The organism is Paenibacillus sp. SYP-B3998 (assembly GCF_010820665.1).
Lineage (GTDB): Bacteria > Bacillota > Bacilli > Paenibacillales > NBRC-103111 > Paenibacillus_E.
Window position 1 is genome coordinate 1,383,545 of the sequence record NZ_JAAIKC010000001.1, and the last position, 115,343, is coordinate 1,498,887.

Consider the following 115,343-nt stretch of genomic DNA (forward strand, 5'->3'; position numbering starts at 1 on the left):
GTTGTGATAAACCTACACACTTGCCTAGTTCTGTCATAGAAATTCTCGCCTGGCTCTGCAGGTGGGAAAGGATTTGCTTATCAACATAGTCCATCGAAATAGACTCTTTTAAATTTAAGTTTTTTTTAATGAAATAACTTTATTTACTACGTCAAAAGCCTCATTTAACTGGATTTCCTTATGTAAAATGAATAACTTAATTTATATAATATACTAACAATAGTAAAGCGATCAAGGCTTTAACTATTCGGAAAGGATGAGGAACGATGAACGAGATCAATTTAAACAAAATGAATGGAACCTATTTAGAGGCTCGCATTGACGAAGTAATCGAACGAACGCTTGCCGATAAGCGGTTGGTCGGTGCTGTCATTAAGGTTTCGATAGATGGGGGGCTAGTATATAACCGTGCAGCAGGCTTTGCAAACCGAGAGTTGAACCAGCCTATGCGAGAAAATGCCATATTCCGGCTAGCATCGGTTTCCAAACCAATCGTTTCTATGGCGGCCCTAGTGTTAGTTGGACAAGGTCGTCTACAACTGGATGATCCTGTGGATCATTGGCTCCCAGAGTTTCGTCCACGCTTACGCAATGGTGATTTCGCAAGATTGACCGTTCGACATTTGTTGACACATACTGCAGGTCTGACTTACCGCTTTTTTCAGGAAGAGAATGGCCCTTACCAACTGGCTGGAGTATCGGACGGTATGGATAACGTTGGCATTACTTTGGAGGAGAATCTACGCCGTCTTGCTTCTGTTCCACTCCTCTATACGCCAGGAAACGAGTGGAAATATTCCATCGCGACTGATGTGTTGGGCGGGGTCATTGAGAAGGTGGCAGACGCGCCACTTAGTGAAGCTATACATTCACTGGTAACAAAGCCGCTTGGCATGAACGACACTGGTTTTACTGCAGTCGACCCAGCGCGGCTAGCCATCGCCTACACCAATGATGTTCCAGAGCCAAGACGTATAGAAGATCCCGACAGGATTGCCTTTTTGGAAGGCACGGCGGGCTTCCAACTTGCTCCTGGCCGGGCACTTGACAGATCTGCCTATCCTTCCGGGGGGGCTGGCATGGTTGGCAGCGCAGGGGATTTTTTGGAGCTGCTAGAAACGCTACGCAAGGGTGGAGAGTCACTGGTTCCTGAGTATCTGGTTCGTGAAATGACGACCAACCAAATCGGTGATCTACCCATGTCCTATTGGCCAGGAAGAGGCTTCGGACTAGGCATTACGATTCTAAAAGATCCTGTCGCTGCTAACACGCCAGAATCTCCGGGTACTTGGCGCATGGGAGGCACTTATGGCCATTCGTGGTTCGTCGATCCACAGCAGCGTCTTAGTGTTGTCGCATTCACCAATACCGCTCTGGAAGGCATGTCGGGCCAATTTACTATTGATCTCTGTGAAGCCGTTTATGCCGGGATACATCAGTAAATATTGAACGCAAAAGCCTTAGTGCGGAATTAACCGGGCAAGGCTTTTGCGTAGTACGTTTTATAGGAGTGATTAATTTGGTTCAATTAAGTTCAACGAAAAGCTCCGTAAACCCAATATTCTTTATTGCTCTGGGCCTATTCGGTGTTTATACTATAGAATTTGGCGTTGTTGGGATCCTGCCGGCTATTATTGAACGTTACAATATCACTACAGCTCAAGCGGGAATGCTCGTTGGTGTATTTGCGCTCGTCATCGCACTGTTTGGTCCTTTTATGGTTCTGCTGCTTACTAAATATAATCGTAAAACCGTATTGATGACGTCTTTATTCATTTTTGCTGGGAGCAGTTTACTGTCAGCTTATGCACCCAATTTTTATTGGTTGATAGCGCTTCGTATCATCCCAGCATTGTTTCATCCCGTATATTTTTCATTAGCCTTTGTAACTGTGGTTTCACTTTACCCGAAAGAGAAGGCTGCTCAAGCTTCGGCCAAAGCATTTGTCGGCACTAGCATGGGAATGGTACTCGGAGTTCCGATTACAACGTATATGGCTGCCCATTTTTCATTCGAGTCTTCGTTTATATTCTGTACGATTGTAAATACCGCTGCTGGTATCGGAATCGCCACCATGCTTCCGAAAGCGCCAAAGGCTGAGAAAGTCTCTTACGGTGAGCAATTCGGCATTTTGCGTAAAGGTTCCCTTTGGTTAAATTGTGGAGCCTCTACTTTCATATTTGCGGCTATGTTTTCTGTGTATAGCTATTCTGCTGAATATTTAGGACAAGTAATGGGGATGAGTAGAGAAGTTGTTAGTGTCATGCTTGTCGTTTTTGGCATTGGAGGTATTGCAGGCAATTTGTTGGCCGGAAAACTGATTGGAAGGAATAGGGTGAGAACGACCTTTTTTTACCCGATTGCGCTGTCATTCTCTTTTTTATTGCTTTATTTAGGAGAGTCATCTTTCGTCACTATGAGTATCATTATTATTTTATGGGGAGCCACGCATACGAGCGGCTTGATCATAACCCAGATTTGGTTAACGTCTGAGGCCCCAGAAGCTCCTGAATTCGCCACGGGGTTGTATATTTCATTTATTAATCTTGGTGTGTCGATCGGTTCTGTAGTTGGTGGGTGGTTTATTTCCCATGCAGGCTTGCAAGGAACCATATGGAGTGGATTACTTTTTAGTGGCTTGGCTCTTGTTTGTATAGTCATAAGAATAGTGTGCTTCAACCAAAAAGGGTTGAAGGTACCACAGGTATCAAAACGAGGTACAGCATAATCATTAGCCCAAGAAACTAACTAATTTTTTATAAAAGCAAACAAAGCAGGCGCCTTAGCGACCTGCTTTTGTCATTTCATTAACTATCAAATTACTGGGTATCCGTTAATTTGAAAAATAAATCTTGAAGTTCAGATATGGGATAGAAGCGAAATGAAACATAGAACTAATATGTGATTTATGAAAAATTATAGTAATCAAAAGCTTAATATCCATAATTTACCGCGAATTCGCGCTCATAGATGGCGCTTACTTTCTTTAGAACTTTTCTGCCTTGATTGAGAAACTTCAGTTCTATAACTTGGTCTTTCACAAGGTAGATACCTGTCATTTCCTTGTTTTTGCCCAGGGGGACTTATTATTTTTTTGCATGGTATGGATATGAGGGGCGAAGAAGTTACCCAGGTATCAAATAATGCTTGAAATTGCTAACGAAGGTAAAATAGCATTAACATTCATTATTGCGGTTCCCCAATGTCCAAGTGGGTCTTTTTGGAATATGGAACGTGATGCTGTTACCGCTTTGATTGCAGAGATTACGACTAATCGCCGAGTAGATTCAAGCCGTATTTATGCAATTGGATATAGTTTAGGCAGGCAAATATCAAAAGCCGCTAGGCTAAAAATGCGCCTGTTTGGGCCTTTCATGGGGAGAGAGATGAGAACAGATGACAAGTATGGTAACTGCAGTAGAACAACATGGAGGAGGTGTAAGATTAACTGTTTAGCTGACCGTGGGTATGACATCATGAAGGAAACATTGAGCAATCCAGAACTATATATTTGGTTGACAGAACAAAGAAGTCGATATGCGTTATAAACAAAATAATGAGAACACAGCGTCGAATCAGAGGAAATATTGGGACTTGGTAGATTGTATAGGTTAGTAAATTGTAACGCACAGAAAAAAGGTACTAGGCAAAGTTAGTACTTATTATAAACTAGGAAAAGCCTTAACATGGACTGTGCAGGATGAAACTAAAATTTCCTAGACTAATAATAGGTGGTTGAGCATGAATCTTCTTCTACTAATCGCACCAACTATTTCCATTTATGCAGGTTTGTATTTATTTCAAAGCGTACCTGTTACTTTCGCATTGTTCTATGGTTGCCTCTTACTCATTCCTATTTTATTTAAATCAATGGGCTTGAGATGCCTAACGTATAAGGCCTCAGTGCTTAATATCAGTATAGGGATTGGTCTTGGGGCTCTTTGTTTAGTAAGTATTATTACTGGAGGAGTACTGTTTCATAATGAACTATTTGACTCTTCACAACTTTGGTTATTGTTGAAGAATTGGGGATTTACTGGGGAATACACAGTGCTTCTTGTTTTGGTACTTACTTTGGTGAATCCTGTTCTGGAGGAGATGTACTGGCGTGGGTTTATTTTGCAAAAGCTTGATAAAATAAAGTATAAGGTAACGATCTCTTCTTTATTTTATAGCCTGTACCATTTTTTGGTCTTACTACCTATGTTTAAAGGTCCTTATCCTGTAATTTTCTTTTTACTGGTCTTCCTCGCTGGAATGATATGGGGAAGAATGGTTATCAAGTACCGTACATTGTGGGGTTCTATCATTAGCCATTCGTTGGCAGACATAGGTATTATTATGATCTATTTTAAATACTGCTATGATTGTAATAATTGATGTTGATGTTTCATTTCGATAACGATACTTGGTGGGATGGCAAGCGGATTTTTGGCGACAACAAGACATGGCAAGGGTTTGTTGGGATGAGCGGGTTGACTGCACTCTGGTTCGGTATCATGGGGGAGTTGGCGAGTCAATGGACTTGGTTAAGAGAAATCTCCTTACTGCCGTGGGATCGTCATCAAACACCGTATACCGAATTGAGTTATGGGATGTTGTGGGGATTCGCAAATGTACTGTTCGAACTGCCACGCAGATTCGGTAATCGGCTGTATGTGGTTACTTTTATTTTCTATCCTTTGACTGGATGGGAAGCGTTTTATTCCTTCTTATAGGCATATGGGTTCATTATGTAGTAAATCTACTTTTATATGTAGTCGGTTTGAAAAAACCAAGCGGGATGAATTGCTGATCTCGGATAAGTGTAGCGTGGCATGTAAGGGGTTATCCTAGTGGTCGCTTCAGACCTTTTTGGATAGCCTCTTTTTTTGACTAGAAAGAAATCACCCTAAATTGGCGGATATTAACCGTATAGCAGCGGACTTTTCATAATAGTAATGATAATCTTTCTCATGTAGGATAAACATTTGCTATTTGGAGGAAACTTATGACCAATCATAGGGTAACATCTCAAGGTTCACCAGTTATATCGTCTTTTTTGCAAAAGAAGAAAAAACGGTGGAAAACAAAAGATATTCTCGTGGCAGGTATGATTGCGGTTGTTTTCGCATTTGTACAAGTAGGCGCTACGTATGCTTTCATGGCGATGGCTTCGTCCGTGGGACCAGCCTATGCTCGGTTACTGAATGGTTTCTGGTTTATGTCTGGCTTCATGGCGCTAACCATAATCCGCAAGCCAGGCATTGGCTTCGTTGCGCAGGCAATTGCGGGCCTCGTAATGACACCACTCACGCCATTCGGGATTATGATTTTATTCGGAACGGTATTAAATGGCATATTCACGGAATTGATTTTTCTTCTTACGCGATACAAACGTTATTCATATCCTGTCATGACCGTGGGGATGAGCGTACTCAGCCTCGTTTATACGCTTTTTGAATATGGACCCTCAGGCTATGGGGGACTAGCGTTACCCGTTCAGATCGGTATTTTGGCGTCTAGCGTGGTCAGTGGCGGGGTGTGTGGATGGTTGTGTAAACGGCTGACCGAGTCACTTCTGAAAACTGGGATGCTGTCTGGATATACGAATGTCGATTCTTAGACGGGTAAGGGAAGATAAGGCTTCGATGATCGAAATGGACAATTTTTCATTTGCTTACCCGGGAAACCACAGCACTCAGGCCAAGGGAATCAGCCTAGAGATCAAGGAAAGCGAGACCGTCCTGCTGCTTGGTCCTTCTGGTTCGGGTAAAAGTACACTCGCACTGTGTTTATGCGGTCTTATACCGCATGTGGTTGCAGGTAAAATGTCTGGTGTGGTGCGCATTAATGGTTGGGATACTCAATTGACGGAACCCGGTGAGCTAGCAAGCTGCGTGGGTACGGTGTTTCAAGATCCAGATGCGCAGACGATCATGATGACCGTAGAGGAGGAAATCGCGTTTGGGCTGGAGAACGTTGGCGTTTCCCAAAGCGAAATGGAAGATCGAATTACAGAAGCGTTGCGTACGGTCGGCTTGTCCGTGCAAGGGAATACGCCAGTGGATTGGCTATCCGGCGGGCAGAAGCAGCGGCTTGCGTTATCCTCTATTCTGGCAATGGAGCCAAAGGTACTCGTGCTTGACGAACCAACGGCAAATCTTGATCCAGCAGGAACGACCGAAGTGTTTAACGCCCTACGCCGATTGAAGTCATCAGGGGATTACACCATCGTGTTAATTGAGCATAAGCTGGACGAACTGGTCGATCTGGTGGATCGAGTCATTGTTATGGATAAGAATGGTGAGAAGGTATGCAGCGGGACGCCTGAAACTATTTTTTATGATTGGGCTGTCGAGTTGGAGCGTCTAGGTGTATGGTTTCCCCAAGCCGTGGAATTAACGCACAAACTTCAGGCAGCTGGTTTTCCTATCGAAAGCAGGGTGCTATCCATGAAGCAGCTGGCTGATGAGCTGCGAAACTCTGCACCAACCTTACACGCTGATGATGAGGGAATCTTGTGTCTGCCTATCGCATCAACGGCTTCTATCTGTGAGGGTTCTAAAGCTGCCTCCGACTCACTGCCACTGCTGGATATCCGGCCAGTTGGGTCCCCGGCATGCAAGGAAGGATGGTTAAAGCCGCTTAAACTGCAAGTACGTTAAGGGGAGTTTTGGGCCATCATTGGGGAGAACGGGGCAGGGAAAACAACACTCGTACGTCATATTATGGGATTGCTTCCAGTGCGACCAGGTACCATTTTCATTGACGGTTGTGATGCGTCTGCTCTTCCCTTTCATGATTTAGCCCGTCGGATCGGCTATGTCTTTCAAAACCCCGAGCATCAGTTCGTAACTGAACAGGTCTCCGAGGAGATCGCCTTCGGTTTGAAAGGAATGGGGTTGTCACAAGAGGAAATCACCGCTAAGGTCACTTCTTTGCTGGAGCGATTTGGGTTAACTGCCTATGCGGATGCACATCCTTTCTGCCTGAGTCATGGACAAAAGAGACGACTAAGTGTCGCAGTTATGCTTGCTATCGGTCAGGAATTGCTCATCCTGGACGAGCCGACCTTCGGACAAGATCGGCGACATGCTGTTGAGTTGATGGGGATGCTTAAAGAACTGCAGGATGAGGGAAGAACGATCCTGATGATTACTCACGATATGACGTTAGTCGCCGAGTACGCCGAACATGTTGCCGTATTGTCAGAGGGTGGGCTGATTGCTTCCGGCCCGGTTCATCATCTCTTTGCTGATAAGGACCTTCTTGCTAGAGCAGGCCTGAGTGCTCCTCCTATTGTTGAATTGTCTCATCTCCTTGCCGATGTATGGCCCCTTAGGAGCGACTACTCTACGCTCACAGCAGATGGATGGGTGCGGAGATGGATGAAAACGGTAGCTACACTGAGGGAAGGAGCTCGTTTCTGATGACAGGTTTGTATATTCCGCAAGATTCACCGCTGCATCGGTTGAATCCCCTGATCAAGCTGATCGCCGTCTTGCCGGCGATTCTTTTTTTGACTCTAGTTACCGATCCATGGATACCGCTAGCGCTTGCACTAACCAACAGCGCAGCCATTATCCTGATAGGTGGTATTCGTCCGTTACAATATGCGCGCAGCAGCCTACCCATGCTTTTCATTGCTTGCGGTATCACGCTTTCTTATTCGTTTCTGGCCAGTTCTAGTGTGACGGAGGGGTCAACGGTCTGGTTTGCATGGGGACCCTTCGAGGTATATAAAGCAAGTGTGATTTACGGTGCGGCTACCGCGCTGCGCCTGTACGCTATGTTCGGTGTCACGCTCATGTTCGTGATGACGACGGAACCAACAAACCTCATCCGTGCGATGATTCAGCAGTGGAAGCTGAATGAACAATTTGGCTACGGAACGCTGGCCGTATTCAGGTTCATTCCTGATTTGCGTAGAGAATTGGGAGCGGTGCAGGCCGCGCATCGGGTTCGCGGGATGACGGGAAGGGGCGCAAAAGGCAAGTTTGTGGAACGGCTGAGGAGGTACATGGTTCCGCTATTGGCAGCAGCGATCCGTAGAGCGGAACGAACCTCCTATGCGATGGACGCTAGAGGATTCGGTTCTTCAGCCGTTCGCACACATTACCGAAAGTTTTCTTTTTCCAGACTGGATTGGGTTTTCTTGGCTGTCTACTGGTTGATAACGTTGGTTATCATTACGGCGATTGAGCGTTCTGGTTGGATGGGACCGCTCTCGTTTTTAAAAATGTTCGGTTAGATAGGAGGAGAAGAATGTGAGCATAGCGGATGTGATCCAGAAGCGAAGAACAATCCGGCAGTTCAACGAACGAAAGCTGACGACGGACACCATCCTCCAGATTTTGTACGTTGCCGTATGGGCGCCAAATCATGGGCTGCGCGAACCTTGGCGGTTCATCTGCGCGGCGGAACTGGAAGCGAAGGAGCTGCTCGCCGATCGTATCGTTAGGGCACTGGAGGAAATGAATCGGTACAAGTGGCTGCCTGGTAAGATTAAGGATATGTACAAAAAAAAGATGATTCAAATTCCGGCTATCTTGTTCGTAATCGTGAAAGAGGAGAGGGGCAAGCTGAAACGGGAGGAAGATTTTGCAGCTGCTTGCGCTTTGATACAGAATTTGCAGTTGTGTGCTTGGGAACGTGAAATCGGTATGGTTTGGTCTATTGATGAAACGTTATGCGCGAACCAGATATTTTGCGACAAGATAGGGATGCGCAAGGAAGAGCGCATAGCAGGAATGCTGTATATGGGCTATTACGACCATATTCCAAAAGCGAAAAAGCGCACACCAGCAGAGCGAAAGATGACTTGGCTGTGACATAGGGGATACATGATAAGCTTGGCATCTAAAGCTGCATGTCATCCCTTGGCTATTTGTAAATTGAGACATAAATTCAACTAGGATGTGAAGCTTACGAATGAGCAATCCACCTGTAAAGGAATTAAGATTCTGGCCTGTAATGATTGCCATATTTATTGGATCGTTTTTATGCGTATTGGCATCGGCAACGATTAATCTCGCACTTGAGATTCTTACGACTCATTTTGAAACTACGCTGAGTTCCGTTCAGTGGACTTTAACGGGTTTTATGCTTGCGATGGGAACAACGGCGCCGCTTGTTGGATATTTGGGAGAGAAATTCAGTTATAAGAGATTATATCTTTTCTCCTTGTTCGGCTTTGTACTTGCTTCTGCTTTGTGTGCAATTGCATGGAGTTTGAGTTCCTTAATCCTTTTTCGAGTGTTACAAGGGGGATTTAGCGGATTGATTATTCCGGCAACCATGACCATTATTTATCAAATTATCCCGAAGCAAAAACAACCAATGGCTGTGGCCATGTGGGGACTCGCTGCGATGCTGGCTCCTGCCTTCGGACCGACGATCAGCGGATGGATTTTGCAAAACTTGGATTGGCAATGGCTATTCCTAATCAACATACCGATCGGGTTGATCGGGATTTGGTTCGTGGTCGCGTATATTCCCTTTTATCGTCTTAGCATTCCGAAAAGCTTTGATATATTTGGGTTTTTGACAGTTGTTTTGAGCAGTTCATCCTTGCTGCTAGCACTCGGCCAAGGTCATCATTGGGGGTGGGGCTCATGGAAAGTTATTAGCTTATTAATCGGCGGATCAATGATGTTAATTTTATTCATATGGAGGGAGTTGACGGCCCAAACTCCACTCCTAGATTTAAGAGTATTCAAAAACGGCAGATTCACTTTAAATGCCATTATCGGCAATATTATTACGATTAGTTTATACTCTGGTACATTCCTAACCCCCGTATTCTTACAGAGAATCCAACATGTATCGGCAATGGATACCGGATTGATTTTACTGCCTGCTTCTTTAGCGATGGCTTTGGCAATGCCAATAATCGGAAAGTTATATGACATTATCAGCCCTCGCTGGCTCATGTCAATCGGAATTGTACTCTTAAGCGTTGGTACATTAACGCAAACCTGGTTAAGTATCGATGTATCACATGCTTATATTTTAGGTTGGATGATCGTGCGCAATCTTGGAATCGCTTTGGTAATCATGCCTTCAAGCAATGCGGGAATGGAACAAATTCCGGCAGAATTATCGGGTCATGCATCAGCGATTACGAACTGGACGAGGAATGTTTTCGGTTCTTTCGCGATAGCGATCTTCACAACAATGCTGGCTTCCCGGTCGATTCATTATGCGGGAACTCTGATTCAAGCAGGCGATACGGATAAGGTTCACTATGAAACGATGGCTTTCACGATGAGTGTGAACGAGGTCTATCTAATTGCTACTTTCATTGCGGCTGCGGCGCTACCCCTAAGCTTATTTGTAGGTAAAGTGCAGCGTCAGACAATTGCTAAGGCGGAAAAATAATCTGCATAATCTCTGAACTGAGCCGAGAAGAATGGGAAGCTCCCGTTACTTCCCGGCTCTTTTTTCTGTGTTGGTCAATTAAGCTGTTTATAAGGAGCATAGCCATGCGTAGAAAACTTGGTGTTGAGTTTGGCTGTTACGCCATATACCAATGCTTTTTCCATAGGTGGAAATTGTGGCAACGGCAACCAAATGGTTAGCAACCAAGCTCCATGGGCAATTATGATACAATAAAAAAATATCTAAAGGAGGGCTATTCTATTTTCATACATTTAGTTCACTATATCTATCCCAAGTTTATCTATCCCAATTTTTTTTGAAATTAGTGAACGCTTTTGATCGATTGAGCCAATACATACTGTATACAATATTTCAGGGGGCCCTCAAATGGACGATCAACAGTTAAATACATGGTTAGACCGATTGATAGCTGGGGATCAAGCAGCTTTTGAAGTTATTTATGGTATGACCAGGAAAAAAGTTTATGGTACTGTTACCGCTTTAGTTAACAACAAAGAAGATGTTAATGATATTATGAGCGAAATTTACTATCAATTATGGAGAGCATTACCGAATTATGATCGCAAGCGCTCGTTTCTCTTTTGGTTAAATGGCATTGTCATTAAACAAATCAATAATTGGCGTAGACAAATTTGGAGAAGATTTCGTTTGATTGAGAAAAAAAACCGTCTCAGTGAAGAGCCTCATGTGGACATGCCGGATGAATTGTTTATGGATAACGAAGCTCATCAAGAAATGAAAACCATGATTCAGAAATTGCCATTTAAGCTTCGAATTGTACTCTTGTATCGTTATTATTACGATTACTCGCATAATGAAATAGCTGAATTACTTCAAATCCCAACGGCTACCGTTAGATCCAGAAATCATCTAGCATTAAAGCATATTCGCGAAAGGTTTGAAAATCAACTGGACGGGGAGGCAGTAACCAAAAATGGATATCTCCAAAAAAATTAATGAAGCCTTAGCTGAACAATTGGAAGAGACGCGCATTCCAGAAGAAATTGACCAACGTGTAAAAGAATCATTTATACAATTTCATAAGAAAAAGGAGAAAAATAAAATGAAGAAAAAATTTATCATACTCAGTTTAGCGGCAGTCATTCTTGTACCGACAGGTATGTATGCAATGAACACGTCGTATTTTTCTAATGATGTGGATCTTAACGGATTAGTTGATAAAGGGGTTAAACGCGCCGTATCTCAACAATTATCGATACCGATCGATCAGAAAATTACCGATAAAGGCATCACGGTACATCTAAAAGAACTATATGTCGAAAACAAAAAAATACTTATACATTATAACATCGAGCAGCAGGACGGTACGCCTGTTCCCTATGAATTCGATACAACGGGATTAAATGTGATTACTGATGGAAAGAGAGATGGAAAACAAGTGGAAAATCCCACTTATCAGGAGTCAGGACTTGAAGGATTCAGCGTTTTAAGTTTTTTTGGCACAGAGAAAACAGACAATCTGCCTTTTTACCTGACAGACGGAACGGGACGAGAAATAAAAACAGGGATTGCGGATAAGGATAAACCTGAAGGAATCATTGCTTTTGTTACGGATGGCTCTATCTTGCCGAAATCCATCAATCTGAATGTAAACATCAATAGAATCGGCAAAACGAAAGGAAGCTGGAAAACGCAATTTCCAATTGATCAAAGTAAAGCTGAGCAGGCTACTGAAGCCGCCCGTTAAGTAAAACTGAACGACAACAATAACGATCTTTTTTCAAATAATACAGTTAAGATGCGGATAATTTGCATTACCCTCCGAGATTATGGCAATGATGGGTGTGCGAAAGAAGCTAATATCAAGGTGAGCCTGAATGGATACACGCTTACTTCACTAAAATTATACGACTTACAGGATTCCAAGGATTATTTGTTCCTCCATGGGTAAAGAAAAAAACACCGAAAAAATCGGTGTTTTTTTCTTTCTCTACATTTGATCACACCTTAGCAAGGTAATCATCTAACTGGTCAAAGGTTCCGGAAAAACCTTTCTGAACCATATCGTGAGCAGCCTTAAAGGTATTAAGCTCATCCTCAGTCGGAGATAGGGGAGCCCCGCGCATGGTAATAGTCGTTTTTCCTTCATTTTCTGTCAATGTCAAGGTATTCAGAATTTCTAGTGGCCAGGTTGGGCTAAACGGAGCTCGAACCGTGTTGCCTTCTTCATCAGAAAAGGAAATCATGAAGACAAGTTTCTCTGGTTCTACGATTTCTCGATAAGTAAATTTACCCCACATTTCATGACCCTCAGGGGAGCGTTGACTGTAGTGGAAAACACCGCCAGGGCGGAGATCTAGTTTGGTGACATTCATTGTGAACCCTTTCGGCCCCCACCAGTTAATCAGATGCTCAGGCTCAGTAAATGCTTTGTATACAAGTTCCCTCGATGCATCGAAGGTTCGCGTGATAAGCAATTCATTTTGAATGGTCATTTTAATTCCTCCTTGATTTGATGTTACATTGTCCATACGAAACGCTTATAAAGTTTTGGGCTATATCACAGTACACTTGTTACGGTACTAGTCCTTGTCTTTATGTTTTTTTTCCTTTTCTTGCAGTTCGTGTAGATAGTCGTCCAAGCGATCAAATCTCTCTTCCCAGAGGCTTCGGAAAGACTCCAACCAGTTGTTCAGTTCAATAAATGACTGAGACCGAAGCTTATAAATACGCCGATTAGCGCTTGGCTGCATCTCAACGAGCCCAGACTCACTAAGTACACGGAGATGTTTTGAAACTTGCGGTTGCTGAAGCCCAAGTCGTTCTGCTATTTCTCCCACTGTAAGGGGGCCGTCACGCAAGAGCTCTACAATGTGTAAGCGGTTGGGCTCGGCAAGTGCGCTCAAAGTTGACAATTTCACACTCATTTAAACAAGCTCCTTCCTACTCAAATATACTCTTTATAGAATATTCCTGTCAAGGAATACACTATAAAGCTGTACAGTGCATTCTGAATAAAATAGACACTACCAGAACAAGATAGTTCACTATCTTCTCCGGCAGTGCCTATTTCTCTTCAGCTCGTGGATTATTGGTTTTCCAGCGTTTTTTGCCCCTAAATTTTGGTCTTGATGTATTTATTTATAAAATATAATATAAAAGAGTACATTTGGGGTTACATAGTTTTATATTATCTTAGCCTTTAAGAGTAAAAGGGGGAATAATGAAGAAAAAGAGAGCGCTTTAATTTTTAATATACAGTCTGATTTGGTTTGTATAATTTATTATACAGGTAAAGGGGTTGCAATAGTGATATATCAAAAAAGAGAAAAATCTCTTGATGTTTGGAATAAGGAATTTGAAACGGGAAAATGGACACAAGTGTTTGAAGCGATGGATGAGGTGCCGCGTTATAGTGTGGTTACCGGATATTTGCAGTCCTACCGATCAAATGCGGCTATTCTTGATCTCGGTTGCGGGCAAGGGATGCTTCTCAAGTATATGCAGTATTATGAAAGGTACTTGGGAGTTGACTTTTCGGAAGAAGCGTTAAAGTTGGCCCGAAGTTTAACAACAGAGCGGTGTACTTTTATCCATTCGGATATAGAAGTTTTTACTCCCGATGATCGTTATGATTTGATTATTTTTAATGAATGTCTGTATTACTTTGACCACCCGCTTGATCTGATGGAAAGGTACAAAGCTTTCTTACGGCCTGACGGGGCTTTTATCATTTCTCTTCATGTGAGAGAAGCTTCAGAGATTATTAGGCAGAATCTCATTCAGAGCAGGGAATATGCGATACTGTCTGACGTTCAGCTTACTACGGATGCGAATAGTTGGACGGTTTCGTTGATCAGACCGAAAGCTTAATGTTTCTGAAAATTCTTATGCAGTAGGACAGTCATCCAGATTATCAAAAACTAAAATAGGATTCCCTGGAGGGTTGAATTTGTTCTCAGAAAACCGTTATAGAGCTGCTGTTATCATCCCTACTTATAATCGGGCTGAACTTTTGCGCCATACGCTGCGTTCGCTTATACATCAAACTCTGAATAAAGATGATTTCGAGACGATTATTGTCGATGATGGCTCCTCAGATCATACCAAGGAAGTTATAAGCAGCTTTGAGAGTGAACTCCATATTAAGTATGTGTATCAGCCGGATCAGGGATTCCGAGTCGCTCGGGCCAGAAATTTAGGTATTAAGCTAGCGGAAGCTTCAATTTGTATATTTATTGATTCAGGTCTTCTGTTGTCTCCTGACTGTTTGTGGCAACATGTTCACACCCATGTAAGTTCGAGTGAGCTTTCTGCCGTGATTGGATATGTCGCCGGTTTTTCTCAACATGATGAAAATAACGAAATCCTGATGCAGGCAATTGATCTGAATGACTGGAAACATACAATGGAAACCGTAATGAACGACTCACTCTTTGAGGATATTCGAGAGGGATGTTACCGCAAATATAACGACAAACTAACAGATCTACCTGCGCCCTGGGTATTTTTCTGGGCAGGGAATGTATCTGTGCCGACTTCCATTTTGAAGGAGATTCAGGGATTTGATGAGCAGTATACATCTTGGGGTGTAGAGGATGTGGATGTTGGATACGCTTTATTTTTGAAAAAGGTAAGATTTCAATTGCGCAGAGAGGCGCTAACCATTCATTTTCCCCATGATAAAGACGAGCATGAAAATAAAAAAAACTCCCAAGCGAACCGCACATACTTCCATAATAAGTATAAATCAGCAGAATCGGAGTTGCTTATCACCACACGTTGCCTCGATATGAATGATGTCTTGCTCCAAGGCGAAATTTCTTCTAAGTAAAAACACCGTGCACGTTTCACTGCCAATCTATTATTCATGGAGGGGTAAGATGGAAAACATTAGTAAATTCAAAATTCTTTTTAGTTATCCTATTCGTCAGCCCCATCTTATGAGTCAAGTCGATTACGATTTATGGGAGAATCTCTATACATTAAGTAATGATATGCTTGTAGAGGTGATATTCAATCTCAATCCAGATGCCATCGTAGCTCAAAATTACTTGCTGCTTCAACGCATCCAGGAACTCCAGATCAGGTCACTCCTTAATGAGTCAATTATTCTTGTGTATGCCACAAATCCAGAAAGTGCTTCTTTTCTTAAAGGAGTGGACGATTTTCATCTAGTTGCTTGTGAGGATACGGATTTGCTGGAAGTTAAAGTGCTGCAGCATTTGGAGGAACAACACAATCGCATGTTTTCTATCACTCCCCCTAAACCAATTTCCAAGGATGCTCCTATTGCCATAATCGGAGCAGGAATTGTGAACTTGATCACGGCTTTCTGTTTGGTGCAGAAGGGTTATAAACTTGTTGTTTATGCTGCTGACCCAACACCGTATGAAGAGGATAGATGGAAAGAATATGGATGCACGCTCTCCGGTAATGACGCACGGATATTTTCCTTTAATGAATCCCGGCAGCACCATTATTATGGTGATCCGCTGCTAGCAGCTCCTATCGATCAATATCGTAAGTCTGTGCCTGACAACGGCTGGTTATGCTGCCCGAAAGAACAGTTAAGTACATCGGATTGGAAATGGATAGAAGAATATGAATCCTATCCGCAATGGATGTATCAGAAGATACAAAAGGAAATCATTGATTTTAATAAAGAAAGCTATGATCTGTGGAATCACCTTTCCAAGCAGCACCCGGAGCTCCTTGAAGATACGGGCTATGTTAACCGGCTGTTTAGAGTTTATTCGACACCTGAACAGTACAAAAAGGGGATTAAGGCAGAACAAGCGCTCGGTTCATTTATACGAGAGTTGAACACAATGGAGATAGAGCGCCTACTCCCAAGCCTTCATGAAGCTCTTCGCGCAGATGCCATATGTGGAGTGATCGAGGTAGAAGGTTTCGGGATCCATATTCACAAGCTCGCGCTGAAATTAATAAAGGTTTTAGAAGAAAAAGGGACGAAGTTTCATTGGAACGAAAGTTTTGACCGCATCGAGTTCGATAGATCAGGTCAAGTAAAAGCAATCCGCACTGGACAACGGACGATAGTCGCGGATTATTTTGTTGTCTCTCCTGGAGTCCCGCGCAATGATTTCCTAAAAGGCACATCTTCACATGGTAAAATTGGTGCCATGCTCGGCTGTTGGCTCACGCTGCCCACCGACAACGTCTCCGAACTTCTTTATCCAATAAAAGTAACCCGGGCAGGATATGCATCTGAAGAAGCTGCTTCAGGTGCCAACATCATCCCAGGAATTGACAGGCAAGGCAATCAGGTGATTCATATAAGCTCTGGACATGGTTTCCTTGGTCTTGATCCCCATAATCTTCATGCGGATTATATCCGTGATCTGTCCCGAGCGGTTCACGAGACCGCCGAAGACCTGTTCCCAAGTCTATATAAAAAAGCGCAGGATTCAGGAATGTTTAACACATCCCCCAGATACTGTATAAGACCCTGGACGCCATCTTGCTTAGGGGTGTTTGAGGGGATTCCAACCGTAAACAATGGACTCTTTATTATAACAGGAGGTCACAACACGGGGGGGTTCGCCCACTCAATGTCCGTAGCAAATGCGGTGATCCAAGCCTTCGAAGGCTCTTCCCATCCGATGCATAGGTTGTATCACCCGGATCGGCTGAAAAGCTTTTTTACACCATATGGTCTTCCCCATCATTTTTCTGGCTCAACTACTGTACTGGGTTCTGTATAAAAGCCTGTTAAAATGGATTCCTATTCCTGCTTGTATAGGAGGTATAACGATGAGCGAGTATCTTGTATCCACCATCATCCCCAATTATAATAACGCTCCCTATATAAAGGATTGCGTATACAGTCTACTTTCACAAAGTTACTCCAATGTAGAAATTATTATTACTGATGACGCTTCAACGGACGGTTCACAAGAAGTGATTGCACAGTTAGTTTCCGAACATGCTAATGTACATGCTCTATACAATCGGCATAATATCGGAATTACCCGGAACAGAAAGAATGCCCTCCAAACCGCAAAAGGGGAGTATGTCAATTATTTGGACAGCGATGATTACATACAAAATCAGGATAAACTCAAGGCTGAAATGGAGATTATTCACTATTACCGGGATAAATATGATGAGGATATCCTCGCGTTTTCTGATATAGCGATTGCAAATGGGAAGGGAGAGATTGTCAATCGTTTCCGAGATATCAAGCCGGTCAAAGAAGGATACATCACTGCGGAACTGATGACGAGGCGCTGCTTGATACCGCAGAACTTTACCTTCCGCAGGCATTTATATGCTTCCGTCGGAGGCCATGACGAAACAATTCCGTTTTATGAAAATTGGGATCTCAAAATCCGGCTTAGCGCAAAGTATAAATACGTGTTTACTGGCGTCCCTGGATTTGTCTATCGTAGACACGGCGAAGGGTTGTCCAATGCTCACGAAGATCGCCATCAGAAATGGGTGCGCTATATTGCTGAGAAGAACCTGGCTTTGATTAATCACGATGACCAGCCCATGATTAAGCGGTGGATCGAACAAATGCTGCTGCAATTGGGTGACGAATTAGACTTCATTAATGGTCATCTGCAAAAGCAGGGAGTGCAGCAATGAGGACATATAGCATAGGTATCATTGGCTGCGGGCCTTGGGGACTTGCTGTACTTGAAAGAACCATTGCCCATTTTTCTTTGGAGGCGCAGCGCGATGTCGAATTACACCTGCATATTATTGAGCCTGATAGAGGCGGTACAGGTGTTTACTCTGACAAGCTGCCTGAATTTCTCCTTCTAAATACGGAATGTGGAAATATTAATTTATTCGGAAGCACTTTTATGGGACTTGACCGCACACGCAAGGAATATGAGGTGGATTTCTATGAGTGGCTCCGTGCTAACCGCTATCAGGTAGAGGATGCAGGCGTTACACGGGAAGTTAAGCCAACCGATTTTGTAGCCAGAAAATGGCTGGGGAACTACCTTCATTGGGTATTTCAGACACTCTTTGCTCACCTCCCAAAGAACTTGTATGGTCAGGTTCACAAGATGAGGGCCACAAATATTATCAAGGAGGGGGATAAAGAAAGAATCGAATTAGAGAATCGATCTTCCCTGTTGGTAGATACGATTTTTCTTACAATTGGCCATGCTGACACGATCCAGTTTGAATCTGGTTTATCTAGTTCCTATTTACCTGGAGAAATCTTACCTCCTTTTCCTCATCAGAGAGTTCAAGCTGTTGTGCAGCCTGGCGAGTCTCTTCTATTAGCAGGTATGGGTTTAGCGGCAATTGATGTCATTAGCTATCTTACGATCGGGAGGGGGGGCTTGTTTACCCGATTAACTACGGGGGAGCTTACGTACAAACCTTCAGGTAAAGAACCTCGTATCATTCAGTTTTCAAGAAGCGGTCTGCCATTCAGATCCCGTCCAAGCTGGATAAAGGATACCGCCGGAATGTATAAGCCACTTTTCCTTACGAAGGAACGAATAGACGAGCTTCGCCAAGAGCATAAGCAGTTGGATTTTCGGGAACATGTGCTGACGCTCTTATATTCGGAAATGAAGACGGTTTTCTACTGCAAGACAGCTGAAATCCTGAAACAGGATATAGCTCCCTTCATCCTTGCATACAGGGAACAAGCATTTTCTCAGCTTGAGCAAATATATGGAGCATTTGATCCGGAGGAAGCGGTCTTCGGTACCCGTGAAATTCATCACAACTCCACTGCGTACCAAGTCTGGGTTACTAATCAGCTGGAAAGTGATATTGATGAATCCAAATCAGATACGGAATCTCCATCGAAAGCAGCCATCGAGCTGATTCGAGTGCTACGAGACGTAATCCGGTATGCAGTTGATTTTGGGGGCCTGTCGGAGTCGTCATTTCGTGATTTCAGGACGAACATACTCCCGATGTTTTATCGGGCAGTAGTAGGACCTCCTGTTCATAAAACGGAGCAGTTGCTTGCCCTTATGAAGGCAGGTGTTCTCGAGTATTCGCTGGGGCGGGCACCTGTTATCAACTATGAAGCCGAAATCAGACGTTGGAGAGCAAGCTCTGTCCATTTGGATAGCCCCATTCAAATTCACGTCTCTCATTATGTGAAGGGATACAATGATCCCAATCTGTTGGATCCTCCTTCATCGGGATTGTTGCAGAATTTACTGGTAGAAGGACGCATTAAATCTTCTTATTCGTCTATGCCTCTCCCGGGCTTAGGAATTGAGTGTGATCGGGATTTTCACCCGATTAATAAAGAGGGGGAAATCGAGGAACATATCTACATACTCGGGCTTCTTACGGACGGAAAGCGGAATTTTAATCTGTACATACCTTCCCCTAACAGCCGGGCACGAGCTTTTCTTGACGCAGACCAGTGTGTAGTTGAAGTTCTTAAAAAATGTAAAAACAATAAAATTGATAAAATTATATCCTACTAGGAGGGTTCATTATGTCTCAAACATCCATAACACAGCGCCTGGAGACTTTAGGAATAAACCTGCCGACAGCAAGCAATCCCGCGGCAAAGTATGCCAATGCAGTTCTAGTAAACGGTTTTCTGTTCGTATCAGGGAAAGGTCCAACTGGTAATCCGAAAGGGAAACTCGGTATTGATTTTAATACGCAAGAAGGATATGAATTCGCACGTCAAACGGGTATTGAGGTGCTAGCAGTACTCGCAGATGTGCTCGGTTCTCTGGATAAGGTGAAGCAGGTAGTGAAAGTACAGGGATTTGTAAATGCAAGTGCGGAATATGAAGAACACCATAAGGTGCTGAATGGTTTTTCTGACTTGATGCTTGAAGTTTTCGATACGAAAGGCGTTCATGCCCGCTCTGTATTCGGAGCGAACTCGGTCAGGGACAATCTTCCGATTATTGTGGAATCTATTTTCTTAGTTGAGACCTGAGCAAACGGTCTGGCAAATGCAGCGTTGGAAATGGGGCGATGACTTATGAAAATGGTTATGAACAGGTCAGTGTTTGGATTTCTGCTCTCTGCCTTGATTCTAAGCTTTGGAGTCAGTTTTTTGAATCCGATTATCAGTCTGGTTCTGGTTAACGAGAAGGGAGTTTCTCCATTTCATATGGGGGTGTTCATTTCGGTAGTGACTTTGCTAAAAATTGTGACAGGTCATATATCTGGGATTGTAGGTGATAATCGGAATATTAGAAGAAGAATTTTGTTTATCAGTCAATTATTCAATATTATGGGTCTGTGCGGCTTCTTGTTTTTGAATAATTACTGGTTTTTATTATGTCTGGTTACCCCTCTTCTTGCACTGGGTGGCATGGGCTCTTCACATCTCCTTGCTTTGGGAAGGGTTTATTCAGATACCACTGAACAAAAGAGCGCCACTTCGCTCATTACATGGATGAGGACCATGATTACACTTGCATGGATCGTAGGACCTCCAAGCGTTTTTTTTATTATCGAACAATGGGGATTTAATTGGTCAATATTAATGTCAATCACCTTTTCTGTTCTCTTGTCGATGTCCATTTGGCTTTTTATTCCGGATTTCGAAGTGAAGCGTTCAAAACAAGAAAAAGGTGCTGCGTTACCCCGATGGATCACCAATGGCCCTTTGCTGGCCGTCCTGGTAATCAACATCGTTGTGAATTTAGCCGACAATTTGTATGCAGTATCCATGCCCTTGTATCTGGTGGAAAGCCTTCACTTTGAAGCAAGATGGGCTGGTTATATTTTCGGAGCTGCGGCAGGACTTGAGGTTATTTTCACCATATTGACAGGTTACTTAGCCGACCGTATCGGTAAAGAAAGACTTGTTGCTATAGCGCTTGTCTCAGGGGCTGTCTTTTATGGACTTCTTTTAATCGTCGTTACCCGGTTTAGCCTTATTCTTATCCAACTATTTAACGCAGTTTTTATCAGCGTGACGACCAATCTCTTAATTATTATTATTCAGGATAAGATGCCTGAACGTCCAGCTATGGCTTCGACATTGTATACAAACAGCATGCGAGTAGGAAACATGTGCGCGGGTCTTATTGCTGGTCTAGTCAGCCAATTTTTCGGTTTTAAAAGTGTTTTTATCCTTTCTATGGTTATCTCTCTTCTCGGATTAATATGTGTGGGATTCATGAAACGAAACAGTTATCGGTTAGCCCATACAACCGCTGCTGTGGAAGGAGAGGGCAAATGACATCGTACCGGACCATGATTATGATGTTCCATAGTATACTGACTGACACGAAGCTGCAAAGCCGCTATATACAATATCCTCGACAAGAGATGTCTGCGCGGGATTTCAGAGAAATCATAGAAGGTCTGCAAGCGAGGGATTATCAATTTATTTCGTTAAATGAGCTTCATACTAGACTGGAGCAAAATGATCGCGAGCTCAAAAGATTTCCTTTTGTGTGTTTTACATTTGATGACGGTTACACGAATAATTACACCCATGCTTTTCCAATCATGGAGGAGTACCAGATCCCGTTTACCTTGTATCTGACCACCGGTTATCCAGATCGGGATGTGATTCATATCAGCGAAGCTGTTGAGGATTTAGTGCGAAATCGTCCTAACATGGTCTTAACTATAGATGGGGATACACTCACCTATGATACATCTACAAATGACGGCAAAATAAAGGCCATTCGCGAGATTGAACAAGTACTAGCACAAACATGTTCAACGGTAAATGAAATGGTTGAATTATTGCAAATAAATGCTGAACAATATCGTCATTACGGGCTCAACTGGAATCAAATAGGCAAGCTGAATGAAAGCCCTCTTTGCACGATTGGGGCTCATACCCGAACCCATCCCAACCTGACTTTACTGGATATGGACGATCTTCGTAAAGAGCTGGTCGAACCAAAGGCGCGGATTGAAGCAGTGATTGGAGAGGAAGTAGTCCATTTCTCCTATCCATACGGCCGATATAATGAAAATGTTCGTGAAGAGGCAATTAAGGCGGGATATAAGATGATTACAACTACACGAGGCGGTCCGTTTATTCCGACTAACTTTGATCTATATGCATTACCGAGAGTATGCGGTGTACCTGATTTCCAATTTGAAGATAGCGATTCGCTAGCCAATAGAGGAGTGAAGCCTAGTGAAAAGCTTCAATAACATTTTTTTCGATACGAAAGAAAAGAAAGTCGCTCTTACTTTTGATGATGGCCCAGACCCCATTTACACGAGAGAAATTTTAAATATCTTGCAGAGATACAATGTCAAGGCGGCTTTTTTTGTCATTGGACAGCATGTACAAACGTACCGTGATGTGATTGGGGAGATTGCGAGCCAGGGGCATACGATAGGTAACCACACTTACCATCATCCAGATCTGTTAGATTTAAGTCACGAGGAAATAGTAGAAGAGATCGTGAAAACGGAAAAGGAGATCATGCAAATTACAGGTCAGAAACCGCACCTATTTCGTCCGCCATACGGCCATTTTGATGATTCCATCGTGGAGATGGTACGGCAAATGGGGTACATCTTTTTTACCTGGACTCGAAAACTTGACTCCCGAGATTGGGAGTATGCGAGCGAAAGTCTCATCTTTAGTCATATGATGACACATGTTGAAAGTGGTGGAATCATGTTATTTCATGATTCTTCTCATGATCGAATGGCTGTACGTTCACACACGGTAAAAGTGATAAATCAGTTAATACCTGCTTTATTGGAACAAAACTATCAATTTATTGACCTGGCTCACCTACATCACGACCCAAATATAATCGTCTACACAATAGATGAGAATAAATACTACAATTAAGCAAAAATTCTCTAAAAGGCGATACAAAATGCTCATTCCGTACTAACAGCTTGGAATGGTTTAATTTAATTGAACGATCCCTGTGTCTTGCTGCTGCAACGATATGGGGATTTTTGTTTACAAGTTAGAGAAGTTTTATTAACATCGTTGATTTATAAATAACTTAAGAGCCATGGTGCGCAGCCATATCTGCGATTTAGGGATGTCATGCTGCTACACCCTATGAAGGAAGAAGAACAGGCGAATATAGCAATTCAATAAATTGCCTGCCTACGATGGTCAACTATTTTTTAAGATTAAGGGTATTCGTATGCAACGATGCCTGAATATGGTTGCGGAAACCATAAACGGTTCAGGCGGCGCGCAGCAAAACCTCGGACAGGCAATAATCGCGCTAGCCGCCGGCAGCCCTGAGAACATATGTAAATTCAAGTAGAGCCAGGTAGATAACTCTTTAATCGCTATCCTCGTGGTGGCAAGCAGCAAGTTGTGTTTAGCTAATGACGGCTCGATTAATAGAAAAAAGCTGTGTTACAATGTGAAATCGATTCTCTAAGCTAAAACTTGAGATCAGCGTTAGAGATCACAAAATTGAAGACTTAAAAAAAGACTTGCTGAGTAATCGCCAAATCATACCCCATATATTTTCATTAGATTGTTAAACATATTTAAAATTTTTGGAGAATTACATCCTTGTAATACCGTAATTAGTGATAATTCAACATTAAATGCTATTTTTTTGATAAATATTGTATAAAAGTTTAATTTATGCATATACAAATATTTACTTCTGTGGTATTTTTGAACTAGGGAGTACAAAATTTAATAGCTGGCCAGCTCACGGCATCTAGAGTTCTATCTTTTCCCTCAAATGATTAATAGGGAGGATGTTTAATTATGAAAATGAAAGCGGCAACATTTGTACTTTGCTTCGCCATGTTAGCTAGCGTACCCTCTGTGGTTGGTGCCACACAAGCTAGCACAACTCTAAATCAAGATGCGGTTTCTTTGTCTCAAGCAGCTAACACTTTGTACTTTGGAACAAGTCTCGGTACTTACATCGGTCAAGGGAAATTGGTTATTACTGGAGGTTTCTCCGGAGGTAATGCCCACGGAGATCGACCAGAGATTGATCTCACTGTCTGGAGAGTTACTAATGGGGTAAAGGAAAAAGTAGGCGGGTATTTTGAAATGGGTTGGCCAAATCAAAGTAACAGCATCAACTATTCTGTACCAAATTTACCCTTTGGGACTTATGAAGTAACATATACAGGTGGACCAAGTCTATCTGTGAATGCCAATATTTATTTCAATTAATTTTCGGTTTTATCAATAAGTAATAAAGTACTTGATAAAAACTCCCATGGGCATCATGGGGGTTTTTTATCATTGTTCTAGTAGCACAGCCGATGTAGGCGTTAACGAGTTTTACATACTGTTCAATAAAGACAAGCGTCGAGAGATTGGCTAATATATCACTTTCGCGATGTCTCTTGCTTTCAACCGTGGGAAGCAGCCAGACGTAACGTTCGAATGTCCCGTTAATGCCATACAAAAATGGAACAACCAATAAACCACAATCCGCCTATGGTATATAAGGAAGAAGCTCCAAAAATGTCCGCAGCATAGCCTCCAATTAGACTGCTCGGGGGAATTGCAATAACAGCGAGACTGGAAGAAATCCCCCATACTCGTCCACGATATTCTTCAGAAACCAACATTGAATTGTGATTCCGGAAGCGATATTGTACAAAGTCTTTCCGCCATGCGTATGCAAAAGAATAAAACCGTCGACGGCAACCAAGTGGACATCGAAATACCGATGATTGCTAGTCCCGTTAATCCTATGCCTACCATCATAAGCCGTCCTGCACCTAAAAACCGTACCCAATATCCTGCCAAAATGCCGCCTAGTATTCCACCAACGGCCCAGTAAACACCGAAGGCGGCGACTAATATTCCTGCTAAAGAACTGCCGATAATATATACCACTTTGGTTAGACTAGTAAAAAGTCCCGTTGCATAAGTAAGTTGATCGTGTCGCACGACCTCAGGCATAATCGAGTACTGATCCATATCCAAGACAAGGTTCCAACGATACTCTCTGCTAACAGAATTAGTCATCCACATGATTTTTTTTCGATCCCAACGATCAACTAATGCACTAGAGAGCGGCCCCCTAAAAATACGGTCTAAATGCCAGATCACCTGAATCAATGCGGCTTGATTCCTCCTTAAATGTTCGTTCCTAGGAACTTAAAAGTAAGGACAGCGCTTTCACGTTGTCCTTTACTTCGTCTACTAGCAATTTGTTTTAAAATCGAAGGAAGTAGTTAATTTTATGAAAAGTAAATTCTTATTGAATCATCCAAGATACTTAATTAGATTCATTGTTCCCGTTGATCTTGTAACCACCCATCCATCGGGAATGGGAGAACCTAACATGACCCATACTTCTTGACCATAGCTGGCCCCTTTTACATTCATAATTAGGTTCATAGTTCCCGTTGATCTTATAACCACCCATCCATCTGGAATGGGAGATCCCAACATGACCCAAACTTCTTGACCATAACTGGCCCCTTTTACAAACTTAATAAAGTTCATCGTTCCCGTTGATCTTATAACCACCCATCCATCCGGGATGGGAGATCCCAACATGACCCATATTTCTTGGCCGTAACTTGCATTTTTGACATTCGTAATTTCATTCATATTTCCTGACGACCTCGTAACGACCCACCCATCAGGAATGGGAGATCCCAACGGTATCCATTGTGTTTGCAAAGAAGAAAAATTGCTTTCCTGATTCAAAGTGAAGGTTGATTCAGTTGCGCCCCTCGCTTGAGCATGCATGGAAAAAGCTGATATAGCTAACAAAGAACAAATTGTTAAAATAGCTGTGTTTTTTTTAATCATTAGATTCTCATCCCTTCATGTGAATGCTGAATGTGTTTAGAATACTTAGTCACTTTCGTAGTTAAATTTTGAATTTCCTCCTTTCCAAATCTAGTAACTACAATCCAATTATAGTAGGATATATATCCAATTTCAACCATATTTAAAATATAAATATATAAATGTTAAATTAGATATTTGTTGACTGTTTTTATATTAAAATGTCTAAAAACGCAATTTAATGTCTTTTCGATTTGTTATTTTAAGGTTTATGTAAGGTTTAAATCAAAATCGTGTAAGGTTCGACAAGTATAATCATTTTTGTTACATGAAATCGTCAATGAAATTAGGACACGTTGGTTTTCATAACATAGGAGCTAGAGAATTAGGAGGAGGTTCAACATGGAAATAATCTTACAAGCGAAAAATGTTGAAAAAAAGTTTGGTGCAAAAGGAAATGTATACACAGCCTTGCAGGACATCAATCTTGAGATTCAAGTAGGTGAATTTGTTGGCATCATGGGTCCATCGGGAGCGGGGAAATCAACTTTGCTCAATATTTTTTCTACAATTGATACGTCATCATCAGGTGATATCATGATTGCTAATCAAAATATCGTCAAAATGAATGATGAGCAATTATCGGACTTTCGTCGGAATAAGCTTGGTTTTATTTTTCAGGATTATAATCTGCTTGATACCTTGACTGTAAAAGAAAATATTTTGCTGCCGCTTGCCTTATCCAAGGTGCCACCAGCAGAAATTGAACAACGGGTAAATGAAATTGCGGATACGTTCGGCATTCGGGATATTTTAGACAAATACCCATACCATATTTCAGGTGGTCAAAAGCAGAGAACAGCGGCATCCCGCGCCATTGTCGCAAACCCAAGCCTGATCTTGGCGGATGAGCCAACAGGTGCGCTCGATTCAAAATCAGCAACAAGCTTGCTGGAAAGCTTAAGCATGCTTAATGAAACCAACAAATCGACCATTATGATGGTCACTCACGATGCGTATGCCGCAAGTTATTGTAAGCGGGTCATCTTCATTAAAGATGGTCAGCTCTTTGCTGAGCTTCATAAAAAAAGACAGCCGCGCAAGGAATTTTTCCAAAACATAATAGAGGTTCTCGCCACACTAGGGGGTGGGTATGATGACACTCTTTAGTATTGCGAGAAAGAATATAAGGAATAATTTTACTAACTATTTCTTATATATTGCTTCAATGATTTTTAGCATCGTTATTTACTTCACGTTTGTTTCATTAAAATATGATCAAACCATTCAATCCGCTTCAGGCGCATCAACCAAGATTAGCTCAGCTTTCAGTGGAGCGGCGGTCGTTTTAATGATCTTCGTCGCCATCTTTATCTGGTACTCTAATTCATTCTTTACGCGGAAACGTAAGAAAGAGGTTGGGCTCTATTCCTTACTCGGAGTAAGAAAGAGGCAAATCGGACGAATGCTATTTTATGAGAACTTTATTATGGGGATTCTAGCACTTATGATTGGAATTGCTCTGGGCTCTTTATTATCGAAGTTTTTTGTGTCTTTATTAATGAAAGTGATGGGTTATGAGGCCATCGCGAATTTCTCACTTTCATCATCTGCCATTTTGAACACGATCATTGTCTTTTCCATGATTACATTAATTACTTCTTTTCAGGGCTATCGCTTAATTTATCGGTTTAAATTAATTGAATTATTTCATGCGGATCAAGAAAGTGAACAACAACCAAAGACTTCCTGGATCTTTGCTTTTTTATCTGTTGTTTTAATAGCTATTGGTTACTGGCTTGCGCTGCAAAACTTTCTAAAGTCAAAAGTTTGGGAAACCCTAGGTTTTATGGTAACTCCACTTGTCATTTTAGTAACTGTTATACTCGGTACGTATCTCTTATTTACAGCGTTAACCGTGACTCTATTGAAATTATCAAGAAAAAATAAAAAGAGCTATTGGAAAGGGATTAACTTAATCGGCACATCCCAACTCTTATATCGAATTAAAGGAAATGCCCGTACCTTAACGATCATTGCTGTACTTAGTGCCACAACGCTAACAGCAGTTGGGACGGCATACAGCATGTATTATAGTACTAAAAGCGCGGTTGAGAAGGCCAATCCTAACAGCCTGATGTTCATTGCTTCAGACATCAACCTGACAAAGAAAGTAAAGGATATGGTTTCAGTAAATACAAATCATGATGTCATTTATCATGTAACGGTTCCGGTTATTGAAGTAGATGCTGATGCTGGAAATCTGAAAAATAATTTCTCAAACAGTGAACCAACGTACACGCTTATATCAAACCATGATTTTAACGAATTGGCTAAACTCCAGGATAGGCATGATTCTCTTTCATTAAAAGAGAATGAAGCATCCGCATTAGATCCGATGTTCATGGAGGGGATTTCACCAAATTATGTTGGGGCCACCGTACAATTAAAAGTGGATAACGGTGGGGAGACTATAACCTTTAAGGATCTAAAAAAATACAGTGTTCTGAACCTTCATACTGCGTATTCTACGGTTGTGATCAGCGATGCAATGTTCGCCCGTTTACAACAAAATAAAAGCTCGCTAAACTTAGAAGCCTATGGGATTACCCATGAGGAGAAGGCAAAAGAAATAACAAAAGAGATTCAGGCTATTTTGCCGGAAAAAGCAGAGTTTTCAAGCTTCTACCTTGACTTCGCTGCTGGATTGGAGTCATCCGGCTTAATGATTTTCATGGGCGGATTCCTTGGACTTGTCTTCTTAGCTGCGACAGGCAGTATCATTTACTTTAAACAATTAACAGAAGCGAATGCAGATAAAGGTCGCTATCAGATTTTATATAAAATTGGTGTAACCAAGAAAGAAATCAAAAAATCAATAGCAAAGCAAGTCTTATTTATTTTCGCACTTCCATTGGTTGCAGGAATCGCGCATTGTGCTGTAGCCTTGACTGCTTTATCTAAGCTGCTCCAAATGAACTTAGTTATTCCAGTTATGATTTGTATGGGAATATATTCATGTATATATATCTTGTACTACTTTTTAACCGTAAATGCTTACTACAAAATAGTGACGAAATAATATCATTTAAAATAAAGGAGTAGAACCATGAAAAAAGTAATTATAGCTGTATCCGTAGGTATTGCAATTGTAATTGGGTTTTTAGTTTTTATGCAAAATGTTAATATAAACAGACTAGGTGCGGAGCCTTACTATGTTCAGGTTAATGAGGGTAAGAAAATGGAAGGTAAAACAGGCACCGGAGAAAAGTATGTGTATTATGAATATACCTTGCAAGCCTTTGATAAAAAGGGTCAGGAGAAACCAGTTACCTTTACAGCTAACAAACAATTGCGCAAAGAAGCCTTTCTGTGTGTGTTCGTCAAAGGTGACAAAGTAAGTTCCTATCAGGAAGTGGCATTAAATGAAGTACCAGTCAAAGCCAAAGTCAATCTGCAAAGCTCGTCCAGTTCATGAAGACAGGTACTCTTTTCACGATTTCATGTATAGCATGTATTTCGATTAATAAATTGGCTTATGATTGTTTATAGGCAAGGAAGTTGGACATGCAGCCAGTGCTGGATGTTCTTTTCTCAGATAAGGTGTTCACGTAAACTAGAGAGGGTTAGAGGTCATGTCGATAAATAAAAAGGTTTTAATTGTTGACGACGAAGTCGATATTTTACGGCTGCTGCAAACGGTGCTTAGTAAAGAGGGCATAGAGCATGTTTATACAGCTACGACAGCAACAGAGGGACTTAGTCAATTCAACGCAAAGCAACCTGATATTGTAATTTTAGATATTATGCTTCCCGATGGGGAGGGCTATGAGGTATGTAAAAAGATCAGAAGTATGTCAAATGTGCCTATTTTGTTTCTATCCGCAAAAACGGAAGAAATTGATAAAATTTTGGGCTTAGCTATCGGTGGCGACGATTATATAACAAAGCCATTTAGTCCCAAAGAAGTTGCATACAGGATTAAAGCTCATCTTAGAAGGGCTGATTACCAGCAGGTAGAAGTAAAAAGTGCTCCCCTCATTAAAGTGGGACCCTTTGAATTAAATGAGCAAAAAATAGAGTTGAGAAAGAATGGAGAAATTATCGAATTAAAACCGAAGGAACTTGGATTAATGACCCTTTTGCTTAAACACCCCAACCAAATCATAAGTAAAGAAAATCTATATGATAAGGTTTGGGGTGAAGATTTCTTCGGTTTTGATAACACGGTGATGGTACACATTAGAAGGTTAAGGGAGAAAATAGAGGCAGAGCCTTCAAATCCAAAGCACTTGATTACGGTGAAAGGCTTGGGGTACAAATTCGTAGTAAAGGATGAATAGCTGATGAAATGGAGGTTAACAGGGAGATTTCTGCTATCTGTTGTTTTGATTGTAAGTTTAGTCGTGTTTTTCAACATTCTTCTCATCGTAGGAGTGTTTATTGTCCAATCTGCTTCGGGCGGAGCTGCTTTTCATGGAGAAGAAACCTCTGCCGAAGCTGTTACCAAACGCTTTCAGGAACAAATTGTGACCTCCAATCAACAGGTTATGATAACCGAAAAGGGTAAAGAGGAGCTTATCAAAAATAAAGCATGGATCCAAGTATTGGACGCGGATGGCAAGGTGATCTATGGTTATCGAACACCTGAAGGTGTAAAAGAAAAGTATACGCCTCTAGATATCGTCCAAATGTACAAATACAATGAGATTGATCATTACACAACCGTCTATATCAGTGAAAAAAAAGTGAATAACGAATATTATAGTTACTTTATGGGATTCGAAAATCCCTATATCCAAAGAAAAGTGCTATCCTATGATATTCGGGATCTGGTCAAATTATTTAATGTAGGTAGTATCCTTATTTTAGTGATAGATGGCTTGATTGCTCTGTTTATTGGCTATTTATTCAGTAAACGGCTAACTCAGCCATTAATCCTGTTAATCGATGGGATAAAAAGGTTGGCGAACAAAGATTATCAGATGAATTTCGCTCCGAAGGGGATTTATAAAGATGTTTTTTATAATATCAATTATTTATCCGATGAACTCATAGCTAACGAACGCGAAAGAAAAAAATTAGATACTATGAAAGAAGAGTGGGTCGGGAATATCTCGCATGATATCAAAACACCATTGGCGTCTATCCAAGGTTATGCGGAAATGATGAAAGACGCTGAATATCAGTTCTCGCTTGAGGAAATGAGAGAATACGCAGAAATTATCGAACGGAAGTCATTGTATCTAAAAGAAGTCATTGAGGATTTAAATTTATCAACCCGCTTAAAAAATAACAAGCTTACCTTGAATAAAAAGCGCATAAATATCGTGACTCTTTTGCGGAATATCGTTATTGATACTTTAAACGACGCAAGCTATGCCAACAGAAATATTGAATTTCAGTTTAGCGACGACATCATCAAACTTGACGTTGATGAACTTCTGGTACGCAGAGCGATAAGTAATTTGATCTACAATGCGATTGTTCATAATGATGAAGCTGTTGTTATCAAAGTGAGCGTTGAGAAAAGTCAGCCTACTGTTATTAGGGTTGAGGATACGGGTAAAGGAATAAAAAAAGAGGATCTCGAAAGGATCTTCGATCGGTATTATCGGGGAACGAACACGGGAGAACTGCATAAAGGTTCTGGTCTTGGTATGGCCATCGCACATGATATTATTCTCGCGCATGGTGGCGAGATTCATGTGAATAGTCGAATTGGCGAAGGAACTAAGATAGAAATTGTCTTAGATTCGCTTGTCTAGTGACAATAGAGACAATAGGGACATCCATTGCTCGTATGATCAATGAAAGCCGCTAAGCGCGGCTTTTGTTACCAAAGAGCTAATTGTGTATCAAGGTAGCTTATAATAGTTGGTTTATGGATTTCTCAATGGCCTCATTATCCATGCTTTCACCCATATCAAATACTTTACGAATGAAGCCGTCTTGATCAATTAGAAATAAAGATTTGATTGAATGGGCGAATTGACCATCCTTCTGTTTCACAGCCATAATGCCATAATCCGTTGCTGTCTGTAATACTTCCTTTTCACTTCCTCTAAGCAGATGCCAACCGGCGGCTTGGTCAATTCCTAATAAGCTGCCATATTTCTCAAGTACCTCTGGCGTATCACGATCTGGATCAAAAGTGATACTGAGAAACTCCACTTTATTTCCGAACTTTCCTTTTTCCTTCAAATTGTTTTGCATCAAAACCATATTGGATGTTGTTGCTGGACATATATCCGGACAATTTGCAAAGAAAAATTCTAACAAACGTACTTTTCCAGCGCTTTCACTTAATTTTAATGGTTGTCCTTTCAAATCCTGGAGGCTGAACTCAGGAGCTTTTTTAATTACGGGCAGTGGGGCGGCTCCCTGTCGGAACCATAAAACTAGACACAAAACGATGGCAGTAAACAAAACGATGACAGTTGTGCGATACCATGGTTTACGTGAAACTTCTTTCAAAAACATGTGAGAAACGCCTCCTTATTTGCCCTCAACCTTGAATTGTTTAGTTGGCATGGTATGCATGCTCTCAGCAGTCGTATGCGAAGTGACATTATACGTGCCTGCTGTTTGAAACGTTTTTTCCACTGTATAGACGCCGTTTTCTTTTTTGATTCCTTTGATTTTCTCGTGTTTGCTGGATTGGCCTTCTGCCCAGATTTCAAAAGTCACATCACTAACCTTTTTAACCTTTTGGCCATCTTGGGTAATCGTCGCTTGCACGCGTACCTGTTCATTAATCTTCGGTGTTTCAGGAGTAATTAGTAACTCAACTTCGATCATTTTCATGGAGCTATGCTCCATCTCCGTCATATTCAGATCATCCGTGCTGGAATTTTGGCAGCCGCCAAGAAGGATTACGCCAAGAAGAACAAGCCCAAGTGATGGTTTCTTCATTTATTATTTACTTCCTTTCCCCTTATTTGCTAACTCATCTCCATCCCTGATCATATACTCTCTTAGATGAAGTACGCCATGACTAGAAAGTGCTATGTTTGGCGATATTGTTAAGTTTCGTTCACACAATTTTCTTGAAAAAGGCACAACTATAGCTCTATGGAGTCATTTTGAATTCAAGCTAAATGAGTATAGTAAAAGGGAGTATAGAGGGAAGCGTTTCTGGAAGCTAAGGGTAACGTGAATACAAGAAGAGCGAATACAAGAAGACCAAAGAGCAGAAAAGAGGCGACGTGATGAATCAAACGTTTCGCATTCTTATTGTTGACGATCATCCCCATGCCAGAGAAGGGGTTCGCGATATTTTGAGCAGAGATGCTTCGTTTGAGATTGTCGCTGAAGGTAAGAATGGTATGGAAGCTATTGCGCTTACGGAAGAATGGATGCCCGACTTGATCCTGATGGATATTAATATGCCGAAAATGGATGGCTTGGAGGCTACTAAGCAAATTAAGAGTAGGTTTCCATATGTCAAAATTGTTATGATGACAGTTTCGGATGATATTACGAACTTGTTCGAAGCCATTAAAAAAGGAGCACAGGGGTATCTCCTCAAAAATTTAAGTCCAGAATCCTGGCATGAGTACTTAAAAGCCATCGCGGTCGACGAAGCCCCTATGTCCAGAGAGCTGGCTTTACGCCTTCTTCTGGAGTTCTCTCAGAAGGAGAAGCGCGAAGTGCCAACTAACTCTTCCATTACAGCAAGAGAGAGCGAGATTCTGAAGTGGGTAGCGAGCGGCAAATCCAATCGCCAAATATCGGAAGGATTGACCATTTCTGAGCACACCGTGAAAAACCATTTGAAAAATATTATGCAGAAACTACGCATGGATAATCGCGTCCAGCTCACTCGTTATGTGTATGAACAAGGGTGGATTCCTGAGAAAAATGGATAGGAGTATGGAAATGATCAAGAAACGCAACGGGATAGGTTTCATTTTAATTACGGTGATTTTTGTTCTATCGGCTTGTGGGTCAACTTCGAATAGCACTCATCGTAAAGAAGCGCTACCCACTGATGGCCCATCTTCAACAGGAAGTGCAAGTAATGCTGAATCCATTTATAAAAGCAATTGTCTGTCATGCCATGGAGGTAATCTTCAAGGAAAGATTGGACCCTCGTTAGATAAGGTTGGTAGTAAACTGACTAAAGAGCAGATTGCTGCGAAGATTCAAAATGGTGGGGGCGGTATGCCTACCTATAAATCTAAGTTAAAGGAAGCAGATTTAGAGATTCTATCAGAATGGCTTTCTACAAAAAAATAAATGGGATGATCGTTGGCCATGTTCTGGAGGTAAAGAGAACATGGCTCTTTTGTGTGTTAAATTAATCCTTCAGACGATCATGACACCGTTCACAAGGTTTTCACACAAAACAGCGATAGATGGCTCTTTGGAGTCAGGTTATTCTCATCGGGGTGAGTTAAGCTAAATATTGACATTTACCATTTTACGAGGGGGAATTCCTAGGATGAAACTCATTGTTTTACTATCATGCTTATTGTTACTATCTACGACAACTCTTGGCTGTTCACCATCCAAAATAATAGAATCTTCAGCCAAACCTGCGGAGTCAGTTCATCGATCATCGCTAACAACAACGGACGTTAATTCAACGACTACCTCAACCAATAGCGAAATTCACTTCATAGATAGCAAGGGACAGGAAGTCGTACTAAAACAAAAACCGCAGCGTGTCATATTGCTTAATACAGAAATCCAAGAGCTTTATTATCAATTGGGTGGAAAAGCAGTAGGATTAGCCACAGCCCCAGGCATCCCCATGCCTGAAGCGGGAAAAGATGCAGCGAAGGTAGGACAAATAAATCAAGTAAGTATGGAGCAGATCATGAATCTTAAGCCGGATCTGGTCATTGGTCAGTCATTCTTTCATGCATCGCTGAAGGAATCATTCGACGCTTCCAAGATTCCGGTAGCTCTTATAGACATCAAAAGCTATGAAGATATTAGAAAGACCGCTGAATTTATCGGCCAGCTTATGGGTAAAGAAGCTGAAACAAAAGCCGCTCTAACGCAAACGGATCAAAAAATGCAACGAATCATTGAGAAACTCCCAGCTGAGAACCCTAAGTATGCGATGATAACCATTATGCCAATGGGCATCAGTGTGCAAAAGAATTCAACGATATCATTGGATGCGGCCAATCGTTTGAAGTTGAAGAACGTGGCGGATTCAATGGCATCGGGCATGATGCCCAGCTCAGCTCCTTATAGCTTGGAAAAGTTAGTTGAGCTTGATCCTGATTATGTATTTTTCATAGTGCATGGGACCGAGGAATACGGGAAGGAGAAGCTGAATTCGGAAATTGCTAATAATCCAGCATGGCGCACGCTAAGAGCTGTCAAGGAGAACAAAATTTATTTTCTGCCGTCGCAGCTTTTTGTAGCAAATCCGGGTTTGAATTTTGATCAATCCTTGTCGTACTTAGCTAGTCTGGTGTATCCCGATGTAGTGGGCAATGTGCAAAAGTGAAAAAAAAGCACAAAAATACAACATGGCGTGCAAGCATGCTAGTCATACTTGCTTGTTTGGCGATATTGGGCGTTATATGGAGTTTGATCAGCGGAGCTGTAAAAGTAAATCCTGTGGAGATCGCAAAAATTCTAGTTGGTATGAAAGGCGACAATTACGAGATCATTTGGAACATTCGCTTACCAAGAACCATTGTAGCTGTGTTAGTGGGTGTTAGCTTGTCTGTTTCAGGAGCCCTGCTTCAAGGTGTCATGCGGAATTCAATGGCAGATCCCCATATTATTGGCGTATCGTCAGGAGCCGGATTATTTGGAATAGGAGTCCTTATCTTATTTCCAACTTATGCGTATTTGCTTACGCCAATTGCCTTCTTAGGAGCAATGGGTGCAGCGATCATGATTTATATGCTTGCTTGGCAAGGCGGAGCCAATCCTTTAAGGGTAATTCTTGCAGGGGTGGCAGTCTCAGCGCTGCTCAACTCCGGTATTTCAGCATTACTGACCTTCTACAGTGATCGAGTGGGTGGAGCTCTCCTATTTCTAGTTGGGGGATTGTCAGCACGAAGCTGGCCGCATGTAGAGATTTTGCTGCCTTATACATTAGGGGGGACTTTACTAGCATTGCTCGGAAGCCAACGAATGAACATTATGGGGCTTGGTGACATTCAAGCTAAGGCATTAGGCATGCGTGTTGAAGCGAACAAGCTTTATTTCACAGCTATTGCAACGCTGCTTGCAGCCAGTGCGGTTAGTATTGTCGGTTTACTTGGTTTCGTTGGTATGCTTGTCCCGCATGCTGCACGCTTGCTGATTGGAAGTGATTATCGCTGGATGCTTCCTGCATGCGTACTGCTTGGCATCGCTGTGATGACCATTTCAGACATCGTTTCGCGTTTGATTTTGGCTCCGATCGAACTTCCAGTCGGAATCGTGATGGGTGTACTAGGAGCGCCCTTTTTCTTATATTTACTTCGTAAAAAAGGAATCTGATAATGAAATAGGATGTGATTTCCAGTGGCAAATAACCAGATTATTTTGGAGATAGGTGGCATGACATGCGCCGCTTGTTCCAGTCGCATAGAGAAAGTGTTAAGCAGATTCCAAGGGGTTAATCAGGTTCATATTAACTTGGCGACAGAGACGGCTTACTTGGAATATTCAACAGCCGATGTTTCGATTGCTGATATTATTAGCAGGGTTGAAAAGATCGGATATAAGGCAAGCATCCAGGAGAAGAAGTCGAATAATCAAGATCATCGAAGGGATATCCTTGCTAAGAAAAGAGAATTTCTATTCGCTGCGCTCCTTTCCTTACCGCTGCTTTGGTCGATGGCAGCTCATTTTTCTTTTACTTCGTTTATCCCTGTTCCTAGCTTGTTAGCAAATCCCTGGATTCAATTTATGTTAGCTACGCCCATTCAATTTGTTATTGGACGAGCGTTTTATACCGGAGCTTTTTACGCAATACGTAACAAGACGCCGAACATGGACGTGCTCGTAGTTCTTGGCACCTCTGCCGCTTACTTTTACAGCATCTATTTAGCTTATGAGTGGTCAACAGTGGCAGGAGGAGAGTCGAGCATGACCTATTTTGAGACGGGCGCTTTTTTAATTACTTTTATTAAGATGGGAAAATGGCTTGAAGCACTTACCAAAGGACGTACAGGACTTGCTATTGAAAAGTTAGTGAACCTTCAGGTTAAAACAGCCACGGTTATTCGTAATGGGAAGGATGAACAAATCCCTATTGAACTGCTGCGCATTGATGATGTGATTCGAATTAAACCGGGGGAACGCATCCCTGTTGATGGTGAGCTTCTGACAGGGAGTACCTATGTAGATCAGTCCATGCTGACAGGAGAAAGCATTCCTGTAAAAAAAGAGCCTGGAGATCCATTAATCGGAGCTACGTTAAACAAAAATGGAAGTGTCACGTATCGCGTGAATAAACGACTTGAGGATACTGTTCTTAATCAAATCATACGCATGGTCAGGGAAGCGCAAGGATCCAAAGCTCCCATTCAACGAGTTGCCGATGTCATTTCTGAGTTTTTTGTACAGATTGTCGTATGTATTGCAATCGCTACGTTCATCATTTGGTATGTCTGGTTAACATCCCAGGATCTTGGACTTGCGATGCAAGCGGCGATATCTGTACTTGTAATTGCTTGTCCATGTGCACTAGGACTTGCTACGCCTACTTCTATAATGGTGGGATCGGGAAGGGCAGCCGAACACGGTATTTTATTCAAACGTGGTGAACAACTTGAACGACTGCATAAGACCGATACGATCGTGTTTGATAAGACGGGGACACTCACAGTTGGAAAGCCAGTTATGACCGATGCCATGACGTTTGAAGGGGACGTTGCAGATATCCTTACACTGGCAGCGTCTGCTGAGAAATTGTCCGAGCATCCGGTTGCCTCTGCCTTGGTTCAGGCAGCTCTTGAAAAAGGTCATCTGCTGCAGGAGGTTAACGACTTTAATGCTGTGTCTGGCATGGGTATTGAAGCCTTCGTTCATGGGCAAGCGGTGATTGTTGGCACACGAAACTGGTTAAAAATGAATCAAATTGATTATACAGCCGGCGAAGAACAAATCATGCGTCTTGAATTAGAAGGCAAGACGGTCGTCCTCGTTGCGATTAATCATACATTCGCAGGATTATTTGCCGTAGCAGATGAATTAAGGGATTCTGCTGTTGAAGCCATTAGCCAACTAAGGAGCATGGGCAAAGAAGTAATCATGCTAACTGGGGATCACATGAATGCAGCCCGTATCATTGCCAATAAGGCTGGTATTGATCAAGTGATTGCTGGCGTCTTACCTGAAGGGAAAGCCCAAGTTATTCGAGATTTACGAAAGGCGCGGAAAAAGGTTCTTATGGTCGGAGACGGTATTAACGATGCCCCCGCGTTAGCAACAGCGAACTTCAGTTTGGCACTGAGCAATGGAACAGACGTTGCCATCGAAGCTGCTGACCTTACGCTTGTTACTGACAACTTGATGCGCATCCCTCACGCGATTGAGATTAGCCGCAGGACGATCAAGAATATTAAACAAAACCTAGTTGCTTCCCTGCTATATAATGCTATCGCTATCCCCATTGCCATGTCGGGAATGCTCATGCCTTGGGTAGCAGGTGCTGCCATGGCACTGAGCTCAGTCTCGGTGATCTTAAATGCGCTTCGATTACAAAAAATATCAATGCCAGCTCATTCTTCTCAAGGAGGTAAGCCGATTGAATATGTCTGATATGCAAATAGGCAGCTTGTTCCCTATCTTTTTTTTCTTGCTGCTTACAGGAACATTTACTCTCTTTTGGATCTGGGCAAAAATAATTAATCGACAAAATGATTCGGAGGAATAAATAGCAGCGTTAGTCTTGAATGATAAGAAAAGTAGTTGATCACATGATCAGGTGCTTTTCTTTTTTTGAGTTAAAAGGGGTTGGATTCCAAGTTTTTTTGTCATTTCGTGATTTTCAGTGTGTGAAGAAAGTTGAGATTCCCACCCCACAAGCAGCTGTGGAGTGAGTTTAGTATTCACTCAAAATCTCTACCTAAATGATAGGCGTGATCTAGTAAGCCTTCGATGTATACCCTGGATTCGGACAAGGTGTCGTATAAGAATTCGACCTTAGATTCTTCCACTCTGGCATAACCTGCAATCGCTTTATTCAGGTAATGCGTAATCATATCGTGGTAGCCATATTTTATCAAATGTTGCTTATCCCCACCGGCTAAGCAAATCCATAAAACCTTTTTAGAAGCAAATTCCTTGAGTAAACCGATGTTCCAAACTTTATCTAGGTACCCTTTTAACATGGAAGGGACGCTATACCACCAAAGAGGAAACACGAAGACTAACGTATCCGCAGCGACGATTCTATCCATTTCCCGCCGTGTCTCAGGGGAATATTGCTTATTGGGATTGAGCCAATCCCGTTCATCTTCAGCCGTGTACACGGGATTGAATCCGTCACGATCCAAGTCCAAGATATCTACTTCTTGGTTACTTTGTTTCAAGCCCTCAACAAAACGGTTCATAACAGCATAGGTAAGCGAATTTTCTCTGGGATGTGTGACGACGAGCAGTACTTTCATATTCGAGTAACCTTCTTTCTCAATTAAAATTTGGTAAAATATGAGTACAGTTGCTATTATGAGTGATAGGAAATGAGATGGGAAGTACGCACTTTAAAGTACAGTAGGCACATTTTGGTTCCGTAGTTCTTTTATTGTACTAGTGCGTTTAGAGGAGGAAGCGAATTGAAAGAACATATAAAAAAATATACGATAGGGGTAGAAGTAACGTTAGAAGTGATCGGAGGAAAGTGGAAGGGAATCATCCTGTACCACTTGATAAGTGGGAGAAAACGGACAAATGAATTCCGCAAGCTAATTCCGAGCATCAGCCAAAAAATGCTGACACAACAGCTTAGAGAGCTTGAAAAAGACGGAATGGTCAATCGAATCATCTATAGCCAGATTCCACCCAAAGTTGAATATGAGCTTAGTGATTATGGGTGGAGTTTAAAAAGTATACTCGATAGTTTTTGTTTATGGGGGGAAGCGCATTTAGATAAGGTTTATGGAGATAAAGCTTTGGTACTCGATGAATGCTCTATAGCACCTCTCCTTCCAAATGAGTAAGAATTTTGTAATGAAAAGTGAAGCCATGAACAACGCATCTTGGTGAATTGTTCATGAAAATCAACTAATGATTGGGATTGTGATGGGATGGATATCATGAAGAAATGAATGAGGTGTTCGTAATGAATATATTGAAAATTGAAGTCAGAACAAAGTGTTTAGAATCGATAAAACAATTCTATGGCGATCTTTTGAATTTTGAAATAATGGAGTTTTCTGGCAACCGTATGATTCTTCAAGCAGGTACATCTACAATCATTTTTAACGAGGAGGATGAGTCTGAGGCATTTTATCATATTGCCTTTTCAATTCCGTCTAATCAATTATCCGAAGCTAAAAAATGGCTCGAAAACAAGGGGATTGAGTTGATTACAAAGGATAATGAAGATCAATTTGAATTTATAGATTGGTCTGCTTCAGCGTGCTATTTTTATGACCCCGATGGAAATTTAATCGAATTTATTGCCCACCATTCGATTGACCATACAAGCAGTGATTCATTTCAAGCCAAAAGTATCTTACATGTGAGTGAGATCGGACTTCCAGTGGATGATGTTCGTGTAGAAACGAAGAGAATTTGTGAACGCTTTGGTCTCTCTCTATGGAGAGGAGATGGAGAGCAATTTGCAGCCATAGGCGATGAGAACGGGTTATTTATTGTCACAGACAAGAATCGACCTTGGTTCCCTGATAATAGATTGCCGGGTATGTTTCCTACAGCCGTTACCATAAAGGGAAAACAGGAGTTGAATTTGCAAATGGGCAGACAACTATATTTGTTAAATGCTGAGCCGTCATTGGTTTGATAATAAAGTACAGCGCCCTTCCAAATAAGCTTGAACGATTTAAAAAGCATGAGATGCATGCGGTTATCAAATACCCCTCAAGAGAGGATGGAGCGACTTCGCTGATCTAATGTCCATAGCTCCTGTCGCGCATATACTATGCAGCTACGCACGTATATTCCACAAACACCATTGTCAGATTTTGTCGATTTTTTCTGGTATTTCGAAGGCTACAGCCCCTCTTATTCGAAGGAGCTAGCACTGCCTGATGGTTCGATTGAGCTTGTGATCAACTTGCGTGAAGATGAAAATAAATTTGTCGAACGTGAATCTAAAAGCCAAATAATTACTTATGGCAGTTCTGTCATTTGTGGGCCGCATTCCGAATTTTTCATTATTGATACTTCCTCAGAAGCGACGGTTTTGGGCATACATTTCAAACCTGGCGGTATTTATCCATTCCTTAATATACCTGTCAGTGAACTACATAATATTCATGTATCTTTGGATGTACTGTGGGGAGTAAGAGCACATGATTTGCGAGAGGCACTACTTTTTTCAAAAACGATAGAAGAGAAGTTCCAAATACTTGAAGGAAATCTTATCGAACTAGCCTCCAGGCCGTTAATTCGACATCCAGCAGTCAGCTTCGCACTTAACGAATTTTTGATTTTACCGCATAAAAGACCCCTCACTGAGGTGATTGAACAAATCGGTTTAAGCCAAAGGCGATTTATCCAAATTTTCAAAGAAGAAGTAGGCATGACTCCCAAGCTCTTCTGTCGTCTTCGCCGCTTTAAGGAAGTATTGAATAGAATAGAGGATGCTTCGAGCGTCGATTGGTCGGACGTTGCTATCGCTTGCGGTTATTATGATCAAATGCATTTTATTAAAGATTTTCAAGCTTTCTCAAGTCTCAATCCGACTGATTATTTCGCAAGGCAACGCAGACATCACAATCATGTTGCCCTCTACAATTAATAAATAAAAGGTCAATTTTTTACTATATACTTCTTATCATTTTACTTAGAATATACATATGAGGCAGGGATAGTCAGCTTGATCTCATCTAGCGTGATCGCGTAGGCTCAGTATAATTCGGAAAAGAAGGAGTAGATTTTAAATGATTAAAGCAAACTCGTTTTTATGGGTCAAGCAAGCTGCGGAGGCAATTGAGTACTATAAGAAGGCTTTCGATGCTGTTGAGATTTACCGGCTGACGGAAGCAGATGGTAAAGTATCACATGCTGAAATAACAATTGGCGGAGCCAAAATAGAACTCGCGGGTGAATACCCTGAATACGGCATTCTGGGACCAGAAACGATAGGAAATACAACAGTGGGTATCCATTTGCATGTTGATGATGCAGATAAAGTGTATAATCAAGCAATTGCAGCTGGTGCAATAAGTGTTAATCCGATCGCCGATCAATTTTACGGTGAGCGTTCAGGAAGTGTGAAGGATCCATTCGGCCATTATTGGATGATCTCAACCACAATTGAAATCGTGCATCCGGATGAAATTCAGAAGCGATTCCTTGCTTTATATGTGAAATAACTTGTCCGAAGATGGCGACTATATTGAAGATTGACATCAAAAGGTATAAGTAAAAGGGCTGCCGCGGCAGCTTTTTTACTTATACCTTTCAGTTGTTTTTCTGTCGAGAGGAGCAAAGATTCTCCATTATGCCTTGCAGCCGCAAGGATTATCTAGTTTTTTGTAGGTGTGAAAGTTGAGTTACTTAGAAAAGGCGTTAAAACAGAAATTTTAAACATTCTCTCAGTTAATTCCTGTGGAAATTTAGGCAGCGTGGATTTCCTATGATATGCTTTTTTTGTAGTTTTGTTTGGAAGATTTCGAGAACGGGTTTCAGCAATAGTTTCACTAAACGGAGGGGGTATTATTGTGAAATCCACATCTTATCATCAAATATATAATCGTTACTTCGACTCGCTGTCATTGTCTCGTCATTCTTCGGGTCCCACAGAACGAATGGATGTTGCTCCAACTGCTGGGGTAGGGGGAATAAACAGATTGGTTACACCTGCGGGCATTGAAATCATCCAGGCCGACCACTGTTTTCAGACTGGACAAATCGTACACGTTAAATCCGATGAAGCGATGGTAGAACTTAGCTATTGTTTGCGGGCAGCGGAGATTTCGAAGTGTCCGGTTCATCCCACGAGCTTGTTCCAGACAGCAGTTCTCTTCATTTGATGCAGAATTTTAATGCAGTTTTCCAGTATCCTGCCGAAATACCCATTCAAACGATTGCCATCGGGATGCCGGTTTCATTGTTCGAAACCTATATTAGCGGAGTAAACGTTGACAGGAACATAACCTTCTCGGGATTACTAGGTTCAAGTGCATTCCGTATGTTTCGTAAATCGAATGATTTCCAGTCATCCCAAATAGTCCGACAAATCCTTGACTGCTCCTATACGCTCGCTATGCGCAATCTCTACGTGGAAAGTAAGGCGCTTGAGCTTTTGTCCAATGGGGTTGAAACATTTCTGTTTGGGGGAGCTCCTTACAGAAGGTTGTCCGGATTATCAAGAAGCGATCGGGAAAAGGTCCGGCAAGCGAGGGATTTGCTGCTTAGCCGTATGGAAGCACCTCCTTCCTTGATTGAGTTGTCGCGAATCGTCGGACTTAACGATTACAAGCTCAAAATCGGTTTTAAAGATGAATATGGAAAAAGCGCATTTTCCTATTTAAGGGACAAGCGGATGGAAAAGGCTTTTAGCTTGCTGCAATCAGGTGCAATTAGTGTCAGCCGGGTATCCGTCATGGTCGGATACGCCAATTTCAGTCATTTTGCCGAAGCATTTCGTAAGCAATTCGGAGTAAGGCCATCGGAAGTAAAGCGCGATAATCGCTAATGGATATAGGATATCTTTAAAATAAATCCGCGTAACCGCTAGTTTATCCGTTATCCAGTAGCATGGCGGCAATTCGTTTTGTATAATCGGGTTTGTCCCAATGAGAATTGTTATCATTTGAAGGAGGGGCCGATTAATATGAACCGGGTTGCAAGAGTGCTATTCATTGGGATGTCTATTTTGCTAGCAGCGCTGCTGTTTGGCTGTGAGAAAAAAACCGAAGTGACGGATGGGAACAAACCGTTGCCAGAAGCAGTTACAAAAGCATCTCAATCCCCGTTCCGTATCATCAAGGACGCCAAAGGGGAGGTGCAGATTCCAACGAATCCGAAGCGAATAGTAGATATATCGGGTTCAACAGAAGAACTGCTCGTGCTTGGTTATACACCCATAGCGAGCGGAAATACGGACATGGCAGATGCCAAGAAATTTACACCGATATTAAAGGACAAGTTGGTAACTAACACAGTAAATACGGGTTGGTATGCGTCGTGAAAAATGCCAAGCATTAGCGGCACTTTTCAGAAAGATATACCTAAGATAGGTCATTGCTGTCTAGAAAAATGAAAGGAAATGGACTTTTGCGTAGAAAACGCTTAATAAAAAAGATGCTCCGACTAATAGGTCTCCTAACTGTTAGTCGGATTTTTGGCGTATTCACATCAAACGCACTGTGTAAAGCACGATATGGCGATGAACATGGGGGCGGATGACTACATTCAGAAACCGTTCAACATGGACGTACTGCTTGCTAAAATCCAGGCTATTCTCCGTCGTACAAACGCTTACGGGGAAGAGACCTCTGATAGTATCCAATGGACTGGTACAATCAGAGCATTTCGTCAACGACAATACCTTGCCGATGAACGTACCGCGTTTGCGTCAAATACTTTCGAACATCGGATTGTGAGATGCCATAGCGAAAAAAAATTCCCGAAAAGTCGAAAAGTAAAAATTTACGACTTGACTACAATTGCTCGATATACTATAGTAAACCAATCGGATTTAACTTAACTGACTCGTCAGTCAATAGGAAGGAGCCTACAATTCTGGCATCTTTATTGAATGAAGAACAGCAGCGAGAGCATGTTTTGATGAAGTCGGCGTTAGAGCTATTTGCACGCAAAGGATATCACAATACGAAGATTTCGGATGTGGTCAAAGCTGCGGGCGTATCGCAAGGGACGTTTTATTGGTATTTTGAAGGAAAAGCTCAGCTTGCAGTGCGTTTGATCGAGAACGGCAAAGCCAAGCTAACTCAAGTGATTGAACAAGGCTATCGCGAGCATGCGGGCTCTGTTGACGATATGGTTAGCTCATCTGCAAGATTGTTGACGGATTTGTTCGAGTTCGCCGACCAGAACCGGGATTTGATGGCATTTTTACTGATTAAAGGCCAAGGCGCAGACCCAGCGATCCGTGAAGCGGTATCGGAGACGTGGGTTGCATTTGAGGGTGCTTTCAAAAACAATGTAAACCGAGCCATTGAGCTAGAGATGCTTCCACATTTCGCAGATGTATCTCTTCGCGTAAACATACTAGTCTCCTTAATTACAGGCGTACTTACCAAGTGGTTATTCGGTCCTACACACGATGTTGATTACACATCCATGTACACGCCGACTCAAATAGCTGAGGAAACGGCACGGTTTGAATTCAGGGGATTGTTAGGCTAGCAAAAAAAAACTACACAGGGGTGCATGAAGAATGATATTCAAGGATAAACCATTATTCAAAACTGCTTCGTTACTTACAATCGTTGGTTTGGCGTTAGTTGGATGCGGAAAAACGACTGAAAAACCAGCGGCAAGTCCCGCAACCGATGTTAAAAACACGCCAGCCGTTTCTCCGGCTTCATCCAATCTGCTCGAGCAGATCAAGAAAAACGGTAAAATCAAAGTCGGTTTGATGGGGACCTACGCACCCTACAACTTTTTGAATGACAAAAAAGAAGTAGACGGCTACGACGCCGACATTGCTAAGAATGTTGCGAAAAAGCTTGGTGTACAGGCTGAATTCATCACAGGCGAATTTTCCGGCTTGATCGAAGGTTTGCAAAAAGACAAATATGATGTATTGATAAGCCAGGTGACCATTACAGAAGACCGCAAGAAAACAATGGATTTCTCCATTCCCTATATTAAGAATTCGGTTAATGTCATTGTAAAGAATGACAATAACACGATTAAAGCCGTTGAAGATTTCAAAGGAAAGAAAATCGGTATCGGTCTTGGTACGAATGATGAGAAATATTTGCGTGAAGTCGCTATGCCTAAGGTCGGAAATTTTGAAATTGCTACGTACAACGATGTCATTTCGTCGTTGATGGACCTAAACGTCGGAAGAATTGACGCGACCGTCAACAATATTTTTGCCCTAAAGCCTCTCATGGAGAAAAACAAATTTAATATAAAAGCGGTCGGAGCGCCGATCAAGGAAGATGTTGCAGGTGTAGCTCTCCGCAAAAATAATCCGGAACTAGTGGAAGCTATTAACAAAGCCCTGAACGAAATGAAAACGGATGGAACGATGAAGCAAATTCATCAAAAATGGTTCAGTGTCGATCCCAATTTTTAAGTACTAAAGCCTAAGGAGGCTTCATGAATGGAACTCGTTTTAGATAACTTAGGCTTTCTTTTCAAAGGCGCATACTATACCCTACTTATTACGTTCGTGTCGATGTTCTTTGGATTTTTTATCGCTTTACTCGTAGCCATCGCTCGATTAAAAGGAAATTGGCTGATCGGAAATTTGGCGAGAGGTTATGTTTCCATCATCCGCGGAACTCCGATTATTGTGCAAATCTTCATCATTTATTATGGTTTACCCGATTACGGTGTTACGTTTGGGCCGCTAACAGCGGCCTTTATTTCACTTAGCATCAATATCGGCGCCTATTTATCCGAGACCTTTCGCGGGGCGATCCTGTCGGTGTCTAAGGGACAGACGGAAGCGGCATTATCCTTGGGCATGTCACCTTGGCAAACGATGCGCAAGATTGTTCTTCCACAGGCAGCCAGAGTGGCGATTCCCCCTATGGGGAATACATTTATCGGCATGTTGAAAGAGACTTCGCTAGTTTCCATAGTGACAGTAACTGAGCTGCTGCGCTCAGCCCAACTGCTTATTGCGCAATATTACGTTGCGATGCCTTTTTACATTTCCATTGCGCTCATGTACTGGATAATGAGCATGCTCTTCACCAACATTCTTAACCGCATTGAGAAAAAATTATCAAAGGCTTATTAAGGGTGTGAGTGGACTTGATAGAAGTAAACAAACTTAGTAAACGTTTCGATGCTTTGACCGTGCTGGAGGACATTAACCTTAGCATTCATTCACAAGAAATTGTGGTCCTCCTAGGTCCAAGCGGCTCAGGGAAAAGCACGCTACTACGCTGTCTAAACGGTCTCGAAGAACCGAACACGGGATCGATTCGTGTGGGTAACGTCTTGTTGGATGCTTCTATGAATGTTCCAGCTAAGAAAAAAGCGATCCGGGAGCTGCGTAGCTTAACCGGAATGGTATTTCAATCATTTAATTTATTCCCGCATTTGAATGTCCTGGAAAATGTGATCACGGCTCCTATGACCGTGAAAAACATGCCGAAGGAGCAGGCGATCCAGCTGGCCGAGTCTCTATTGAATAAAGTGGGCCTGGCTGAGAAGAAGTATGAGTATCCTTCACGACTTTCCGGTGGTCAGCAGCAGCGGGTTGCCATTGCCCGCGCCCTGGCGATGCAGCCGCAAATTATGCTGTTCGACGAGCCGACCTCGGCACTTGACCCAGAACTAACAGGTGAAGTTTTGTCGGTAATGAGACAGTTAGCCAACGAGGGCATGACGATGATTGTGGTCACGCATGAAATGAAATTTGCGCAAGAAGTGGCGAATCGGATTATTTTTATGAGCGAAGGCGTGATTCAGGAGGTAGGAGCACCGGAGCAATTTTTTGTTCAGCCGCAAACCGAGCGTGCACGCAAATTTTTGCGTCAGATGGCTCAGGAGCCTATTTAACACACGGAGATAGGAAAGCCTAATCCGAAGGAGTTGAGAATATGGTCCCTATTAGTCAGGATCATTTAATAACCATTTCAGAGCGAGCCAGATTGATCATGGAGAACGAACAGATCGACGCTTTAGTTTCTTCTAGCTGTGAAAACTTTTATTACCTTTCCGGTCACCAAAGCGCGTTCATGTATACCCTGCGTATGAGTGAAGTTGCACTTGCCGTTCTATTTCGAGATTCTAGTCGGAAGACGATCTTGATTATGAATGATTTTGAAGCAGCTGGCGTTGCGAATGTTCTTCCTCAATATGAGATCCGAACCTATCCCACTTGGGTGGATGTTGATGATCCGCTAGGTCTGATCGGCGACAAATTCCAGGGGAAGCGGCCGGTTTCCCCCCAGGCGGAGGAAATGTTCGGGGTGCTGAGTCAGGTACTCGCGGAATATGGAGTTTCCAATGGGAAAATCGCTGTCGAGCTAAGTTCGATGCGCTATTCGTCCGTCATGGCGTTACGGCGAGCCTGCCCCGGAATATCCGAGTTGGTGGAGGCTAATCCGATTTTCACTGAACTTCGTGCAATAAAAACCCCTTGGGAGATCGACCAACTGCGCAAGGCTTGCATGTATGCAGAGGCAGGCATCGTTTCCGCATCAAGTGAAATAGCGGTAGGTATTTCCGCTGCGGAGATCGTTGAAGCCTTCCGCAAGTCCTTGATGAGGTATCCGGATGGTTCGACCGCCCGGTTTCATATGGTTTCCGTAGGCGCCAATTTTGCTCCAGCGCATGTATTTGACAACCGTCCAAGTGAGCTTGGCGATTTGATTAAATTTGACGTGGGTGTTGATGTGGCAGGATATGGCTCTGACATCGCTCGCACCTTCGTTCTGGGTCCGCCTACGGATATGATGAAGCGTATTTACAGCGCACTGAGGGTGGGGCACGATCGTCTCTTAGAGATCATCGAGCCAGGATTGTCCATGAGCAGTGCCTTTGGGGAGGTCATGAATCTGATCCGCTCCTCGGGACTTACGAATTACAACCGCGGCCATCTTGGACACAGTGCAGGTCTAAGTCTCGCCGCAGAAGAAGCGCCTTTCATCAGTCCTTCCGAGAACGCAGTGTTTCGCCCTGGCATGGTGATTTGCTTAGAAACACCTTACTATGGCCACGGTTTAGGGTCGATTATGATTGAGGATATGGTCTTGGTCACAGATAACGGCTGCGAGCGGCTTAATCGGCTAACTACGGATCTTATTTCGCTTTAAAAGCTATTGGACTTCTGGTGAAGATGGTGTCTACTGAACAAGATGATTAAGTTGGTTTGTACCGTTAATTAGGTGCAAACCATTTTTTATTGCAGCAAAAGATGCCAAAACTTGCAGATGCACTTGTTCAACAGTGAACAGAGTACCTACGAACCCACCCTCAAATAAAGTTGTAGTTAACACAAAATGATTGTGGAGGAAGAGCAGTATTAATCAATTAAAGTCATTCTTTCCATTGAAAAAATGGAGGAGCTTTTTCTATAATATTCATATCGTAAAAGCGAGGGAGTTGGTATAAATGGCAATTAGAAATTGCCAGATTGGCACAGTCTCATGCAAAGCCTGTTTCAGAGGCGATACTTTGCATGGGCGTGAAAAATATCAAAAATAAAATCGCCCAAATGTGCATATCGTTTCTAATATTTGGCTTTGCACCTTATTCCATTTATAAAAAATAAGGGGCTGAACATCTATGTGTGAACCATTTATTAGAAACCACCAATATAACTTTATCAATAAACAAGCAGGTTTATTGCACCAGGCTCTCAGAACGATTGCCGATCAGAAAGTATTGGAGGCCGTTCGATATGGGACAGAATCCAAAATATTAGAACTCTTTCCTAGCGTTACAGACATGCAGAAACAACAGTTGGAAAAAATTTCTGCATTAGAAACAGCAGATGATTTTCAAAAGTATCTAAAGGCACTTGAACCGTATCTGATGGAATTTCCACAAGTTTCAGAGAAACAGATTCAGAAGCTTTTTCCCAAGACGAAGAAACTAAAGATCCCTGATTTATCATTGATAGACAATCGTTATGTAAGCTTTCTTAGTTGGATCGATATCTCCACTAATAAATTGTTCATTGTTTATTATTTAAACGGGCAACTCATCGGTGTCGAAGGTAGGTACACTCCGACAAATAAGAAGAGTTTTTGCTTTTTATGTAATAGGTATGAAGAGCTTGCTTTATTTTCGGCGATATCCAAAAAAAGGCCAACTCATTCTTCACCTGATTATTATAAAGCGGTTGGGAACTATTTGTGCATGAATAATCATGCATGTAATAAGAACATTACAGATCTTTCTTCTTTAGATAAGTTTATTGCCACTGTTTTGGGATAGCCAGACTTATAAAACACGACTAAAACCATTGTATCTACGATTTTCTAGATGCAATGGTTTTTTTATATATTAGTATGCTTAATCAAATACTCCTTTTCTTAAAAGTATCACTACCCTATCGTTGCCCCAGGTTTTATCCAAAAATGTATCGCGACCGGAGGCGAATACACCAATCTTATGACTAATTGGATTTTTTTGTAATAGTCCTGGTGTTCCTGCTCGGCATTGTAAAACGTGGATGCTAATAAAATTTTTGTAACAATGGGTTTATCAAACCGTCTTGATGATACTAATGCATCTCTGGATGCTTCAGCCAACTCTTTCTGTTCATTGCTATTGTAAAATATGGCGGAATGATATTCTTCGCCACGATCAACGAATTGACCGTCTGCATCTGTAGGATCAATGTTTCGCCAGAAAACTTGAAGTAGCTTGTCATACGTAATACGATTCGGGTTATAACGAACTTCCACCGATTCGAGATGTCCTGTAGTTCGAGAAGACACTTCTGCATAGGTCGGATTTTCCTTATGTCCTCCCGTATAACCGGTTACAACACGCAAGACGCCATCAAGCTTTTCAAAAGGCTCTTCCATATTCCAGAAACAACCACCAGCAAAAATAGCGATTTCGTAAGGGGTGTTCGATTTTTCATTAACTGTAGTCAAAATCACTTGAGCCTTCACCATTTCATTTTTGGGAAACGAAGCGTAAAAGAAATAACCAATTATGGATAATAGTGTAATGGGTAACACATATAATTTAAGTTTTTTAAACTCAATTTCCCTTTCACCTCCGTAGTATCTATTGGGGATGGAGCATCTCATCTCTTAGTATCGCACCGTCAAGATAGATTTTTTCACAGGCATCTAATCCACTCTCCTTTTTTCAAGTTACCTTATTACTTTTTCATTCTAATTTGCTCCTTGCATTGTTTTTTTATTTCATTTGTCCAATAGGGCACTTATTCTCCTAGGTGACACTTGCGAGAAACAGCGCTTATTTTGATACGCCGACGATATTTGAAAATATTCAAAAAGAAGATCATTTAAATGTGGCAATCGAGAAAATTTATGCGAACAACATTCAGGCGTTAAATGGTACTTTTCAAAGCTTGGATCTGAAGGAACTAAAGAAAGCTGCAGAAGTGATTGCCAGCGCGAGGATCATTTATTTGTTTGGGGTCGGAACGTCTGGAATGGTGGCTGATTATGCTTCATACCGATTTACGCGTATTGGTCTTTTGACAAAATCGTACATGGATAGTCATCTGATATCAATGTCCACCGCAACCATTCAAGCGAATGATGTTGTTATCGCAATTTCTCAGTCAGGAAGCACCACAGCTATTGTCAAAGCGTTAGAGAGTGTTAAAAAATGCGGTGCCAACATCATTTCGATAACGAGTCATTCACGATCACCTGTAACGAAGAGCAGCAGCATTGTGTTACGAAGCTCAGTTCACGAGACTCCATTCGAAAGTGGTGATATGCCTTCATTGATGGCTCAGTTAAGTGTCGTAGATGCGCTAATGGTGGCAGCTGCCCTAGAAAACTTTGATGCATCGATGAATAGGATTCAAGCTGCGACTGAAGCTCTCAAATCGAAGAAACTATAACGCAGTTCCTAAATTAATATGAATCGGGTGATTGATTTGGAAAGATATTTCTCAAGGGTAGAAGAAATATTAAAACAAGTGAAGGAAACGCAGAAAGATAATATGAAGCAGGCCGCTGACTGCTGCGCGAATGCGCTATTAATGAACAAGCAGCTGTTTTTTTTCGGGACAGGACACTCGCACATGCTTGCGGAAGAGGTTTATTACCGGGCTGGCGGTTTGATGAAAGTAAAGCCAATTTTGGAAAGCGCCTTGATGCTGCATGAAGGCGGACCCAAAAGCACGAAAATGGAACGAATTCACGGGTATGCTGAAATTTTGCTTGAGGAGCACAAGGTCGCCAAAGAAGATGTCTTGTTTATAATATCCAATTCAGGATTGAATTCAGTTCCAGTGGAGATGGCCCTAGGTGCAAAGAAAAGGGGGCCATCGTCGTAGCGCTTACCAATTTACAGCAGTCTGAACAAATGAAGCCTAGGCACCAAAGTGGGAAAAAGCTGTATGAAATAGCGGATATTGTGATTGATAATTGCGGGTGCGTAGGCGATGCAGCGGTTTACATGGAGCAGATGGATATATCTGTAGGTCCAACATCCACGGTGATTGGAGCATATATTCTAATTGGGGGGAGACCAGGAGTCGTTGTCATTTCAGGAACGGGTTCTATTGCGTATTCCCTCTCACCCGACCATACAGTAAGGATGTGTGGAGGTTTCGGGCCGTTGTTCGGTGATGAAGGGAGCGGTTATTTCATTGGTACTGAAGCGCTGCGAGCCGTTTCCATGGATTTTGACAAACGTGGAACACAGACGCTGCTTACAAGAGAGTTGGGCCAAGTGCTAGGTTTTAGGAATCAATTGGAATTGATTGATAAGGTTTATGAATCTATGAGTCGAAAAGATATCGCAGCGCTCGCAGCGCATGTGGCTTACTGTGCAGCGCAGAACGATAAGGTTTCATTACATATCTTGGAGGATGCTGGAAAGCATTTGGCGGAGCACATGTTAACATTGATTCATCAAACGAACTGGAAGGATCGTCTCATTTTATCTTATGCGGGTGGCGTGTTTGGGATGGGAGAACTGATTATTCGGCCTTTGATGATGTATTTGGGTGAATGGAGCGAGTTCTTATGTGCACCGTGCAATAAACCTTCCTATGGAGCGGCAATGTTGGCAAGAAAGGCATTGAAGTCAATTAGACCTTAGATTACGGAGGGAATGACAATGGAAAAAGTCGGTACTCTACAGAGCATCACTCGGTATCCGGTTAAGGCGATGGGGGGAGAAACGCTAGAAAAATGCATGATGCACCTTTGCGGACTTCAAGGTGATCGGAGCCACGCATTCCTCGACCTAAGTCGCCCAGGTGAATATTTGACAGCGAACAATTATCCGACTCTTTTTCGTTATACGGCTCGATTTGACGTGGTGAAGGAAGGCCAAGAAACTGCTGAACGACTGATTGTCACCGCTCCGGATGGACAATCCTATGAATGGGGAGACTCTAGCTTGTTACGAAGGCTGGAACAGGAAACGAATCGAAGTCTTGGTTATAAATCGTTTGAATCGAATACGATTGGAGCGAATTCTGAGGATCATATCCTCATTGCATCAGAATCATCTTTGCGGGAAATATCACGCTTATGGGGTCAGGGGAACATGGATCCGCGACGATTTCGCGTCAATTGGTGTATCGCGTTGGACTGCGATACACCATTTAAAGAGGAAACATGGGTAGGCAAGCAAATTGTAGTGGGGGAAACCGTTTTAGATGTTAACAAGTGTTGTAAAAGGTGCTTCTATGTAAACATTAATCCTGAAACGGCAACGATAGATCCTTCGGTGTTGAAAACGATAGTTCGCCAGCGTTCCAACTGCTTTGGTGTGTATGCTTCTGTTGTGAAGAAGGGAACAAATTACCAAAGTGAGTCCGTGTATGTTGCAGATGCTTTATACTGAATGAATGCCAATGACGAATCCCCCACAGGCCTTCGCGGCTGACGGGGGATATTTTTTGTTTAATTTAATCCACGAGAACAGCTCAGGGGAACTTCCCTAGCGGATTCAGCGCCTTACCGATCTGCATCTTTAATAACAACAGTCGTTTTATTTATTTCCCCTGCCTCGACATGATGGCTAGTGCCGTTCAAAGGTATTACTTCCAACTCGAATGCCTCTAAACGTTCTGGTAATTTATCATCTATAAGGGTAATTTGAAGGATTTTGCTCATTTCACCATCATTGAAAGTAATGTAGGTAGGTCCTGGAATAAAATCTACATTTATGGTTGCAGACTTACCACGGGCAAAATAGCCAACATCAACAACTCCATGACCAGTACCTTTGCGAACCATTTTTACATTCGCTACTCTCGACTCCTCGCTAGCCATTTGAGCTAAAGTATCAAACTCAAATATTGCGGGAACCGTGTCATAATAAAAGGATCTACTACTCTCTTCAATTAATCCTGAACGTGTAGTTACCTTAATTGTTAATTTCTTTAAACCGGGACTTAATCCGTTAAATGATACAATCGCAGTATACCTATTTTTCAACGATGGTACATTTGGAAGTGTCTCCATTGGGTAAGTACGGTCTTCGAAACTCACTGTAGCAGTTGATATGTTATCCAACGGATTGTTGCTTACAATATAAGCATAAACAAAAAGAGAGGCTCCAACAAGCGCATTTTCTTTTTGCCATTGCGTCCAGTCGATCTTTACACCAGTTGCAGCGTGAGCGCTTGTCGAGAGTAGGCTGGGAAGCAGTAAAGTGAGGATTAGCAAGGTAAAGAGTAATTTCTTTTGAACCGTTTTAAATAAAATCATCAACTATCAACCTCCTATTATAAGTTCCAAACTAATCATAGATTCATTTGGTAATAATTGGAATAGTCACAAAGTGGTATAAATGCAATATAAATAGAAGAACTCTGTCGAAAAACTGGTGCCTTTATACAGCCTTATTTTGACAATGATAATGATTATCACTTACAATAATCCCTAATGTACGATAAGCGGCAATCTTATCGGGAAGAGATCGAAGCTTTTCATCATCAATAGGTTGATAGTCTTTCTCGTCGTGGTGCTGCATAAAGTCGCAAAGTAAGCGTTTGAGGAGTTGAAGTAAGCAGATGGAATGGAATGATCAGATCATGTTATGGAACTACGCTTCCATCAAGGTCTTGGATGTTCGTCATAAAATGATGAAGCTTGGTGAGGAATTGCGCTCTTATCGATTGCCAGCCAGTGGATTTCTATACACGACGAGTGGCAGCGCTCAAGTGTGTTTGGATGGTTCGGAGTATGAGACGAAGCGATTTCACGTGCTGCATGGAGGCAAGGGGATGTGCCTGGACATCATCTCGAAAGAAGAAGAGTTCGCGTATTATTTGATCTTCTACAAGGAGGTCATTCCTCTTCCTTGCAGGAAAGAGATTTTGTCTCTTATTGAAAGAAGCAACCCGTTTCAAATTCAATATGGCTTTGCGCCGCATTACCCGATTTCTCTACTCCATATCGTAGAAGTGATGGCTCGGGAGTGGCTTGTGGACAATAAGCTAGAGCGCTTTCATGTCAATGCGTTATTCCATCAATTTATTTATGAAATATTTCGTCAACTTCAACTACAAGATATACCTACAATGAAACCCGATCTCGTAGCGCAAACGCTGCGTTATATTAACGAGCATTACATGGATCCAATTACCCTAGAACAGCTGGCACAAGTATTGAATTATAGTTCCAAAAATTTGTCGAAAGTGTTCAAGAAACAAACGGGGTATAGTTTGATTGATTATGTGATACAAGTGAGAATCCACAAAGCCAAGGATTTATTGAAGCGAACGGATTCGACGATCCAGGAAATTGCCGAAAGCATCGGTTACTCTGATCGATTATATTTCACTCGAATTTTTAAAAAGCATGCAGGTGTTTCGCCTGGGAGCTTTAAAGAAATTGTACAAGGGAGCAAGAAGAGGACAGATCGTGCATACAGGTTGAGCCGATCGTCTATTGTTCCTTGGAGGCTACAGCGGTATATTGATGATAGTGATAATCATTATCAATATATGTATAAAGGAGATTTACCGATGTCCAAAGGTTTGAAATTATCAATGGCAGCAACCGTATTGTTTTGTTTTGCACTGTTTATGAGTGCTTGCTCTACCGGGACAATAAGCTCCAATGCAACAACCGGGGGATCGCAAGTGACTTCCAATCAGGAATCTACGCCTGCTCATAGAACAGGGGCCAAGGCTCAAACTAGAGTGATATCTACACTGAAAGGGGATATTACAATCCCTAACCAGCCTGAGCGAATTGTTGTAGATCTGTATTTAGGTAGTTTCATTGCGTTGAATGTGAAGCCAATAGGAACACCTGAACTAAATTTGAAAAATCCATACTTCACGAAGTCACTTGTAGGGGTGGAAAGTATTGGAGAATATGAAAATGTGTCATTAGAAAAAATAATGCATCTGCAGCCTGACTTAATAGTTACGGGAAATATGGAGGCGTATGAGAATTTCAGCAAAATTGCACCGACTATTCTTGTTCCCTACGGTGAACTGAAAAATGTGCATGAGGAAGTCACTTATTTTGGAAAGGTATTAGGGAAAGAGGCAGAGGCGAAGGCTTGGTTGGCTGAATACGATCAGCGTATTGCAGCTGCCAAAGAGCAAGTAGAGAAGTCGATTCCACGAGAGGCTACGTTCTCCGTTATGCAAGATTGGGAGAAAAGCACAGGCGTATTCGGTGATAATTTCGGCAGAGGTGGTCAAGCTGTATATCGAGCCCTTGGCCGGAAGCCTCCTGTTAAAAAGGCTGAAGAAATAATGAAGGAGCAACTTTTGGAAATACCCGAAGAAGTGTTGTCCGACTTCACAGGCGATTATATTATATTAACATCCGATAAGCGTACGCTTGCAGATTTGAAAACAGATCCGATCTGGAAAACGCTTGATGCTGTTAAAAATGATCGCGTGTATGTTTGGAAGCATCAGCGCTCATGGTATTTCGATCCGATTGCCACGCTTTCACAGACAGAGGAGCTTGCTGCTTGGTTAGCTGGGGAAAAAAAGGAGTAGTATTGTGCAGGAACGTTTATTGACCCGTCGGATAGACTTTGTTAAAACGTTAATTTGCAAAAAATTAAATGTGAAAAAATGCGTTGTTGAAGCGTTAAACAATGCGAAAAAAAGAAATTATCGTGACGAGTTTGAGAGAGCACAGTAAACTGCTATGATTCCGGTGCATGAAACAAATATCGGATGACAAGAAAATAGGCTGAATAGAACCGCGTAAATCGCGGTTCTATTCGTTTAAGAACATATGGACTAGCCGCACTTTTTTGGGGCCCCTAAGTCTCATTCCTGTGTCCATTTCCAGCATCGATGACTAATGCGGCGTTTCCTCCCTTACAGATTAAAAAGAGAACGAATTTCATACTTGCGAAGTTTGCAGCAATCAGTTATATTGAATCTAGTTAGATTATCTAATTATATAAAGGGAGATGAAAAATGGACGGGAAATTAACCAAAGAAAATGCTACAGAACAACAGCTGCCAAGGCTTGGAATCGCTCCATATTTAACATTAATGGGGGATACAGCTTCTTCTGAAACGGATCAAGATGCAGCACAGTTGGGTCTCTTAATGCTATGGTTAGGAGATCATGTTTTGGATATTATGGATCTTGAACTCTCATCTTACAGCATTACGGAAAGCAAGCTGGATCTGCTGTTGATGTTGTTTCTTCATGCGGACAAGGAGCTTTTAACCCCTTCAGCCTTAGCCGATCGAATGGGGATTCGCCGATCTTCCGTGACGGCTCTATTGAATTGGTTGGAAAAAAGAAATTGGATTAATCGCGAATCCTACGACAAAGATGGCCGCATGACGCATGTTCGTATTAATGCAGAAGGTCGTGTTTTTTTGCAGCAAGTATTACCGCAATTCTGGTCTACTTGCGCTTCACTTATCGAGGATCTGGATACGGAAGAAAGAAAGCTTTTCTCAAAAGTACTGCTCAAATTAAATGATCGTATTGAAAAAAGATTGGGTGTAGGAAGATAATTTTTTTTGAGAAAGTAGTTAGACAGTCTATCTATATGTGAGTCGGAAACATTTTAGTGAGATGAAAGCATAGGGGGTGATGAAATGCTTTTGCGGCCAGTACGCCTGCAATTCCGGTCTACTTGATCTTCACTTGTTGAGAAGCTGATTTGGAAGAGAGAGCTTTTCCCAAAAGTGCTGCTCAAATTATGGGGGGTGACCGCCGCTATGCGTTGGTTTCACAACACGCTCCTAGTATCCGCGCGCGTTGGCAGAAGATCGTTTGAAAAACGGTTAAGTGTAGGGAAATATTTTTTTGAGAAAGTAGTTAGACAGTCTATCTATATATAATTCAGAAAATAATTTAGTTGAAATGAAAGTATGTGGAAGTGATGAAATTTTTGAATTTCGGAAAAGATGAAAAAAAACGTTCTCCCCATAGCAAGAGTACGATAAAAAGTATGGTTAGAGAGATGTTCTTGCAGATACGGACGCAATGGGGGATATTAATGCTGGCCGCTGCCTGTGTAATAGGTATCTCCATTTTAGAATTCATGATCCCTCAATTAACGAAAAAAATTATTGATTATATGATTCCAGGCAAGAAGTATCGTGAGCTTTTGGAGATGGCGGGGTTGATTATTATTGCGGCGCTGCTGCTGGGAATTTTTAATTTCGTCAACAGCTATGTGATGACTATCGTTAGCCAGAAGGCGATCTTTCAGCTGCGGGATAAGCTGTACAGGCATACTGTTAATTTGGATTTGAAGTTTTTTGACCGTAACCGTACTGGAGATTTAATGGCAAGACTAACAGGTGATGTCAATCAACTGCAGGATTTAGTTTCCTCAGATACGCTTTCAATTATTGCAAATATTTTCACATGTCTAGTAATTACCTCATATCTGTTTTATGTTGATTGGCAGTTGGCACTTTGCATAATCATTACTTTGCCTTTATTGTTCGGTAGTTCCCGTTTTTTCAGTATTCGTATTAAATCTGCCTATCGAACGGTTCGTCAGGCAACAGCAGAATTGAATAATCAGCTTCAAGATACATTAACATCCATACGTACGATTAAAACATTTGCGAGTGAGGATGATGAAGCAGATAAATTCTCTAAAAGCAGTGAGCAAAATCGGATGGCTACGGTCTCGGCATCGCGACTATCTTCCCTTTTTTCACCGCTTATAGACTGGCTAAACTATATAGGTATGACGATCGTTCTGCTGGTTGGTGCCTGGCAGGTAATGCTCGGACACCTTACAGTGGGGGAAATCGTCGCCTATTTAGCGTACTTGCGACTCCTGCAAGGTCCGATCCGTTCGTTAAGTCGAATGGTTAACAAAGTGCAGCAATCGGCTGCGGCTTTTGAGCGAATACAGGAAGTATTAGATACGATTCCGGAGGTTCGCGATATAGAAAAGGCGATTATTTTACCGCCTGTCCGGGGAGAAATCGTGTTTGAAGATGTGAATTTTGCGTATGAAAAGGGGCAGCCCGTTTTACAAAATTTCCATTTACGACTTGTTCCTAATCAGGTTACGGCATTGGTTGGTTCGTCAGGATCGGGTAAATCAACCATCGCACATTTGATTGCACGAATGTACGATGTTCAGATGGGCTGCATTTATATGGATGGTCATCCATTAAAAATGGTTCAGATGAAGTCACTTCGGCAGCAGATGGGAGTTGTCTCACAGGAAGTGATTCTTCTAAATGGAACGATTCGAGACAATATCGCTTATGGAAATCCTCAAGCAACGAATGAAGAAATTGAGGCAGCCGCAGCAGCTGCAAACGCGCATGATTTTATTAGTGGTTTCCAACAGGGGTACGATACTCCGGTGGGGGAAAGAGGCATTAAGCTGTCAGGAGGGCAAAGGCAGAGGATTTCAATCGCGAGGGCGTTCTTGAAAAAACCTCGTTTAATAATCCTTGACGAAGCTACGGCATCGCTGGATACGGAATCTGAACAACAAATTCAGCATGCTCTGGCAGTACTCCTTCCTGGACGCACTTGTCTTGTTATTGCTCATCGCCTTTCTACGATTCAAGCTGCTGATCAAATTATTGTATTGGAGAAAGGAGAAATTGTGGAGAAGGGGACCCACGAAGCTTTGCTTAGGCAGGAAGGCAGATACAAACTATTGCATGATAGGCAGTTTTCTAGAAAAGAATTTCAAATCAACTAACATGATGAGGTGTTCTATGAAACAACAAGCTATAGCGAATGTTGTAGACAGAAATTATTCTTTAATGACAGTAATACTATGCTGGTCCGGCCTTGTGGTTATGTCCAGTCTGTACGTAACGATTCCGCTTATTCCTATGTTCGCTGAACTATTTGGTAAGACTCCCACACAAGCCACCGCAGTAGGAAGTACGTTTTCAATTGGATTTGCAGTCGGTTGCTTAATTTATGGAGCGTTGTCGGATAAATACGGGCGGAAGAAAGTTATATGTATGGGTCTCATTTTTTTAACAGTCATTTCTTTTTTGCTTGGAATTGTCGATAGCTTTGTAGGGATAGTTATCCTTAGAGGCCTACAGGGAGCTGCGGCTGCTACTTTCTCTCCGGTTGCGCTCTCTTATGCGGTGGAGATGTATCCTGCTGAAAAGCGGGTAACGACGATCGGGTTTATAAGCACTGGTTTTTTGACAGCAGGGATTGTGGGGCAGGTAATCAGCGGAATGATTAGTCAAAGTTATGGGTGGCATGCCGTATTTTATTTGCTTGCTGTAATTTACGCTTTAACTGCTTTATTGGTACTTATCTTCCTTCCAAAAGGTGAAATTCATCAGTCACACGCCAATATTTGGGGACCCATCATGCAAATAGGAAAAGTGTTTGCTCAGAAAAATTTGGTGCTAAGTTATGTGGTTGCTTTTGTTCTACTCATGTCGTTTGTAAGTATGTATACCGTTTTGGGAAATTATTTGAGTCACAGTCCGTTCAGCCTGAGTAAGGAACAGATTCTTTACATCCGTTCCGTCGGTGTGCTGGGTATGCTAGTATCTCCATTTTCTGGAAAGCTGACGAAGCGTTTTGGCATACGCCCGACACTGCGCAGTGGCGTGCTATTAGCGATCATTGGCATGATGAGTTTTGGAATGACGTCCAGCCTTCCTTTTCTGATCGGTATGAGTTTAATATTCGTTGTAGGTATTGCGCTGGCTGTTCCATCCCTTGTTTCTCTGGTTGGTCAATTAGGGGGGAAACAGAGAGGCATAGCGGTATCCGTCTATACCTTTATTTTATTTGCTGGAACAAGTCTCGGCCCAATATTATCTCTTTACTTTATGAGAAGCGGTAGTTATGCAGTGACTTTTATCTTACTTGCTCTCGTACTTGGCGTTGGCTTGCTAGCTGCATGTCTAATCAATAGGGAGGTGTCGGAGGAAAAGTGAATAGGAAGATGAAGGAAGATCGCTAAATTCTGTTGGACAATAGTAATTATTAATACTGATTGATGTCACATTTTTGCCATTTCGAAAAAAGTAGGTTCTCTTTATCATATCTTGTATTTTCTACTCAGGAGGGCGCTCATCATATAAACGGAAGGGGAGAAGACGGGAATTGCATAAAAGGATTTCGTTTTTGACCATTCGTGAAATTTTGCCCTCCTGCTCACCATGTTCAAGGAAGTGCAGTCACTTCATCAAATATCGCTCGGAATTCACCTAGATCGCGTGCAAATCTGTAAGGTTATTTCATTTTTTTCTTGGTGTTAAATTTGCAACATGGTCGAAGTAAAAGAGACGATCACCTTTTCTAATCACAACCATAATTGCATGGATGAATAGGACAGACCACATGATAACTACAAACGTAAATCCTCCCACACTTAGCCATACTTGATGAGAATAGAGGGGTGAATTCAAATCTAATTTAATCTCGGTAAATACGCTTATGAATTTTGATATCATCCATGGTAAATATAAGGCCACAAACCTCTTAAGTAAGGGTTGCCACGAAGGACTATTTCCAGAGGGGCCTATTAGTTTATATTTCATTATATTCGAACCTATTGTTTTCCCTTTCCACACAAGTGGCACAATAAAGAGAACTACAAATAAACCAATCGTTGTATAAATAATTTCTATAACTCTACTGGAAACAAATAAACCAACGGTTAGAAGACAACTGATATGAATGAACTGAGTATCTATCAGAAGGGCTAGCAATTGGGGTACTGGGGATACTCTGTTCTTTTTAAGTATTTCTTTTGTTTTGGCTAAAATGCTCTTTTTTGACGGGAATAAAGCAAGAATTATTGGTGCAATAAGGAAACCCAAAAGTGAACCTGAGCTGTTCAAGATGAGATCGTCAACATCAAACAGGCGATATGGACATTTGTAAATTCCATAAATTCCTGTTAGTTGCGTTACCTCATAAAAGAGGGAAAGTGAAAAACCTATTACGAATGCTCGTTTCCAGTAATATCTCTTCTGAAAAAAGTATCTTAGATAGACTCCTAGTGGGAGCAATAATAGGAAGTTATATGCAGCTTGGAAGAATGCGCGCTGTTTAAGGATTTGAAAATAGGTCGTGGGTTTTAACCATACAAGGGAACTTCCTTTAAGGATATCCTTCACAAAAGAAAAAGGTGCCAATGAATAGTGGATTGTACCAGGTGATTGAATGGCACATGTATTCCGAGTTTCCGGAAGAGGCAACAGAACTAGAAACAAGGCCGATAACATATAGTAAATGAAGGAATAAGCTATTAATGTGGCATACAAGCTGAAAAAACCATATTTTCTATAACTATAGATCAACCAAGGGATTATTAAAAAAATAGCCAATAGACTAAATATAATAAATGCGGCTTTTATTGGTAGTATGTATGACATTACGGGTACCCTTTCGATAGGAAATTTAAAATTTCGGATTTTTGATTCTCCGGCGAATTAAAGAAATATTCGGTTCTTAGCGTTTCGTTAAAGCTGTCCTTTGGCCCTCGAATCACAACCTGAGCCGTTGGCTCTGTTACCCCTCTGCTTTCCCCGCCTGTGGTGAACCATTCTTCGTGGTCGCATCAAGAAGTTCGGTCTTGGTAGCTTTGAGCACAAAATTATTCACTATTTGTTTATCAACCATGGCATCAATATATATCGTGGAGACAAGCTGGTAGTTGGGGTGACCAAACCGAATTTGCCGTATAATCAAATCGGGACTGTGCCCGAAAGTTTGCTGAATTCGTTGAAGAGTGGGCTTGGATTCATCATGAACAGATGATTCCTGCGGCGCGGATACAAAGTATGTGGGAACAACTTTCCCAAAAACATGGTTTAGAAAACTCTTCATCTTTTTCTGTTACGTTAAGTTATTGTCTGTTTTCATTTTTTTATTCAAAATGAGGATATGCAGACATGTACAAAACATAAATAAGAGATGTTGAAATATGTATTTATTTCAAATCGGTCTGGTCAGGAATAAACGGTTATGTGATGATAACGTTGATAGAAGGTTGTCATACTGCTTTCTATACGATTGCATAAAATTAGGGAGGTTAATTGATATGCAGGAATTTGTTGGTCTTTGTCAACAGTGTAAAAGACAGATTTTCTGTCAGGATGGGTTTCTTCATGGCACGGTTTTAGAAGATAAATCTCTTGTGTGTTTGGACTGTTCAGATAAGAGGGACACATGCGCAGATAATAAGCAATTGAATAACGCAACCACCCTGACAGATTGATGTCAGGGTGGGTACGTTATTATATAAATAGGATCAACAACACGAAGGATGAAAAATTTGAGGAGGACAATTTAATGACACAAACGGCAATCGAAATGTATAACTACCACGTATGGGCGAATAAAACTATGTTTAATCGATTAAGAGAACTCCCACAGGATTTGTTGGATAGAGAGATCCAAAGTGTATTTCCTTCCGTTTCAAAGGTGATGCCTCATATTTACGTCACGGATCACTGTTGGTTAGATATCCTTATGGGTAAAAGCATGAATGAAGCAATGGCTCATGCAAATGCATTGAAAGCACAAATTGAGCTTAAGAATATGGATGAATTGGAAACGATGTTTTTTGAATTAACGGAGCGTTATAAAGCTTTTTTCAACCAAGAAGCAGATTTGGAAAAAACGTTGATTCTGAATAATCCTTATGCAGGGATACGGGAAACTCGTTACTCTGAAATTGTCCTGCAGATTGTTAACCATGCAACTTACCATCGTGGCAATATTACGGCTATGCTTCGACAAATGGGGCAAGCCTCTGTGATGACTGAGTATGCACTTTTTTGGTATTCTTGAGGCGACTTGATATAATAGTTGAAGCTAACTTTATACAGAGGGTGGATACGATGAAGAATATCACAATTTTGATAGCTGACGATGAAGACGAGATTGCAGATCTAGTTGCCTTACATATAAATAAAGAGGGCTATCACTGCATTAAAGTAGCAGATGGGAAGGAAGCTATCCAGGCCATTCAAACGAATGCTATTGATTTAGCGATTTTAGATATCATGATGCCCAAATTGGATGGTTATGAGGTAACCAGGCAAATTAGGGAACATCATTCTATGCCGATCATTTTTTTGAGTGCCAAAACAACGGATCTTGATAAGATTGCAGGGCTTGTTAGGGGAGCCGATGATTATATGACCAAACCATTCAATCCCATGGAATTGGTTGCTCGTGTAAACGCGCAGCTAAGACGTTCTATGCAGTTGAATCAACCGACAGCAGCAAATAAGAATGTTTTGGAGGCAGGCGGTTTGGTCATTTATCAAGATCAACGCAACGTTACCCTTTATGGTGAAAACATCGAGTTAACGCCAAAGGAGTTCGATATTTTGTATCTATTAGCTAGTTACCCGAAGAAAGTCTTTAGTGCCGAAAATATTTTCCAACAGGTATGGGGGGAATCTTACTATGAAGGTGGTAATACGGTTATGGTACATATCCGCAGCTTAAGAAAAAAACTTGGGGATGATGTAAATAAAAACAAGCTGATTAAGACCGTATGGGGAGTGGGATATACATTTAATGCCTAACATGATACGAAGTTTTCGGTCGAAAATGATAATTTTATTGGGCTATAGTATGTTTTTATCCGGTATGATTACCTTTGTCCTCTATAAAGTTCTCCAGTTTTATTATCGTTTTCAGGTCAAATTTGAAAGTCCATTAGCTTATATTCGCTTGTTCATAAATAAAATCGGGGACATTAACTTTTTTTTGATTGTGTTCGTTCCACTTGCGATTTTGATTTTCTTTATACTGACCAAACCTTACGCAACTTATTTTAATGAAATTTCCAACGGCATTCATCATCTTGCCAAGGGCGATTTTAAGAGTCGCGTTTATATTTCTTCCAACGATGAGTTTGGGGATATTGCCAAAGATATTAATCTGGCTAGCGAAAAATTGCAACAGGCTGTAGGTAGAGGAGATTTTGCAGAAAGCAGCAAGGATCAATTAGTTTTAAATTTGGCCCATGATCTGCGTACGCCGCTGACTTCGGTGTTAGGCTATTTGGATTTCATCCTTAAGGACGACCAATTGACAGATGATCAAATCAAACATTATACCCGCATTGCATTTACCAAATCTCAACGACTAGAAAAGCTGATTGATGAACTATTCGAAATAACTAGAATGAACTATGGCATGGTTACGATTGATAAAAAGTCCATCGATCTTAGCGAATTGCTCATCCAATTAAATGAAGAATTATATCCTGTTTTAGAGAAAAACCAGCTAGTGGCAAGATTAAATGTGGGTCCGCATTTACATATATCTGGTGACGGAGAATTGTTAGCACGTGTCTTTGAGAATCTGCTGACCAATGCCATTCGTTATGGAAATGAGGGGCAGTTTGTAGATATTAACGGTTATCTGGATGCAGATGACGTGGTGATTCAAGTAGTCAATTATGGAGATCAGATTCCTCCTGAGCATATACCGCATCTTTTTGATATGTTTTATACTGGTGACCAAGCAAGAACGCATCAAGGGGGAAGCACAGGACTCGGCCTGTTCATTACCAAGAATATCGTGGAGCAGCATGATGGAACCGTTTCTGTGCAGAGTAGTTTGATTCAAACGTGTTTTGAAGTAAGGTTGCCACAAATCAAGCAATGAAATTACCTGAGTTCCATTTCAAGTCAATAATTTAAGAAAAATTTTATAATTAGCCTACTTCTTTTTAAACAGTTTTCCCTATCCTGAATGTAGGAAGGGCAGGGGGAAACTGTAGATGAAGAAGTGGGTTTGTTTGGCATGGGAGAAAGAAGAGAGTCAAATGGTGGCAAGTTTTCAATGATGAAAATAAACATGAAAAGCTGGGTACGCAAGGATGCTAGCGTAGCGTTGATGTTTCTCATGCCAAGTGGTATTGGATTCGCGCTGTTCTACTTGATTCCATTTGCCATGGGGGTTTTCTATTCCTTCATGAATAGTCCGGTCGACAGTCATTTCGTTGGATTGGATAATTACCGCGAACTGCTCTCGAGCGATTCCTTTCGTAAAGCGGCAGCGAATACGTTTTATTTTACCGCAATTAGTGTTCCAGTCATGCTTGTACTGTCTTTAGGTTTGGCATTATTGCTTAACCAAAATATTTACATTCGCAATTGGCTGAGGACTGCTTATGTACTCCCGCTCGTCGTTCCTGTAGCCTCTATCATTCTCATTTGGCAAATACTACTCGATTGGAACGGATCACTCAACGCATGGCTGAGCTTTTTCGGATTTAACCGGGTGGATTGGATGAAGTCAGATTCCGCTCGCATGGTTGTGATCGTCGTTTATTTGTGGAAAAACATGGGCTACAACATTATTTTGTTCTTAGCAGGGCTGCAGCAAATTCCTAAGGATTATTACGAAACCGCCCAATTAGAAGGCGCTGGACGTCTTCGACAGTTTGGCAGCATTACGCTTGTCTATTTAACCTCGACGATGTTCTTTGTCATCATCATGTCTATCATCAATTCATTTAAAGTTTTTCGAGAAACGTATTTGATTGCAGGTGCTTATCCGCATGACAGTATTTATATGCTGCAGCACTACATGAACAATATGTTCTTGTCGCTAGATATTCAGAAACTGACTGCAGCAGCGACGATGATGGCAAGTTGTATTTTCCTCATTGTTATTGTGCTTTTCGCGATTGAACGCCGTTTCCGGCAGTCTATGGAATAGGGGGGAGCCAATTGCAAATAATAGGAATCTTGCGAAAAAGTGTGTTAACAATAGTTATGAGCGCGTTTGCGGTGATGTTCATATTTCCACTCGTACTAACATTAACGAACTCACTTATGACAGAACAAGAGATAGGAATTAATTATGGTTTAATCGGAAAAATGAGTGAAGCAACGGCAGGGAATGCGAATCATTTTGTTAATCTAAAGCTGCTGCCGGATAAAGTGTCACTGGAGCAGTATGGCAAAGTATTGGTCAATAGCCCGAAATTTCTAAGCATGTTTTGGAATTCGGTATTCATGGTTGTGCCAATCATCGTAGGTCAGTGCCTAGTAGCAGCGCTGGCTGCGTACGCGTTCTCCAAGCTGCACTTCCGCGGCAGGGAAGCCTTATTTCTTGTCTATGTCTTGACGATGCTTATGCCGTTCCAAGTGACCTTAGTACCGAATTACATTATGGCCGATAAGCTTGGCCTGTTGAATAGTTCGAATGCGATTATTTTACCTGGAATTTTTGCAGCTTTCGGTGTGTTTATGCTCAGGCAGTTCATGCTGCATATTCCTTATGCCTATATCGAAGCAGCCAAAATGGATGGGGCTAGACATTTGCAAATTTTCTACAAGATTATTCTCCCTATGATCAAACCAGGACTAGCTGCACTCGTTATTCTATTATTCGTCGATTACTGGAACATGGTAGAACAGCCGATTATTTTTTTGGACGATCCCTTTAAGCAGCCGCTATCCGTTTATTTATCAAGAGTTAACCAAGGGGAGCAAGGGATTGCTTTCGCTGCATCAATGCTTTATATGACACCTATGGTGCTGTTGTTTCTGTATGCAGAAACCTATTTCATTGAAGGCATTCAACTTTCTGGCATCAAGGGGTAATTTTTACGGTTAGGAGGCAGAGAGCGTGGATTTGGGGCTAAAAGAGGAACCTAATGATCGTAGACGCAAACGAAATATTCAAATCGCTTTCAGTGTATTTATTGGAGTGTTAGTGCTGTTTACACTATTCAGCAACACGTTGCAGTCACTGACATTACCGAAAGTGAAAACGGAAAAGCTAGTAATTGGAAGTCTCGTTCATACGCTAGAAGGAAGCGGTGTACTGCGGCCACTCGCGGAAGTTAAACTTTCAAATCCTGCGGGGTGGAAGATCAAAAAGATTCTCGTTAAAGAAGGCGAGATCGTCAAGAAGGGTCAAAAACTGATCATTTATGATAGTCAAACTGCTGAAAGTGAACTGCAAGATGAAGTGGCTTCATTGGAGAAACAAAAAATTAATCTGCTTGGGATGCAAGATCGGTTCGTTCTATCAACAGCCGAAGGAGATGAGTCGAAGATTAGGAGTGCAAGTCGAGATATTGCAACGCTTAAACTAGATCTGGGCATGCAAGAACGAAAAATAAATGAACGGAGAGAGCGTCTCGTAATTCAGAAGGAATTATCTGCCCCCTTCGATGGCAGGATTACGAAATTGAATGCTGTTGAGGGATTAGCGTCTATGGGAGAACCTGATGTTCTAATCTCGAATGACAGTCGTGGTTATAGGTTCGAGTTTTTGGCTGACTCGTTGATGCTGTCTAATTTCGGGATATCGATTGCTGCAAAGATAAAGGTTGAAACGAATGCTAGGTTAGATCAACCATCCAAAATCATCGAGGGTACAATCGCTGAACTGGTTGATGCAGAGCCGCGTTTGGAGAGTTTATCTAATCAAGAGGCGAAGAAAACCGTAGCCATTGCCCAGAAACTTGTACGAGTAACTGTTGTAAGCTCAGAGCTAGAAGGAGGTGAGCAGGCATTTGTCAAACTCACGAACCGATCGCAGCAGGAGGGGAGGAGGGTTTCTAACGTGGCCATCCACCAAGATCGAGAAGGCAAGTATATCTATAAAATCGATGAGCAGAGAGGAGCATTAGGCAACGTATTTGTTGCACGAAAAGCTAGCATACAAGTGATTGAAACGAATGAGATAGAATCAATGATTCAAGTAGATAACGTCAATGAGGATGATTTAATTATTCTGGAAAGCAGTGAGCCATTACAGGATAGTAATCGAATTCGGTTGCAATAACCATACATTAATATGAGGATGGAAGAGGAGAGAAAACATAGGATGAAAAAGCAAATTTTGATTGTAGGTACTTGCATTTTGATGACGGTTACGACGGCCTGCGATGCTGTAGGCAGTAGGGAAGCAGCACTTAAGGAGACACCGAAATCCAAAGAGGGAAAGACGATTGTTACCTTATCGTTATTATCAATAGACGCGTTCTACGATGCGGCTGAGAAGAAATTCGAGGAGAAGTATCCGAACATTGACATTCAACTCAAAACATTTAAGCAGCCTGGGGAAAAATGGAATGAAGGTGATGACGAAAAATATGTAAATACGACGAATACTTCGCTGTTATCAGGAAAAGGCAATGATATTATCGAGATGAACAATATGCCAATTGCCAAATATGTAAATAAAAAATTACTCGTAAATATGAATGACTTGTTGGAACAAGACAAAACGGTGGATAAGAATAATTTATATACGAAAATTTTGGAGCCATTAAAATTGAATGGCGGCTTGTACGCGATGCCTGTATCCTATTTCCTGCGGGTATTCGTGGCAGATGAAGACATTCTTAATCAGACGAGTACAATTGTCGATGATACAAACTGGACTTGGAAGCAGTTCGAGGAAATATCGCAGAAGCTCATACAGAAGCCGGGAACGAAGGGCAAGGAACCTCGCTACGGCTTAGCGGATAACCCGCCAGAAACGATGCTTCAAGAAGTGGTGGTAGATAGTTCCACAGCATTCGTAGATTTGCCGACTCAGAAAGCGAAGTTCGATTCTCCTGCATTCGTGGATACGATGAAACAAATAAAGAAAATGTATGATGATAAAGTTGCTACAGCGAAACCGGTTGAGATCGGAAACCAGTTGTTCTATTCCACAGTTTTGTTCAACCCAGTAGATTTTGTTGATATACCGTATTATTATTTTTCAAATCCGAAGCTGATGCAGAAGCCGCATGCAGAAGGCAAAAGTGGTCAAATTACCATGTCAACCGGCTATCAACTTGGGTTGAATGCCAATTCTCCCGTTCAGAAGGAAGCTTGGCAATTCATTAGTTTCTTGTTATCAGAAGAAGCCCAATCGCTCAAACAATTTACAGGATTTTCAATGCTTAAATCAGTGAATGAAAAGAAGCTTAACGTTATTCAAGAACAATCTAATAATGGAACGTATATACTTCCTTCCGAGGAAGCAGTCAAAAAGAAAGTCAAAATACCAGATGAAGACTTTGTCTATATTAAACAACTCATCCAAAACGTAGATCGTATTGCGGGAAGAGACAATAAAGTGATGTCGATAATTGAAGAGGAATCCAAATTCTACTTTAGCGGTCAAAAGACCGCGGAAGAAGTGGCGAAGCTGATCCAGAACCGAGTGACAACTTACTTGAATGAATAAGTAATAGCAAAATAGTCCCACCCTTTGGCGGTTATGCTGCGTAGCCTCGAAGGGTGGTTTTATTCGAAATGAGCGTTAATGTGTGTTGTTGATTCATATTCGTTTTAATAATGAAAAGAAAATAGGAGGGGCGGTTACCAGCTTGAGAAAAGCACTTGTTGGTTCGATAATTTGCGTGCTCGTTTTGATAGGCATTGTTGCATACGGTTCAAGAGCTACTATTGATTTTCTTTCTTCTGGAAATTTCATCATTAATGGAAAATTCAACGAGAATCCGATCATTAACTATAACGGGAACGTATATGTTCCTATACGCTTTATAGCCGAAAACATGGCTGCGAACATTACATACGAGGCCGGCAAAACAATAAGTATTGAACAGACCAGTGTACGGTTTGATGAATTGGTTTCTGCGCCTGTTCCTTATGTAGCCTATGTAAGAAATTTTAAAGACGGGAGAACGTGGCTGCAAGACATTCCATTGCTCCAAGGAAACTCTTGTTGGTCAAGTTGTTACCACGCGCCTAAACCTTTATCAAAATTTTTAGCAGAGAACGAATATCCTCCAGTGATCGTAAAGCCTGGATCTACCCTAATTATTAAATATCCCCAAGGTATGGAGCCTAAACAGCTAGACGTCTTAATGGGAGCAAGTTTAGTTGATAGGGAAGAAGATTATAAAGAAATAAAACTGGATAAAGGTCGGCTATTTTTACCGGAAAATCCAGGGGAATATAATATTTTGATGAACGCCATCTGGGACCATGGAGATACTTCTTACATATTTGCGGTAACTATATTATAGCTGGAACACAATTGTTAGCTCAAAAGTAGCCCTGCTGGTGTGAATATGAAAGTGTAACAAAGCGGGATTCATAAGGAAAGGATTACTCTAATCTCACTTTCATATTTTGAAGTACCCGATACAGGGATTGCATTTCTTCCAAACCCATTGCGGAAATAAAATGTTCTTGAATTCCCTTGGCATATATCGGCCAAGCTCGTAACAACTCTCTTTTGCCTTCGCGGGTTAGTTTAGCGTAGGCACCGCGCCGATCCGCATCGCTCCGTTCTCGGACAAGCAATCCTTGTTTTTCGAGACGATCCACTAGACGAGTAAGCCCACTTCGACTTAATACGACTTTGTTCCCCAATTCATGCATCCTTAATCGTTTATCAGGTGCTTCAAACAATGCAATCAACACATCGTAGGAAGTCAAGGGAACTTTCTTTTCAGAGGCTAAGTTCTGTTCGATTTTTTCAATTATAAGAGCATGTGTTTTGATAAATAATCGCCAAGTGGCTAGTTCGAGCTCTGTAAGCTTCTCCATTGTATCACCGCTAACTTCAGTCTTTACCAACAACTATATCTCAAAGTAATTGACTGTGCAATTATCTCGTGATATTGTATAGTCAATTGTTGCGTAATCAACAATTGACTATACAACAAGAATGGTGAAAGGAGAGAGGAGCAGTTGGGCATCATATACGGGCTAACAGCCGCCCTATGCTTTGGATTGTCTGATTTCATGGTTACTCAAGCGACAAGAAAAATTCAAACCTTGCCTGCCTTGGTCTGGATTCAGTTGTTTGCTTCCATCATGATGGGTTCTTTTATTTGGATTCAGAGTCCTCAAATTAGTGGGAATGCATTTACATGGGGAGCAGTCATTGTCATCAGCCTCGTCAACTTTTTTGGCACTTTGTTCTTGTATCGGGCCTTTGAAAAAGGGACGCTGTCTATCGTCTCGCCGATTGCATCCGGATTCGCCGTCGTAACTGCAGCCCTTGCCATTTTTTTTGGAGAAGTCCTTCCCACTTGGACATTAGTAGGCGTTTTTTTGTTGATAACAGGGGTAATTACGGTTTCCCGTACTGGAGGTAGGGGACATCAAACAACATTAGCAGGGATACCCGAAGCGATAAGTGCATCCGTTTGTATGGGTGCCTATTTCTGGGCGGTCGGTTATCTTACACCCTCTCTAGGTGCATTTCTTCCCGTTTTAATAACTAGAATCGTGCAGTTACTCTGCGCATTAAGTTTTGTACGTATTCGGCGAATCCAACTTTCCAAACTTTCCTTTTCCACTGGAATGATTTTAATTTTGGCAGCTCTATTGGATTCAGGAGCACTTATTTCCTTTAATCTTGGCCAATCTCTATCCTATACGACGAGTACAACGGCCCTCGCTTCATTGTACAGTTTGATTACCATTCTTCTGGCGTGGATTTTCTTTAAAGAACGACTATCAAAGGCACAGTGGACGGGAATTGCTATCGTACTTCTCGGGGTTATTGCGGTAAGCATGTAATCTGAAGCATGCATTCTAGGATCAACACGGTTAATATGACAGAATTATTCCTTTTTGGCGCACTTGGATCAGCGATGGGGAGTGTCGCGTGGAGTACGATGGTTGGATTGCTCATCTGGCAGCAACACGGTGACTAAAGGATCATGGCCCTGACTAGGCTAGTCAGGGAAGGTCGGCATGTAGTAAAATTGATAAAATAACTCAATTCAAAGGAGAAAACAATGTGCCGTAGTATTAAGACTTTATTCAACTTCGACCCTTTGGCAACTGATGATGAGATTCAAGCAGCCTCGCTTCAGTTCGTGCGAAAGCTCTCAGGATTCAACGAGCCTTCTAAGGCGAACGAGGAGGCGTTTCAACGTGCCGTTACAGAGGTTGCCGAGGTTGCACGTCATTTGTTGAACTCGTTGGTGACAAATGCAGAGCCTCGCAATCGCGAAGTTGAAATCGAACGTGCTCGTTCTAAGGCAGCGAAAAGATTCGGAACTGCTGTTGATTAATCCGATATAATTAGGCCTAAACAAGAACTAGAGCTTAGATATAAGGTTGGGTCACAAACATTAGCCGAAAAAGCCCATTCAAGGGCTTTTTTCTATGACAAAATTGTGATTTTGCATAACTTTATGTGAATTAGGTCATCATAAGAACTTAATCATGAAAGATAGGAGGGATTAATTTGTCTAAACCAGATAATCGTGCGGATAACGCGGAGCACTTGCAATCACATATCGACCACACGCAAGCTAATTTGCAGGAAGCAGAAGATTACCTAGATGAGCATGCAAGTGAGATTTCATCTGTTGAGAAGGAAAGAATTGAAGCAAAAAACGAAAATCGTAAAAATAGCATAGAAGCTTTCGTTGCAGAAAAAATCGATGAAGAGCAACATTAATCGCATTTCGATCTAAGCTTGAGGAAACATACGGCTACTTCCGATTTAGGGAGTAGCTGTTTTTCATTTATTCAGGATAAAAGAGCCTATATCTGCTAAATCCTATGTGGCATCATGGAAAATGATACCTAGACTGTATCTTGTTCCAGATTTGACCGTGCTAACCCCATGCCGGAGCATGGACTTATAATAGCCGCGCGTTCCCAAAACAGGTCGGTGATTCGTTGGGAAAATAAGCCCCTCGCCTTGTTCTAGTGTGATGACGTGACCTCTGCTTTGCGCCCGCGGCCTCTGCTCCACCAATAGAAATTCCCCACCCGTGTAATCTTCTTCTTTCTGATTCAAGGCGAATACAACTTGGAACGGGAAGAATACCTTCCCATACAAATCCTGATGCAGACAGTTGTACCCTCCGACCTCGTATTTCAAAATCAAAGGGGTTGAGCGTTTCTGGTTCTCATTGTGACATTGATCCAAAAAATCCGTAAGCGTACCCGGGTAAGTAGTATCTTGGTTCAATTGTTCAAGCCAACGATTAGCTGTTCTTGCAAGCTCCAGATAAAACTGTTCGCGCAATTGTTGCAGCAAATGAGGGAGAGGAGCATCGTAATATTTATACTCTCCGATTCCAAACCGATATCTAGCCATGTCAACGGTGTTGCGGAAAAGACATTCGACCTCATAGGTGTCGATAATTTGATTGCACTGCTTTTTATTCAATAAAGAGGGGATTTTCGCAAATCCATGCTTATCTAAAGACTTTTGCAACGAATCCCAATCTAGTCCAGAGATAAGATTGACGATAGGTTTAATCATGTTATAGGTCTCCTTGAAGGGGGATTCCAACGCGTTTGGGCTGCATTAATTTGTTTTCATATGCATACTTCCCCGGTAGCCGCTGTACATATTCCATGCCCCATTCGTAAACTAAGCCCAATAAATTAGTGCATCCTTTTTTGATTCTCATTTTGAAATGACTCCCTCCTTTTTTTGGTGTTACTAATTGATGCTAGCGTGTAGACGTACGGATGAGGATCAGAAAGGAACACGGCCATTTGTTCACCTATGTGAAGAGTATACCCCCAAAAGCGATCGATTGTACGCAATTCCGAATAAAACAGCAAGATCACGAAATGGAGATGATGCAAGTCTGTTCTATTAAAAACTTATCATTTGGACTGTGACAGTTGCCTAACACTTATGTATGTTTGACTTAATAGGATGTTGTGATGTCAGATAATCATAAGGAGGCATGTTACCGATGCAAAAGAAAAAAACGCTAATAAAGAAAAAAACAACATCTACTAAACAGATACAACGGCACGTTCATGAGTTTGAAGGTAGTACGAAACTGGCTGAAGAAGGCGCAGATCGACATAACCATCGCTTCGCAGGTGTTACAGGTCAAGCGATTCGGTTAGGAAAAAGCCATGTACATGAAATTGATCTCACGAATACGGATTTCTTGAACCATTTTCATAATCTGAAAAAAATTAGAACGGGACCGGCTATTCAAGTTGGAAAGGGCAAACACGTCCACTTTGTTACAGGCCAAACAACTTTAAATGATGGTCATGTACACCAATTTAATTTCGCAACTTTGGTTCAAGCACCTCTTGTTTAATGAACATATTTTGTATAAGAATAAAACGCGAACCTTAAAGTTTGCGTTTTATTTATGTTATCCTTGTGATTCCATCAATGAATCATTTATTTGTAAGGGATAATCAAGTAAAATAATGTATGACATGCCAATTAAATGCCTGATACTTTTCAGATGTATTTGATTAAGGGGAGTGCTTTATCATGCAAGAAGAATGGGAATATGACGACCAAACAGAGCTATTTAATGCGGCTAAAAAAACCCGTAGGATCGTGCTGCTCTATATGTTGATACTATTCTGTTGCTTGCTCATCCTGTTAGGCGGTCTATGGTACTTAATAAGCGATTTTTTTTCAAGCGCATGTGGTGCTGCAGATTGTGATTAAATACTAGTTTACTCTCCTTGTTTTATTACTAACGGGCAATAATTAATCTTATCCATCGCCTTTCTACACAATAGGGTCTGGTTAATCGGAGGATGAATATGAATATCCTTATCAGGGAGCTGTTGGCCGGCGATCAGGCCAGTTCGATAGATTTTGATAGTAGCTTTACCGTTGATTCCGAACTTGTCCTTTCCATAGAAGGTCAGCAAGTCAGTTATACGGTGAAAAAGATACCTAGCAATATGAAATGTTACTCTGATGAACAATTTGAAGAGGCCTCTGACGTAGATTTCTCAGCATACATCGATAACCCAGATCAAATCATTTATTTGGCGTTTGCGGGTAATCAAGCAGTGGGTGAAATCATTTTGAAAAGAAACTGGAATAAATATGCCTACGTGGAAGACATCAAAGTAGACAAATCATACAGAAGATATGGCGTTGGCCGAAAACTAATCGATCAGGCTGAACGCTGGGCCAAGGCTGGTGGAATGCCAGGAATCATGTTGGAAACGCAAAACAACAACGTCAGCGCATGCAAATTTTACGAAAGCTGTGGTTTTGTTATAGGTGGGTTTGATTTTCATGTATATCAAGGTTTGGATAAACAAAGCAATGAAATCGCGATATTCTGGTATCTGATGTTTGAATAGCTTGGTGTTAAGTGGAAGAAATTACATAAAACATAAAATATTATTTTGACAAGGGGATATTAAGCATGAACATACGAGAGTTAAACACAGATGAAAGGCCCCCAATGGAATTACTATTAGTAGCGGATCCTTCTCAGAAGCTTGTTGAAGAATATGTTACAAGAGGACAATGTTTTGTCGCTCAAGAGAGTGACAGGATTATAGGTGTCTATATTTTTTTACGAACAAGACCCGAGACAATTGAGTTAGTCAATATAGCCATTGATGAAAATCACCAAGGCAAAGGGATAGGGAAACAGTTGGTGAACCATGCAATTCAAACCGCAAAGCGGCTTGGTTTCAAAACAATTGAGATCGGAACTGGAAATTCAAGTGTAGGACAACTTGCTCTTTATCAAAAATGTGGGTTCAGAATAACTGGAGTCGATAGGGATTTTTTTCTTAGGCATTACAGTGAGGAGATATTTGAAAATGGGATTCAAGTTGTGGATATGATACGCCTATCGCAAGATCTGTAATCACCTTAGTGGATTATCTTGGGAATAAGGGAGATTAAATTGATGACTAATAATTTGATTCAAATTTGAGGGAAGAACCTTTTTGTAGAAGTTTTAGGCGAAGAAAGTCTGCCAGCGGATGTATGCGTCCATCCAATCCAGAATTACTACTGTTAATAAACCGTCCTTACTGATCAAAGGGGAATACGATCCAATAACGTGTGATGTGAAAATTGAAGAACCTGAGCGCTATGCAGATGTTGTGACGCAATTTATTTATAGTAGTCAAGTGATTTGAGTAAAAAGATTAGGCTAAAAAAGGAGGAGTCTGCTTCATGCAGCTCCTCTTTTGCTTTTTGAACAAGTGGGAAGCACGAGAGGGGGGCCTGCTTTATTCTCTCATGCAATAGCGATTTACTTGTCCCGATGTACACTGAACCGTGAGAATAAATGCCAATTAAGCTCTCTTCGGCTTGTGACGCCAGTTTTAATAAAAATTGATTTCAGATGATCCTGCACCGTGTAGGCAGAAATATGGAGCGAGTGAGCAATTTCTTTGGTGGACAGTCCTCTTACGATATGCGCGAGAATCTGCTTTTCACGGTCCGATAACCCATAGGCTTCCGAGATGAGAGGCAGCATATCCGACGGTTTGGCAGGCTCGAACCAGACTATTAGGTGAACCGTAGTGGAAGTACCACTAAGTCGACTGGCTCGAATCGTCAGGTAAGGCCCCTCCGGAATCCGAATACACACCTTGGCCAGAGAGGCAAGCTCAACTGCGGTCGACGTAACCGACAATGCACGGGAACAGACTGCTCGAACCGGTCTTGGAAGCGTAGGGAAGTCAATACATTCCCACTTTTGCAACAAGGATAGCCATTGATCTGCGACTACATTGGAAGAAAGTATTGTAAGTTGGTCGGAGAGGATCAGTATGCCTGGTTCTTCCTCCATACCGATGGATTCCTCAAAAGGTAATGCCAAACTTCGTTTACGTAAATTGAATGCAATTACTTGGACAAGAGAAGAAATAAATTCACGCTCATCCTCACGGAATAAAGGCTGTGTATGAGAGCGAAATAACGTCAAATACCCCCAACACGCCCCTTGATACATGATAGCCGCCCGCAGTTCATCTCCGAATCCCGCAGGGAGAAGCACATTTCGATAGCGAGCGCTTCGCTCTAAATGGCCTGCAGTAGCTCCATGTAATGTTGCTACAGGGTCATCGGCCTTCACCAATAAATCGTATGCGTTGAAATCCTCGCGTAAGTACTCATTTTCGAACAGGCTGTGATGAATAGCCTCGATGCCTTCTTCCGTGACAGCACCAGTGGAAAGAAGGGTCTGTGGATCCACAGCCGTAAAGCAGGCTCCATCAAATGGCACAGCCTCGCGCAAGTGTTTGATTAGTGCTGCTCTGTACTCTCGTGATGTGACAGCGCTCTTCCCTAGTACAGACATTTTTTTTTTGACGGCTTCCATCTGTGCATTCATATTCGCTCGGTCTCCTGATGGTTCATTTCTGTAGGTAGGATAGAATCCCATATTTGTGGGATCGTATTTTCATTCTTCATCCGTATAATTGAGAATAATTCTTATTGTAAGTTTACAGGATTCGAAAGGAGTTGGAAAGAGTAGCAACGGTCTTTAACTCGTCTTTCATTTCAATCAAGAATGGTTTTTTTACTCATTACTAGTAAAATCACCGGATGAACCAATGTGCTCTGAAGTTGCTCGGGTAAGGTGGAAACAAACGATAGATTCACAAGCATATGATTGTGAAAGGGAGTTATGAGAATGAGAGATACGAATACCCCTATGAGTTGGGAACAAGATGTATACCGATATGAAGAAACGATTGCTTTGAAAATACCGGGCTATCACAATCTTTACGATATGACAAATCGTCTGATGGCTGTGCTGTTGAACCGTGCTGATGCGCCTGCCAACCTGCTCGTTATTGGCGCGGGGGGAGGACAGGAACTACTTACACTTGGCAGCAGACACGACGCTTGGTCGTTCACAGGTATTGATCCGTCTGCGCGCATGTTGGAAATAGCCAAGCTGCGGGTAGAGAGGGCAGGGCTTAAACAGCAGGTTACGTTCGTTCAGGGAACGATTGAACAGCTTTCACAGGAGTTACTTTTTGATGGCGCTACCTGTTTGTTGGTGCTTCATTTTGTAAAAGGACTTTCGCAAAAAAGGGAGTTACTCCTACATATAGCTCAGCGCTTAAAGTCTGGAGCTCCTATTTTCCTGGCCTCGATCAACGGAAACCCAAATACAACTGCTTTTGCTGCACAAATGGAAGCTTGGAAAAGCCACATGTTGGATAACGGCATCTCGCTTCAGGAATGGGAGCGTTTCGCGGCTTCCATTGGCTGCGAAACCGATCCTGAACCTGCCTCCGTAATAAAAGAGCTGTTAGCGGAGGCGGGCTTCCTGGAAACAACGCGTTATTTCGGCTCCTATTTAATCGACGCATGGTGTGCAGTCAAAGGGTAGTGGATATCGGCAGCTTGGAAAAACGAAATAAACTAAAGTAGTAAAAAGGAGTGAGCCCGTTGAAAAACAAAATACTTGTAGTGGGCGGATATGGACATGTAGGACAAACAATCTGCAAAGAATTGGGCGACAAATATCCTGGACACGTATATGCAGCTGGAAGAAATCTGGAACGTGCCGAACAGTTTAGCAGGGAAACTGACGGTAAAGTGAAATCCATGCAATTGGATATCCGAAAAGCTGTAAACACAGACGTTCTAGATCAAGTCAAACTCGTCATTATGTGCCTGGATCAGACAGACACCGCCTTCGTCCGGTCTTGCTTCCAGCACGGAACACATTATATGGATGTTTCGGCGAGCGGTCCGTTTCTGGATCAAGTGGAAAAATGGCATACGGAAGCAAATGGGAACCTCGCAACCGCTGTTCTTAGTGTGGGGCTTTCGCCAGGATTGACAAATTTGCTGGCGCTCCAGGCGCAACAGCTGTTGGACCAAGTTCATGTCATTGAACTATCTATTATGCTTGGACTGGGGGACCAGCACGGAAAAGCTGCCATTGAATGGACGATTGATAACTTGAGCGCCAGCTTCCAAGTCACTGAGAACAACCGCAAGGTGATCGTTGACAGCTTCACAGACGGTAAAATCGTGGATTTCGGTGCAGATTTGGGACATAAAAAAGCATACAGGTATCCTTTTTCAGATCAACAAACGCTTGCTCGCACACTCCGTGTGCCATCTGTTTCTACACGACTATGTTTTGACTCGACTGTGGCAACCTCATTCATAGCCGGTCTACGGACAACAGGAGCGTTCCGAATATTAAAAGCGAACTGGGCGCGAAAGCTTGCGGTTCGCAGCTTCAGCAGACTTCACTTCGGCGTAGATAAATTCGCCGTGAAAATCGATGCAAGAGGAGAAAAAGGGGGCAGGAACACAACGGTAGCATGCTTGCTGCAAGGAAAAGACCAATCCAAGATAACCGGAAAGGTCGCTGTAACAGTAGCAGATGCTCTTTATCAGAAAGCGTTCCCACATGGCGTGTATCATATTGAGCAGTTATTTGATTTAGCAAGTATGCAGGATTGGTTGTGGAAGGAAGCTTCTGTCGAAATATGGAAAGATGGTAGCGTAATCACTTGATAAAAAAACATACATCATTCTCATGAATGATGTATGTTTTTTCCTAGAAACGTTAATTCTAATTGATTGTGGGAGGTTAAATAAATAAGCTTGACGGAATGTCAAGTTCCTGATGGCTCCACTGTTTATTCGATGGTTTAGGAACTTAGAGAGGAGAACGTACATGGAGAAATCGAGTCCTCCTAATGTAAGAGTGCCACGATTTTCTTTTTTATTTGCTATATTAGCAATTGGAACGTTACTTAGTGTGTTGTCAGAAAATCTCACATTGGGTCCGAGATGGTCGATTTTAATTGTGGCTATTGTATTGCTTATTCCTATGATTGTTACAATCTTTAAAGGACATCATAGATGGACTCGACTAATTTCTTTATCAATTATTAGTGTATTGACGCTAGGGTTGATTAGTAGTGTTTTATTTCTCATTCACTCTTTATTTACACACATAGCTAGTGCTGCTGGATTATTCCAAGATGCAGGGTTACTTTGGAGTGCGAATATACTTGTTTTTGCTGTTTGGTATTGGGAAGTAGATCAAGGTGGACCTTTACGGAGGCATTGCAAAAAAACGGAAGATACTGACTTTTTATTCCCTCAAAAGGTCTCGGAGTCCCCACAATGGGTGAATTGGTCTCCTTCGTTTTTAGATTATTTTTTCCTCGCTTTTAACACCAATACCGCATTTAGCCCTACAGATACTATGGTTTTATCGAAAAGAGCTAAATGCTTAATTATGATGCAATCTTCGATTTCTCTTCTTATTGTAGTCGTACTAGCTGCTCGTGCTATTAACATTGCTTGAAGTACTACCGATTATAAAAAAGTTAAGCGTTTCTTCTAAATTTGTAAGAATAGCATTCATCTCGAGAGGAACCTTCAGTAGTATAAATTTAATTTAAGTAACAAAGCTTGCGAAAGCTCAGTCGAAAATTAGTAAATATGAAAAGAATCTTAAAACATTAGATACATCAGAAAAGAAAATTCAAGCTAAGTTAAAAGCGCTAAAATAGGATACGAATGCAATCGGAGCTCTCTTCACATGTTTCAAATGAATCTGGTAAAGGTAGATGCAAGCATTTATTTCAGATATTAACGATAGTCTCGATGGAAGCTTTGTTGTAATGCTGCTAGATGCTAATAATAAAGCCGGTGCTCCAAAGCGTATTTATAACTTTTAAAGCAAAAGCTGAGTTAATCGGGCTTTTGCTTTTTTTGTCGGATCATTGGGTAGCTCCGTATTAGTGCCAAAACGGCGGTGAAAGAATCGTCAGAAAGAGAGAGCCTTTATGTCTCTCTACTGCTTGAGGAACCTTCACGGGAAAGGTTTGAACGGCCGATTTCAGAAATGAAAGCGGTGGGGAAGCCCTCCTGTTGTTTGGAGGTAGAAACTATAGTGAAGGTGCATGCTAATTGTTAGCTTCTCTTTTATCTCTTGAGCCAAGTAGGAAATCTCAACAAGCTGTCATTTCAACAGGCTAAACGTATTTATCCATGATTTCAGAAAGCAGTCGCTTCATATCATTCACTAGTTCAGGCGGCTTAGTTACCATTGCCTCATTTCCCAAGCCAATAATAAACTTTGCCAAAAAAGGAATGTCACTCCTCGGAACGTTACCTTCAAGCCAACCAGTGGCGTCCTTGCGAATATGCAGTTTGGGCGCTTGCCATAGTTCAGCCTCACACCTTTGAGCTCCTTCTTTGGTCAGTTCCACGTATAGACTGACATCATCCTGCTCCACCTGATTGAAAGATTCCCTGTTTTCAAGGTGAACATGCCGAAGATCCAAGGGCGGCGACTGGGAAGTATCATAAACCGCGGAGTGAATTCTGTCGCATCGGAACACACGAAAATCAGCGCTATGCTTTCAGATACTTTCCCAGGTCAAATCCCTCAGGAGGGAGATCAAATTACGATTTGTATTACAACGGATGAAAAAGATAGAGCAACACAAGTTTACGAAGCTTTGCAGCAAGGTGGTCAAGTAAAAAAGGCGATGCAAGAAACTTATTTTAGCCCAGCTTACGGTTTGGTTACTGATAAGTTCGGTGTTACCTTTCAAATTCACACCAAAAAGCAACGTTAAAAATGTTTGAAGGTCTCATAGCTTATCATGGAATGAGTTAGATATAATAGCTATTTAGGCTGCCGAAGTATTCGGCAGCCTTGTTGTGTTAACGAACAGTTTAACTTCATGCTACTTAATTGACATAAGTTCGTAAGTTACTTCTCTAGACTGAGAACATTTAAATCCTGCGTCTGACCAATGAATCGCTTTATTGCTCTATACTTGAGTTGAGAAAGAGGTATTGTGTAAATTCAAATGAAGATGAGGTGCATTTGTGAAACAGCAAGGTAATAACAAGAAGCTAGTTTTAATTGGATTGTTGCTCGGTCTGGTTTTCTCGGAACTGGATCAAACAGTTGTATCGACGGCGCTGCCAACCATCATTCGTGATCTGCACGGCTTGTCGCTTTATGGTTGGGTAGCAGGAATTTACATGCTCTCGATTACGATGTTTATGCCGATTTTCGGTAAATTGGCGGACATTTACGGACGTAAGAAAATTTATTTGACATGTGTGGCACTTTTTATGATCGGATCTATTGTCTGCGGGCTGGCGGATTCGATGAAAATGCTGCTTATTGGAAGAGGTATTCAAGGAATTGGGGCTGGTGGTCTTATGCCTTTAGGCATGATCATTATCGGAGATACGTTTCCGCTGGAACAGCGAGCAAAAGTTCAAAGCCTGATCGGTCCATTATTAATACTGCCGCAGTTACTCGGCCCAACAGTAGGAGGGTATTTTGTCAGTCATGTGAGTTGGCATTGGATCTTTCTGATCAATATTCCTGTAGGACTCATCGCTGCCTTTATCGTATCCAAGGGCTTGCGTGAATCGATCAATTTCGAGAAGAAATCCATTGATTGGGCAGGGGCTTTTACACTGGTTATTGCCATGCTCTCGCTTCTTCTGGTGCCGGTACTGATTGACATTAAAGGCTATACGTGGTCATCACCAGTTATCATTGGGTTATTAGCTTTGTTTTTAGCGCTAATTGCGCTCTTTATCCGAATCGAGTCGAAGGCAAAAGAACCGATCATTCCACTAGTGCTTTTCAAGAATCGATCAGTTGTCGTTTTATCTTGCATCGTTTTTCTAACGATGTTGGGCATTATGGGAGGTATGTCAGGATTTCCATTTTTCGCTCAGATAGTTATGGGGATGACACCAACCGCGTCCGGCTACTTAACGCTAGCCTTTATGGCAGGCGCTATTCCGGCGAGTGTTCTTTGCGGAAATCTAATTACAAAGATCGCTTACAAGTACCTTTTCATCGTATCGTTTGTCTTTCCTATCCTAAGCTATGTGTTGCTGTCACAAATAAATGTGGATACATCCGTCGTATATATTATCGTAGGATTTTTTATACTTGGGCTTGGAATTGGTGTTCTATTTGGGGGAGACAATCTGATCGTACAAGAATCCGTTGAGAAGGAGCATAGTGGAGTCGCGGTGGCTACAGTGCAGTTGTTCCAGTCCATAGGAACTACTTTGGGATTCAGTATTTTCGGAAGTCTGCTTTCCAGAAATATTTCGAGCGGTTTAACCGGATTGTCCGATCAATTCCCAGCAGGAACCGAAGAAATAATCATAAATGGTGGCATCCCACAGGGGCTGTCTGCAGAGCTATTGCTTCGGATCAAGGTTGTATTTGCAGAGGCATTCCAACATATTTTCACCATCGGCATCATCTTCGCTATTGTGGCATTCGTTGCTTGTTGGTTCATGAAAAAAGAATTGCTTACGAGCAAAGAAGAAGTTCTTTCGAATCCAGCACACGTTAATGTCAGCTCGAATTCGTAATAGCAAGTAATTTTATAAGAACTGTAATGAACGTATCCGCCCAATCTAGGGCGGTTTTTCTGCTTTGGGTACCTCATGTTCTTTAGACACAAATTATTTTGATAAGGTGAACCGTATTACAAATAACGGCATATTTTTTTTAATTCGATCATATTATGATTTTTTTGCCCAATTTGCCGTTCATTTATCTCCCTTTGCAGTGAGTTTACATAAACTTAATAGTACTTACCGCACCACATTTGTTGATGAACGAGGAGGTGGTTAATCATGGACCGTCCAAGGCTGAAGCGAAGGTTTAGTTCGATTGTGCGGCAATATGGTTTGCGTTATCACAAGATATATTCTTGTCGTTCTCTTTATAAAAAAGCAGCCGCTTACCAGGTCTTTACTAATAAAGGTAAGTTATTTTTAAAACCCTTTAATGGTCCCAAAGCTCGCCTTGATCGCGTTTATTCCCAAATCGTGTGGTTAAAAAAGCATCATTTCCAAAACATGCCTCAGTGGTTTAAAACGAGCAAAGGTAAGCACTATGTAAAAAATAACGGCCGGCTTTATTATGTTTCGGAGTGGATACAAGGTTCTCAATTGGGCGGAAACGAGCAAGATTATGAAAGGATCGGTGAAATACTAGCACAGCTTCATCTTATTTCGCGGCGGTCGCCATCTGTGTCGCCTTCTTTCTCGATGAAGGAAATCAACCGCTTCCACCACCAGCATCAGATGTTTCTACGCCATTTACCTACGATACGAAAGAAAAGACAAGGGATTGGCAACTGGTTCAGGGAGCAGGGGGATCAGTGCGTAAGACTAGCCGAAGAGGCGTGGAACACATTACTGCAGTCAGACGTTCAACGGGTTATTCGTATGGAAAAACCATCACTCATACACGGTGATGTGACCCATCCGAACATCATCGTAAGCTCAGAAAGTATTTATTTGCTAGACTGGGAATTTACAAGACGTGGTTCGGCATATTATGAAGTCGCCAAAACGTTGAACAATATTACAAATTTTTCGGTGCCGAATATCAATGCGCTTCTTGTCGGTTACGAAAAGCGACATCCGTTAAAACCGGAAGAACGTCTGATCTTAGCCTCCTTTTTTCGTTTGCCACGGGAAGTATGGATTGCCGCCCGTCAAATCCGATTTGGCATAAAAGCACCCAATTTCAAAAGGTTGAAAGATTCCTGGCCTAACCGATTGGAAGCGATTCAATGGATGGATCTGTGGGCAAGAGAGCAACCACAGGAACCACAGGAATCGCAGGAACCACAGGAGCTGCAGGAGACACAGGAACCGCAGGAGCCGTGTACTGCTCCTGTTCTAAACGAAGAGGAGAACGGCGTTGTCGATACTCCGCCTGCTCTTAACGAGGCGGAAGTCAGTATTGTCAACACTACTCCGACTCCAATCGAGGAGGGGATTGGCTTTGCCGATAATCAATGACATTGAGGAAGCCTATCCTGTAACGATCAGAAAAAGCAAGAAAATTCGCGACGTATACCGTTTGGTAACAATGAAAGGGCGTATGCTTTGCAGCAAAAGTTACGACATCCCTGAGCCAGAGGTGCATTTTATCGCACGGGTGATGATTCATCTTGCCGAAACAGGATTTCCGTACGGTCCCCGAATCATCTCAACCAAGACCCAAGCTCTATGGGCGACGAGAAAAGAAAAACCGTATATGATCACCAACTGGGTATGGGGAAGGTCACCGGACTTTAAAGAACGGTCAGAGTGGAAAAAAGCAATTCGAACGTTGGCTAAATTCCATCGTCATGCAGAAGGCATCACATTAGATGATATACCTGCGGGGAGGGATCGTTACGCGACTTTGCAAAACACGATTGAACATTATCGCATCAATATAAGTGAACATCAAGGAATTGGGGATATAAGTACATTCATTTCCCTCTGCGATCAGGCGATTCACTATCTCAACCAACCGAAGAGCATAGAAGCGATCAATTATGAAGCATCCGTGCGTGCATTTGTACACGGAGACTATAATTACCCTAATCTGGTTATGGATCGGAAGGATTCTATCCATCTTATTGATTTTGAGAACACTTCACTACAGGCAAGAATGGCGGACCTTGCACATGTTTTGCATCGTAATTGTTCCTGGAACGGTGAAGAAATGGTGCGATGGGTCGAGTATTACGATCGTAAAAGGCCGTTAAGTAGCGAAGATAGACATTTGTTATTTGCGCTGCTGCACGTCCCTTATCCGCTCGTTCGAACGATTCGACTAAACAAAAACGATAGTATAATAAAAAACACAATGCCTCAGAATACAATAATCGATAAATATGTCAATGCGCTGAAGATAATGATATGATTCGATCCGACAAAGAAGGGGCCTTAGGAGGTTCCTTCTGAAACTCGCCGATACAAACATTGCGGTGAACCCTATTACTAATAGTTGTAATTAAATCTTTGGCAATTTGCTATTAAAGTAAGATCTGATTGAATGATTTACAATAAGCTGGACAAACTAACCTCGAATTAATTGGCTTTGGAGCAAAGTTAATCCATCGGGGAAGGGATGTTAGTAAAGTTGACCATCCAAGAAGGAATGAACCAGTTAGAACAAGCTCATCAGAAAGTAACGGAAGCAAACGCATTAATTAATGAGGCAATAATGAATACATTTCTTTTTACGTGGAGATGGTGGCTAGGTATCGCCTTGTTCATTGTTCCTTGGATCGTTTGGATTATTTTTAGAAAAAAAGAAAGCACAGATAGATTACTTTATGCAGGATTGTCATCTATTCTCTTGGGTCTGATTATCGAGATGTTTGCCCTATCAATGGGAATGTGGTCGTATCCAGTTAAATTTATTCCAAATGCTGGGCTCGCCTTCCTCCCGTATCATTTTTCTACGCTCCCAGTAGGGGTTATGTTTACTCTCCAGTGGATGCCCAAAATTAATGCAGTATTGAAGGGGATTTTATTGGGTATTGTTTGCGCGTATGGAATTGAGCCTTTCTTTGCTAAATCAGGTTTTTATAATCCGAAAAATTGGTATTACTTCTATGATGTTTTTATTTATTTTTTTATCTACATGGTAGCGAATTGGTTAAGTAGTAGGAACTATTTTGATCAATTAAAATCGAAGGAAAAAGTCGAGCACAACGAGGAGCTCAATTTTCATTTTTTAAATAAAAAACAAAAAGCTAAATAACAATTAAACGAGGGCAAGCCAGAAACGAAAAATGATCAATTCGTACGTTCAATAAAGAAGGGCTGCCGATTGGCAGCCCTTTTTTTGCGAAAGGAGGTAATACCTGGCTGATTGTACAAACTATAATATGAGGAGTAACATGTTTGTCCTCGACATGTTTCCTGTCGTAATTCCGAATTTTTTCATCCAAGGTGCTATAGCAAACACGAACAAACCATCAACGAATAAACTCACAAAGAGTGGGCCGCTATGCTTCCAATGGAGAACGAAAACCACAAAGCGCTTGCCATCATCGATTCTGGCACACCGCTGCGAATCGATGTAAGTGTAGAACCAACCAGGAGGCTACCAGATCTTCATGACATAGATGAAAACCTAATTCCGTGATGAGTACGTGGCCCAGTTGCTCATCGATCTAAAGGAAACTTTCCATGGCATCGTTCAGGCGCCCTAACATGCTGTCGGCAAATGGCTGAATCGATAGTTTGAATTTATTGTTGGATTTTTTTCTTCTAATTAGGGGGAAGTTAAGCGGGAAATAATGAAATGTGCAGAAGGAGCTGTGACATAACCGTGAACCTCGAAGAGGCTTTGAAACAGGTAGAAAACGCGAGTAACCAAATCGTGAAAGCAAACCAGACAATAACAGACATCATTATGAATACTTATTTATTCACTTGGCGTTGGTGGCTTGGAGTTTCTATGCTAATCATTCCTTGGGTGATATGGGTAATATTTCGGAAGAAAGAAAGCTCGTCTCGATTCATACATGCTGCTTTTATTCTCATTATTATGACTCTTTTCCTTGACCTTATTGGCGTTTTAAATGGATATTGGGTATACCCAATTAAAATCTTTCCCCCAGCCATCGTGTTTTTCCCCTTTCAGATATCGGTGTTACCTGTGTTATTAATGTTCTTTCTTCAAATTAAACCTACGATTAGCCCTTATATAAAAGCTTTAATTTTTGGTTTTATATTGGCATATATTTGTATGCCGATTATGAAAACTCTTCATTTTTATAAACCCATACATTGGAAGTATACATACTCTTTTATCATTCTGATTGTTATTTATTTAGTGGCCCATTGGTTCGGTCGAGCAAGTAATTTCGAAGAAATTAATAAAGGGAATGAACAGGTTAAAATGATCAAAAGTGAAAGTTTGAGAATTTTCCGGAGAAGTAAAGCGAGATAATAACATATAAGAGACCATGTAACCTCGCTGTTCTAGATAATCAATTATCTGGCTGACTCCCTTAAATTGACGAAATGATGCTTGAATGGGAAAATTATGAATAGGATAAAATCAAATGCGAAGGTTGTTCGATCCTTTATTGAGGCATTTTGGAATCATAGCGAACGATCGAAAGTTTGATTGCATCCAGCAAAAAAAACGGAGGATATGAAGGGCTAAGCAAATGATACATTCAGCACATGCAAACATTGGTGTTCACAATACTTGTTTTGTAAAAATGGCTGCCGGATACCGGTAGCCATTTTTATGTGCGCCCAGCATGGGCGCTATCTCTAGGGTTCAAGTCCCGAATGGTGAGGGAGTAGTAACCATTAGCTTGGGGAAATCTTCTTGAAGCGCTAAAGCGTGTCGAAGTAAATAAAGGAAGCCATGCAACCAATATTGGAAATCCAATGGACTGAGGAGTTTAACAGCTAGATACAACTCTTTACGGAATATGTCATGAACCACGCCGTATACCGAACAGTACGCACGGTGGTGTGAGAAGACAGGGGCTAACCGCCCCTCTTACTCGATTGTTTAGTTGTGTGCAAAGCTCAAAACTCCTGCATCTTGATAGGTAGCTTCTCGTTATTAAAAAGATACCGAATAAAAATACAAAATAAACCCATATTAAGTAAATAAAGCACGGTGCGTGGTGGGGGGATCGTATATATGTTTTTTCTCAAAGAGCTCCTTAAGAGAAGACGTTATTCCCGAAAGTCAGGGCAGATAAAAAAGGACCAACGGTTGGAGGAGCAGGCTGCTAATTTACGTCCGCTTCATGATGATATCTTTCAAAATATCGAGGAAGCCAAGCGATTGTTCCCGGCCTCGCCAGACTTGACCATTTATAGGTTTGCCGCTGGGCAAGAGGAGATTCCGGTTGCGCTTCTATACTTGGATGGATTAACGGATAAAAGTTTACTGAACAACAATATTTTGCATCCGCTGATGTATGGTAATTCAGAAATGAAGTCGGGCATTTCGATACCGACGATTAGCAGTATTCGCAAGGTTATGGATTGGTCTGAGGTGGAAGAAGCCATTCTTTTTGGGGAGTGTGTACAATTCACAGAGGGCTTACAGGAGGCTTGGGTCTATGATACGAAAAGCTGGCCACAGCGTGCCATTGAAGATCCTCAGTTGGAAAGCTCGCTTAAAGGCGCTCATCAGGGTTTTTTAGAAACGGGCGTGCAAAATATCGCGATTCTTCGGCGATATTTGCCCGATCGCGAGCTGCGAATTACTCAATACACAGTAGGACGGCGCGGAAAATCGAAGGTCTGGGTTCTATATTTGGAGGATGTTGCTCCCGAGGAAGTACGCCAACAATTAGATGCAAGAATTAGAAAAATCGATGTAGACTCCGTTATCAATTCTGGCGAATTGGCTGAATTCATCGAGGACAACGCGTTTTCTCCGTTCCCACAGTTCATCTTGACGGAACGGCCTGATTCCGCGGTTTCACAACTACTTCAAGGACGTTTCGTGGTTATTGTTGATCATTCACCAAGCGTGATCGTCGCTCCAACTACGTTTATCACTTTTTTTCAAAGTGTTGACGATTACAGTTCACGTTGGTTGATTGCTTCGTTTATTCGTCTTCTTCGTTTTTTGGCATTTATGATGGCCTTGCTTTTACCGGCGACCTATATTGCGTTTATCTCCTTTAATTACGAAGTCGTCCCTCTTCAATTGTTTCTCTCGATCGCGGAATCAAGAGAACGGGTGCCGTTTCCGCCTCTTTTGGAGGCTTTGTTGATGGAAGTTATGTTAGAAATGATGCGCGAGGCTGGCATACGGCTGCCTGCACCAGTTGGACAAACAATTGGCATCGTCGGCGGTATCATTGTTGGACAAGCTGCGGTTCAAGCAGGCATCGTCAGCAATATTATGGTTATCGTCGTAGCCTCAACCGCTATCGCTTCCTTTATTCTTCCTAGCTATGATATGGGTACGGCTGTTAGACTCCTGCGTTTTCCAATGATGCTTATGGCTTCGTTATTTGGGATTATCGGAATCGTAAGTGGATTCATGACATTGATTGCGCATCTTGTATCATTGGAATCTCTTGGAACCCCCTATGGCAGCCCTCTTGCGCCTTTCCGCTGGTCCGATATGAAGGATACGTTCGTTAGGCTTCCATTATGGTCGATGATCAAACGGCCAACTAGCGCTAAAGCAAGTCAGGAAATCCGAATGGAGCCAAAAAGCCCGAATGGGGATCAAACATGAAAAACTATGCGATGAACGGAATTACCCTGATGCAGTATATTTTTTTAATCCATGGCGCTCAAGTGGGAACCGGGGTGTTATCGCTCCCAAGGGAGATCGCTGAAACAAGCGGAACGGATGGGTGGATGTGCATTTTAATTGCATGGGCCATCAATTGTTTGGCTGGTTGGATTATCCTGCTTACCCTCCAAAAGTATCCCGATTATACATTGCCTGACCTACTCAATCACTTATTCGGGAAATGGTTCGGTAAATTGCTCCTTGCTCCTTTTATTGCCTATTTCGCTTTTTTTGGTTGGCTCATCATGGTGAATTCGATGCTTTATATCAAAGCTTGGTTTCTGGTGAAGACGCCTGGATATATATTGCTTATTCTTGTTGCGGTACCCAGTTATTTGGTAATTAACAAAGGGTTCCGCGTACAGGCTAGATACGTCGAGTTTATTACGTATACGATGATGTGGATGCCATTTTTCTTGTTGATCCCTTTAGGGAAAGGGCATTGGCTTCATTTATTGCCCTTGTTTAAGGAAGGATGGCAGCCTATTCTGAATGGATTACCGCAGACGTTCTTCTCGTTTGCCGGAATTGAAATTCTTTTTTTTCTTTATCCGTTTCTGCAAAAGAAGCAGTACGCTTTGCGTGGTTTCTTGATTGCGAATACGTTGACCATGATTCTATATACATATGTCACGATCATCTCTTTCGTCTTTTACACGCCCGACGGCATCACGCTATTGAATCAACCAGTATTAAGCTTACTCAAGACAATTGAATTTCGTTTTCTGGAACGGTTCGACATGTTCTTCCTGGCTATCTATTTGTTTGTCGTTTCTAGAGCGTGGATTCCATACATTTACTGTACGGTATTCTCAGCATGCCACATCCTTAATAAACCGCATTATAAGTCATATACAGCCCTTTATTTTATAGTGGCAATAGGGTGTGTTTATGTCATTAATCCAACTTGGAATCAATCAGATAAATGGCAAATGAAGATTAGTTATATGGGAATGGGTGTCTTGTATGTACTGCCAATTGTCATGTATATGTATGTCCGAGGGGTAGAATTGTTTCAGAGGAGGAAGGTCGGATGAAGAGGTTCATCATCGGCCTAGTGGCCCTGTCCTTGCTTATTACAGGGTGTGTAGATCAAATAAATATTGAAGACGTATCCTTATCGCTTCTCATTGGCATTGACCTCGATGAAAATAACAATCTGATTTTCTCAACGTCTAGCCCCGTTTTTAACAAAGAAGCGAAAATAAAGGAAGAAGAATATACTTCACAGGCGACAACGATGCGGAAGTCGAGGGACAAAGATGATCAAACTTTTATCGGCTTAACGACCGGAGGAAAAGCACAGGTGATCTTGGTCGGTAAGCGTGTTATGCAGCATAACAATTGGTTTCAACTTCTGGAGCCATTTTTTAGAGATGCCAAAAATACACTGAATGTAAGAATCGTGATGGTGGACGGGCCCGCATACGAGGTTGTTCAATATGCGCCTAAAGACAAGCCGCGTCTGCCACTATATCTTTCTAAACTTATTGATACAGCTAATCGCCGTAATATTAATGTGAAGACAACATTGGAAAGTCTACGACGGCTGACGCTGGAAAAAGGCATTACAGCAAGTGTGACCGAACTGCATAAAGATGGTAAGTTAATTGTTACCGGAACAGCGCTTCTCGAGGAAAGCGGGAAATACAAGTTCTCAATTGGGCCCGACGAGACGCGTCTGCTTCGTATTCTGCAGGATGAGACGAAAGGGGAGTTCCCTTTCACATATAAAGCCATTGGTAAACCGAAAGAAGGGGTTTTTCCCAACAATGCTTATAGTTTTTCTGCTCAGAAAATCTCAGTCAAAACAAAAACAGGATTCAAGGAAAACAAGTTTAAGTTCGATATGGATGTGAAAATGAGAGTCGTTTTGACGGAACGTTTATTCCCTCTCGATGTTAGAACGGAGGCGGATAAGCTTGAACGGGACATGGAACAGCATTTAAAAAAAGGATTCAATGGATTAATCAGCAAAATACAAGGAGCGAAGATTGATCCGATTGGTATGGGATTATACGCGCGTGCTTATGAGTACAGCCATTGGAAATCTGTACAAGATAAATGGGGGGAAGCTTTTTCTGATGCGGAAGTGAATGTGAAGGTGAAAGTCATCATTGCCTCGATGGGCCCAACGAAATAATAGTTATTAAATCTCCAGTTGGGCCTCCTGTGATCTAATTCACAGTCATAACTCTATCGATAACTTATATTGTAAGTAGTAACAAACTTTGCGTGTTGAAGGACACGTACATGAGTTTGTGAATGAATTACAATCTATTTTTTCTAAGGAGTGATGGATATGAAGCTGCTCATTCACGGTAAAAACCTACAGGTGACACCTGCTTTACATGAGTATCTAGAACGCAAATTAGGACGACTCGAACCGTGGTTCGAAGATACAAGCGAGATGCATATCACTTTGTCCCTGCAAGGGCATCAGCATTTGCATGTTGTTGAGGTCACCATTACTTGCAATGGAGTTGTGCTACGTGCAGAAGAAAAACGCAATGACATGTATGCTTCCATAGATTTGGTCGCTGATAAATTAGAAAGACAAACCCGTAAATTGAAAGAGAAAATTAAACATAAAGTACGCCAGCAAGGTGGTGTGAAAGATCTAGAGCTAGTTCGCCAAGAGGCCTTGGTTACGGAAATGGAATCCCCATTTGAGGTGGCTCGAGTCAAAGTTGTTCCTAACAAGCCTGAAGATATTGAGGAAGCGATCCTTCAAATGAACATGCTTGATCACAACTTTCATTTGTTCCATAACAGAGATTCAAATAAAACAGAGCTCGTATATCGGCGAGATGATGGGTCTTACGGACTTATCACAACAGCATAAATGAAAGAGGCGTGGGTTCATGTTGAACTCGCGCCTCTTTTTCTATGTGTCCAGTTTGACTCGCCTAAGATGGCTATATCATGCCTTTTTTGGTCATATAACGTTCCCAATACGTAAGCTTTGGTTCAATGAGCGGGCGGCTGAGCTTCCTTGCCCAACTTTGCGTTAATACCCATGTAAGTAGGCATGCAGACACTATGACAATGCCCATCTGCAAGGGATTGAATAGATGAGCGAAGAGTCCTGAGGCAATAACGGTTTTAATGATCAAGCCGTGAAGCAGGAAAACATATACTGTATATCGGCCCCAGTCGGTGAGGATGGATGGCATCCGCGGGAACATGCTCAAGAAACAAAGGCATGAAATCGCTTGAAGCGCATAGATGACTATCCGATAACCTCCCGCATACCAACTAAATTGACCTAATTCTTGGTAGGTGTAACTGCTGTACAACCATTTTGGATCTAAGGGAAAAAGGACAACGATAGTGACCAAACACAGAAGGATAATTCCACTAAATTTCCTGAATGCGAGTATGAATCCTGTAAGATGATCATCCTGATAGTAATAGCCAAAAAGGAAGAACGGGAAGAACACTAGCGTTCTTGAAAAGCTGAGCGTAAGACCGGTAAACGGTAAGTACCCAATCAAAACTCCTATAATAATTGCCACGACAATGGGATGTTTGAATGTTTTGAAAAGTGGAAGCAAGAATCGCCAACAGATGTGGCTGAATAGAAACCATAACAACGAGTAGGGAATGAAAAAAGAATAATGCACATTGGGTGCATGGTAAACCCATGCATCCATTAATGAATATAGACTTTGGAAGATCACATATTGATAAAAAATAATTTGCAGTAGCTTTACACCCTGATAATCAAATTGGAAGCTTTTTGCGAAATATCCCGTAACGAAGACGAACAAAGGGATGTGAAAGGTATAAATTATCAAATATAAGGTTTTCATAACTGTACTTTGCTGAATAAGTGGCTCAATACAATTCGCGATAACGACACAAACAATAAGTAGAAATCTTGTGTTTAGCATATAGGTGTCAGATGCACCATGATTCTGCCTTCCCATGATGGTTCCCTCCATGTATAAATCAACTCTTACACATCAAAGGTAATCCTACAACGTTATTGGTTGCTATGATAAAAGTCACTTATGACTTCTTAATCTTTGTGATTTTTTTCACATCATGAGTCGAACGAAAAGATTACAATAAAGCTACACTCAGTAAGGAGGTTGTTGTTTATGATGATCGAAGTTGGTCGTTCGGTACAAGCGGAGCAAGCTTCTAATGTTAAGGGAATTATCCAACGATTAAAGGATGAGCATGATCTGTTAAAGCAAGAGCTTGATGAGGTTCAGAGGAAAACGTGTCATATGTTTGCTCAATTAGGAACCGAAGAGTCAACATGTTTACTAGGGGATGTTCGGAGGCAAATGGCGCTATTCTTGGAACAACTAGAGCTTCATGAACACTGGGAGGAAGAAGAGGTATTACCTATTTTGCACCAATATGCGAATCAGGTCATGGAATCATCGTTCGTCACCTCAAAATGGGTCATGCAGGAGGATCATAAACAGGCTGAGCGGTTCGTACGCTCATTTCTGGACTCTGCAGATGCTTGTCAGGAAACTGACATGTTAAAGCTGCAAAAGGCAGTTTCACTTTTAAGTGTCGCTTGTTCGGTGTTAACTGAACATTTACTTACGGAAGAAGATACGTTTTTTCCAATAGCTGATCAAATTTTAAGTGATATCCAAACCAAATAGCTCATTCTAATCATCTAATCATGAGGCATGCTGGAATGCAAGCATGTCTCTTTATTCCCTATCCACCATAACGACTTTAAACAGGGCGACCCATTTTGCGTTTTTCAACGACTCACCCGTGTAATCGATAGTTCGCAGGCTATTTTCATCTGTCGCTTGAAAGCCCCAAACTGTGATTTCTTCCGTTTCGGGTACGTCGATGTGTGTGCCAAAATGATTACCTGAATCTTACAATATTAATAACATATCAAAGCCTCGCTGATGTTCTTGACATCTGGATACTGGTTGGGCTATGATTTATTTATCAATAAATAAAAGCGAGGTGGTTGGTATGGTCGTCCGCGAAGATCGAAAAGAACAGATCATGGATAAAGCCGTAGGCGTATTCGCGGAACTGGGATATTATAAGGCAACAACTGCATTGGTAGCCAAGGCGGCAGGAGTAACTCAGCCGTATGTGTTTCATTTTTTTAAAAACAAGGAAGAACTCTTCAACGCAGTCATCGATCGGGCAGTGATCAAAATCTATGAAACTTTTACAGCCGTTGAAGTGCCTGCCGATCAATTGATGGATACAATGGGAAATGCGTTCATAGAAATTATGAAAGTGCATAGGGAAGAGATTCTTATGGTCATGCAAGCCCATGCCATTTCGGAACCTTCCATTCGCCAACATGTCAAGGAGAAATTCGCAACGATTCATCAATCCATCGTTGCCAAATTTCAAAGAGCTCAAATCCCTCATGCGGAAGCCGCAGCCAGCCAGTTTATGGGCATGGGGTTTCTGATTACTGTATCGAAAGTACTGGATTTACCGCAATTACTCTGCTTTGATGACGACCACACGAAGTAACCAATCACGTTCAAATGGAATACCACACAACTTAGATGAACAGGCAGAATAAGAACTGCCTTTTTATTTTTGTCATAATTTATTTATTAATAAATAAATTTATAGAATGAAGGAGTAAAAAACAAAAAAAGGAAGGAATGATTCCGTTTGAAAGAAACGAACTTCAATGAAGTCGAGGTACCCGTTATTAAATTGTTTGCGGGGGAAAAATGGCTTGTGGTCCTCAGTTTAATCGGCTTCGCGCTTGCCTTAGGCATCGGCATTTATATCGGTATTTATGACTCGATCGTTCTCCCAGAAGGTGATTTGGAGCGAGCATTTTCGTTCGATGCTGCTTTTGCTATTTTTATTTTATCCATAGCGGCAATTTTACCGTTAGCAGGTCTAAATTCCCGTAAACGAACTGTCATACGCTGGTCTTTTATAGTTACAAGCTTGTTTGCCTATGGGGCTGAAACTGTACAGCAATTCCGGGGCGTCAACCCGAGATTTTCACAAGTTGGTTCTGTGGGGGATCTAGTTGTCGGCATGCTTTTTGGACTTGATTCGCTTCTAATCATCATCGTCACTGTGTTGTTTGCAATTCCATTTTTTCGCCAGAAGCAAGCGAATAGCCGTCCACTGTTGGTACTGGGTATTCGCTATGCCTTTCTTTCTATTATGATTGCATTCATCGCAGGTTTATGGATGATAGCTTTGAGTGGTCGCTTCACGGGAGCAGCTGGCAATTTGATTGTCCTTCATGGCGTTGGTTTTCACTCGCTGCAAACACTGCCGATACTCGGCTGGCTGCTAGAGAGAGCACTTGTCGATAAGAACAAATCCAGACGTCTTATACACGTTGGAAGTATCGCTTGGATGGTCGTCATTCTTCTAATCGGTGTGCAAACCGCACTTGGGTGCACTGTATTTGAATGGACCGCGCTGCCGCTTCTCACAGCGCTTGCTTTAGTGGGTTGGCTTGCTACGGTAGGTATCGCGGCATTTCCTCTGTTGAGAAAGAAGGCCTTATCTGATCATCAAGCAATGCACCGTTCATGACCGAATTTTTAGCGAGAGGGGTAAATGAATCATGTATGAAACGTTGTTTACACTTGCCAGTATAGCGATGCTGAGCTGGTTGCTCATGATCCTGCTTCCCACATGGAGCGTTACAAAGTTCTTGGCGAAATCAGCTTTATTCCCTATTTATCTCGCAGCTTTATACGCTGTCGGAATCATTTCAACCATTGTAGACTCTGGGTTTGGGTTTGTTCAAGATTTTTCATCGTCTACGGGTGTCATTCGATTGCTATCCAACCCAGATTTTGCTTTACTCGTATGGCTTCATATTCTTTGCTTCGATCAAGCAATCGGCCATTATGTTTATAGGGATAACATGGACAATCGCTATGTGCGATTACCGATTCAGTCGGGCCTCTTATTTCTCATCCTTATGCTCGGCCCCTTAGGGTTCTTGTGCTATCTTGCACTGCGAGCGTTAAGAAAACAAAGGAAAGCTTGAATATACAGACGAATGAAATATAAGTGAGCAACCCTTTTCTAACTCAGAAAAGGGTCTTTCTTATTTTTGTCGAATTGTGGTACTACGTAAAAGTAGTACTTTTTATCCAGCTCCATTCAATTACAATAGGAGTAAGGGACTTGAGAAGAATGGGGGACGGTTATGCATACACGTGGCGTTAAAATCATTGGGTCAGGCAAATATATGCCAACTCGCTCCATAACCGCGCAAGAAATGGACGAGAAGCTTCAAGTAGCACCAGGTTGGGTATTGAAAAAAACGAGTGTGAATACACGCTTTTTTGTTGAAAGTGAGACGGCGTCTGAGATGGGGGCAAGAGTTGCCCATGAGGCGCTTGCAGCTGCCGGACTCACTTTCTCTGACATTGATTGCCTCGTTAGTACGAGTGGAACCATGGAACAGCCGATTCCTTGTACGGCAGCACTGATTCAACGAGCTATGGGCTACGAGCATTCGGGCATTCCCTCATTTGATATAAATTCGACTTGTCTTAGCTTTGTAGCTGGGCTTGATGTGATGTCCTATATGGTTGATGCGGGCCGCTATCGCCGAATTTTACTCGTAGCGAGTGAAGTTGCATCGAAAGGGTTAAACTGGCAGCAAAAAGAAAGCGCAGCGCTATTCGGGGATGGCGCCGCTGCTGTTATTATCGAACGAACAGAGGCGGGAGATCATTCTCGCATTCTTCATGCTGCAATGGAGACGTACAGTTCGGGAGCGCACTACTCGGAAATTCGCGGTGGGGGAAGCACTAAGCCAGCTCGTTCCTATCGACTAGAAATAGATGATGAGTATTCATTTGACATGAATGGAGAAGCAATTTTTCGCATGGCTTCCAAGCTATTGCCAGCTTTCTTGGATAACATGCTCAAAGCTACGGGTAATCAAATCAAAGATTTTAAACTAGTGATTCCGCACCAAGGAAGCGCGATGGCTATGCGATTACTGCAAAGAAAGCTTCACATTGCGGAAGAACAGATGATGTATATTACGCCTGACCATGGCAACACGATCGCAGCATCCATTCCCATGGGTCTTCATGAAGCAATTCGCCAGCGACGCATCGAGCGAGGAGATCGCGTGCTGCTTCTTGGTACTTCTGCTGGATTTTCCATGGGAGGCATTATCTTTGACTACTGATCAAGGGAAGACCGGAACCAGCGTCATGAAAGTGCTGATAACGGGAGGGCGTGCACCTTCCGCATTAGAATTAGTGCGTTTGTTAGCCGCAGCAGGTTGCGAAGTTCATGTAGCTGAAAGCGCGAAGCAGCATCTGTGCCTCAAATCAAAAGCTGTGACTCGCAACCACAGCGTGCCTAGTCCAACATACAACACAGCTGGATTTTTGACAGCACTGGAACAAATTATTCAGCAGGAAGAAATTGATTTGCTTGTGCCAACGTGTGAGGAAATTTTTTATGTATCGTCAGGCTTAGAGCGTCTTCGTCGATTATGTCGTGTCTATTGTGCACCGATCGAGCAATTACGACGTTTGCATAGCAAATGGGCCTTTATACAAAGGGCGGAGCAGCTTGGATTTCTAGTGCCCATGACGAAGCTGATTCAGTCATCTAACGAATTAACGCAACAAACAAACGGATTTCGAACCGGTTTTGTGCTGAAGCCTGAGTTTTCCCGGTTTGCTGCAAAAGTGAGAATCATAGAAGCCAACGAATGCATAGACGCATTAGAGGGGAATAGTTATCCATGGGTTGCGCAGCAGCGTATTCAAGGAAGAAGTATTTGCACCTATAGCATTGTACACGAAGGAAAAGTCGTAGCACATGCTGATTATAGTTCTGATTACTCTCTTGACGGCGGTGCGAGCGTATATTTCGAACCGTTGTTTCACAGGAAGTCACAGGAGTGGGTTGCTCGTTTTGTTCAAGAAGAGCATTTCACTGGGCAGATAGGCTTCGATTTCATTGAGACCAATGAAGGAGAGTTATATCCGCTGGAATGCAATCCCCGAACCACGAGCGGCCTTCATCTGCTTGCTTCACAAGTTGAAATTGCTCAAGCTTTCATACAGCCAGAACGATTAGGGAATAAGAGGCTGGAACCTGCAATGAAATCGCGAGGCATGCTAGCCTTGCCCATGCTGATTTACGGCTTTATGAAGCTCAAGGAAAGAACGAACTGGACGGAGCTTTGGATTTGGTGTCGGAAGTTGTTGACAACGCGAGACGTGTGTTTTCGTTTGAAGGACACAAAACCATATATCCAGCAAGCTGTCGTGTTGATGGATTTACGAAAGCATGCGCAAAATCAGCAGCAATCGATCATTGAAGCCTCGACAGCGGATATTGAATGGAATGGTGGTCCAATATGAAGGCTTTAGTTACAGGAGGCACGGGCTTTCTTGGCAAACGGCTTGCCTACAGATTGAGAGATTTGGGTTGGGAAGTTACGGTAATCGGGCGAAAAGATCTGGTCGGTAAGCAGCTTGCTGCGCAAGGGATTCGCTATGTTTCACTTGATCTTAGACATCGGGAAGAAGTAATAAAGGTATGCAAAGACCAAGAAGCTGTTTTCCATTGCGCTGCGCGGTCTGCATCGTGGGGGGCTTATTCAGACTTTTATGATAGCAACGTTAAGGGGACGGAACATGTGATTGCTGGCTGTTTACGCCATGGCGTGGAGCGGCTTATCCATGTTTCTTCGCCTAGCGTATGTTTCCGTTATACGAACAGATTAGGTGTAACAGAGTCGGATGCACTACCGAAGAAACAGGCGAGCCCCTATGCGGCTACGAAGCGTTTGGCCGAGCTAGCTATCGAAAAAGCAGGCGCAGAGGGACTTCGCGCCTTGATAATAAGACCCCGGGCAATATTTGGCCCGGGGGATACGTCCATTTTGCCGCGGATTATCGAAGCGAACGCGACCAGGGGTGTGCCGATGATCGATGGCGGGCGCGCACTCATCGATCTCACTTACATCGACAATGTGGTCGATGCGCTGCTTTTATGTCAGTGTGCGCCAGAGCAAGTGCTTGGGCGCACATTTCATATCACCAATGGCGAACCCATGCCTTTCGTTAAGGCAGCCGAGCTTTTATTCAGTAAGCTCGGTATGTCTTTGCATACGAAGAAACTGTCTTTCCCTGCTGCTTTTGCAGCAGCTTCGGTGCTGGAGGGATTGGCAACTTGGTCAGCAAGTCAGCAAGAACCGATGCTTACTCGCGCCGTTGTAGGTATGCTAGGGCGTAGTCAAACGCTAGACATACGTGCAGCGCAGCTTGAACTTGGCTATTCAGCAAAGGTTAGCATTGACACTGGTTTGAATGCTTTTGCAACTTGGTGGAGGAACGAACATGCTTGATAATCAGTGGGATTTACCTAAAGTGAAGCTGCAATTATTTGCAGCAGGGTACTGTAAGCACCCGGAATGGGTCACCATTCGAGGCGGCAAGCTAGGAACTGTAAGTATTCCAGCTATATTTGCGTTGATTGAACATCCAGTTGTGGGCTATATTTTGTGGGATACTGGTTATTCGGAACGATTTTTGAAAGCAACTGATCGAATGCCCAATCGGCTCTATCGACTCATAACGCCAGTGAGCTATCGTTCGGGAGATAGCGCCGTCAAACAGCTTCAAGCTCAGGGCATTGCTCCTGAGGACATAAAGATCGTTATTCTCTCTCATTTGCATGCCGATCATATTGCAGGTTTGCGTGACTTTCCAAAAGCTACTTTCATGTATGTGTCAGAGGCTTATGAGAGCGTGAAGCGGCTTCGCGGTCTTGCTGCGGTTCGGCGCGCATTTTTACCTGAGCTATTGCCGAGTGACTTTGAGGCTCGGACATCTTTGATTATGCGGGATCGGAGGGTGGGTCTTCCGGCAGATGCACCATTTCCCTATGTTTTGGATGTTTTAGGTGATGGCAGTTTATTGGCTGTAGATTTGCCAGGTCATGCGGATGGGCAGATCGGATTGTTTTTATCAACAGCACATTCCGATTATTTCCTTTGTGCGGACGCCGCTTGGTCCCGAGAAGCAGTTCAAGAGAACCGTCCACCGCATGCGCTTGCAGGCGTGATTATGCCAAATAAAGAACAGTATAAACGAAGCTTTGAACGAATTGTCAATTTACATGTAAAGTGTCCACAACTTCGTATCATTCCTTCTCATTGCCCAGAGGTATGGTCGTGGATTCGAGGAGGTGTAGAGCTATGATACGACGAGACACGCTACCGATTTTTCTTCACTATTTACGGACACGGTTCGTTCGTCGGTTTAAAGATCGCCGCGACCTAGAGCAGTGGCAAGAAAATAAAATACAGCGACATCTAGCTTACGTAAGAAGACATTCTTCCTTTTATAGAGAGTTATGGGGGAATCAGCCGCTTTCTGAATGGCGCGAGTTTCCGATCATGGATAAACAAAGTATGATGGATCATTTTGATCAGCTAAATACGGTAGGAATACGAAAGAATGAGGCAATTCAACAGGCTCTTGAGGCTGAGCGTTCGCGACAATTTGCACCTATGATCGGAGACGTGACAATCGGGCTTTCCTCGGGGACTTCTGGAAATAGGGGCATTTTCCTCGTAAGTCGACAAGAGCGGCTCGCGTGGGCGGGAACCATTTTAGCTAAAGTGCTGCCCAAATCATTGCTTACACGCCAACGTATTGCTTTTTTCTTAAGAGCGAACAGTAATTTGTATGGAACAGTAGGCAGCCGCAAATTAGAGTTTGTATTTTATGATTTGCTAGATCCAATAGACATCCATGTAGAGCGTTTGAATAAGCAGAATCCAACATTGTTGGTAGCGCCACCGTCCATGTTGCGTTTAATAGCTGAACTGCAGCAAGCGGGAAAACTTCACATTGCTCCCGAACGTATTGTTGCTGTGGCCGAAGTGCTTGAAACCATTGATAGAGCATACATCGAGGAGACATTTGGTTCAACCGTTCATCAAGTCTATCAGTGTACAGAGGGATTGCTCGCAACCACGTGCTCGCACGGAACGCTGCATTTGAATGAAGATATCGTTTGTATTCAAAAGGAATATGTAGACCAGAGGTTAGGTAAATTCGTCCCAATTGTTACAGACTTCTCTCGCTCTACACAGCCAATTGTAAGGTATCGTTTGAATGACCTGTTAACTGAACAGCTAGAGCCTTGCCCGTGTGGTTCGCCATTTACAGCGATTGCTCAAATCGAGGGTAGATGTGATGATGTATTTGATCTTCTGTCGTTAGCAGGTGATCAGCGGATCCCTGTTTTTCCTGATTTTATTTCAAGGGCGATTATTTCAGCATCCGAAGCAGTTGAAGCTTATCACGCCATTCTGCATGCCCCAGATCGAATGGAGATCTCCTTGCAGCTGAAGGAGGACATATTGATCGAGGCAAAAAGTGCAATTTATCAATCACTGCAAGCTTTATGTTTACGAGTTGGTTGCCGCATGCCGATCATCGAGTTTACTCCATATGCGTTGGTACCAGGCGAAAAAAAGCTGCGTCGTGTGGAGAATCGCAGCAAACTAAATTAATGTGATGACGGACCGGATTTGTCAATATAATGGAAAAGATATCAAGTTATATTGCTTTCTGGGGAGGAAGGTAAGCCAATGGCAACTCGACCGTCCATGTTACAAAAAGGCGATACAATAGGGATCGTTACGCTGGGAAGTCCGCTAGAGGCAGGAATCATTAATGCAAATATAAATGTTCTGAAAACGATGGGCTTCAATGTGTTATTGGGTCAATATGTATATGCCCAAAATGGGTTTATAGCTGGCACAGATCAAGAGCGAGCTCTTGATCTGATGAGAATGTTTGAAAATGATCAGGTCAAACTAATCCTTCCTACAAGAGGTGGAGTAGGGGTTGCTGGTATCCTCCCCTATCTTGATTATTGTGTTATCCAGAACAATCCCAAATTAATATCAGGCTATAGCGATATAACATCGCTTCTGAATGTACTTTACCAATATGCGGATTTAATCACACTGCAAAGCCTTATGCTGGTTAATTTTACGGCAGAAACGCCTGCATATAGTTATCAAGAGTTTTTTATGGGGACATCTTCGCTAGCTCCTTATAGACAAATACAGAATCCACAGGGCGTTCCTCTAATAAGCAAAGTTCTTGGTAACGTCACAGGGCCAATTGTCGGAGGTAATCTGACGGCGTTTGTCGATACTTTAGGAACCCCATTTGAAATCGACACGAGAGGGATGATACTGGTATTGGAAGAAACGCATGAGCCTATGAATAAGGTCTACAGATATTTGAATCATTTGAAGTTAGCGGGTAAATTTAGCGATTGTATCGGCATCGTTATGGGGGAATGTACAGATTGTCAAGTTGCGTATGGTAAATCATATGAAGATATGATTAACGAATTCATGGTTCCGTTGGGTAAGCCTCTTCTGACCAACCTAACAACTGCGCACGGGCCTTATAAAGCAGCGATTCCTATCGGAGCCATCGCTAATCTAAACACGTTCTATCGTTCATTAACCATTCTCGAACCTACTGTTCGTTTGTAGTGCTTCTAAGTCTTGAGACGTAGGAAGAATCCTTCTAAGGTTGCTTGTGGGGAGGGGGAACTTTTTTTAAAATGAAAGAAGAGTTATTACTACTGAAAGACGGAGGAATAAGGTGGATAAAAAGGCGCTGTTTGGAGTTTTCTTAGTATTACTAGGCATTTTGTTATTTAGCAGTCGTGGAACGGTGATGGAGCCAGGGAGTGTTTTTGGGTATTTCTGGCCAAGTTTGTTCGTAATTCCTCTTGGCATTCTGCTGCATTGGCTATACTTTTATGCAACTCAGCGTCAAGGAGTCGGCATGTTGATTCCAGGAGGCATTCTGCTCGTAGGAGGTGCCATTTGTCAAGTTTCTATGTTATTTGACATCTGGTCCTATATGTGGCCGGGATTCCCGCTTGCTGTAGCTTTCGGTCTTCTTGAATTTTACTGGTTCGGGAATAGAAACAGATGGATTCTGATTCCTGTATTTATTCTCGGAAGTGTTTCTTTAATCTTTTTCACCATCTTTACGTTAGGAACGCTGTTTAGTTTCAATTTCCTTGGTCAAACCTCAGCTGCGATTGTCCTTATTGTTATTGGACTGGTTATTGTATTCAATCGGAAGCAAAGTTACGAGGTCTAATGTCCTCAAATACCTTCTTATCAAATGCAATTCATCAATAAAAAACTTCCAAAGGATTAGCTTTGGAAGTTTTTTGTCGTCTTTTTTATTTAGAATCTAAATAAGCAGCTGTCGTCCAGTCTCCGCTTGCATGCATAATGACTTTATAGTTACCAGCAGGTTGATTCATAGCTAACAAGAGGCGAGTACGCGTCCATTGTAGGGCTCCTAAATTTACATAGTTACTACCTACTTGAATGTTTCCACTTGGGGTTACTCGATACAGTTCAATAAACAGTGTATCCGAAGAGGTATTCGTTAAGTTGCTAAAATTGCCTTCGATATAAATGCTGTCGTGCGCTGGGGTAGGCTGCCATTCATGGTAAAATGAAGCGAAAGACGATGTTGCAAACGAGAATAAAAAGCCAAGCGTCAGTAAGAAGGAAATCGTTAGTTTTTTCATGATTCAGCTCCTTAAAGGTTAATTGGTAGATACTACCAAATAAATTATACCTTTAATTTACTAATTCTGTAAATGAAAATGATTAAATTCGAGTCAATGAATCGTCTTACTTTAAGCTTGAACCTAGCTATATTTATGAGATAATCAGATGGTATAAAAATACATATATAGTAGTTTAGATATGAACTAGGAGGGAATTGATTGAAGAAGTTCGCTTTCCTGATTGTAATCTGTCTGGCGATTATTTATGTGTTATCCGTAGGTAAGACAATATGGAATAAGGAGTTGAGTGAAGCTCGGAAAGAAGTTAAATTAGTGAACTGGGCGTATGTGCTCGGAGATATGCCTTTTCAACAGATGGGCCAACCGGAGTGGACTTCAAAAGAAGCTCAAGCCAATAGCGAGTGGAGGCAAGTAAAAGCTGGGCAAGGGTTTCATGACACTCCGAAATCAGCAGGCTCTCTGTATTGGCTGACAACGAAATTGCCCAATCAGGAGTGGCGCGACCCTTCACTTTTTCTTCTTATATACGGAAACTATGAAATTTACTTAGACCATAAGCTGATTTATCGGTATGGTGAATTGAATGATGACGGGAAGCTTTCCTATCATGGCACGCCAAATCGGCTTATAACATTGCCTCAAAATATTGAAAATCACACTTTATTCATTCGTGTGCAAGCGACGCGAGATCGCGTTGGAACTGCAGGAACTGTTTGGTATGGCAACAAAAGCGATATTGTACTTTCGCTTATAAAGGAAGAATTTTTTCCTGTTGCTTTATCTGTTTTATACGCTTTATCTGGCTGCACGGCTTTGTTTTTCTATATAAAGTCTAGAAAATACTTGGAGTTGTTCGGATTTGGATGGTTTACGACGTGCTTCGGTGTGTACATGTTCGCAAGAATCGATTTCAAAGATTTTTATCTGGATGCTCCTTTGTTTTGGAGTTGGGTGGAGCTTCTTTCTTTGTTTCTGGGTACGGCCGGTTTTATTTATTTTGCAGAACAAGTCGTTGGTGCTGGGAGATGGTTTATATTACGAATACTTTGGATGCTCATTCTATTATATATTATTGGAGTGATCCTACTGTGTACACTCGGTTTCTTTTCGATTCAAGATACCTTGTTTCCTTTTCAAATTCTAATGATACTTGCAGCTATACTTACGCTCGGGGTTGTCGTATTACAAGTACGAAAAGAAAATAAAGAGGCACAATGGGTTCTTCTCTGCATTGTCGAGGTGACGGTTTGCGGTTTACATGATGTTCTTTCCTATTCTCTCTTTGTTACCAATCCGATTTCGATTGTTCATGTAGGTTTGTTTGTGCAATTATTTTTTCTATGTTTAGTTTTACGTTATCGTTTGACCAATGCGCTCTTAACGTATGCCGAAAAGTTGGAACGTACCAATGGGGAGCTTTCTCGTTATGATCAGCTGAAAGACCACTTTTTGGCGACTACCTCTCATGAGCTGCGCACGCCATTGCATGGAATTATCGGGTTGGCTCAATCTCTTCTTGATGAAACACAGGGTCAAGCTAGGAGGAAGCTAGAGGTCATCGTTACAAATGGTAAGCGTCTAAACACACTTGTTGAGCAAATTTTACAATTCAAGAGCTTGAAAGAGCCTAACCTGGTATTGACGAAAAGTATCTTTAACCTTCGAACGACAATTGAAAATATGCTGCTTTTGTTGGAACCGCTTAAAAAACCAAATGTACGCTTTCTTCACGTGATTCCCGATATTTCGATCTATGCGGATGAAGGGGTTATCCAACAAATTTTGAACAATTTAATTGGCAACGCGCTTAAATTCACGGAAAGTGGGTATATTCGTATCACAGCGACTTATGAACAAGATCAATTGTTCTTGTCCGTAGAGGATACGGGTAAGGGGATTCCGCAGGATCAGTGGGAGTTCATCTTTGAAGAATTTTATCAGAGTCAACTTCCTAAGAATAGGCACGACAGCGGTACGGGTCTAGGTTTGCCGATTACGAAAAGACTTCTCATGCTCCATGGCGGGAACATTTCATTTCAATCAAGATTAGGCTTAGGGACAACTTTTATATGTTCCATAAAAGCGGATGTTTTACGAGAAAATGAGTGTAACCATAAATTTGTTCCAGATTATAGTGCTGCGGTTTTTCCTTTCGTACATGCCCAGCAAGCTACAATTCTTGTTGTAGATGATGAAGAAATGAATTTGCAAGTTATCGAAAGTTTTCTTAACAAGGTGCCACAATGGAAGCTGGTGTTTGCATCCAGTGGAGAGGAAGCGATCAGCTTGGCAAGTTCCATTTATCCGGATCTGATTTTGATGGATGTGATGATGCCGGGCCAAGATGGATTTGAAGTTTGTCAATTGTTAAGAGAAACGCCACCGGTTGAAGATTTGAAAATTATTCTTTTGACGGCCAAGGGAATGGAAGCAGCGGGAAAAGGGTATAAAGTTGGTGCAGATGAATATTTGACCAAGCCCATTGACCGCATGGAATTGATTCATCGTGTACATGCTCATCTTCAAGCTCGCTGGTTTATGCGCAAAGAACGCCAGCGATGTTTCACGGATCGCCAGGTTGAATTCCTCAAATTGGCATTCGAGCATCAAGCGGAAAACAAAGAAGCTCTGGCAGATAAGCTGTATGTGAAATACGAAACCATCAAAAAAGATGTAAAAAAAATAAATCAACACTTTGCTTCACGAACGTTTACAGAAGCTGCGGTAATTGCAAAAAGAAGTAATATCATATAATGCTCAAGCCCTTCTCTTAGCGCTGTGATCGCTAGCGACGGGCTTTTTTGTGCGTCTATGAATCTCTCTATGAAAGGGGGAAAAGAAATACCCAGCATCCAAATAGGGAGGTAAAACTTGTAGTCTATTTGCAAAAGCGCGAACTTGCTATAAATGGATTAGGCTTCCACATCCAACAAGCCTGTGGCAGTCAAACTAATTACGAATAGGGAGGAACACAGCAATGAAAATTTTTAAAGCCGCATTAGCACTCGTATTTGCCATCCTACTCATTTTACCGACACAAGCGATGGGAGCTTCATCCACTTACAGTGGAGTCAGTGGAAAAAGGTGGGTACAGGAATTTCCTGGTTCAAGCAGCGTGAGTGATTTGAGCAGCACGTTTAAACCAAAAGTGGAGAAATTCGTCAAAGCGATGAAAGATGCTGGCATTTCCGTTACAATTAATGCAACTTTAAGACCCAAAGAACGTGCTTATTTGATGCACTATTCGTTTAAAATTGCTAACGGTCAAATCAGCCCGAAAAATGTGCCTGCTTTAGCTGGCGTCAATATTACATGGTTGCATTCACAAGATGATGCTTCATTCACGAAGTCCAAGGCAGGCGCTAAAGAAATGGTATCTGCCTACGGGATCGTGGCAGCTCCTGCGCTGGATTCCGATCATATTCGCGGGAATGCGATTGACATGAACAGCCCGGTTACTAAGAGCACTACAATCAAAAAAGCAGATGGCACAAATACAACAATTACATCTTACGATGGGCTTGTTGCTGTAGGTAAAACGTATGGCGTGTATCATCTTCTGCCTGTTGCCAGTGATCCGGTTCACTGGTCCAGTGATGCGAACTAATTGGTGAAGCAAGCTGAAAATTATTCAGCAATTTTGAATGTGGGACATGTATAGTGGACTTACTAAACAGCATGCGTCTGGTTATTTACAGGACGCATGCTGTTTAATTTTGTTTGAGCGATAAAGCATATTTGTTCCAAATTTTTAGTGGTTTGCTTTAAAAATCGTTGATTTTTGTCACAAATAGTTAATTAGTATGCTAGAGGAGGTCGAATGAATTCGGATAAGATGAAGGTATTGAAGGGAGGTGAACAATTGTTATAGGTATGTATGAAAGCGCTTAAAAGTACTGTCCGAGTTCCATATTAAAGGAGGAGAATGTTGTATGACACTACTTTTACCGAATCATGTTGGGTTGAAAAAGTTGGTTACTGCAAGCTGTATGCTGCTAATTATGGCCGTTTTCACGCTTCTTTTTACTGAAAACGCTTCTGCACATGGGTATGTAGACTCTCCGGGGAGCCGCGCAATTTTATGCAAAAATGGACAAAATACGGACTGCGGTGGGATCGTGTATGAGCCACAAAGCTTGGAAGCACCTAAGGGCTGGCCAGCTTCCGGCCCCGCCGATGGGAAGATTGCAAGCGCATCCGGTGCATTCCCTAAACTTGACGAACAATCTGCTACTCGCTGGAGTAAAGTAAATATGACTGCAGGTCCGAAAACGTTTACCTGGAAATTAACTGCTGCTCATGCGACCACGAGTTGGAAATATTACATTACCAAAGATGGTTGGGACCCGAATGCTCCGCTTAGCCGCGCATCCTTCAACTTGACGCCCTTTTGCTCCGTCAACTACGGCGGTGTGCAGCCTCCCTTTACGTACTCAGATAATTGTAACGTTCCTGCAAAAACAGGGTATCATGTCATCCTAGCTGTATGGGAAATTGCAGATACAGCAAATGCTTTCTATAATGTTATTGATGTCAATTTTGGTGCAAGCAGCACGATTGAGCCTCCTACACATTTAAGTTCATCTTCTCAAACGAACACAAGCATTCAGTTGACTTGGACGGGATCTACAGGCGCGAGCAGCTATGAGGTATACCGAAACAATACGTTGATCGGAACAACGACAACGACTTCTTACAACAATACAGCATTGACTGTAAACACATCTTACATGTATACCGTTGTTGCAGTTGACAGTTCTGGCAATAAATCCGCTGCTTCAGCTCAACTAATCGTTAAAACGACGGGTGGCACGACAGGCAGTTATCCGGCTTGGAACTCATCAACCGTGTATGTAGGCGGGAAGAAAGTCTCTTATAACGATGTGAATTATGAGGCGAAATGGTGGACGCTTGGTGAGACTCCTGGCATCAGCGGTGTTTGGAAAGTAATCCCTTAATCTTCAAGTTTGTTTTTAGGCCAAGTGGCTTGAATGTATAATGTCATTCGTAAGAAAAAGAGTCATGCAGAATCTGATCTGCATGACTCTTTTTCTTATTTCAGGTAGTTCCTAAAAATTATTAACTCTAAGTGCGGTTGGGTCACTTCATTGTTTAGCTTCTTAGGGAGAGTAAATGGTTAGATTTCTTTTAAGATGCTTGCAACCTTTTTCTCCCATGAGTCGTTAATAGGTTAACTCCAATGGGAGAATAAAAAAAGGTACTAAAAGGAGAGAAAATACTATGAAAAAAATAGCTACTTTAACTTTGACAACTCTACTGCTAAGCAGCCTGACTTTCGGCACGGCATTTGCATTCAACGATTTAGATGAGGGACAAACCGAGGCAGTTACTGCCTTGCAAGACCGTGGAATTGTGAGCGGAATCGATAGTGAACATTTTGCCCCAAAAGGAAAAATCAGTTATGCGCAAAGTGTGCAAATGATCGTCAAAGGGCTGGATTTGAACATGGATTTACTGCGCTTTGTTAAGAAGCCGCTTGCCTCAGACTCCTTTACAAATATTCCGAATGATGCCTGGTATGCAGATGCTTTTATTACTGCCCATTATAATGGATTGGAAATTCCTAAGGATGTGAATCCCAATGCCATTATTACGCGTGAACAATTTGGAGACATGCTCGTTCGCGCTTTAGAAAAGAAAGGGAATTATCCTTTGGTGAAAATGTTTATACAAATTAAGGATGAGGACCAAATCAAACCTGAATATCAGGGTACCTTACAACGGATGCTCCTTTATAAACTAACTGCTCTTGATAAAGAGGGGAACTTCAATCCAAGAAGCGAGCTTACACGTGGCGAGGCTGCAGGCTGGGTATACAATGCCATTCAATTTGCAGATGCTCACGCTGAAAAGCCTGCTCCAACAGAAGAAGTTGCCGTTACGGTTGAAAAAATAAGCGACGATGTGAACAAAGTAACCTTGTCTCGTGGTGAGAAACCTAATTCAGGATATGGAATTGCAATCAATAATATTCGATTTGACCAAGACGGACAGGCGGTAATTTCGTATACTTTAAGCAATCCTCAACCAGATATGATGTATGCAGATGTGATTAATGAAGCTAAGACAGTTACCTATATCTCATCGAAATATAAAGCGGTGGCTGAGCCAGCCATGACGATTATGAAATAGATGTAAGAGACATAAAAAAAGTGTTGCTTCCCTTTTTTTAAGAGGTAGGCAACACTTTTTCTTTTATTCAACTAAACGGACTCAATCTTGCTTGGTCCTGCAAAAAGGTAGAGGCTATCTAATAAAATGTTTAATATCATAAGATTTAATCTCTTGCGGCCTCGTAAATTTTTTGCGCTACCCTACTTGGTTCTGTTTTTACTGTGGAGAAATGATCGCCCTGCCCTTTGATAAGTCTGAATAATCCAAGACGACCAGACATATGCGGGTGCCAGCCATATTTGTTGCTTTGAGGTAATGCATTATCTTCGGTAAGGTAAACGTAACTTTTAGGAAGAGTCAAGCTATAGAACTTTTTGAGATCCAGTTTTTCATAAAACGGTTTAGCAGGCTCTGGTGCTACTCGATCATAAAGCTGCTGCGCCTGATTTAAGCTAGCTAAGTTGACAAATGTTTCTCTAAAGAAGTAAAAAGGCAGCAAAATTGTATCATCTTTGGTACTTTGTCGCAGTTGTTGAAAAGTTGCTTGAGCAGCAGGAGGGAATTCATCGGCTACACTTTGTCCGTCATTGAGAACAAATGCATTCAAAAAAACGAGCCTTTTGATATGACTCGGTACGAGCTCAGCCACTTTTTGTACCAATGAGCCCCCAAAGCTGTGCCCAACAAGAATAATGTTCTGCAAATGGTTGGATGTAATAAAATCAGCTATCGATTTGCTAAGCATCGCATGAGTTTGCGTAATTGCCTTATTCGAGTTGGACTCATATTTGATGTACTCTGGGGCATAAACGAGATGGCCTTTTTTACGTAAAGCACTAGCGATTCCGTCCCAAAAGCTGGCATCTGCCCAAGAACCGTGAATGAGAACAAAAGTAAGGGACTGCTGCTTCTCACGGTAGGCTTCTTCAATTCCATAGGCCCGTGGAGCAAAGGGAACTGACGCCCAGGGTGCTTGCGTATAATTGGCGTTGCTCTGATAAGGGCTCATTTCGGATGGATAAGAGGTGAGGTAAGGCCAAGGAAGAGAGGGGAATCGTTGACTTTCCAAAGCAGCACGATAGTAGGCGTTTATTTTATCCTGTTCATTAGGTTGCATGTTCATTTTCCTTTCAGATTCATATGCTACAACATATGCCTATTTTATCCAGAGGTTCGTATGAACTTACGTGCATGCAACGTGGCGCAAAGGATGAATATGTTACAAAACAAAACAAGAAATGACGGCTTGGCGCTAAAATTATCACTATTTGCGCTTGCCCAGGAAATAATGAAGGTATTCCCCCAATCCAAGCTAAATTTGAAAGTCGTTTTTGAACCTTTTATAATAAGAGTAGATCTAGGAATGATTTCCAAGGAGGAATACAAATGTCTGAAATAAAATTATCGCTGGATTACGATCAATACGAAGATGGAGTAAAGATAGTAGACTTGATTGAGCAACTGGCTAACGGAGAAGAAAATGAGAAATTGGAAAGTCTCATCATCGGGGACTGGGGTGGCTCATACGAGAACGATTCTAGTGAAGTTGTTGATACGCTTGTTCGATTAAACAGCCGCTTTCCGCAATTACGGAAACTATTTATCGGTGATATGAGCTCCGAAGAATGCGAAGTATCGTGGATCAGGCAGTCTAACTTAGCTCCCTTGTTAACTGCATATCCAGAGTTAACTTCGTTTACGATCAAGGGCAGTACGGAGTTGGAGCTAGAGCCAGCAACGCATGAGAAGCTAGAAGAACTAACGATCATTTGCGGTGGCTTAAGTACAAAAGTTATAGCCAGCATCAATGAAGGTAATTTTCCTCAATTAAAGAAGCTTGAGCTTTATTTAGGTGTTGAAGATTATGGTTTTGATGGTGGTATTGAAGATATTTTACCATTGGTAGAGCCTGGGAAATTTCCTCAATTAACTTATTTAGGTTTGAAAAATAGTGAGCTTCAGGACGAAATTGCAATTGTATTGGCGAACGCTCCAATTCTTGAACAATTACATACACTTGATCTGTCTATGGGTACTTTGAGCGACGAAGGCGGCGAAGCGCTTCTTAAAAGCGAGAAGGTAAAAGGTCTGAAGTTCTTGGATTTGAGCCACCACTATATGTCTGACGATGTATTGAACCGCTTGAAGCAATCAGGCCTTAACGTTGACATTAGCGATCGACAGGACAATGATGACGATGAGGATTACCGTTATCCTTCTATTACGGAGTAAGAATGGAACGGATGATCTTAATTAGTAATTCAGATAACCGTCGAACAGTTGGGCTTCAGGCTGCTCGGGCAAGACTCGGGTTGCCACCAGCAATTCAGTTGGGTTACCTTGATTTACTCCAAGGAAAAACTTCCTTGACGCATCTCGCGCATTCCCAAGGGCTGCAAATAGGCGAAGCTCCAATGCTTAGGCTTGACGCGCCTGGCGAGGACTTTGAAGTAGAACGAGAGTTAATCGCCCTTGGAGCGCCTGATGCCAATTGTAAGGCTGAAGATGATCGGTTGATGGCATTTGGCGGAAAGGTTGATTTTCAGTCATTGTCGATGAAGACTGCACGTGCCCTACATGAACAAAAAGGGAAATTATATCACCCGTCTCAATGGTTTCGCGGTTATGGCCGCTTGTTGGCGCGGATGGATAATGAAGCCAAGCAGTTATGGAAGCATCCACGCTGGATGAATGCCCCAGCGGACATTGCGGCTATGTTCGATAAACGGGAAACACATCGGGTATTATCAGCCGCTGGTCTACCCGTACCGCGCTTATTAGACCAGCCAGAAGCTCTTCTGGACTACGAGATGCTGCGTGAAAAGATGGCTAGCTTGCGGATGCACCGTATTTTCCTAAAGCTTGCAGCAGGTTCAGGGGCGTGCGGAGTTATGGCCTATCAAGTGAACCCTGTAACAGGCGCCGAACTAGCGATTACAACAATTGGCGTAGAAAATTACATAGCTAGACCGCCTCTCTACTACAATGTAAAAAAACTGGTGCGCTATACAGACAGACCTGTGATTCGCCAGATCGTAAACTGGCTTTTACATCATGGCGCGCATGTGGAGCAGTGGATTCCAAAAGCTTCATATGAGGATCGGGCATTTGACATTCGGCAGTTGGTTGTAGGGGGAGAAGCGTGTCACAGCATTGCGCGAGTAAGCAGCACGCCGATTACGAATCTGCATTTGCGAAGCGAGCGAATGAGTCTTGAGTCTGTAAACCTATCTATGAAGGAGCAGGAAGGCGTTCGCCTCTGTGCCGAGAAAGCAATGGAGGCTTTCCCTAATTCGGAGGTCGCCGGGATTGATATTGCACTTAGCAGAGGTACTCGAACCCCCTATGTGTTGGATGTCAATCCATTCGGTGATTTGATTTATCATGTTAATTATCGAGGATATGATACGTATGAGTGGGAATTTAAACGGCTAGGAGCTTTTCAAGATAAGCGGGAAAGGAAAAGTCGAGTTGATTAACATGAATCACATTGTTGGCAGCCATGATATTCTGATGATTACAC

The 115,343-nt window shown here is 42.1% G+C and carries 120 protein-coding genes and 3 pseudogenes (2 of these 123 running past the window's edge); 103 read left to right on the forward strand and 20 right to left on the reverse strand.

Features of this window, described 5'->3' with window-relative positions; translation table 11 throughout:
• Positions 1-94, reverse strand: partial view of an Lrp/AsnC family transcriptional regulator gene (locus GK047_RS06360; RefSeq protein ID WP_163942743.1) — the 5' end (the start) only. Its footprint begins 365 nt before the window's first position; 94 of the gene's 459 nt are visible here — the first part of the coding sequence; it begins with the start codon at positions 92-94; the stop codon falls past the left edge of the window.
• Positions 95-266: 172 nt separating this feature from the next.
• On the opposite strand from GK047_RS06360, the gene GK047_RS06365 reads away from it, so the two are divergent.
• Complete coding sequence (locus GK047_RS06365) at positions 267-1,442, forward strand: serine hydrolase domain-containing protein (protein ID WP_240343768.1); 1,176 nt, start codon at positions 267-269, stop codon at positions 1,440-1,442.
• Between the two features lie 77 nt (positions 1,443-1,519).
• A complete protein-coding gene (locus GK047_RS06370) occupies positions 1,520-2,728 on the forward strand; it encodes an MFS transporter (protein WP_163942745.1) in 1,209 nt (402 codons plus the stop codon).
• 205 nt (positions 2,729-2,933) lie between these two features.
• Here the strand turns inward: GK047_RS06370 and GK047_RS30110 are convergent, their stop codons facing one another.
• Positions 2,934-3,059: a hypothetical protein gene (locus GK047_RS30110; RefSeq protein WP_275901634.1), complete on the reverse strand. Its 126-nt coding sequence runs from the start codon at positions 3,057-3,059 to the stop codon at positions 2,934-2,936.
• Positions 3,060-3,143: 84 nt separating this feature from the next.
• On the opposite strand from GK047_RS30110, the gene GK047_RS06375 reads away from it, so the two are divergent.
• The 11 genes and pseudogenes from GK047_RS06375 to GK047_RS06420 all read left to right on the forward strand — a co-directional run bounded on the left by GK047_RS06375 (position 3,144) and on the right by GK047_RS06420 (position 12,091).
• Complete coding sequence (locus tag GK047_RS06375; RefSeq protein WP_163942747.1) at positions 3,144-3,548, forward strand: hypothetical protein; 405 nt, start codon at positions 3,144-3,146, stop codon at positions 3,546-3,548.
• Positions 3,549-3,741: 193 nt separating this feature from the next.
• A complete protein-coding gene (locus GK047_RS06380; RefSeq protein ID WP_163942749.1) occupies positions 3,742-4,380 on the forward strand; it encodes a CPBP family intramembrane glutamic endopeptidase in 639 nt (212 codons plus the stop codon).
• Between the two features lie 5 nt (positions 4,381-4,385).
• Positions 4,386-4,718: a hypothetical protein gene (locus GK047_RS06385; protein ID WP_163942753.1), complete on the forward strand. Its 333-nt coding sequence runs from the start codon at positions 4,386-4,388 to the stop codon at positions 4,716-4,718.
• 272 nt (positions 4,719-4,990) lie between these two features.
• Entirely contained in the window at positions 4,991-5,605 is a 615-nt protein-coding gene (locus tag GK047_RS06390) for an ECF transporter S component (RefSeq protein WP_163942758.1), read from the forward strand.
• Entirely contained in the window at positions 5,592-6,647 is a 1,056-nt protein-coding gene (locus GK047_RS29485) for an energy-coupling factor ABC transporter ATP-binding protein (RefSeq protein WP_240343769.1), read from the forward strand. Before GK047_RS06390 ends, GK047_RS29485 begins: the two co-directional genes overlap by 14 nt.
• Before the next feature lie 12 nt (positions 6,648-6,659).
• Positions 6,660-7,412, forward strand: a pseudogene (locus GK047_RS29490) (energy-coupling factor ABC transporter ATP-binding protein); the annotation flags it as partial.
• Positions 7,412-8,233 (forward strand): energy-coupling factor transporter transmembrane component T family protein, encoded by an 822-nt coding sequence (locus GK047_RS06400; RefSeq protein WP_163942761.1) that lies wholly within the window; start codon positions 7,412-7,414, stop codon positions 8,231-8,233. The pseudogene GK047_RS29490 and the gene GK047_RS06400, both read left to right, overlap by 1 nt.
• A 16-nt stretch (positions 8,234-8,249) precedes the next feature.
• On the forward strand, positions 8,250-8,813 hold the full coding sequence (locus GK047_RS06405) for a nitroreductase family protein (protein ID WP_163942764.1): 564 nt from the start codon (positions 8,250-8,252) through the stop codon (positions 8,811-8,813).
• Between the two features lie 100 nt (positions 8,814-8,913).
• Positions 8,914-10,362 carry a DHA2 family efflux MFS transporter permease subunit gene (locus tag GK047_RS06410; RefSeq protein WP_163942767.1) on the forward strand — a complete coding sequence of 483 codons (1,449 nt, stop codon included), beginning with the start codon at positions 8,914-8,916 and terminating at the stop codon, positions 10,360-10,362.
• A 387-nt stretch (positions 10,363-10,749) separates the two neighbouring features.
• Complete coding sequence (locus tag GK047_RS06415) at positions 10,750-11,340, forward strand: sigma-70 family RNA polymerase sigma factor (protein ID WP_163942770.1); 591 nt, start codon at positions 10,750-10,752, stop codon at positions 11,338-11,340.
• Entirely contained in the window at positions 11,318-12,091 is a 774-nt protein-coding gene (locus tag GK047_RS06420; RefSeq protein ID WP_163942772.1) for a DUF4179 domain-containing protein, read from the forward strand. The genes GK047_RS06415 and GK047_RS06420 overlap by 23 nt, the downstream gene beginning before the upstream one ends.
• Positions 12,092-12,344: 253 nt before the next feature.
• On the opposite strand, the gene GK047_RS06425 is transcribed toward GK047_RS06420, so the two are convergent.
• Both GK047_RS06425 and GK047_RS06430 read right to left on the reverse strand, forming a co-directional pair.
• A complete protein-coding gene (locus GK047_RS06425) occupies positions 12,345-12,839 on the reverse strand; it encodes an SRPBCC domain-containing protein (protein WP_163942775.1) in 495 nt (164 codons plus the stop codon).
• An 87-nt stretch (positions 12,840-12,926) separates the two neighbouring features.
• Entirely contained in the window at positions 12,927-13,271 is a 345-nt protein-coding gene (locus GK047_RS06430; protein ID WP_163942778.1) for an ArsR/SmtB family transcription factor, read from the reverse strand.
• Between the two features lie 382 nt (positions 13,272-13,653).
• Here GK047_RS06430 and GK047_RS06435 point away from each other — a divergent pair, with 382 nt between their 5' ends.
• From GK047_RS06435 to GK047_RS06480, 10 genes are all read left to right on the forward strand, one after another.
• Complete coding sequence (locus GK047_RS06435; RefSeq protein WP_163942781.1) at positions 13,654-14,217, forward strand: methyltransferase domain-containing protein; 564 nt, start codon at positions 13,654-13,656, stop codon at positions 14,215-14,217.
• Positions 14,218-14,296: 79 nt separating this feature from the next.
• Positions 14,297-15,178: a glycosyltransferase gene (locus GK047_RS06440; RefSeq protein ID WP_163942784.1), complete on the forward strand. Its 882-nt coding sequence runs from the start codon at positions 14,297-14,299 to the stop codon at positions 15,176-15,178.
• A gap of 49 nt (positions 15,179-15,227) precedes the next feature.
• Positions 15,228-17,072 (forward strand): NAD(P)/FAD-dependent oxidoreductase, encoded by a 1,845-nt coding sequence (locus GK047_RS06445; RefSeq protein ID WP_163942787.1) that lies wholly within the window; start codon positions 15,228-15,230, stop codon positions 17,070-17,072.
• Positions 17,073-17,121: 49 nt separating this feature from the next.
• Entirely contained in the window at positions 17,122-17,958 is an 837-nt protein-coding gene (locus tag GK047_RS06450) for a glycosyltransferase family 2 protein (protein WP_163942790.1), read from the forward strand.
• Complete coding sequence (locus GK047_RS06455) at positions 17,955-19,787, forward strand: FAD/NAD(P)-binding protein (RefSeq protein WP_163942793.1); 1,833 nt, start codon at positions 17,955-17,957, stop codon at positions 19,785-19,787. The genes GK047_RS06450 and GK047_RS06455 overlap by 4 nt, the downstream gene beginning before the upstream one ends.
• Before the next feature lie 11 nt (positions 19,788-19,798).
• On the forward strand, positions 19,799-20,257 hold the full coding sequence (locus tag GK047_RS06460; RefSeq protein WP_163942795.1) for a RidA family protein: 459 nt from the start codon (positions 19,799-19,801) through the stop codon (positions 20,255-20,257).
• 57 nt (positions 20,258-20,314) lie between these two features.
• Positions 20,315-21,514 carry a sugar efflux transporter gene (locus tag GK047_RS06465; RefSeq protein WP_163942797.1) on the forward strand — a complete coding sequence of 400 codons (1,200 nt, stop codon included), beginning with the start codon at positions 20,315-20,317 and terminating at the stop codon, positions 21,512-21,514.
• The gene (locus tag GK047_RS06470; protein WP_163942801.1) at positions 21,511-22,449 is read left to right on the forward strand and encodes a polysaccharide deacetylase family protein; all 939 of its coding nucleotides are present in this window, start codon (positions 21,511-21,513) and stop codon (positions 22,447-22,449) included. Before GK047_RS06465 ends, GK047_RS06470 begins: the two co-directional genes overlap by 4 nt.
• Positions 22,433-23,104, forward strand: a complete 672-nt coding sequence (locus tag GK047_RS06475; protein ID WP_163942804.1) for a polysaccharide deacetylase family protein — start codon at positions 22,433-22,435, stop codon at positions 23,102-23,104. Before GK047_RS06470 ends, GK047_RS06475 begins: the two co-directional genes overlap by 17 nt.
• A gap of 897 nt (positions 23,105-24,001) precedes the next feature.
• Positions 24,002-24,421 (forward strand): hypothetical protein, encoded by a 420-nt coding sequence (locus tag GK047_RS06480; protein ID WP_163942807.1) that lies wholly within the window; start codon positions 24,002-24,004, stop codon positions 24,419-24,421.
• A gap of 390 nt (positions 24,422-24,811) precedes the next feature.
• Here GK047_RS06480 and GK047_RS06485 read toward each other — a convergent pair whose 3' ends face one another.
• Entirely contained in the window at positions 24,812-25,321 is a 510-nt protein-coding gene (locus GK047_RS06485) for an MFS transporter (protein ID WP_163942809.1), read from the reverse strand.
• A gap of 147 nt (positions 25,322-25,468) precedes the next feature.
• Positions 25,469-26,023, reverse strand: a complete 555-nt coding sequence (locus tag GK047_RS06490) for a hypothetical protein (protein WP_163942812.1) — start codon at positions 26,021-26,023, stop codon at positions 25,469-25,471.
• 381 nt (positions 26,024-26,404) lie between these two features.
• Here GK047_RS06490 and GK047_RS06495 point away from each other — a divergent pair, with 381 nt between their 5' ends.
• The 5 genes from GK047_RS06495 (at position 26,405) to GK047_RS06515 (ending at position 31,770) form a co-directional block, all read left to right on the forward strand.
• A complete protein-coding gene (locus GK047_RS06495) occupies positions 26,405-27,172 on the forward strand; it encodes an ABC transporter ATP-binding protein (RefSeq protein WP_163942815.1) in 768 nt (255 codons plus the stop codon).
• Positions 27,159-29,084, forward strand: a complete 1,926-nt coding sequence (locus GK047_RS06500) for an FtsX-like permease family protein (protein WP_163943729.1) — start codon at positions 27,159-27,161, stop codon at positions 29,082-29,084. The genes GK047_RS06495 and GK047_RS06500 overlap by 14 nt, the downstream gene beginning before the upstream one ends.
• A 27-nt stretch (positions 29,085-29,111) precedes the next feature.
• Complete coding sequence (locus GK047_RS06505; RefSeq protein ID WP_163942818.1) at positions 29,112-29,480, forward strand: YxeA family protein; 369 nt, start codon at positions 29,112-29,114, stop codon at positions 29,478-29,480.
• Positions 29,481-29,637: 157 nt separating this feature from the next.
• A complete protein-coding gene (locus GK047_RS06510) occupies positions 29,638-30,345 on the forward strand; it encodes a response regulator transcription factor (protein ID WP_163942820.1) in 708 nt (235 codons plus the stop codon).
• Positions 30,346-30,348: 3 nt separating this feature from the next.
• The gene (locus tag GK047_RS06515; RefSeq protein ID WP_163942823.1) at positions 30,349-31,770 is read left to right on the forward strand and encodes a sensor histidine kinase; all 1,422 of its coding nucleotides are present in this window, start codon (positions 30,349-30,351) and stop codon (positions 31,768-31,770) included.
• Between the two features lie 100 nt (positions 31,771-31,870).
• Here GK047_RS06515 and GK047_RS06520 read toward each other — a convergent pair whose 3' ends face one another.
• Complete coding sequence (locus tag GK047_RS06520) at positions 31,871-32,485, reverse strand: SCO family protein (RefSeq protein ID WP_163942826.1); 615 nt, start codon at positions 32,483-32,485, stop codon at positions 31,871-31,873.
• A 15-nt stretch (positions 32,486-32,500) separates the two neighbouring features.
• Positions 32,501-32,917, reverse strand: coding sequence for a FixH family protein (locus GK047_RS06525; protein WP_163942829.1), 417 nt, complete (start codon positions 32,915-32,917; stop codon positions 32,501-32,503).
• Positions 32,918-33,213: 296 nt separating this feature from the next.
• Here GK047_RS06525 and GK047_RS06530 point away from each other — a divergent pair, with 296 nt between their 5' ends.
• The 5 genes from GK047_RS06530 (at position 33,214) to GK047_RS06550 (ending at position 38,728) form a co-directional block, all read left to right on the forward strand.
• A complete protein-coding gene (locus tag GK047_RS06530; protein ID WP_205516322.1) occupies positions 33,214-33,873 on the forward strand; it encodes a response regulator in 660 nt (219 codons plus the stop codon).
• A 10-nt stretch (positions 33,874-33,883) separates the two neighbouring features.
• A complete protein-coding gene (locus tag GK047_RS06535) occupies positions 33,884-34,243 on the forward strand; it encodes a c-type cytochrome (protein ID WP_163942834.1) in 360 nt (119 codons plus the stop codon).
• A 205-nt stretch (positions 34,244-34,448) separates the two neighbouring features.
• Complete coding sequence (locus GK047_RS06540; RefSeq protein WP_163942836.1) at positions 34,449-35,471, forward strand: ABC transporter substrate-binding protein; 1,023 nt, start codon at positions 34,449-34,451, stop codon at positions 35,469-35,471.
• 35 nt (positions 35,472-35,506) lie between these two features.
• Positions 35,507-36,460 (forward strand): FecCD family ABC transporter permease, encoded by a 954-nt coding sequence (locus GK047_RS06545; RefSeq protein WP_163942838.1) that lies wholly within the window; start codon positions 35,507-35,509, stop codon positions 36,458-36,460.
• Positions 36,461-36,484: 24 nt separating this feature from the next.
• Positions 36,485-38,728: a heavy metal translocating P-type ATPase gene (locus GK047_RS06550; protein WP_346010287.1), complete on the forward strand. Its 2,244-nt coding sequence runs from the start codon at positions 36,485-36,487 to the stop codon at positions 38,726-38,728.
• A 290-nt stretch (positions 38,729-39,018) separates the two neighbouring features.
• On the opposite strand, the gene GK047_RS06555 is transcribed toward GK047_RS06550, so the two are convergent.
• Positions 39,019-39,579, reverse strand: coding sequence for an NAD(P)H oxidoreductase (locus GK047_RS06555; RefSeq protein ID WP_163942840.1), 561 nt, complete (start codon positions 39,577-39,579; stop codon positions 39,019-39,021).
• 165 nt (positions 39,580-39,744) lie between these two features.
• Here GK047_RS06555 and GK047_RS06560 point away from each other — a divergent pair, with 165 nt between their 5' ends.
• The 14 genes and pseudogenes from GK047_RS06560 to GK047_RS06620 all read left to right on the forward strand — a co-directional run bounded on the left by GK047_RS06560 (position 39,745) and on the right by GK047_RS06620 (position 50,197).
• Positions 39,745-40,128, forward strand: coding sequence for a winged helix-turn-helix transcriptional regulator (locus GK047_RS06560; protein ID WP_163942842.1), 384 nt, complete (start codon positions 39,745-39,747; stop codon positions 40,126-40,128).
• 122 nt (positions 40,129-40,250) lie between these two features.
• Positions 40,251-40,934, forward strand: a complete 684-nt coding sequence (locus GK047_RS06565) for a VOC family protein (protein WP_163942844.1) — start codon at positions 40,251-40,253, stop codon at positions 40,932-40,934.
• Positions 40,935-41,072: 138 nt separating this feature from the next.
• Positions 41,073-41,894 carry a helix-turn-helix domain-containing protein gene (locus GK047_RS06570; RefSeq protein ID WP_163942847.1) on the forward strand — a complete coding sequence of 274 codons (822 nt, stop codon included), beginning with the start codon at positions 41,073-41,075 and terminating at the stop codon, positions 41,892-41,894.
• 142 nt (positions 41,895-42,036) lie between these two features.
• The gene (locus GK047_RS06575; protein ID WP_163942851.1) at positions 42,037-42,471 is read left to right on the forward strand and encodes a VOC family protein; all 435 of its coding nucleotides are present in this window, start codon (positions 42,037-42,039) and stop codon (positions 42,469-42,471) included.
• Positions 42,472-42,819: 348 nt separating this feature from the next.
• Entirely contained in the window at positions 42,820-43,131 is a 312-nt protein-coding gene (locus tag GK047_RS06580) for a hypothetical protein (RefSeq protein ID WP_163942854.1), read from the forward strand.
• Positions 43,080-43,796 carry a helix-turn-helix domain-containing protein gene (locus GK047_RS30315; protein WP_163942857.1) on the forward strand — a complete coding sequence of 239 codons (717 nt, stop codon included), beginning with the start codon at positions 43,080-43,082 and terminating at the stop codon, positions 43,794-43,796. Before GK047_RS06580 ends, GK047_RS30315 begins: the two co-directional genes overlap by 52 nt.
• A 138-nt stretch (positions 43,797-43,934) precedes the next feature.
• Entirely contained in the window at positions 43,935-44,291 is a 357-nt protein-coding gene (locus tag GK047_RS06590) for an ABC transporter substrate-binding protein (protein WP_163942860.1), read from the forward strand.
• Between the two features lie 189 nt (positions 44,292-44,480).
• A pseudogene (locus GK047_RS30530) lies at positions 44,481-44,622 on the forward strand (DNA-binding response regulator); the annotation flags it as partial.
• Between the two features lie 268 nt (positions 44,623-44,890).
• A complete protein-coding gene (locus GK047_RS06595; protein WP_163943733.1) occupies positions 44,891-45,472 on the forward strand; it encodes a TetR/AcrR family transcriptional regulator in 582 nt (193 codons plus the stop codon).
• Positions 45,473-45,503: 31 nt separating this feature from the next.
• Positions 45,504-46,373, forward strand: a complete 870-nt coding sequence (locus GK047_RS06600) for a transporter substrate-binding domain-containing protein (RefSeq protein WP_163942864.1) — start codon at positions 45,504-45,506, stop codon at positions 46,371-46,373.
• Positions 46,374-46,400: 27 nt separating this feature from the next.
• On the forward strand, positions 46,401-47,045 hold the full coding sequence (locus tag GK047_RS06605; RefSeq protein WP_163942867.1) for an amino acid ABC transporter permease: 645 nt from the start codon (positions 46,401-46,403) through the stop codon (positions 47,043-47,045).
• A 14-nt stretch (positions 47,046-47,059) separates the two neighbouring features.
• Positions 47,060-47,812 carry an amino acid ABC transporter ATP-binding protein gene (locus tag GK047_RS06610; protein WP_163942870.1) on the forward strand — a complete coding sequence of 251 codons (753 nt, stop codon included), beginning with the start codon at positions 47,060-47,062 and terminating at the stop codon, positions 47,810-47,812.
• A gap of 41 nt (positions 47,813-47,853) precedes the next feature.
• Positions 47,854-49,071, forward strand: coding sequence for a M24 family metallopeptidase (locus GK047_RS06615; RefSeq protein WP_163942873.1), 1,218 nt, complete (start codon positions 47,854-47,856; stop codon positions 49,069-49,071).
• Between the two features lie 472 nt (positions 49,072-49,543).
• Complete coding sequence (locus tag GK047_RS06620) at positions 49,544-50,197, forward strand: FusB/FusC family EF-G-binding protein (RefSeq protein ID WP_163942877.1); 654 nt, start codon at positions 49,544-49,546, stop codon at positions 50,195-50,197.
• 110 nt (positions 50,198-50,307) lie between these two features.
• Here GK047_RS06620 and msrA read toward each other — a convergent pair whose 3' ends face one another.
• Positions 50,308-50,865 (reverse strand): peptide-methionine (S)-S-oxide reductase MsrA, encoded by a 558-nt coding sequence (gene msrA / locus GK047_RS06625; RefSeq protein ID WP_240343771.1) that lies wholly within the window; start codon positions 50,863-50,865, stop codon positions 50,308-50,310.
• 308 nt (positions 50,866-51,173) lie between these two features.
• On the opposite strand from msrA, the gene GK047_RS06630 reads away from it, so the two are divergent.
• Genes GK047_RS06630 through GK047_RS06645 form a run of 4 tightly spaced genes read left to right on the forward strand, consistent with a single transcriptional unit; the run spans position 51,174 to position 53,776 of the window.
• Positions 51,174-51,815, forward strand: coding sequence for an SIS domain-containing protein (locus GK047_RS06630; protein ID WP_163942879.1), 642 nt, complete (start codon positions 51,174-51,176; stop codon positions 51,813-51,815).
• An 18-nt stretch (positions 51,816-51,833) separates the two neighbouring features.
• Entirely contained in the window at positions 51,834-52,253 is a 420-nt protein-coding gene (locus GK047_RS06635; RefSeq protein WP_163942882.1) for a sugar isomerase domain-containing protein, read from the forward strand.
• A gap of 29 nt (positions 52,254-52,282) precedes the next feature.
• Positions 52,283-53,023 (forward strand): BadF/BadG/BcrA/BcrD ATPase family protein, encoded by a 741-nt coding sequence (locus GK047_RS06640; protein ID WP_163942885.1) that lies wholly within the window; start codon positions 52,283-52,285, stop codon positions 53,021-53,023.
• Between the two features lie 18 nt (positions 53,024-53,041).
• Positions 53,042-53,776, forward strand: a complete 735-nt coding sequence (locus GK047_RS06645) for an MOSC domain-containing protein (RefSeq protein WP_163942888.1) — start codon at positions 53,042-53,044, stop codon at positions 53,774-53,776.
• A gap of 113 nt (positions 53,777-53,889) precedes the next feature.
• Here GK047_RS06645 and GK047_RS06650 read toward each other — a convergent pair whose 3' ends face one another.
• Entirely contained in the window at positions 53,890-54,645 is a 756-nt protein-coding gene (locus tag GK047_RS06650; protein ID WP_240343844.1) for a Calx-beta domain-containing protein, read from the reverse strand.
• 305 nt (positions 54,646-54,950) lie between these two features.
• Here GK047_RS06650 and GK047_RS06655 point away from each other — a divergent pair, with 305 nt between their 5' ends.
• The 4 genes from GK047_RS06655 to GK047_RS06670 all read left to right on the forward strand — a co-directional run bounded on the left by GK047_RS06655 (position 54,951) and on the right by GK047_RS06670 (position 61,280).
• On the forward strand, positions 54,951-56,903 hold the full coding sequence (locus tag GK047_RS06655) for an AraC family transcriptional regulator (RefSeq protein ID WP_163942894.1): 1,953 nt from the start codon (positions 54,951-54,953) through the stop codon (positions 56,901-56,903).
• 432 nt (positions 56,904-57,335) lie between these two features.
• Positions 57,336-57,890: a MarR family winged helix-turn-helix transcriptional regulator gene (locus GK047_RS06660; RefSeq protein ID WP_163942897.1), complete on the forward strand. Its 555-nt coding sequence runs from the start codon at positions 57,336-57,338 to the stop codon at positions 57,888-57,890.
• Between the two features lie 371 nt (positions 57,891-58,261).
• Positions 58,262-60,064, forward strand: coding sequence for an ABC transporter ATP-binding protein (locus GK047_RS06665; RefSeq protein WP_163942899.1), 1,803 nt, complete (start codon positions 58,262-58,264; stop codon positions 60,062-60,064).
• Between the two features lie 64 nt (positions 60,065-60,128).
• The gene (locus GK047_RS06670) at positions 60,129-61,280 is read left to right on the forward strand and encodes an MFS transporter (RefSeq protein ID WP_481855931.1); all 1,152 of its coding nucleotides are present in this window, start codon (positions 60,129-60,131) and stop codon (positions 61,278-61,280) included.
• Positions 61,281-61,583: 303 nt separating this feature from the next.
• Here the strand turns inward: GK047_RS06670 and GK047_RS06675 are convergent, their stop codons facing one another.
• Together GK047_RS06675 and GK047_RS06685 are read right to left on the reverse strand one after the other, a co-directional pair.
• Positions 61,584-62,576, reverse strand: a complete 993-nt coding sequence (locus tag GK047_RS06675) for a VanZ family protein (protein ID WP_240343845.1) — start codon at positions 62,574-62,576, stop codon at positions 61,584-61,586.
• A gap of 286 nt (positions 62,577-62,862) precedes the next feature.
• A complete protein-coding gene (locus tag GK047_RS06685) occupies positions 62,863-63,180 on the reverse strand; it encodes a spore germination protein (RefSeq protein WP_163942903.1) in 318 nt (105 codons plus the stop codon).
• 465 nt (positions 63,181-63,645) lie between these two features.
• Between GK047_RS06685 and GK047_RS06690 the strand changes: the two genes are divergently transcribed.
• The 8 genes from GK047_RS06690 to GK047_RS06725 all read left to right on the forward strand — a co-directional run bounded on the left by GK047_RS06690 (position 63,646) and on the right by GK047_RS06725 (position 71,326).
• Complete coding sequence (locus tag GK047_RS06690) at positions 63,646-64,146, forward strand: DinB family protein (protein WP_163942904.1); 501 nt, start codon at positions 63,646-63,648, stop codon at positions 64,144-64,146.
• A gap of 50 nt (positions 64,147-64,196) precedes the next feature.
• Positions 64,197-64,892 (forward strand): response regulator transcription factor, encoded by a 696-nt coding sequence (locus GK047_RS06695; protein ID WP_163942906.1) that lies wholly within the window; start codon positions 64,197-64,199, stop codon positions 64,890-64,892.
• The gene (locus GK047_RS06700; protein ID WP_163942909.1) at positions 64,885-65,982 is read left to right on the forward strand and encodes a sensor histidine kinase; all 1,098 of its coding nucleotides are present in this window, start codon (positions 64,885-64,887) and stop codon (positions 65,980-65,982) included. The genes GK047_RS06695 and GK047_RS06700 overlap by 8 nt, the downstream gene beginning before the upstream one ends.
• Before the next feature lie 192 nt (positions 65,983-66,174).
• The gene (locus GK047_RS06705) at positions 66,175-67,041 is read left to right on the forward strand and encodes a carbohydrate ABC transporter permease (protein WP_163943739.1); all 867 of its coding nucleotides are present in this window, start codon (positions 66,175-66,177) and stop codon (positions 67,039-67,041) included.
• A gap of 56 nt (positions 67,042-67,097) precedes the next feature.
• Positions 67,098-67,931: a carbohydrate ABC transporter permease gene (locus tag GK047_RS06710; RefSeq protein ID WP_481855943.1), complete on the forward strand. Its 834-nt coding sequence runs from the start codon at positions 67,098-67,100 to the stop codon at positions 67,929-67,931.
• A 25-nt stretch (positions 67,932-67,956) separates the two neighbouring features.
• Positions 67,957-69,123, forward strand: coding sequence for an efflux RND transporter periplasmic adaptor subunit (locus tag GK047_RS06715; RefSeq protein WP_346010288.1), 1,167 nt, complete (start codon positions 67,957-67,959; stop codon positions 69,121-69,123).
• Between the two features lie 42 nt (positions 69,124-69,165).
• Positions 69,166-70,521, forward strand: a complete 1,356-nt coding sequence (locus GK047_RS06720; RefSeq protein ID WP_163942912.1) for an ABC transporter substrate-binding protein — start codon at positions 69,166-69,168, stop codon at positions 70,519-70,521.
• Between the two features lie 142 nt (positions 70,522-70,663).
• Positions 70,664-71,326 (forward strand): stalk domain-containing protein, encoded by a 663-nt coding sequence (locus GK047_RS06725; RefSeq protein ID WP_205516324.1) that lies wholly within the window; start codon positions 70,664-70,666, stop codon positions 71,324-71,326.
• An 82-nt stretch (positions 71,327-71,408) separates the two neighbouring features.
• Here GK047_RS06725 and GK047_RS06730 read toward each other — a convergent pair whose 3' ends face one another.
• Positions 71,409-71,882: a MarR family winged helix-turn-helix transcriptional regulator gene (locus GK047_RS06730; RefSeq protein ID WP_240343772.1), complete on the reverse strand. Its 474-nt coding sequence runs from the start codon at positions 71,880-71,882 to the stop codon at positions 71,409-71,411.
• Between the two features lie 114 nt (positions 71,883-71,996).
• On the opposite strand from GK047_RS06730, the gene GK047_RS06735 reads away from it, so the two are divergent.
• The 3 genes from GK047_RS06735 to tlp all read left to right on the forward strand — a co-directional run bounded on the left by GK047_RS06735 (position 71,997) and on the right by tlp (position 73,725).
• Positions 71,997-72,833 (forward strand): DMT family transporter, encoded by an 837-nt coding sequence (locus GK047_RS06735; protein ID WP_163942914.1) that lies wholly within the window; start codon positions 71,997-71,999, stop codon positions 72,831-72,833.
• A gap of 221 nt (positions 72,834-73,054) precedes the next feature.
• The gene (locus tag GK047_RS06740; RefSeq protein WP_163942916.1) at positions 73,055-73,333 is read left to right on the forward strand and encodes a DUF2277 domain-containing protein; all 279 of its coding nucleotides are present in this window, start codon (positions 73,055-73,057) and stop codon (positions 73,331-73,333) included.
• A 176-nt stretch (positions 73,334-73,509) separates the two neighbouring features.
• Complete coding sequence (tlp, locus tag GK047_RS06745; RefSeq protein ID WP_163942918.1) at positions 73,510-73,725, forward strand: small acid-soluble spore protein Tlp; 216 nt, start codon at positions 73,510-73,512, stop codon at positions 73,723-73,725.
• A 102-nt stretch (positions 73,726-73,827) separates the two neighbouring features.
• On the opposite strand, the gene GK047_RS06750 is transcribed toward tlp, so the two are convergent.
• The gene (locus tag GK047_RS06750; RefSeq protein ID WP_163942920.1) at positions 73,828-74,541 is read right to left on the reverse strand and encodes a 2OG-Fe(II) oxygenase; all 714 of its coding nucleotides are present in this window, start codon (positions 74,539-74,541) and stop codon (positions 73,828-73,830) included.
• A 445-nt stretch (positions 74,542-74,986) separates the two neighbouring features.
• Between GK047_RS06750 and GK047_RS06755 the strand changes: the two genes are divergently transcribed.
• The 5 genes from GK047_RS06755 (at position 74,987) to GK047_RS06775 (ending at position 77,162) form a co-directional block, all read left to right on the forward strand.
• Complete coding sequence (locus GK047_RS06755) at positions 74,987-75,349, forward strand: YmaF family protein (protein ID WP_163942922.1); 363 nt, start codon at positions 74,987-74,989, stop codon at positions 75,347-75,349.
• 182 nt (positions 75,350-75,531) lie between these two features.
• Positions 75,532-75,714: a hypothetical protein gene (locus GK047_RS06760; protein WP_163942925.1), complete on the forward strand. Its 183-nt coding sequence runs from the start codon at positions 75,532-75,534 to the stop codon at positions 75,712-75,714.
• A gap of 98 nt (positions 75,715-75,812) precedes the next feature.
• On the forward strand, positions 75,813-76,367 hold the full coding sequence (locus tag GK047_RS06765; protein ID WP_163942928.1) for a GNAT family N-acetyltransferase: 555 nt from the start codon (positions 75,813-75,815) through the stop codon (positions 76,365-76,367).
• 65 nt (positions 76,368-76,432) lie between these two features.
• Positions 76,433-76,885 carry a GNAT family N-acetyltransferase gene (locus GK047_RS06770; protein ID WP_163942931.1) on the forward strand — a complete coding sequence of 151 codons (453 nt, stop codon included), beginning with the start codon at positions 76,433-76,435 and terminating at the stop codon, positions 76,883-76,885.
• A gap of 118 nt (positions 76,886-77,003) precedes the next feature.
• Positions 77,004-77,162 carry a hypothetical protein gene (locus tag GK047_RS06775; RefSeq protein ID WP_163942934.1) on the forward strand — a complete coding sequence of 53 codons (159 nt, stop codon included), beginning with the start codon at positions 77,004-77,006 and terminating at the stop codon, positions 77,160-77,162.
• A 116-nt stretch (positions 77,163-77,278) separates the two neighbouring features.
• Here GK047_RS06775 and GK047_RS06780 read toward each other — a convergent pair whose 3' ends face one another.
• The gene (locus GK047_RS06780) at positions 77,279-78,364 is read right to left on the reverse strand and encodes a helix-turn-helix domain-containing protein (protein ID WP_163942937.1); all 1,086 of its coding nucleotides are present in this window, start codon (positions 78,362-78,364) and stop codon (positions 77,279-77,281) included.
• A 303-nt stretch (positions 78,365-78,667) separates the two neighbouring features.
• On the opposite strand from GK047_RS06780, the gene GK047_RS06785 reads away from it, so the two are divergent.
• The 3 genes from GK047_RS06785 (at position 78,668) to GK047_RS06795 (ending at position 81,322) form a co-directional block, all read left to right on the forward strand.
• Positions 78,668-79,375, forward strand: coding sequence for a class I SAM-dependent methyltransferase (locus GK047_RS06785; protein WP_163942941.1), 708 nt, complete (start codon positions 78,668-78,670; stop codon positions 79,373-79,375).
• Between the two features lie 59 nt (positions 79,376-79,434).
• Entirely contained in the window at positions 79,435-80,520 is a 1,086-nt protein-coding gene (locus GK047_RS06790) for a saccharopine dehydrogenase family protein (protein WP_163942944.1), read from the forward strand.
• 163 nt (positions 80,521-80,683) lie between these two features.
• The gene (locus GK047_RS06795) at positions 80,684-81,322 is read left to right on the forward strand and encodes a DUF1345 domain-containing protein (RefSeq protein WP_240343773.1); all 639 of its coding nucleotides are present in this window, start codon (positions 80,684-80,686) and stop codon (positions 81,320-81,322) included.
• Positions 81,323-81,995: 673 nt separating this feature from the next.
• Here the strand turns inward: GK047_RS06795 and GK047_RS06800 are convergent.
• The gene (locus GK047_RS06800; RefSeq protein WP_481855932.1) at positions 81,996-82,259 is read right to left on the reverse strand and encodes a WYL domain-containing protein; all 264 of its coding nucleotides are present in this window, start codon (positions 82,257-82,259) and stop codon (positions 81,996-81,998) included.
• A gap of 120 nt (positions 82,260-82,379) precedes the next feature.
• Between GK047_RS06800 and GK047_RS06805 the strand changes: the two are divergent.
• The 11 genes and pseudogenes from GK047_RS06805 to hpf all read left to right on the forward strand — a co-directional run.
• Positions 82,380-82,604, forward strand: a pseudogene (locus tag GK047_RS06805) (VOC family protein); the annotation flags it as partial.
• A gap of 256 nt (positions 82,605-82,860) precedes the next feature.
• The gene (locus tag GK047_RS06810; protein ID WP_163942956.1) at positions 82,861-84,387 is read left to right on the forward strand and encodes an MFS transporter; all 1,527 of its coding nucleotides are present in this window, start codon (positions 82,861-82,863) and stop codon (positions 84,385-84,387) included.
• 267 nt (positions 84,388-84,654) lie between these two features.
• The gene (locus GK047_RS06815) at positions 84,655-85,833 is read left to right on the forward strand and encodes a phosphotransferase (RefSeq protein WP_163942959.1); all 1,179 of its coding nucleotides are present in this window, start codon (positions 84,655-84,657) and stop codon (positions 85,831-85,833) included.
• Positions 85,817-86,728 carry a phosphotransferase gene (locus GK047_RS06820; RefSeq protein WP_163942962.1) on the forward strand — a complete coding sequence of 304 codons (912 nt, stop codon included), beginning with the start codon at positions 85,817-85,819 and terminating at the stop codon, positions 86,726-86,728. Before GK047_RS06815 ends, GK047_RS06820 begins: the two co-directional genes overlap by 17 nt.
• 237 nt (positions 86,729-86,965) lie before the next feature.
• Positions 86,966-87,574, forward strand: a complete 609-nt coding sequence (locus GK047_RS06825) for a CBO0543 family protein (RefSeq protein ID WP_205516326.1) — start codon at positions 86,966-86,968, stop codon at positions 87,572-87,574.
• Positions 87,575-87,832: 258 nt separating this feature from the next.
• Positions 87,833-87,961, forward strand: a complete 129-nt coding sequence (locus GK047_RS30120; RefSeq protein ID WP_275901635.1) for a hypothetical protein — start codon at positions 87,833-87,835, stop codon at positions 87,959-87,961.
• A gap of 237 nt (positions 87,962-88,198) precedes the next feature.
• On the forward strand, positions 88,199-88,771 hold the full coding sequence (locus GK047_RS06835) for a CBO0543 family protein (protein ID WP_205516328.1): 573 nt from the start codon (positions 88,199-88,201) through the stop codon (positions 88,769-88,771).
• A gap of 714 nt (positions 88,772-89,485) precedes the next feature.
• Positions 89,486-91,048, forward strand: coding sequence for a spore germination protein (locus tag GK047_RS06840; RefSeq protein WP_163942969.1), 1,563 nt, complete (start codon positions 89,486-89,488; stop codon positions 91,046-91,048).
• Entirely contained in the window at positions 91,045-92,145 is a 1,101-nt protein-coding gene (locus GK047_RS06845; protein ID WP_163942972.1) for a GerAB/ArcD/ProY family transporter, read from the forward strand. Before GK047_RS06840 ends, GK047_RS06845 begins: the two co-directional genes overlap by 4 nt.
• Entirely contained in the window at positions 92,142-93,251 is a 1,110-nt protein-coding gene (locus tag GK047_RS06850; RefSeq protein WP_163942975.1) for a Ger(x)C family spore germination protein, read from the forward strand. The genes GK047_RS06845 and GK047_RS06850 overlap by 4 nt, the downstream gene beginning before the upstream one ends.
• A gap of 159 nt (positions 93,252-93,410) precedes the next feature.
• Complete coding sequence (gene hpf, locus GK047_RS06855; RefSeq protein WP_163942979.1) at positions 93,411-93,953, forward strand: ribosome hibernation-promoting factor, HPF/YfiA family; 543 nt, start codon at positions 93,411-93,413, stop codon at positions 93,951-93,953.
• Positions 93,954-94,026: 73 nt separating this feature from the next.
• Here hpf and GK047_RS06860 read toward each other — a convergent pair whose 3' ends face one another.
• Positions 94,027-95,040, reverse strand: coding sequence for an acyltransferase family protein (locus GK047_RS06860; RefSeq protein ID WP_163942982.1), 1,014 nt, complete (start codon positions 95,038-95,040; stop codon positions 94,027-94,029).
• A 174-nt stretch (positions 95,041-95,214) separates the two neighbouring features.
• Here GK047_RS06860 and GK047_RS06865 point away from each other — a divergent pair, with 174 nt between their 5' ends.
• The 11 genes from GK047_RS06865 (at position 95,215) to GK047_RS06915 (ending at position 105,240) form a co-directional block, all read left to right on the forward strand.
• Positions 95,215-95,739 (forward strand): hemerythrin domain-containing protein, encoded by a 525-nt coding sequence (locus GK047_RS06865; RefSeq protein ID WP_163942985.1) that lies wholly within the window; start codon positions 95,215-95,217, stop codon positions 95,737-95,739.
• 331 nt (positions 95,740-96,070) lie between these two features.
• Entirely contained in the window at positions 96,071-96,592 is a 522-nt protein-coding gene (locus GK047_RS06870; protein WP_163942988.1) for a TetR/AcrR family transcriptional regulator, read from the forward strand.
• A 147-nt stretch (positions 96,593-96,739) separates the two neighbouring features.
• Positions 96,740-97,633, forward strand: a complete 894-nt coding sequence (locus GK047_RS06875; RefSeq protein WP_163942991.1) for a hypothetical protein — start codon at positions 96,740-96,742, stop codon at positions 97,631-97,633.
• Positions 97,634-97,664: 31 nt separating this feature from the next.
• A complete protein-coding gene (locus tag GK047_RS06880; protein ID WP_163942995.1) occupies positions 97,665-98,096 on the forward strand; it encodes an ABA4-like family protein in 432 nt (143 codons plus the stop codon).
• Positions 98,097-98,258: 162 nt separating this feature from the next.
• Complete coding sequence (locus GK047_RS06885; RefSeq protein ID WP_163942999.1) at positions 98,259-99,257, forward strand: beta-ketoacyl-ACP synthase III; 999 nt, start codon at positions 98,259-98,261, stop codon at positions 99,255-99,257.
• Positions 99,247-100,449 carry an ATP-grasp domain-containing protein gene (locus tag GK047_RS06890; RefSeq protein WP_163943002.1) on the forward strand — a complete coding sequence of 401 codons (1,203 nt, stop codon included), beginning with the start codon at positions 99,247-99,249 and terminating at the stop codon, positions 100,447-100,449. Before GK047_RS06885 ends, GK047_RS06890 begins: the two co-directional genes overlap by 11 nt.
• Positions 100,446-101,438: an NAD-dependent epimerase/dehydratase family protein gene (locus GK047_RS06895; protein ID WP_163943005.1), complete on the forward strand. Its 993-nt coding sequence runs from the start codon at positions 100,446-100,448 to the stop codon at positions 101,436-101,438. Before GK047_RS06890 ends, GK047_RS06895 begins: the two co-directional genes overlap by 4 nt.
• Positions 101,431-102,294 (forward strand): MBL fold metallo-hydrolase, encoded by an 864-nt coding sequence (locus tag GK047_RS06900; RefSeq protein WP_163943008.1) that lies wholly within the window; start codon positions 101,431-101,433, stop codon positions 102,292-102,294. Before GK047_RS06895 ends, GK047_RS06900 begins: the two co-directional genes overlap by 8 nt.
• Positions 102,291-103,616: a F390 synthetase-related protein gene (locus GK047_RS06905; protein ID WP_163943011.1), complete on the forward strand. Its 1,326-nt coding sequence runs from the start codon at positions 102,291-102,293 to the stop codon at positions 103,614-103,616. Before GK047_RS06900 ends, GK047_RS06905 begins: the two co-directional genes overlap by 4 nt.
• A gap of 78 nt (positions 103,617-103,694) precedes the next feature.
• The gene (locus tag GK047_RS06910) at positions 103,695-104,618 is read left to right on the forward strand and encodes a S66 peptidase family protein (RefSeq protein WP_163943014.1); all 924 of its coding nucleotides are present in this window, start codon (positions 103,695-103,697) and stop codon (positions 104,616-104,618) included.
• Between the two features lie 112 nt (positions 104,619-104,730).
• Positions 104,731-105,240, forward strand: coding sequence for a hypothetical protein (locus tag GK047_RS06915; RefSeq protein ID WP_163943016.1), 510 nt, complete (start codon positions 104,731-104,733; stop codon positions 105,238-105,240).
• 85 nt (positions 105,241-105,325) lie between these two features.
• On the opposite strand, the gene GK047_RS06920 is transcribed toward GK047_RS06915, so the two are convergent.
• Positions 105,326-105,682 carry a hypothetical protein gene (locus tag GK047_RS06920; RefSeq protein ID WP_163943018.1) on the reverse strand — a complete coding sequence of 119 codons (357 nt, stop codon included), beginning with the start codon at positions 105,680-105,682 and terminating at the stop codon, positions 105,326-105,328.
• A gap of 201 nt (positions 105,683-105,883) precedes the next feature.
• Here GK047_RS06920 and GK047_RS06925 point away from each other — a divergent pair, with 201 nt between their 5' ends.
• The 4 genes from GK047_RS06925 (at position 105,884) to GK047_RS06940 (ending at position 111,838) form a co-directional block, all read left to right on the forward strand.
• A complete protein-coding gene (locus tag GK047_RS06925; protein WP_163943019.1) occupies positions 105,884-108,439 on the forward strand; it encodes an ATP-binding protein in 2,556 nt (851 codons plus the stop codon).
• 223 nt (positions 108,440-108,662) lie between these two features.
• Positions 108,663-109,292, forward strand: a complete 630-nt coding sequence (locus tag GK047_RS06930; RefSeq protein ID WP_163943022.1) for a hypothetical protein — start codon at positions 108,663-108,665, stop codon at positions 109,290-109,292.
• Between the two features lie 325 nt (positions 109,293-109,617).
• The gene (locus tag GK047_RS06935) at positions 109,618-110,643 is read left to right on the forward strand and encodes a lytic polysaccharide monooxygenase (RefSeq protein ID WP_163943024.1); all 1,026 of its coding nucleotides are present in this window, start codon (positions 109,618-109,620) and stop codon (positions 110,641-110,643) included.
• 283 nt (positions 110,644-110,926) lie between these two features.
• The gene (locus GK047_RS06940) at positions 110,927-111,838 is read left to right on the forward strand and encodes an S-layer homology domain-containing protein (RefSeq protein ID WP_163943026.1); all 912 of its coding nucleotides are present in this window, start codon (positions 110,927-110,929) and stop codon (positions 111,836-111,838) included.
• Positions 111,839-111,983: 145 nt separating this feature from the next.
• Here the strand turns inward: GK047_RS06940 and GK047_RS06945 are convergent, their stop codons facing one another.
• Positions 111,984-112,943, reverse strand: a complete 960-nt coding sequence (locus GK047_RS06945) for an alpha/beta hydrolase (protein ID WP_240343774.1) — start codon at positions 112,941-112,943, stop codon at positions 111,984-111,986.
• A 263-nt stretch (positions 112,944-113,206) separates the two neighbouring features.
• On the opposite strand from GK047_RS06945, the gene GK047_RS06950 reads away from it, so the two are divergent.
• The 3 genes in view from GK047_RS06950 to GK047_RS06960 are tightly spaced (at most 2 nt apart) and all read left to right on the forward strand, a layout consistent with a single transcriptional unit that may run on beyond the window.
• On the forward strand, positions 113,207-114,052 hold the full coding sequence (locus GK047_RS06950; RefSeq protein WP_163943029.1) for an STM4015 family protein: 846 nt from the start codon (positions 113,207-113,209) through the stop codon (positions 114,050-114,052).
• Positions 114,053-114,054: 2 nt separating this feature from the next.
• A complete protein-coding gene (locus GK047_RS06955; protein ID WP_163943031.1) occupies positions 114,055-115,299 on the forward strand; it encodes an STM4014 family protein in 1,245 nt (414 codons plus the stop codon).
• On the forward strand, positions 115,292-115,343 hold the beginning of the coding sequence (locus GK047_RS06960) for an STM4013/SEN3800 family hydrolase (RefSeq protein WP_163943034.1). Its footprint extends 734 nt past the window's final position; 52 of the gene's 786 nt are visible here — the first part of the coding sequence; its start codon is at positions 115,292-115,294; its stop codon lies off the right edge, out of view. Before GK047_RS06955 ends, GK047_RS06960 begins: the two co-directional genes overlap by 8 nt.

Coding starts and splice junctions, on each gene's coding strand:
- GK047_RS06365 (WP_240343768.1), top strand. CDS start 267: ATGAACGAGATCAATTTAAACAAAATGAATGGAACCTATTTAGAGGCT.
- GK047_RS30110 (WP_275901634.1), bottom strand. CDS start 3,059: ATGACAGGTATCTACCTTGTGAAAGACCAAGTTATAGAACTGAAGTTT.
- GK047_RS06375 (WP_163942747.1), top strand. CDS start 3,144: ATGCTTGAAATTGCTAACGAAGGTAAAATAGCATTAACATTCATTATT.
- GK047_RS06380 (WP_163942749.1), top strand. CDS start 3,742: ATGAATCTTCTTCTACTAATCGCACCAACTATTTCCATTTATGCAGGT.
- GK047_RS06385 (WP_163942753.1), top strand. CDS start 4,386: ATGTTTCATTTCGATAACGATACTTGGTGGGATGGCAAGCGGATTTTT.
- GK047_RS06390 (WP_163942758.1), top strand. CDS start 4,991: ATGACCAATCATAGGGTAACATCTCAAGGTTCACCAGTTATATCGTCT.
- GK047_RS29485 (WP_240343769.1), top strand. CDS start 5,592: ATGTCGATTCTTAGACGGGTAAGGGAAGATAAGGCTTCGATGATCGAA.
- GK047_RS06400 (WP_163942761.1), top strand. CDS start 7,412: ATGACAGGTTTGTATATTCCGCAAGATTCACCGCTGCATCGGTTGAAT.
- GK047_RS06410 (WP_163942767.1), top strand. CDS start 8,914: ATGAGCAATCCACCTGTAAAGGAATTAAGATTCTGGCCTGTAATGATT.
- GK047_RS06415 (WP_163942770.1), top strand. CDS start 10,750: ATGGACGATCAACAGTTAAATACATGGTTAGACCGATTGATAGCTGGG.
- GK047_RS06420 (WP_163942772.1), top strand. CDS start 11,318: ATGGATATCTCCAAAAAAATTAATGAAGCCTTAGCTGAACAATTGGAA.
- GK047_RS06425 (WP_163942775.1), bottom strand. CDS start 12,839: ATGACCATTCAAAATGAATTGCTTATCACGCGAACCTTCGATGCATCG.
- GK047_RS06430 (WP_163942778.1), bottom strand. CDS start 13,271: ATGAGTGTGAAATTGTCAACTTTGAGCGCACTTGCCGAGCCCAACCGC.
- GK047_RS06445 (WP_163942787.1), top strand. CDS start 15,228: ATGGAAAACATTAGTAAATTCAAAATTCTTTTTAGTTATCCTATTCGT.
- GK047_RS06450 (WP_163942790.1), top strand. CDS start 17,122: ATGAGCGAGTATCTTGTATCCACCATCATCCCCAATTATAATAACGCT.
- GK047_RS06455 (WP_163942793.1), top strand. CDS start 17,955: ATGAGGACATATAGCATAGGTATCATTGGCTGCGGGCCTTGGGGACTT.
- GK047_RS06460 (WP_163942795.1), top strand. CDS start 19,799: ATGTCTCAAACATCCATAACACAGCGCCTGGAGACTTTAGGAATAAAC.
- GK047_RS06465 (WP_163942797.1), top strand. CDS start 20,315: ATGAACAGGTCAGTGTTTGGATTTCTGCTCTCTGCCTTGATTCTAAGC.
- GK047_RS06470 (WP_163942801.1), top strand. CDS start 21,511: ATGACATCGTACCGGACCATGATTATGATGTTCCATAGTATACTGACT.
- GK047_RS06480 (WP_163942807.1), top strand. CDS start 24,002: ATGAAAATGAAAGCGGCAACATTTGTACTTTGCTTCGCCATGTTAGCT.
- GK047_RS06490 (WP_163942812.1), bottom strand. CDS start 26,023: ATGATTAAAAAAAACACAGCTATTTTAACAATTTGTTCTTTGTTAGCT.
- GK047_RS06495 (WP_163942815.1), top strand. CDS start 26,405: ATGGAAATAATCTTACAAGCGAAAAATGTTGAAAAAAAGTTTGGTGCA.
- GK047_RS06500 (WP_163943729.1), top strand. CDS start 27,159: ATGACACTCTTTAGTATTGCGAGAAAGAATATAAGGAATAATTTTACT.
- GK047_RS06505 (WP_163942818.1), top strand. CDS start 29,112: ATGAAAAAAGTAATTATAGCTGTATCCGTAGGTATTGCAATTGTAATT.
- GK047_RS06510 (WP_163942820.1), top strand. CDS start 29,638: ATGTCGATAAATAAAAAGGTTTTAATTGTTGACGACGAAGTCGATATT.
- GK047_RS06515 (WP_163942823.1), top strand. CDS start 30,349: ATGAAATGGAGGTTAACAGGGAGATTTCTGCTATCTGTTGTTTTGATT.
- GK047_RS06520 (WP_163942826.1), bottom strand. CDS start 32,485: ATGTTTTTGAAAGAAGTTTCACGTAAACCATGGTATCGCACAACTGTC.
- GK047_RS06525 (WP_163942829.1), bottom strand. CDS start 32,917: ATGAAGAAACCATCACTTGGGCTTGTTCTTCTTGGCGTAATCCTTCTT.
- GK047_RS06530 (WP_205516322.1), top strand. CDS start 33,214: ATGAATCAAACGTTTCGCATTCTTATTGTTGACGATCATCCCCATGCC.
- GK047_RS06535 (WP_163942834.1), top strand. CDS start 33,884: ATGATCAAGAAACGCAACGGGATAGGTTTCATTTTAATTACGGTGATT.
- GK047_RS06540 (WP_163942836.1), top strand. CDS start 34,449: ATGAAACTCATTGTTTTACTATCATGCTTATTGTTACTATCTACGACA.
- GK047_RS06545 (WP_163942838.1), top strand. CDS start 35,507: ATGCTAGTCATACTTGCTTGTTTGGCGATATTGGGCGTTATATGGAGT.
- GK047_RS06555 (WP_163942840.1), bottom strand. CDS start 39,579: ATGAAAGTACTGCTCGTCGTCACACATCCCAGAGAAAATTCGCTTACC.
- GK047_RS06565 (WP_163942844.1), top strand. CDS start 40,251: ATGAATATATTGAAAATTGAAGTCAGAACAAAGTGTTTAGAATCGATA.
- GK047_RS06570 (WP_163942847.1), top strand. CDS start 41,073: ATGCAGCTACGCACGTATATTCCACAAACACCATTGTCAGATTTTGTC.
- GK047_RS06575 (WP_163942851.1), top strand. CDS start 42,037: ATGATTAAAGCAAACTCGTTTTTATGGGTCAAGCAAGCTGCGGAGGCA.
- GK047_RS06590 (WP_163942860.1), top strand. CDS start 43,935: ATGAACCGGGTTGCAAGAGTGCTATTCATTGGGATGTCTATTTTGCTA.
- GK047_RS06595 (WP_163943733.1), top strand. CDS start 44,891: ATGAAGTCGGCGTTAGAGCTATTTGCACGCAAAGGATATCACAATACG.
- GK047_RS06600 (WP_163942864.1), top strand. CDS start 45,504: ATGATATTCAAGGATAAACCATTATTCAAAACTGCTTCGTTACTTACA.
- GK047_RS06605 (WP_163942867.1), top strand. CDS start 46,401: ATGGAACTCGTTTTAGATAACTTAGGCTTTCTTTTCAAAGGCGCATAC.
- GK047_RS06615 (WP_163942873.1), top strand. CDS start 47,854: ATGGTCCCTATTAGTCAGGATCATTTAATAACCATTTCAGAGCGAGCC.
- GK047_RS06620 (WP_163942877.1), top strand. CDS start 49,544: ATGTGTGAACCATTTATTAGAAACCACCAATATAACTTTATCAATAAA.
- GK047_RS06635 (WP_163942882.1), top strand. CDS start 51,834: ATGAATCGGGTGATTGATTTGGAAAGATATTTCTCAAGGGTAGAAGAA.
- GK047_RS06640 (WP_163942885.1), top strand. CDS start 52,283: ATGAAGCCTAGGCACCAAAGTGGGAAAAAGCTGTATGAAATAGCGGAT.
- GK047_RS06645 (WP_163942888.1), top strand. CDS start 53,042: ATGGAAAAAGTCGGTACTCTACAGAGCATCACTCGGTATCCGGTTAAG.
- GK047_RS06650 (WP_240343844.1), bottom strand. CDS start 54,645: ATGATTTTATTTAAAACGGTTCAAAAGAAATTACTCTTTACCTTGCTA.
- GK047_RS06655 (WP_163942894.1), top strand. CDS start 54,951: ATGGAATGGAATGATCAGATCATGTTATGGAACTACGCTTCCATCAAG.
- GK047_RS06660 (WP_163942897.1), top strand. CDS start 57,336: ATGGACGGGAAATTAACCAAAGAAAATGCTACAGAACAACAGCTGCCA.
- GK047_RS06665 (WP_163942899.1), top strand. CDS start 58,262: ATGAAATTTTTGAATTTCGGAAAAGATGAAAAAAAACGTTCTCCCCAT.
- GK047_RS06670 (WP_481855931.1), top strand. CDS start 60,129: ATGACAGTAATACTATGCTGGTCCGGCCTTGTGGTTATGTCCAGTCTG.
- GK047_RS06675 (WP_240343845.1), bottom strand. CDS start 62,576: ATGTTATCGGCCTTGTTTCTAGTTCTGTTGCCTCTTCCGGAAACTCGG.
- GK047_RS06685 (WP_163942903.1), bottom strand. CDS start 63,180: ATGAAGAGTTTTCTAAACCATGTTTTTGGGAAAGTTGTTCCCACATAC.
- GK047_RS06690 (WP_163942904.1), top strand. CDS start 63,646: ATGACACAAACGGCAATCGAAATGTATAACTACCACGTATGGGCGAAT.
- GK047_RS06695 (WP_163942906.1), top strand. CDS start 64,197: ATGAAGAATATCACAATTTTGATAGCTGACGATGAAGACGAGATTGCA.
- GK047_RS06700 (WP_163942909.1), top strand. CDS start 64,885: ATGCCTAACATGATACGAAGTTTTCGGTCGAAAATGATAATTTTATTG.
- GK047_RS06705 (WP_163943739.1), top strand. CDS start 66,175: ATGAAAAGCTGGGTACGCAAGGATGCTAGCGTAGCGTTGATGTTTCTC.
- GK047_RS06710 (WP_481855943.1), top strand. CDS start 67,098: ATGAGCGCGTTTGCGGTGATGTTCATATTTCCACTCGTACTAACATTA.
- GK047_RS06720 (WP_163942912.1), top strand. CDS start 69,166: ATGAAAAAGCAAATTTTGATTGTAGGTACTTGCATTTTGATGACGGTT.
- GK047_RS06740 (WP_163942916.1), top strand. CDS start 73,055: ATGTGCCGTAGTATTAAGACTTTATTCAACTTCGACCCTTTGGCAACT.
- GK047_RS06750 (WP_163942920.1), bottom strand. CDS start 74,541: ATGATTAAACCTATCGTCAATCTTATCTCTGGACTAGATTGGGATTCG.
- GK047_RS06755 (WP_163942922.1), top strand. CDS start 74,987: ATGCAAAAGAAAAAAACGCTAATAAAGAAAAAAACAACATCTACTAAA.
- GK047_RS06760 (WP_163942925.1), top strand. CDS start 75,532: ATGCAAGAAGAATGGGAATATGACGACCAAACAGAGCTATTTAATGCG.
- GK047_RS06765 (WP_163942928.1), top strand. CDS start 75,813: ATGAATATCCTTATCAGGGAGCTGTTGGCCGGCGATCAGGCCAGTTCG.
- GK047_RS06770 (WP_163942931.1), top strand. CDS start 76,433: ATGAACATACGAGAGTTAAACACAGATGAAAGGCCCCCAATGGAATTA.
- GK047_RS06775 (WP_163942934.1), top strand. CDS start 77,004: ATGTATGCGTCCATCCAATCCAGAATTACTACTGTTAATAAACCGTCC.
- GK047_RS06780 (WP_163942937.1), bottom strand. CDS start 78,364: ATGAATGCACAGATGGAAGCCGTCAAAAAAAAAATGTCTGTACTAGGG.
- GK047_RS06785 (WP_163942941.1), top strand. CDS start 78,668: ATGAGAGATACGAATACCCCTATGAGTTGGGAACAAGATGTATACCGA.
- GK047_RS06795 (WP_240343773.1), top strand. CDS start 80,684: ATGGAGAAATCGAGTCCTCCTAATGTAAGAGTGCCACGATTTTCTTTT.
- GK047_RS06815 (WP_163942959.1), top strand. CDS start 84,655: ATGGACCGTCCAAGGCTGAAGCGAAGGTTTAGTTCGATTGTGCGGCAA.
- GK047_RS06825 (WP_205516326.1), top strand. CDS start 86,966: ATGAACCAGTTAGAACAAGCTCATCAGAAAGTAACGGAAGCAAACGCA.
- GK047_RS30120 (WP_275901635.1), top strand. CDS start 87,833: ATGGAGAACGAAAACCACAAAGCGCTTGCCATCATCGATTCTGGCACA.
- GK047_RS06840 (WP_163942969.1), top strand. CDS start 89,486: ATGTTTTTTCTCAAAGAGCTCCTTAAGAGAAGACGTTATTCCCGAAAG.
- GK047_RS06845 (WP_163942972.1), top strand. CDS start 91,045: ATGAAAAACTATGCGATGAACGGAATTACCCTGATGCAGTATATTTTT.
- GK047_RS06850 (WP_163942975.1), top strand. CDS start 92,142: ATGAAGAGGTTCATCATCGGCCTAGTGGCCCTGTCCTTGCTTATTACA.
- hpf (WP_163942979.1), top strand. CDS start 93,411: ATGAAGCTGCTCATTCACGGTAAAAACCTACAGGTGACACCTGCTTTA.
- GK047_RS06860 (WP_163942982.1), bottom strand. CDS start 95,040: ATGGGAAGGCAGAATCATGGTGCATCTGACACCTATATGCTAAACACA.
- GK047_RS06865 (WP_163942985.1), top strand. CDS start 95,215: ATGATGATCGAAGTTGGTCGTTCGGTACAAGCGGAGCAAGCTTCTAAT.
- GK047_RS06870 (WP_163942988.1), top strand. CDS start 96,071: ATGGTCGTCCGCGAAGATCGAAAAGAACAGATCATGGATAAAGCCGTA.
- GK047_RS06880 (WP_163942995.1), top strand. CDS start 97,665: ATGTATGAAACGTTGTTTACACTTGCCAGTATAGCGATGCTGAGCTGG.
- GK047_RS06885 (WP_163942999.1), top strand. CDS start 98,259: ATGCATACACGTGGCGTTAAAATCATTGGGTCAGGCAAATATATGCCA.
- GK047_RS06895 (WP_163943005.1), top strand. CDS start 100,446: ATGAAGGCTTTAGTTACAGGAGGCACGGGCTTTCTTGGCAAACGGCTT.
- GK047_RS06900 (WP_163943008.1), top strand. CDS start 101,431: ATGCTTGATAATCAGTGGGATTTACCTAAAGTGAAGCTGCAATTATTT.
- GK047_RS06905 (WP_163943011.1), top strand. CDS start 102,291: ATGATACGACGAGACACGCTACCGATTTTTCTTCACTATTTACGGACA.
- GK047_RS06910 (WP_163943014.1), top strand. CDS start 103,695: ATGGCAACTCGACCGTCCATGTTACAAAAAGGCGATACAATAGGGATC.
- GK047_RS06920 (WP_163943018.1), bottom strand. CDS start 105,682: ATGAAAAAACTAACGATTTCCTTCTTACTGACGCTTGGCTTTTTATTC.
- GK047_RS06930 (WP_163943022.1), top strand. CDS start 108,663: ATGAAAATTTTTAAAGCCGCATTAGCACTCGTATTTGCCATCCTACTC.
- GK047_RS06935 (WP_163943024.1), top strand. CDS start 109,618: ATGACACTACTTTTACCGAATCATGTTGGGTTGAAAAAGTTGGTTACT.
- GK047_RS06940 (WP_163943026.1), top strand. CDS start 110,927: ATGAAAAAAATAGCTACTTTAACTTTGACAACTCTACTGCTAAGCAGC.
- GK047_RS06945 (WP_240343774.1), bottom strand. CDS start 112,943: ATGAACATGCAACCTAATGAACAGGATAAAATAAACGCCTACTATCGT.
- GK047_RS06950 (WP_163943029.1), top strand. CDS start 113,207: ATGTCTGAAATAAAATTATCGCTGGATTACGATCAATACGAAGATGGA.
- GK047_RS06955 (WP_163943031.1), top strand. CDS start 114,055: ATGGAACGGATGATCTTAATTAGTAATTCAGATAACCGTCGAACAGTT.